Annotated in this window: 92 protein-coding genes; 73 read left to right on the forward strand and 19 right to left on the reverse strand. The window is 68.6% G+C overall.

Translation table 11 applies throughout. The features are described from left to right. The first annotated feature begins 232 nt into the window (after positions 1–232). The 7 genes from dnaX (at position 233) to FEF15_RS10000 (ending at position 6,084) form a co-directional block, all read left to right on the forward strand. Positions 233–2,167 (forward strand): DNA polymerase III subunit gamma/tau, encoded by a 1,935-nt coding sequence (dnaX, locus tag FEF15_RS09970; protein WP_163559019.1) that lies wholly within the window; start codon positions 233–235, stop codon positions 2,165–2,167. Positions 2,168–2,198: 31 nt separating this feature from the next. Further along, positions 2,199–2,525 (forward strand): YbaB/EbfC family nucleoid-associated protein, encoded by a 327-nt coding sequence (locus FEF15_RS09975; RefSeq protein ID WP_163559020.1) that lies wholly within the window; start codon positions 2,199–2,201, stop codon positions 2,523–2,525. A 152-nt stretch (positions 2,526–2,677) separates the two neighbouring features. After that, positions 2,678–3,283: a recombination mediator RecR gene (recR, locus tag FEF15_RS09980; protein WP_163559021.1), complete on the forward strand. Its 606-nt coding sequence runs from the start codon at positions 2,678–2,680 to the stop codon at positions 3,281–3,283. A gap of 33 nt (positions 3,284–3,316) precedes the next feature. Then, positions 3,317–4,447: a ribonuclease D gene (gene rnd / locus FEF15_RS09985; RefSeq protein WP_163559022.1), complete on the forward strand. Its 1,131-nt coding sequence runs from the start codon at positions 3,317–3,319 to the stop codon at positions 4,445–4,447. Continuing rightward, the gene (locus FEF15_RS09990) at positions 4,444–4,740 is read left to right on the forward strand and encodes a YcgL domain-containing protein (RefSeq protein ID WP_163559023.1); all 297 of its coding nucleotides are present in this window, start codon (positions 4,444–4,446) and stop codon (positions 4,738–4,740) included. The genes rnd and FEF15_RS09990 overlap by 4 nt, the downstream gene beginning before the upstream one ends. Before the next feature lie 28 nt (positions 4,741–4,768). After that, positions 4,769–5,218, forward strand: coding sequence for a YcgN family cysteine cluster protein (locus tag FEF15_RS09995; RefSeq protein WP_163559024.1), 450 nt, complete (start codon positions 4,769–4,771; stop codon positions 5,216–5,218). A gap of 155 nt (positions 5,219–5,373) precedes the next feature. Continuing rightward, entirely contained in the window at positions 5,374–6,084 is a 711-nt protein-coding gene (locus FEF15_RS10000) for a hypothetical protein (RefSeq protein ID WP_163559025.1), read from the forward strand. Positions 6,085–6,163: 79 nt separating this feature from the next. On the opposite strand, the gene FEF15_RS10005 is transcribed toward FEF15_RS10000, so the two are convergent. Next, the gene (locus FEF15_RS10005) at positions 6,164–8,245 is read right to left on the reverse strand and encodes a prolyl oligopeptidase family serine peptidase (RefSeq protein ID WP_163559026.1); all 2,082 of its coding nucleotides are present in this window, start codon (positions 8,243–8,245) and stop codon (positions 6,164–6,166) included. A 96-nt stretch (positions 8,246–8,341) separates the two neighbouring features. Between FEF15_RS10005 and FEF15_RS10010 the strand changes: the two genes are divergently transcribed. The 9 genes from FEF15_RS10010 to FEF15_RS10050 all read left to right on the forward strand — a co-directional run bounded on the left by FEF15_RS10010 (position 8,342) and on the right by FEF15_RS10050 (position 21,210). Further along, positions 8,342–8,779, forward strand: coding sequence for a hypothetical protein (locus FEF15_RS10010; protein ID WP_163559027.1), 438 nt, complete (start codon positions 8,342–8,344; stop codon positions 8,777–8,779). A gap of 9 nt (positions 8,780–8,788) precedes the next feature. After that, positions 8,789–10,627 carry a vWA domain-containing protein gene (locus FEF15_RS10015; protein WP_163559028.1) on the forward strand — a complete coding sequence of 613 codons (1,839 nt, stop codon included), beginning with the start codon at positions 8,789–8,791 and terminating at the stop codon, positions 10,625–10,627. Next, positions 10,620–11,420, forward strand: a complete 801-nt coding sequence (locus FEF15_RS10020; RefSeq protein ID WP_163559029.1) for a class II glutamine amidotransferase — start codon at positions 10,620–10,622, stop codon at positions 11,418–11,420. Before FEF15_RS10015 ends, FEF15_RS10020 begins: the two co-directional genes overlap by 8 nt. A 131-nt stretch (positions 11,421–11,551) precedes the next feature. Then, a complete protein-coding gene (locus FEF15_RS10025) occupies positions 11,552–13,228 on the forward strand; it encodes an AMP-binding protein (RefSeq protein ID WP_163559030.1) in 1,677 nt (558 codons plus the stop codon). A gap of 239 nt (positions 13,229–13,467) precedes the next feature. Further along, positions 13,468–17,502, forward strand: a complete 4,035-nt coding sequence (gene hrpA / locus FEF15_RS10030; protein WP_276208206.1) for an ATP-dependent RNA helicase HrpA — start codon at positions 13,468–13,470, stop codon at positions 17,500–17,502. 77 nt (positions 17,503–17,579) lie between these two features. Further along, on the forward strand, positions 17,580–18,701 hold the full coding sequence (locus FEF15_RS10035; RefSeq protein ID WP_163559032.1) for a beta-ketoacyl-ACP synthase III: 1,122 nt from the start codon (positions 17,580–17,582) through the stop codon (positions 18,699–18,701). A gap of 38 nt (positions 18,702–18,739) precedes the next feature. Further along, the gene (locus FEF15_RS10040) at positions 18,740–19,498 is read left to right on the forward strand and encodes a VacJ family lipoprotein (RefSeq protein ID WP_163559033.1); all 759 of its coding nucleotides are present in this window, start codon (positions 18,740–18,742) and stop codon (positions 19,496–19,498) included. Positions 19,499–19,508: 10 nt separating this feature from the next. After that, positions 19,509–20,714 (forward strand): SpoIIE family protein phosphatase, encoded by a 1,206-nt coding sequence (locus FEF15_RS10045; RefSeq protein ID WP_163559034.1) that lies wholly within the window; start codon positions 19,509–19,511, stop codon positions 20,712–20,714. Next, entirely contained in the window at positions 20,701–21,210 is a 510-nt protein-coding gene (locus FEF15_RS10050) for an STAS domain-containing protein (protein ID WP_163559035.1), read from the forward strand. The genes FEF15_RS10045 and FEF15_RS10050 overlap by 14 nt, the downstream gene beginning before the upstream one ends. A 79-nt stretch (positions 21,211–21,289) precedes the next feature. On the opposite strand, the gene tal is transcribed toward FEF15_RS10050, so the two are convergent. Beyond that, positions 21,290–22,228, reverse strand: coding sequence for a transaldolase (gene tal / locus FEF15_RS10055; RefSeq protein WP_163559036.1), 939 nt, complete (start codon positions 22,226–22,228; stop codon positions 21,290–21,292). A 136-nt stretch (positions 22,229–22,364) separates the two neighbouring features. On the opposite strand from tal, the gene FEF15_RS10060 reads away from it, so the two are divergent. The 9 genes from FEF15_RS10060 (at position 22,365) to FEF15_RS10100 (ending at position 32,766) form a co-directional block, all read left to right on the forward strand. Continuing rightward, entirely contained in the window at positions 22,365–23,534 is a 1,170-nt protein-coding gene (locus tag FEF15_RS10060; RefSeq protein ID WP_163559037.1) for a multidrug effflux MFS transporter, read from the forward strand. Positions 23,535–23,631: 97 nt separating this feature from the next. Continuing rightward, on the forward strand, positions 23,632–24,660 hold the full coding sequence (locus FEF15_RS10065) for a substrate-binding domain-containing protein (RefSeq protein ID WP_163559038.1): 1,029 nt from the start codon (positions 23,632–23,634) through the stop codon (positions 24,658–24,660). A 106-nt stretch (positions 24,661–24,766) separates the two neighbouring features. Next, entirely contained in the window at positions 24,767–26,023 is a 1,257-nt protein-coding gene (pstC, locus tag FEF15_RS10070) for a phosphate ABC transporter permease subunit PstC (RefSeq protein ID WP_163559039.1), read from the forward strand. Positions 26,024–26,041: 18 nt separating this feature from the next. Further along, positions 26,042–27,208 carry a phosphate ABC transporter permease PstA gene (pstA, locus tag FEF15_RS10075; RefSeq protein ID WP_163559040.1) on the forward strand — a complete coding sequence of 389 codons (1,167 nt, stop codon included), beginning with the start codon at positions 26,042–26,044 and terminating at the stop codon, positions 27,206–27,208. A 28-nt stretch (positions 27,209–27,236) separates the two neighbouring features. Then, a complete protein-coding gene (gene pstB, locus FEF15_RS10080; RefSeq protein WP_163559041.1) occupies positions 27,237–28,088 on the forward strand; it encodes a phosphate ABC transporter ATP-binding protein PstB in 852 nt (283 codons plus the stop codon). A 159-nt stretch (positions 28,089–28,247) separates the two neighbouring features. Beyond that, positions 28,248–29,927 (forward strand): methyl-accepting chemotaxis protein, encoded by a 1,680-nt coding sequence (locus FEF15_RS10085; RefSeq protein WP_163559042.1) that lies wholly within the window; start codon positions 28,248–28,250, stop codon positions 29,925–29,927. 153 nt (positions 29,928–30,080) lie between these two features. Next, positions 30,081–31,112 (forward strand): ArsJ-associated glyceraldehyde-3-phosphate dehydrogenase, encoded by a 1,032-nt coding sequence (locus FEF15_RS10090; protein ID WP_163559043.1) that lies wholly within the window; start codon positions 30,081–30,083, stop codon positions 31,110–31,112. Next, complete coding sequence (gene arsJ / locus FEF15_RS10095; RefSeq protein WP_163559044.1) at positions 31,105–32,337, forward strand: organoarsenical effux MFS transporter ArsJ; 1,233 nt, start codon at positions 31,105–31,107, stop codon at positions 32,335–32,337. Before FEF15_RS10090 ends, arsJ begins: the two co-directional genes overlap by 8 nt. A 78-nt stretch (positions 32,338–32,415) precedes the next feature. Next, positions 32,416–32,766, forward strand: coding sequence for a metalloregulator ArsR/SmtB family transcription factor (locus tag FEF15_RS10100; RefSeq protein WP_163559045.1), 351 nt, complete (start codon positions 32,416–32,418; stop codon positions 32,764–32,766). Between the two features lie 6 nt (positions 32,767–32,772). Here FEF15_RS10100 and FEF15_RS10105 read toward each other — a convergent pair whose 3' ends face one another. Beyond that, entirely contained in the window at positions 32,773–34,023 is a 1,251-nt protein-coding gene (locus tag FEF15_RS10105) for an MFS transporter (RefSeq protein WP_163559046.1), read from the reverse strand. A gap of 53 nt (positions 34,024–34,076) precedes the next feature. After that, positions 34,077–35,159, reverse strand: a complete 1,083-nt coding sequence (arsB, locus tag FEF15_RS10110; protein ID WP_163559047.1) for an ACR3 family arsenite efflux transporter — start codon at positions 35,157–35,159, stop codon at positions 34,077–34,079. Between the two features lie 348 nt (positions 35,160–35,507). Between arsB and crcB the strand changes: the two genes are divergently transcribed. The 3 genes from crcB (at position 35,508) to fetB (ending at position 37,405) form a co-directional block, all read left to right on the forward strand. Further along, on the forward strand, positions 35,508–35,906 hold the full coding sequence (gene crcB, locus FEF15_RS10115) for a fluoride efflux transporter CrcB (RefSeq protein WP_163559048.1): 399 nt from the start codon (positions 35,508–35,510) through the stop codon (positions 35,904–35,906). 87 nt (positions 35,907–35,993) lie between these two features. Next, positions 35,994–36,614 carry an ATP-binding cassette domain-containing protein gene (locus tag FEF15_RS10120; RefSeq protein ID WP_163559049.1) on the forward strand — a complete coding sequence of 207 codons (621 nt, stop codon included), beginning with the start codon at positions 35,994–35,996 and terminating at the stop codon, positions 36,612–36,614. Then, a complete protein-coding gene (fetB, locus tag FEF15_RS10125; protein ID WP_163559050.1) occupies positions 36,605–37,405 on the forward strand; it encodes an iron export ABC transporter permease subunit FetB in 801 nt (266 codons plus the stop codon). The genes FEF15_RS10120 and fetB overlap by 10 nt, the downstream gene beginning before the upstream one ends. Before the next feature lie 12 nt (positions 37,406–37,417). Here fetB and FEF15_RS10130 read toward each other — a convergent pair whose 3' ends face one another. Both FEF15_RS10130 and FEF15_RS10135 read right to left on the reverse strand, forming a co-directional pair. Continuing rightward, positions 37,418–38,194: an alpha/beta hydrolase gene (locus FEF15_RS10130; protein WP_163559051.1), complete on the reverse strand. Its 777-nt coding sequence runs from the start codon at positions 38,192–38,194 to the stop codon at positions 37,418–37,420. Continuing rightward, positions 38,194–39,381, reverse strand: coding sequence for an acetyl-CoA C-acyltransferase (locus FEF15_RS10135; RefSeq protein ID WP_163559052.1), 1,188 nt, complete (start codon positions 39,379–39,381; stop codon positions 38,194–38,196). The genes FEF15_RS10130 and FEF15_RS10135 overlap by 1 nt, the downstream gene beginning before the upstream one ends. 165 nt (positions 39,382–39,546) lie before the next feature. On the opposite strand from FEF15_RS10135, the gene FEF15_RS10140 reads away from it, so the two are divergent. The 7 genes from FEF15_RS10140 to FEF15_RS10170 all read left to right on the forward strand — a co-directional run bounded on the left by FEF15_RS10140 (position 39,547) and on the right by FEF15_RS10170 (position 46,710). Then, positions 39,547–40,152 (forward strand): TetR/AcrR family transcriptional regulator, encoded by a 606-nt coding sequence (locus tag FEF15_RS10140; RefSeq protein WP_163559053.1) that lies wholly within the window; start codon positions 39,547–39,549, stop codon positions 40,150–40,152. A 168-nt stretch (positions 40,153–40,320) separates the two neighbouring features. Then, a complete protein-coding gene (locus FEF15_RS10145) occupies positions 40,321–42,000 on the forward strand; it encodes an AMP-binding protein (RefSeq protein ID WP_163559054.1) in 1,680 nt (559 codons plus the stop codon). 17 nt (positions 42,001–42,017) lie between these two features. Further along, positions 42,018–42,785, forward strand: coding sequence for an SDR family NAD(P)-dependent oxidoreductase (locus FEF15_RS10150; protein WP_163559055.1), 768 nt, complete (start codon positions 42,018–42,020; stop codon positions 42,783–42,785). A gap of 97 nt (positions 42,786–42,882) precedes the next feature. Beyond that, entirely contained in the window at positions 42,883–43,335 is a 453-nt protein-coding gene (locus FEF15_RS10155) for a MarR family transcriptional regulator (RefSeq protein WP_163559056.1), read from the forward strand. Positions 43,336–43,469: 134 nt separating this feature from the next. Beyond that, the gene (locus FEF15_RS10160; protein WP_163559057.1) at positions 43,470–45,281 is read left to right on the forward strand and encodes an acyl-CoA dehydrogenase C-terminal domain-containing protein; all 1,812 of its coding nucleotides are present in this window, start codon (positions 43,470–43,472) and stop codon (positions 45,279–45,281) included. A 192-nt stretch (positions 45,282–45,473) separates the two neighbouring features. Next, entirely contained in the window at positions 45,474–46,439 is a 966-nt protein-coding gene (locus FEF15_RS10165; protein WP_163559058.1) for a putative zinc-binding metallopeptidase, read from the forward strand. Continuing rightward, a complete protein-coding gene (locus FEF15_RS10170) occupies positions 46,405–46,710 on the forward strand; it encodes a glutathione S-transferase N-terminal domain-containing protein (RefSeq protein WP_346427858.1) in 306 nt (101 codons plus the stop codon). Before FEF15_RS10165 ends, FEF15_RS10170 begins: the two co-directional genes overlap by 35 nt. A 6-nt stretch (positions 46,711–46,716) precedes the next feature. On the opposite strand, the gene FEF15_RS10175 is transcribed toward FEF15_RS10170, so the two are convergent. Together FEF15_RS10175 and FEF15_RS10180 are read right to left on the reverse strand one after the other, a co-directional pair. Further along, on the reverse strand, positions 46,717–47,193 hold the full coding sequence (locus tag FEF15_RS10175) for a nucleoside deaminase (RefSeq protein WP_163559059.1): 477 nt from the start codon (positions 47,191–47,193) through the stop codon (positions 46,717–46,719). Between the two features lie 132 nt (positions 47,194–47,325). Next, entirely contained in the window at positions 47,326–48,333 is a 1,008-nt protein-coding gene (locus FEF15_RS10180) for a serine hydrolase (protein WP_163559060.1), read from the reverse strand. A gap of 87 nt (positions 48,334–48,420) precedes the next feature. Here FEF15_RS10180 and FEF15_RS10185 point away from each other — a divergent pair, with 87 nt between their 5' ends. Continuing rightward, positions 48,421–48,597: a hypothetical protein gene (locus tag FEF15_RS10185; protein ID WP_163559061.1), complete on the forward strand. Its 177-nt coding sequence runs from the start codon at positions 48,421–48,423 to the stop codon at positions 48,595–48,597. Positions 48,598–48,804: 207 nt separating this feature from the next. Here the strand turns inward: FEF15_RS10185 and FEF15_RS10190 are convergent, their stop codons facing one another. The 4 genes from FEF15_RS10190 to FEF15_RS10205 all read right to left on the reverse strand — a co-directional run bounded on the left by FEF15_RS10190 (position 48,805) and on the right by FEF15_RS10205 (position 52,471). Then, positions 48,805–49,356, reverse strand: a complete 552-nt coding sequence (locus FEF15_RS10190) for a thioredoxin family protein (RefSeq protein WP_163559062.1) — start codon at positions 49,354–49,356, stop codon at positions 48,805–48,807. A 71-nt stretch (positions 49,357–49,427) separates the two neighbouring features. Then, a complete protein-coding gene (locus tag FEF15_RS10195) occupies positions 49,428–50,819 on the reverse strand; it encodes a CHAD domain-containing protein (RefSeq protein WP_163559063.1) in 1,392 nt (463 codons plus the stop codon). Between the two features lie 109 nt (positions 50,820–50,928). Then, positions 50,929–52,029 carry an alpha/beta fold hydrolase gene (locus FEF15_RS10200; RefSeq protein WP_240454130.1) on the reverse strand — a complete coding sequence of 367 codons (1,101 nt, stop codon included), beginning with the start codon at positions 52,027–52,029 and terminating at the stop codon, positions 50,929–50,931. Beyond that, on the reverse strand, positions 51,992–52,471 hold the full coding sequence (locus FEF15_RS10205; protein ID WP_163559064.1) for a DciA family protein: 480 nt from the start codon (positions 52,469–52,471) through the stop codon (positions 51,992–51,994). The genes FEF15_RS10200 and FEF15_RS10205 overlap by 38 nt, the downstream gene beginning before the upstream one ends. A gap of 164 nt (positions 52,472–52,635) precedes the next feature. Here FEF15_RS10205 and FEF15_RS10210 point away from each other — a divergent pair, with 164 nt between their 5' ends. The 4 genes from FEF15_RS10210 (at position 52,636) to FEF15_RS10225 (ending at position 58,127) form a co-directional block, all read left to right on the forward strand. Continuing rightward, positions 52,636–52,983, forward strand: a complete 348-nt coding sequence (locus FEF15_RS10210) for a hypothetical protein (RefSeq protein WP_163559065.1) — start codon at positions 52,636–52,638, stop codon at positions 52,981–52,983. Between the two features lie 97 nt (positions 52,984–53,080). Further along, a complete protein-coding gene (gene secA / locus FEF15_RS10215) occupies positions 53,081–55,831 on the forward strand; it encodes a preprotein translocase subunit SecA (RefSeq protein ID WP_163559066.1) in 2,751 nt (916 codons plus the stop codon). Positions 55,832–55,875: 44 nt separating this feature from the next. Further along, the gene (gene argJ / locus FEF15_RS10220; RefSeq protein ID WP_163559067.1) at positions 55,876–57,105 is read left to right on the forward strand and encodes a bifunctional glutamate N-acetyltransferase/amino-acid acetyltransferase ArgJ; all 1,230 of its coding nucleotides are present in this window, start codon (positions 55,876–55,878) and stop codon (positions 57,103–57,105) included. 74 nt (positions 57,106–57,179) lie between these two features. Then, on the forward strand, positions 57,180–58,127 hold the full coding sequence (locus FEF15_RS10225; RefSeq protein WP_163559068.1) for a Nudix family hydrolase: 948 nt from the start codon (positions 57,180–57,182) through the stop codon (positions 58,125–58,127). A 216-nt stretch (positions 58,128–58,343) separates the two neighbouring features. Here FEF15_RS10225 and FEF15_RS10230 read toward each other — a convergent pair whose 3' ends face one another. Next, entirely contained in the window at positions 58,344–59,246 is a 903-nt protein-coding gene (locus FEF15_RS10230) for a carbon-nitrogen hydrolase (protein ID WP_163559069.1), read from the reverse strand. Next, the gene (locus FEF15_RS10235; RefSeq protein WP_163559070.1) at positions 59,243–60,310 is read right to left on the reverse strand and encodes an agmatine deiminase family protein; all 1,068 of its coding nucleotides are present in this window, start codon (positions 60,308–60,310) and stop codon (positions 59,243–59,245) included. The genes FEF15_RS10230 and FEF15_RS10235 overlap by 4 nt, the downstream gene beginning before the upstream one ends. Before the next feature lie 161 nt (positions 60,311–60,471). Here FEF15_RS10235 and FEF15_RS10240 point away from each other — a divergent pair, with 161 nt between their 5' ends. Both FEF15_RS10240 and FEF15_RS10245 read left to right on the forward strand, forming a co-directional pair. Continuing rightward, positions 60,472–61,713 carry a lipoprotein-releasing ABC transporter permease subunit gene (locus tag FEF15_RS10240; RefSeq protein WP_163559071.1) on the forward strand — a complete coding sequence of 414 codons (1,242 nt, stop codon included), beginning with the start codon at positions 60,472–60,474 and terminating at the stop codon, positions 61,711–61,713. A 28-nt stretch (positions 61,714–61,741) separates the two neighbouring features. Continuing rightward, complete coding sequence (locus tag FEF15_RS10245; protein ID WP_163559101.1) at positions 61,742–62,452, forward strand: ATP-binding cassette domain-containing protein; 711 nt, start codon at positions 61,742–61,744, stop codon at positions 62,450–62,452. 6 nt (positions 62,453–62,458) lie between these two features. Here the strand turns inward: FEF15_RS10245 and FEF15_RS10250 are convergent, their stop codons facing one another. Next, the gene (locus tag FEF15_RS10250; protein ID WP_163559072.1) at positions 62,459–62,998 is read right to left on the reverse strand and encodes a DUF2062 domain-containing protein; all 540 of its coding nucleotides are present in this window, start codon (positions 62,996–62,998) and stop codon (positions 62,459–62,461) included. A gap of 113 nt (positions 62,999–63,111) precedes the next feature. Here FEF15_RS10250 and FEF15_RS19400 point away from each other — a divergent pair, with 113 nt between their 5' ends. From FEF15_RS19400 to murB, 10 genes are read left to right on the forward strand one after another with little or no spacing between them, the layout of a single operon-like run. Next, complete coding sequence (locus FEF15_RS19400; protein ID WP_240454131.1) at positions 63,112–63,672, forward strand: ComEC/Rec2 family competence protein; 561 nt, start codon at positions 63,112–63,114, stop codon at positions 63,670–63,672. 24 nt (positions 63,673–63,696) lie between these two features. After that, complete coding sequence (locus tag FEF15_RS10255; protein ID WP_276208207.1) at positions 63,697–65,436, forward strand: DNA internalization-related competence protein ComEC/Rec2; 1,740 nt, start codon at positions 63,697–63,699, stop codon at positions 65,434–65,436. A 41-nt stretch (positions 65,437–65,477) separates the two neighbouring features. Then, the gene (locus FEF15_RS10260) at positions 65,478–66,185 is read left to right on the forward strand and encodes a MotA/TolQ/ExbB proton channel family protein (protein ID WP_240454132.1); all 708 of its coding nucleotides are present in this window, start codon (positions 65,478–65,480) and stop codon (positions 66,183–66,185) included. Next, positions 66,182–66,604: a biopolymer transporter ExbD gene (locus FEF15_RS10265; RefSeq protein ID WP_163559073.1), complete on the forward strand. Its 423-nt coding sequence runs from the start codon at positions 66,182–66,184 to the stop codon at positions 66,602–66,604. Before FEF15_RS10260 ends, FEF15_RS10265 begins: the two co-directional genes overlap by 4 nt. Continuing rightward, positions 66,601–68,361 carry a lipid A export permease/ATP-binding protein MsbA gene (gene msbA, locus FEF15_RS10270; RefSeq protein WP_163559074.1) on the forward strand — a complete coding sequence of 587 codons (1,761 nt, stop codon included), beginning with the start codon at positions 66,601–66,603 and terminating at the stop codon, positions 68,359–68,361. The genes FEF15_RS10265 and msbA overlap by 4 nt, the downstream gene beginning before the upstream one ends. Then, the gene (gene lpxK, locus FEF15_RS10275) at positions 68,358–69,383 is read left to right on the forward strand and encodes a tetraacyldisaccharide 4'-kinase (RefSeq protein ID WP_163559075.1); all 1,026 of its coding nucleotides are present in this window, start codon (positions 68,358–68,360) and stop codon (positions 69,381–69,383) included. Before msbA ends, lpxK begins: the two co-directional genes overlap by 4 nt. 28 nt (positions 69,384–69,411) lie before the next feature. Beyond that, positions 69,412–69,621: a Trm112 family protein gene (locus tag FEF15_RS10280; RefSeq protein WP_163559076.1), complete on the forward strand. Its 210-nt coding sequence runs from the start codon at positions 69,412–69,414 to the stop codon at positions 69,619–69,621. Then, positions 69,621–70,406 carry a 3-deoxy-manno-octulosonate cytidylyltransferase gene (kdsB, locus tag FEF15_RS10285; protein ID WP_163559077.1) on the forward strand — a complete coding sequence of 262 codons (786 nt, stop codon included), beginning with the start codon at positions 69,621–69,623 and terminating at the stop codon, positions 70,404–70,406. Before FEF15_RS10280 ends, kdsB begins: the two co-directional genes overlap by 1 nt. Next, positions 70,406–70,885 carry a low molecular weight protein-tyrosine-phosphatase gene (locus FEF15_RS10290; RefSeq protein WP_163559078.1) on the forward strand — a complete coding sequence of 160 codons (480 nt, stop codon included), beginning with the start codon at positions 70,406–70,408 and terminating at the stop codon, positions 70,883–70,885. Before kdsB ends, FEF15_RS10290 begins: the two co-directional genes overlap by 1 nt. Beyond that, complete coding sequence (murB, locus tag FEF15_RS10295) at positions 70,882–71,892, forward strand: UDP-N-acetylmuramate dehydrogenase (protein WP_163559079.1); 1,011 nt, start codon at positions 70,882–70,884, stop codon at positions 71,890–71,892. Before FEF15_RS10290 ends, murB begins: the two co-directional genes overlap by 4 nt. 87 nt (positions 71,893–71,979) lie before the next feature. Here the strand turns inward: murB and rne are convergent, their stop codons facing one another. Then, positions 71,980–75,144 (reverse strand): ribonuclease E, encoded by a 3,165-nt coding sequence (gene rne / locus FEF15_RS10300; RefSeq protein WP_163559080.1) that lies wholly within the window; start codon positions 75,142–75,144, stop codon positions 71,980–71,982. Between the two features lie 577 nt (positions 75,145–75,721). Between rne and FEF15_RS10305 the strand changes: the two genes are divergently transcribed. The 3 genes from FEF15_RS10305 (at position 75,722) to sppA (ending at position 78,548) form a co-directional block, all read left to right on the forward strand. Further along, positions 75,722–76,669: an RluA family pseudouridine synthase gene (locus tag FEF15_RS10305; protein WP_163559081.1), complete on the forward strand. Its 948-nt coding sequence runs from the start codon at positions 75,722–75,724 to the stop codon at positions 76,667–76,669. A gap of 60 nt (positions 76,670–76,729) precedes the next feature. After that, a complete protein-coding gene (locus tag FEF15_RS10310) occupies positions 76,730–77,380 on the forward strand; it encodes an HAD-IA family hydrolase (RefSeq protein ID WP_163559082.1) in 651 nt (216 codons plus the stop codon). A gap of 73 nt (positions 77,381–77,453) precedes the next feature. Beyond that, a complete protein-coding gene (gene sppA / locus FEF15_RS10315) occupies positions 77,454–78,548 on the forward strand; it encodes a signal peptide peptidase SppA (protein WP_163559083.1) in 1,095 nt (364 codons plus the stop codon). Here sppA and FEF15_RS10320 read toward each other — a convergent pair. Further along, the gene (locus tag FEF15_RS10320) at positions 78,536–79,129 is read right to left on the reverse strand and encodes a nucleoside triphosphate pyrophosphatase (RefSeq protein WP_163559084.1); all 594 of its coding nucleotides are present in this window, start codon (positions 79,127–79,129) and stop codon (positions 78,536–78,538) included. The two genes, sppA and FEF15_RS10320, sit on opposite strands and share 13 nt — an antisense overlap. 135 nt (positions 79,130–79,264) lie before the next feature. On the opposite strand from FEF15_RS10320, the gene FEF15_RS10325 reads away from it, so the two are divergent. From FEF15_RS10325 to FEF15_RS10410, 18 genes are all read left to right on the forward strand, one after another. Further along, on the forward strand, positions 79,265–79,792 hold the full coding sequence (locus FEF15_RS10325) for a YceD family protein (RefSeq protein ID WP_163559085.1): 528 nt from the start codon (positions 79,265–79,267) through the stop codon (positions 79,790–79,792). A 33-nt stretch (positions 79,793–79,825) separates the two neighbouring features. Further along, entirely contained in the window at positions 79,826–79,996 is a 171-nt protein-coding gene (gene rpmF / locus FEF15_RS10330) for a 50S ribosomal protein L32 (RefSeq protein WP_010627954.1), read from the forward strand. Positions 79,997–80,031: 35 nt separating this feature from the next. Then, on the forward strand, positions 80,032–81,078 hold the full coding sequence (plsX, locus tag FEF15_RS10335; RefSeq protein ID WP_163559086.1) for a phosphate acyltransferase PlsX: 1,047 nt from the start codon (positions 80,032–80,034) through the stop codon (positions 81,076–81,078). 1 nt (position 81,079) lies between these two features. Further along, positions 81,080–82,033, forward strand: a complete 954-nt coding sequence (gene fabD, locus FEF15_RS10340; protein WP_163559087.1) for an ACP S-malonyltransferase — start codon at positions 81,080–81,082, stop codon at positions 82,031–82,033. Positions 82,034–82,081: 48 nt separating this feature from the next. Continuing rightward, positions 82,082–82,825, forward strand: coding sequence for a 3-oxoacyl-ACP reductase FabG (gene fabG, locus FEF15_RS10345; protein ID WP_163559088.1), 744 nt, complete (start codon positions 82,082–82,084; stop codon positions 82,823–82,825). A gap of 124 nt (positions 82,826–82,949) precedes the next feature. Continuing rightward, on the forward strand, positions 82,950–83,183 hold the full coding sequence (gene acpP, locus FEF15_RS10350) for an acyl carrier protein (protein ID WP_008956801.1): 234 nt from the start codon (positions 82,950–82,952) through the stop codon (positions 83,181–83,183). 207 nt (positions 83,184–83,390) lie between these two features. Beyond that, positions 83,391–84,626: a beta-ketoacyl-ACP synthase II gene (gene fabF, locus FEF15_RS10355; RefSeq protein WP_163559089.1), complete on the forward strand. Its 1,236-nt coding sequence runs from the start codon at positions 83,391–83,393 to the stop codon at positions 84,624–84,626. A gap of 32 nt (positions 84,627–84,658) precedes the next feature. Beyond that, entirely contained in the window at positions 84,659–85,453 is a 795-nt protein-coding gene (gene pabC / locus FEF15_RS10360; protein ID WP_240454133.1) for an aminodeoxychorismate lyase, read from the forward strand. Between the two features lie 13 nt (positions 85,454–85,466). Further along, on the forward strand, positions 85,467–86,471 hold the full coding sequence (gene mltG, locus FEF15_RS10365) for an endolytic transglycosylase MltG (RefSeq protein WP_163559091.1): 1,005 nt from the start codon (positions 85,467–85,469) through the stop codon (positions 86,469–86,471). 40 nt (positions 86,472–86,511) lie between these two features. Further along, positions 86,512–87,171, forward strand: a complete 660-nt coding sequence (gene tmk, locus FEF15_RS10370; protein ID WP_163559092.1) for a dTMP kinase — start codon at positions 86,512–86,514, stop codon at positions 87,169–87,171. Then, positions 87,156–88,169: a DNA polymerase III subunit delta' gene (locus FEF15_RS10375; RefSeq protein WP_240454134.1), complete on the forward strand. Its 1,014-nt coding sequence runs from the start codon at positions 87,156–87,158 to the stop codon at positions 88,167–88,169. The genes tmk and FEF15_RS10375 overlap by 16 nt, the downstream gene beginning before the upstream one ends. Before the next feature lie 23 nt (positions 88,170–88,192). Then, positions 88,193–88,528 (forward strand): PilZ domain-containing protein, encoded by a 336-nt coding sequence (locus FEF15_RS10380; RefSeq protein WP_163559093.1) that lies wholly within the window; start codon positions 88,193–88,195, stop codon positions 88,526–88,528. Positions 88,529–88,586: 58 nt separating this feature from the next. Further along, on the forward strand, positions 88,587–89,432 hold the full coding sequence (locus FEF15_RS10385; protein WP_163559094.1) for a TatD family hydrolase: 846 nt from the start codon (positions 88,587–88,589) through the stop codon (positions 89,430–89,432). Positions 89,433–89,459: 27 nt separating this feature from the next. Continuing rightward, positions 89,460–90,011 carry a DUF1285 domain-containing protein gene (locus tag FEF15_RS10390; protein ID WP_163559095.1) on the forward strand — a complete coding sequence of 184 codons (552 nt, stop codon included), beginning with the start codon at positions 89,460–89,462 and terminating at the stop codon, positions 90,009–90,011. Further along, the gene (locus FEF15_RS10395) at positions 90,008–92,209 is read left to right on the forward strand and encodes an ATP-dependent helicase (protein ID WP_163559096.1); all 2,202 of its coding nucleotides are present in this window, start codon (positions 90,008–90,010) and stop codon (positions 92,207–92,209) included. The genes FEF15_RS10390 and FEF15_RS10395 overlap by 4 nt, the downstream gene beginning before the upstream one ends. A 34-nt stretch (positions 92,210–92,243) precedes the next feature. Beyond that, entirely contained in the window at positions 92,244–93,065 is an 822-nt protein-coding gene (locus FEF15_RS10400; protein ID WP_163559097.1) for a sulfurtransferase, read from the forward strand. Positions 93,066–93,171: 106 nt separating this feature from the next. Beyond that, the gene (locus FEF15_RS10405; protein ID WP_163559098.1) at positions 93,172–94,149 is read left to right on the forward strand and encodes a Gfo/Idh/MocA family oxidoreductase; all 978 of its coding nucleotides are present in this window, start codon (positions 93,172–93,174) and stop codon (positions 94,147–94,149) included. Between the two features lie 9 nt (positions 94,150–94,158). Continuing rightward, on the forward strand, positions 94,159–95,259 hold the full coding sequence (locus tag FEF15_RS10410) for a DegT/DnrJ/EryC1/StrS family aminotransferase (protein ID WP_163559099.1): 1,101 nt from the start codon (positions 94,159–94,161) through the stop codon (positions 95,257–95,259). 55 nt (positions 95,260–95,314) lie between these two features. Here the strand turns inward: FEF15_RS10410 and FEF15_RS10415 are convergent, their stop codons facing one another. Together FEF15_RS10415 and FEF15_RS19260 are read right to left on the reverse strand one after the other, a co-directional pair. After that, positions 95,315–96,958, reverse strand: coding sequence for an electron transfer flavoprotein-ubiquinone oxidoreductase (locus FEF15_RS10415; protein WP_163559103.1), 1,644 nt, complete (start codon positions 96,956–96,958; stop codon positions 95,315–95,317). Between the two features lie 54 nt (positions 96,959–97,012). Then, on the reverse strand, positions 97,013–97,468 hold a 456-nt coding region (locus FEF15_RS19260; protein ID WP_205598515.1), incomplete at its 5' end, for a hypothetical protein.

The raw sequence follows: 97,468 nt of genomic DNA on the forward strand, positions 1-97,468 counted from the left end.
ACCTGGCATGGCGGCGGTTGTTCGAAACCGCCAACCCATCGGAGGAAGCGTGGCTGCGTGGCTGCGTGTCGCGATAAGCGCAGATCAACAGCAGATGCCAACTTAGCCACAGGGAACCAGGGGGTGTTTCAGCCTCGCTTTCCGCCGTCGCCCCCAGTCGCTAGAATGGCAGGTTATCGTCAGACATCGGGCCTCGTGCCCGTCACCCTACGCTGCAAGGATCCCGCGCCGCATGAGCTATCAGGTTCTGGCCCGCAAGTGGCGACCGCGCACCTTCCATGAGCTGGTCGGTCAGGAACACGTCCAGCGTGCGCTGGTGAACGCCCTGGACCAGGGGCGCCTGCACCATGCCTATCTGTTCACCGGCACCCGTGGCGTGGGCAAGACGACGCTCGCGCGCATTCTTGCCAAGTGCCTGAACTGCACGGCGAAGGGGCGCGGTGACGAGGGCGTGACCTCGACGCCCTGCGGCGAGTGCGCCAGCTGCCGCGCCATCGACGAGGGGCGTTTCGTCGACCTGATCGAGGTCGACGCGGCCTCGCGTACCAAGGTGGAGGACACGCGCGAGCTGCTCGACAACGTGCAGTACGCGCCGACCCAGGGGCGCTACAAGGTGTACCTCATCGACGAGGTGCACATGCTCTCCAGCCACAGCTTTAACGCGCTGCTCAAGACGCTGGAGGAGCCGCCGCCCCACGTGAAGTTCCTGCTCGCCACCACCGACCCGCAGAAGCTGCCGGTCACGGTGCTGTCGCGCTGCCTGCAGTTCACCTTGAAGCACATGCCGCCGGAGCGCATCGTCGGTTACCTGGCCAAGGTGCTCGAGGCGGAAGGGGTCGGCTACGAGGAGGATGCCCTGTGGCTGCTCGGCAAGGCCGCCGAGGGCTCCATGCGCGACGCCATGAGCCTCACCGACCAGGCCATCGCCTTCGGCCAGGGCGAGGTGCGACACGCCGATGTCGCCGCCATGCTCGGCACCCTCGATCATCGCCATGTGCTGGCGCTGATCGAGGCGCTGGCCGAGGTGGACGCGGCCCGGCTGCTCGCCGAGGTGGCCGCCCTGGCCGAGCAGGGACCGGATTTTGCCGCCGTGCTCGACGATGTCACTGGCGTCCTGCACCGCCTGGCCGTGGCGCAGATGGTGCCCGATGCCCTGGACAACGGTCACGGCGACCGCGACACCTTGCTGGCCCTGGCCAGCCGCTTCGCGGCCGAGGACATCCAGCTCTACTACCAGATCGGTATCCAGGGGCGCGGCGACATGGCCCATGCGCCGGACCTGCGCACGGCGCTGGAGATGACCCTGCTGCGCATGCTGGCCTTCCGCCCCCAAGGCGTGCCCAAGCCGCCCCAGACCCCGCTGCCGATGCGCGGTGAAGAGACGAGCGGGGCGGGGCAGGCAACGCCCGCGCCGGGCAGCGACGTCACGCCGCGCGAGGGGCCGACGGCAGCCGAGGCGGCGTCGCCGGTGGCTGCCGCCCCGACGGGCCCCTCCACCAGCGATACCGCGGATGCTGCGCCATCTGACGCGCCCCGGGCACCGGTTTCGCCCGAGGCGGAAGTGCCGCCCTGGGAGCCGCTGCCGGAGGAAGCCGCTGTCGAGTCGATGGCCGCGGCCGAGCCGGCCGACGTCTCACTGCAGGACAGCGTTGCCCCAGAGCCCGCCGTCGAGTCCCCGGCCTCCCTCCCCGCGGAGCCCGCAGTGGCCGCACCCTCGGCGTCGCCGAGCGCTCCCGCGTCCGATGCGTCGACGGCCGGCCCGGGCTTCTCCCACGCCGACTGGCTCGAGCGCTTCGATGCCCTGGGCCTGGGCGGACTCACGCGCAACCTCGCCGCGCATTGCGTGGTCGAAGCCGATGACGGCGAACGGCTCACCCTGCGTCTCGACCCCTCCCAGGCGGCGATGAACGCCGAGGTGCACGTGCGGCGCATCGCGGAGGCCCTCGCCGCCATCGGAATCGCACGGCGTCTGGTCCTGGAGCCGGGGGAGCTGCCGGCCGGCGTCGAGACGCCGCGACAGCGCAGCGACCGCCTCGCGGCGGCCCGCCATGCCGAGGCGGTGGCGGCGCTCAACCGCGACCCCCACGTGCAGCAGCTGCAGCAAACCTTCGGAGCGCGGCTCGTCGAAGCCACGGTCAAACCCGCCGACACTGCCGCCAGTCAGTGACCGCAATGATCCCAACACGAGAGGACTCACCATGATGAAGGGTGGAATGGGCAACCTGATGAAGCAGGCCCAGGAGATGCAGGAAAAGATGCAGCAGGCCCAGGAAGAGGTCGCCAAGGCCGAAGTGACCGGCGAGGCCGGGGCCGGCATGATCAAGGTGACCATGAACGGTCGCCATGACGTCAGCAAGGTCGACATCGACCCCAGCGTCATGGAAGAGGACAAGGAGCTCCTCGAGGATCTGCTGGCGGCTGCCGTCAACGACGCCGTGCGCAAGGTCGAGGCCAATACCAAGGAGAAGATGGAGGAGGCCACGGCGGGGCTTAATCTGCCGCCGGGCTTCAAGATGCCTTTCTGACTCGACTGAAACCGGCTGCGCTCGACCATGCGGCGTTAACAATCCTCTTAGAATGCTCATTTACAACCTGTAAACTCCGCTTCTTCGAGGATTGTTGCCTTGCCTGACCATCGCTCGCTCGAGTTTCAGTACGAGCCAGCCAGAGACTATTTATGAGTTTTTCTCCCCTCGTCGAGAAACTGATGGAGGCGCTGCGGGTGCTGCCGGGCGTTGGGCCCAAGACCGCCCAGCGCATGGCCATGCATCTGATCGAGCGTGACCGCGACGGTGGTCGGCGCCTCGTCGATGTTTTGGGTACGGCGCTGGAGCGGGTGGGCTACTGCGAGCGCTGCCGTACCCTCACCGAAGCGCCGCTGTGCACGCTGTGCGAGAGCACGCGGCGCGACGACAGCGTGCTGTGCGTGGTGGAGTCGCCTGCCGACCAACTGGCCATCGAGGAGGCGGGCGGTTATCGCGGTCGCTATTTCGTGCTGCACGGCCACCTCTCGCCGCTGGACGGCATCGGCCCCGAGGACATCGGCCTCGACCAGCTCGAGACGCGCGTGCGTGACGCCGGCGTGGAGGAGGTGATACTGGCCACCAACCCGACGGTGGAAGGCGAGGCCACGGCCCACTATATCGCTGCCCAGCTAGACCCTCACGGCGTGCGCCTCTCGCGGCTCGCCTATGGCGTGCCCATGGGCGGCGAGCTCGAGTACGTCGACGGCGGTACCCTGAGCCGCGCCTTCAACGGCCGCCTGCCGTTTCGCGGCGACTGATGCCGCTTCCCTCTCATCCTGCCGGATAGAAGCATGACCCTGACTCCCGAGATACGCTGGATCGACACCCCCGAGTCCCTCGACGCCGCTTGCGCCGAGGTGGCCGGGGCCGATGTCATCGCCCTGGACACCGAGTTCTTCCGCGAGAAGACCTTCCACCCGGTGCCGGCGCTGATCCAGTTTACCGCCGGTGGCCCCGCCTACCTGGTGGACCTGCTCGCCCTCGACTGCACGACCGCTTTCCGTCGCCTGCTCGCCGAGGGGCCGCTCAAGCTGCTGCACGCCTCGAGCGAGGACCTCGAGGTCCTGGCGCGCTGGGCCGGGGTGCCGGTGGCGCCGCTGGTGGACACTCAGGTGGCCCAGGGGCTGCTCGGCGAGGACCCCGCCATGGGGTACCAGCGGCTGGTCGAGCACTGGACCGGGGAGACCCTGCCCAAGGACGAGACCCGTTCCGACTGGCTGGCCCGCCCGCTCTCCGACTCGCAGCGCCTGTATGCGGCGCTGGACGTGACCTTCCTGCTGCAGGTGTGGGCGCAACAGCGCGCGGCGCTGGAGCGCCTGGGGCGCCTCGAGTGGCTCTTTGAAGACTGTCGCGAGCTGGTCGCCCAGGCGCTGCGCAGCGACGAGGCCGACGGCCAATGGTATCGTCGCCACCGCCAGCTATGGCGCCTGCCGCCACGCGGCATCGAGGCGTATCGGCTGCTGACCACCTGGCGCGAGGGCGAGGCCCGGCGGCGCAACCTGCCGCGAGGCTGGCTGGTCAACGACCGGGTGCTTTACGGCGTCGCCGAGCGCCTGCCCGAGAACCGCCACCAACTCGCCGAGGTCGACGACATCAAGCCGAGCCTGATCAAGCGCGATGGCGACACCCTGCTGGCCCTGGTCAAGGAGGCTCGCCAACGCGATGCCGAGGCGCTGCCGGTCGCGCTGCCGTCGCCCATGGCGCCGGCCTTCAAGCGGCGCCTCAAGGCCCTCAAGGGGGTGGTGAATGCCGAGGCTGAGGCGCTCGGCCTGGCCCCCGAGGTGCTGCTGCGCCGCCGCGATCTGGAGGCCCTGGTGATGGCCGACCTGGCCGGCGAGGCCTTGCCGCTTCCCACCGGCTGGCGGGGCGAGCGCCTGGCCACCGAGCTGACCCGAGCCCTTGCCGAGGTGACCGACGAATGACCGATGACAAACTGCTGTGCGAGATCTTCAAGAGTCCCCGCCGGGAGGAGATGTACCTCTACGTGGAGAAGCGGCATGGCCTGGTCGATGTGCCGGAGGCCTTGCTGGCGAAGTTCGGCGTACCGGTCTCGGCGATGACGCTGATCCTGACGCCCGAGAAGCGCCTGGCACGTGCCTGTGCCGCCGACATCATGGCGGCGATCCGAGACAAGGGCTACTACTTGCAGATGCCGCCGGCGCGGGAGGCCTACCTGCTGGATCTCTACCGGGCCCCCACCGAGGCGCGCTATTGAGTCGCAGTCGGTGCGGCGAGGAGTGGTCATGAGAGAACGCTTCTGGGAGCGCTTTTCCCTCGACGAACTCACCACCGAGGAGTGGGAAGCGCTGTGCGATGGCTGCGGCCAGTGCTGCCTGCTGAAGTTCCAGGATGACGATACCGGGGAGCTTGCCGTGCTGGGGGTCGCTTGCGAGCTGCTCGATACTCACAGCTGCCGCTGCAGCGACTATGACCACCGTTTCGAGCGCGTGCCGGACTGCACTCGGCTGACGCCCGAGCGCGTCGCCGAGTTTCGCTGGCTTCCCCACTCCTGTGCCTACCGCCGCCTCGCCGAAGGGCGCAAGCTGGCGCGCTGGCACCCGTTGCTCTCCGGCGATCCCGAGCGCGTGCACCGCAAGGGCATCAGTGTGCGCAGCTTCGCCCTTTCTCAGCGCGATGTGCCGGAGGAGGAATACGAAGACCATATCATTGCCATCCTCCCTATTGACGACTGACGTTTTTCATCCTGCGATTCAGCCTCCCTTCCCATGGCCGCCTGCGCCATCCGTTGCAATGCTTGATAGTGAACTGTAACAAAATGTTGATGAGTCGTTGCGACGGTAACGGCTGTCGGGCGTGAAGTGGGCAGAGTGGTCATAGGGGAGACGACATGAAAGGGTTCAAGAAACTGGCGTTGGGGGTGGCCATCGCTGCCATGGCGTCGTCAGCAGCCTGGGGGCAGTCGACCTCACAAGCGTCAGCCTGGAGAACGGATCCGCTTAGTGATGGTGAGCTGGAGCAGATCTACAACGACCTGATGTACGAGGGGGCCGTGCTGAGCAGGGCAGAGATACGGCTGCTGCTCGACTGGCTGGCGACCCGCGACGACCTGGAGCAACTGCTGCTGCTCCAGCCGCCCGGGGCTGGCGGAACCGGGGGGACGGCTGCGGGTACCGGCGGTGGCGGCGAGGGCGGCGGTCTGGTGGCCGTGGCCGATGATGCGCCCGGCGACGGCGGTGACAACGGCGACGGCGGTGATAACGGCGACGGCGGTGACAACGGCGACGGCGGTGATAACGGCGACGGCGGTGATAACGGCGACGGCGGTGATAACGGCGACGGTGGCGATAACGGCGACGGCGGCGATAATGGCAACGGCGGCGATAATGGCAACGGCGGCGGCACTGGCGGCGGTAGCAGTGGCGGCGGCTCTGGCGGCGGTGGCAGTGGTGGCTCCGGCGGCAGCGGTGGTTCCGGTTCCGGCGGTGGCGGTACTGGTGGCTCCGGCGGTAGCGGTGGCTCTGGCGGCGGTGGCAGCGGCAGCTCTGGCGGCGGCGGTGCCGGTGGCGGCACGGGGGGTGGCGCCGGCGGCGGTACCTGAGCTGACCCCGAACCAGTGAGAGCAAGCGCCCCGGCATCGGCCGGGGCGCTTGCGTCGGGGGCTATCCCTCGCGGCGGGACTAGCCTTCGCGTCGCTCCAGTCCCAGCGCCCAGAGGATGAAGGCGTCCTGGCGGGCGTTGTCGTGCCACGCCTTGAAGCGCCCCGAAGCGCCGCCGTGGCCGGCGGCCATGTCGGTCCTGAGCAGTACCGGGCCCCGGGCGGTACCCATCTCGGTGAGGCGCGCGTAAAGCTTGGCGGGTTCCCAGTAGGGCACGCGGGTATCGTGCCAGCTGCCCTGCAGGAAGAGGCTGGGCCAGGGTTGGGCGGTCAGGTTGTCCAGCGGCGAGTAGGCGCGAATGCGCCGGCGGATATCGGGTTCGTTGGGGTTTCCCCACTCCGTGTACTCGGCGGTGGTGAGGGGCAGGTCGGGATTCTCCATGGTGCGCAGCACGTCGACGAAGGGCACGTCGAGCACGGCGGCACAGAAGGCGGTGGGGGCCAGGTTAAGGCTGGCGCCCACCAGCAGGCCGCCGGCGCTGGCGCCGTAGGCGGCGATGCGCTCGCCGTCGCTGATGCCGGTCTCCACCAGGGCATTGCGGGCGGCGAGAAAGTCTTGAAAGCTGTTTTCCTTGTGTTCCAGCTTGCCGGCCAGGTACCAGGGCTCGCCGCGGTCGCCGCCGCCGCGCACGTGAGCCACGGCGAAGGCCGCACCGCGGGCGAGCAGTTCCAGGCGCGCCACCGAGAACCAGGGGTCGAGCACCTCGCCGTAGGCGCCGTAGCCGTAGAGCAGGGTGGGCAGGGGGTGGCCGACGCGGTCGGCGCGCATCACCACCGAGACGGGAATCCGCTCGCCGTCGTGGGCGGTGGCCCAGAGGCGCTCGCAGGCGAGCTGCTCGGGGTGCAGGTCGCCATGCACCGGCTGGCGCTTGAGCAGGCGGCGCTCGCCGCTGTCCAGATCGTGCTCGATCCAACTGGCCGGCATCACGAAGGATTCCTCGCGCAGCCGCAGCCGCCGGCTGTCGAAATGGGGCATGTCGCCCAGTGCCAGACTGCAGGGCGTCTCGGGCAGGGGCAGGCGGGCGTCGCGGGTGATGGCATGCCCGGCGTCGAGTTCCAGCACGCGCAGGTGCACCTGCGCCTCCTGATGGTCCCGCTCCGTGGCCACCAGCCCCCAGGCGAAGGCATCCACCCCCTCCAGTGTCACCTCGTCACGATGGGTGATCAGTCCTTTCCAGCTCGCTGCCGAGGGCGTGGCATCCAGGGCGGCCTCGTCCACCACGTCGAGGCGAAAGTGCACGGCCTGGCGGTTGTGCAGCACATAGAAGTGGCCCGGGCGATGATCCAGGGAATACTCCACGCCACGCTCGCGGGGCCGGAAGCAGCGGGGCGGAGTGACCGGCGCAAGGGCGGGAATCAGGTGGCACTCGCTGGTGTCCTTGGACGCGCTCTCCAGCACCAGCCAGGCCCGGGAGCGGGTCTTGCCCAGGCCCAGCCAGAATTCCGGGTCCTCCTCGCGCAGCACCAGGGTCGGCTCGCCGGCGCGGCCGTCGGCCAGCGGCAGGCGCCATACGCTCGCCGGTCGCTGGGTGGCGTCATAGCGAGTGAAGAGCAGGGTAGTGTTGTCTTCCGCCCAGGTCAGCTCCGGCCCGATGGCGTCGAGCAGGGCCCGGGGCTCGCCGTCGGGCAGGGCCTGGAGGTAGAGCGTGTAGGTCTCGTCGCCGCGAGTGTCCTCCGTCCACGCCAGCCACTGCTCGTTCGGCGACAGCGCCATGTCGCCGATCTCCAGAAAGTCATGGGCCTCGGCGCGGGCCTGCAGGTCGAGGAAGCGCTCGGTGGCCGCCGAGTGCCCATTGGGATGGCGCCACCACACCGGGTAGTCGGCGTCGGCGGCGGTCTCGCTCCAGTAGGTGAAGTGATCCAGCGGGGTGCGCAACCCATGCACGGCCAGCTCACGGCGGGCCAGGTGGCCGTGGTAGAGGCGCTCGACCAGTCCTTCCAGGGGCGCGAACCACTCTGAGGACTCGCAGTTGGCAGCCTCCAGGAAGGCGGCGACCTCGGGATCGTCGCGGTTCTCCAGCCAGTGCCAGGCGGGATCGGCCGGACGACGGAAACGGGTCACGGGGGCGTTGGCATCCGGATGATGCGGCGGCTGTGCTTTCATGGTGGCAGGTGTACCATACTGGGATTGAGTATTAGCGATTTCCATACTGCACGGCGATACCCGGCAGGGCTAGCCGTGATGCGTTGAGAGGTGTCGATGCTGACGTCGGATTCGATGACCCTACTATGGCTGACCTACGTGGGTTTGTCGCTGGTCGTGCTGCTGACCGGCTACCTGGGCCTGGCCTTTCTGCCGCGCCTGCTGCGTTTGCCGATCACCTGGGCGGTGGCCGGGATCCTGTGGATACCCACGCGCTTCCGCCTGCCGCTGATCGAGGAGGGCGAGTTCTATACCGGTCTGGCGCCGGCGGTGGTGGTGGCCAGCGTGGCCTTCCTGGAGCGCAATACCGAGGTGCTGCTCTCCGCCGGGCTGCTGGTGGCTGCCGGTGCCGGTCTGGGGGTGGCGCTGGGCCTGCTGCAGTGGTGGGCCTTCCGCACCCCCGAGGAGCCTGACGGCCCGGAACGTCGTTCGTCTCGGGACGACAAGGGGCCCGCCTCGGCGGCGCGAGGGCGTCGGGAGCCGGTAATCGGCTAGGGAGCCACCATGGGCAGGGCATGGCGAAGCGGTACGCGGTGGCTGACTGGCCTGCTCGGGGCGCTGCTGCTGTGGGGGGCGCTGCCCGCCGTCGCCCAGGAGCCACCGCCGGACGTGCGCGTCATCGTCGATGTTTCCGGCAGCATGCGCGACAACGACCCCGAGCAGCTTGCCGCCGAGGCCTTGGAACTGCTGGTGACCCTGCTGCCCGGCGGCACTCGGTCGGGTGTCTGGACCTTCGGCGAGAGCGTGGCCAATCCGCTGCCGCCGGGCACGGTGGACGCCGACTGGCGGGCTCAGGCCATGGACCTGGCGCCTCGCCTGGAGGGGCGTGACCCCTTCACCGACATCGAGGCGGCGATCCGGGAGGCGGCGGCGAACGAGTCGCCCGGCGAGCGGCACCTGGTGCTGCTCACCGATGGCATGATCGACCTGCCCCCGTGGCGCGGGGCCAAGCCGCAGATCGATACCGCCTCGCGCCGCCAGCTGCTCGAGACCCTGGCGCCACGCCTGGCCGAGTCGGAGGTGGTGGTGCACGCCATTGCCTTCTCCGACGAGGCGGATTTGGCGCTGGTCGAGCGCCTCGCCCAGCAGACCGGTGGCCTCTCGGCGCCGGTGGAGAGCCCCGATGCCCTGCTGGGCGCCTTTCTCCGCATCGTCGATCGTATCTTCCCCAACGACCGCGCGCCCCTGCGGGATGGCGGCTTCGTCATCGAGCCCGGTCTCGAGGGCTTCAACGCCCTGCTGTTCCGCGAGCCCGGCGCACCACCGACGGCACTGGTCGGGCCGGATGGTCGGCGTTACACCGCCGAGTCCCCGCCCGAGGGGGCGCGCTGGCGCCGCGAGCAGCGTTACGACCTGATCCAGGTGCCCGAGCCGATGGCCGGGCAGTGGCGGCTCGAGGGCGAGGTGGGCGAGCAGAGCCGTGTCACCCTGGTATCGCCCCTCACCCTGCAGACGGCACCGTTGCCGGGGACGCTCTACCTCGGTTTCCCGGTACCGGTGGAAGCCTGGCTGTCACGGGATGGCGAGTCGCTGCCGCCGGCAGAGTGGCCGGCGCACTTGCAGGTGAGCGCCGAGCTGCGCGATGACGCGGGGGAGACCCAGGCCGCGACGGCGCTGGCCCCGCGCCAGGACCGGTTCGTCGGTGAGCTGCCCGCGCCGGTGCTGGCCGGCACGGCTCAACTGGCGGTGCGCGCCGAAGGGCAGGGCCTGCGCCGCCAGCGTGTCCAGGCCGTGAACGTCCTGCCGGCGGTGACGGCAGAGCACGATACCCAGGGCAGGCGGGTGCTCCTGCGTGCCGAGCACCCCGCGCTGTATCGCGACAACACCGAGTTGCATGGGCAGCTGCAGGGCCAGCGGCTCGAGGCGGCCGCCCTGGGCGACCAGCGCTGGGCGATCAACCTGCCGGTGCTCGACGAGAACCTCACCCAGCCGCTGATGCTGCGCGGCCGGGTCACCCTGGAGGGACGCACGCGCGAGCTGCGCCTGCCGCGCCTGCTGCTGTTTCCCGAGGGCGCTACCGGGATCGATATCGCCCAGGCGCAGCCCAGTCTCGCCGTGGAGCGCTTCCACGAGGCCCCCGCGCCCTCGCAGTCCACGCCGACGGAGGTCGCCCCCGAGGGGGTGGCGCGCTTCATTGCCCTGCTCGACCGCCTGCCGCGTCTGGCCCGCGGTCAGTGGGAAACCTGGCAGCCGGTGATGGCTCGCTGGTTCGAGGCCCACGGTCGCGACCCGCGGCTGTGGGCGGGCGTGGCGGTACTGGTCTGCGGGCTCATGCTGTTGCTGGTGTGGCGTCGACGCCGTCGGCGTCTGCGCGTTCGCTACCGGGAGGAGCCCCATGTGTGAACTCTTGGGCATGAGTGCCAACGTGCCCACCGACATCTGCTTCAGTTTTACCGGCTTCCTGCACCGTGGCGGCGGCACCGGCCCGCACCGCGACGGCTGGGGGATCGCCTTCTACGAGGCCGGCGGCTATCGCGACTTCCGCGATCCCCACCCCTCGGTGCGTTCGCCCATCGCGCGGCTGATCTGCGACTACCCGATCAAGTCGCATATCGTCATCAGTCATATTCGCCAGGCCAATGTCGGCGAGGTGCGCCTGGCCAACACCCACCCCTTCACCCGCGAGATGTGGGGCCAGACCTGGTGCTACGCTCACAACGGCCAGCTTGCCGGCTGGGAGCCGCTGCCGCTCGGAGCCTATCGGCCGGTGGGCGACACCGACAGCGAACACGCCTTCTGCTGGCTGCTGGGCGAGCTGCGCCGCCACTTCCCGGAGCCGCCCCGCGGACGCGAGCCCTTCTGGGCGCTGCTGCACCGCTGCTGCGAGCGGCTACGTACGCTGGGTGTCTTCAACCTGCTGCTGGCCGATGGCGACTACCTCTACACCTTCTGTTCCACCAAGCTCGCGCACATCACGCGCCGGGCGCCATTCGGCAAGGCGGAGCTCTCGGATGCCGAGCTGACGGTGAACTTCGCCGAGCACACCACCTCGGACGATATCGTCTCGGTGGTGGCCACCGAGCCGTTGACCAGCAACGAGGCCTGGCAGCATATGCAGCCCGGCGAGCTGCTGGTATGGCGCCTGGGCAACATCGTGGCCCGTTATCGCAGTGCTGAAGAAGAAGATGAAACGTAAGTTTCAATCGATCGTTTTACAGCCTGGTGCCAGCTGATATATCGTGTCGCCCAGCACGACGAGAGCGCTACAAGAAGAACAGTCGATCCTCGACGGCCCTGTCGATATCGACGCTGCCGCGGAGACAAGCCATGAGTGAGCACGCCACTGCCCCGATCCTTTCCGGCCCCGAACTCGAAGGCATGGACGAGTACCGATCGGTGATGGAAATCATCCACGCCGCGGTCGGGCGCTACGCCGACAACCCCGCTTTCAGCTGCATGGGTCGCACCCTCAGCTTTGCCGAGCTCGACCGGCTGTCCAGTGACTTCGCGGCCTGGCTTCAGACCGAGACCGACCTCGAGCCGGGTGATCGCATCGCCATCCAGCTGCCCAACGTCCTGCAGTTCCCGGTGGCGGTGTTCGGCGCCATGCGCGCCGGTCTGGTGGTGGTGAATACCAACCCGCTCTACACCGAGCGCGAGATGGCCCACCAGTTCAAGGATGCCGGCGCCAAGGCGATCGTGATCCTGGCCAACATGGCCGACAAGCTCGAGCGCATTCTCGATCGCACCGACATCCGTCACGTGGTGGTCACCGAACTGGGTGACCTGCACGGCTTCCCCAAGCGGCTGTTGATCAACGCCGTGGTCAAGCACGTCAAGAAGATGGTGCCGGCTTACCGGCTGCCCGGCGCGGTGCCGCTGCGCCGCGCGCTGCAGCAGGGCGCGGGCCAGAGTCATCGCGAGGTGGAGCGTGCGCCGGACGATATCGCCGCTCTGCAGTACACCGGCGGCACCACCGGCCTGGCCAAAGGCACCATGCTCACCCACCGCAACCTGGTGGCCAACATGCTGCAGGCGGGGCAGGCCATCGGCCCGGGGCTGAACCATGGCGAGGAGGTGGTGATCGCGCCGCTGCCCGTCTACCACATCTACACCTTCACGGTGAATTGCCTCTTTTTGATGGAGACCGGCAACCATTCGGTGCTCATCACCAATCCCCGCGACCTGCCGGGCTTCGTCAAGGAGCTTCAGAAGGTTCGCTTCACCGCCTTCATTGGCCTCAATACCCTGTTCAATGCGCTGTGCAACCGTGAAGATTTCCGCGCCCTGGACTTCTCCCGCCTGCATCTCACCATCTCGGGCGGCATGGCCTTGACCCGTGCCGTGGCCGAGCGCTGGAAGGAAGTGACCGGCTGCGACATCGCTGAGGGCTACGGTCTCACCGAAACCTCGCCCATCGTCAGCTTCAATCCCACCGATGCCATCCAGCTCGGCACCATCGGCAAGCCGGTGGCGGGCACCCAGGTCAAGGTGGTGGATGCGGACGGCAACGACCTGCCCTTCGGCGAGCCGGGCGAGCTGTGCGTCAAGGGCCCCCAGGTGATGAAGGGATACTGGAACCGCGAGGAGGAGACCGCCCAGGTGCTCAGCGAGGAGGGTTGGTTCCGCACCGGCGACATCGCCGTGCTGCAGGAGGATGGCTACATCCGCATCGTCGATCGCAAGAAGGACATGATTCTCGTCTCGGGCTTCAACGTCTATCCCAACGAGATCGAGGATGTGGTGGCCACGCACCCGGACGTGGTGGAGTCCGCCGCCGTGGGCGTCCCCGACGAGGCGAGCGGCGAGGCCATCAAGCTCTTCGTGGTGGCCAAGGATGACAGCCTCGACGAGAAGACGCTGCGCGAGTGGTGCAAGAAGGAACTCACCGCCTACAAGGTGCCCAAGCGCATCGAGTTTCGCGACGAGCTGCCCAAAACGAACGTGGGTAAGGTGCTGCGCCGCCAACTGCGTGACGAAGAGCAGGGCAAGACCGGCTCCTGAGAGGGCAGCGGGCTGCCCAAAACGCTCATGCATTCAGTAAGGTGCTGCGCCGCCAGCTGCATGACGAAGAGCAGGCGAAGGCCGGGAGCTGAACGCAATGCGACGATAGGCGGGCATTTGCCGCATGATAGGCAAGGCCAATGGCCGAAATTGGCCGCCGGTACGCCGCCGGCGTTACAATGAGCCACCCGTCCCGGGCATATCGGGGCGGGTGGCTCGTTTCAGCGTCAGAGGATGTCGTGACCACCGCAATCCGTCCCCGCTCCGCCACCGCGTCAACGGAATCCCAGGAACTCGAGCGCCTGCGTCAGGCGCTCGATGACGTCATGCTGCGTGACCGCCCCGCCCTGGAGAAGCGCCTGGCGGGCCTTGCCCGCCGCCTCAAGGAAGGCAAGCCGGTGGATCGCGGCCTGGCGCAGGTGGGCGAGGCGCTGGCGCGCTCCCGGGCGCTGGCCGAGCGCCGCGCTTCCCGGCCGGTGACCCTGGCCTACCCGCCCGAGCTGCCGGTGGCCGAGCGCCGCGAGGATATCCTCGCCGCCCTGGCGGACCACCAGGTGGTGGTGGTGGCCGGCGAGACCGGTTCCGGCAAGACCACCCAGTTGCCCAAGCTGTGCCTCGAGCTGGGCCTGGGGCGGCGCGGCCTGATCGGCCATACCCAGCCGCGTCGCCTGGCGGCGCGTTCGGTGGCCACGCGCCTGGCCGAGGAGCTTCAGACCCCGCTCGGCGAGCAGGTGGGCTACCAGGTGCGCTTCACTGACCAGACCGGCGACGACACCCTGGTCAAGCTGATGACCGACGGCATCCTGCTCGCCGAGACGCGTCACGACCCCGACCTCACCCGCTACGAGGCGATCATCATCGACGAGGCCCACGAGCGCAGCCTCAACATCGACTTCCTGCTCGGCTACCTCAAGCGGCTCACGGCGCGCCGTCCCGACCTCAAGGTGATCATCACCTCGGCGACCATCGACGTGGCGCGCTTTGCCGAGCATTTTGCGCTGCCCGGCAAAAGCCAGCAGGGAGAACAGGCCGAGCCAGTGCCGGCGCCGGTGGTGGAGGTGTCCGGGCGCACCTACCCGGTGGAGGTGCGCTACCGGCCCCTGGTTCGCGAGGCCGACGACGAGGCCGACCGCACCCTGCAGGAGGGTATCCTGCATGCGGTGGAGGAGATCGAGCAGATCGAGCGCGACAAGCGCTGGTTCCACGGGCCGCGCGACATCCTGGTATTCCTGCCCGGCGAGCGCGAGATCCGCGAGACCGCCGACACCCTGCGCCGCGCCGACCTCAAGGGCACCGAGATCCTGCCGCTCTATGCGCGGCTCTCCAACGCTGAGCAGAACCGCGTCTTCGCCCCGCACAAGGGGCGGCGCATCGTGCTGGCCACCAACGTCGCCGAGACCTCGCTCACCGTACCGGGCATCCGCTACGTGATCGACCCGGGCCTGGTGCGCATCAGCCGCTACAGCTACCGCGCCAAGATCCAGCGCTTGCCGGTGGAGCCGGTCAGCCAGGCCAGCGCCGACCAGCGCAAGGGGCGCTGCGGGCGCGTCGCCGAGGGGGTGTGCATCCGCCTCTACGATGAGGAGGACTACCTCGCTCGCCCCGAATTCACCGACCCGGAGATTCGCCGCACCAACCTGGCCTCGGTGATCCTCTCCATGCTGTCCCTCAAGCTCGGCGACATCGAGGATTTCCCCTTCGTCGACCCGCCGGACTCGCGCTTCGTCACCGACGGCTTCAAGCTGCTCTTCGAGCTGGGGGCGGTGGACGAGAGCCAGCGGCTCACCCCCCTGGGGCGCAAGCTGGCACGCCTGCCCATTGACCCGCGCCTGGCGCGCATGGTGCTGGCCGGGGCCGACCAGGGCGGCCTGCGCGAGGTGCTGATCGTGGTGGCCGGACTGGCCGTGCAGGATCCCCGCGACCGCCCGGCGGACAAGCGCGAGGCCGCCGACCAGGCCCACCGGCGCTGGCAGGACCCGGAGTCCGACTTCGTGGCGCTGCTCAACCTCTGGCACGGCTTCGAGGCGGCTCGCGAAACGCTCTCCGGCAACCAGCTGAGGCGCTGGTGCAAGGAGCGCTACGTCAACTACCTGCGCATGCGCGAATGGCACGACACCTTCCGCCAGCTGCGTCAGCAGCTGCGTGAGATGGACATCGAGGTGCCGCCGCCAGCCTCCCTGCCCGATGACGAGGAGGCGCGCGTCCAGGCGCGCCGCCAGAACGCCGTGTCGCTGCACCAGGCGCTGCTTCCCGGGCTGCTCTCGCACCTGGGGCTTGCCACCGAGAATCGCGAGTACCTGGGGGCGCGCAATCGCCGGTTCGTCATCCATCCCGGCTCGGGACTGGCCAAGAAGGCACCCAAGTGGCTGATGGCCTTCGAGCTGGTGGAGACCAGCCGGCTCTTTGCGCGCACCGTGGCCAGGATCGACCCGCAGTGGATCGAGCCCGTGGCGGGGCATCTCGTCAAGCGCAGCTACAGCGAGCCGCACTGGGAGATGAAGCGCGCCCAGGTAGTGGCCAAGGAGCAGGTGACGCTGTTCGGCCTGCCCATCGTCAGCGGGCGCCGGGTGCACTACGGGCCCATCGCCCCCCGGGAAGCACGCGAGCTGTTCATCCGCCGTGCCCTGGTGGAGGGGGAGTTCCGCACCAAGGGGGCGTTCTTCACCCATAACCGCGCGTTGATTGCCGAGGTCGAGGAACTCGAGGACCGGGCGCGCAAGCGCGACATCCTGGTCGACGAAGAGACCCTGTTCGCGTTCTATGACGCACGCATCCCCGAAGACGTGTATAACGGCAAGGGGTTCGAGGCGTGGCGCAGGAAGGCCGAGGCCGCCGACCCCGAGATTCTCAAGTTCGACCGGCGCGCCGTGCAGGCCCGCGAGGCCGAGGAGGTCACCGCCGCCGACTATCCCGACGAGCTGGTGTTGAACGGGGTGCGCTACCCGCTCGACTACCGCTTCGAGCCCGGCGCGCTGGACGACGGGGTCACCCTCACCGTGCCCGCCGCCATGCTGCCGCAGCTGCCGGCGGCGCGCCTGGAGTGGCTGGTGCCGGGGCTTCGGCGCGAGAAGTGCATCGCCCTGATGAAGTCGCTGCCCAAGTCAGTGCGCCGCCAGGTGGTGCCCATTCCCGACTGGGTGGACGCCGCCCTCGAGACGCTCACCCCGGATGACGTACCGCTTACCGAGGCGCTGGGCGATTTCCTGCGGCGCAAGACCGGCGTGCGGGTCCACCCCGATGACTGGCGCCTCGACACCCTTGAGCCCCATCTGGTGATGAACCTGCGCGTGGTCGACCATGAGGGCCATACCCTGGGGCAGGGGCGCGACCTGCGCGAGCTGGAGCGCCGCTTCGAGCAGGCGGCAGGGCAGGGGGCTCGGGCGCTGGCCGAGGAAGCGCGCCTCGAAGCCCCGGTGGCAGCGCTGCCGGTCACGCCGCTGCCCGAGTCAAGGGTCACATCCCAGGCGGGCATCCGCGTGGAGGCCTATCCGGCGCTGGTGCCCGAGGGCGAGCGGTTTCGGGTGGAGCTCTTCGATCACCCCGACAAGGCACGGGAGGCCCATTGCCAGGGGATCGTGCGCTTGGCCATGCACCGCCTGCCCGAGGCGGTGCGGGAGATCGAGCGGCTCAAGGGGCTCGAGACCTGCGCGCTACTCTTCGCCAAGGTGGGCAGCAAGCGCCAGCTCGTCGACGATGTGGTGAGTGCGGTGTTCCAGCAGGTGGTGGCGGAGGACCCGCTGCCGCGCTCGAACGCCGAGCTGGAGGCGCGTCTGGCCGAGACCCGCGAGGCATTGGTGCCCCAGGCCGAGGCGCTGGTGGCGACGCTGGAGTCTGCTCTCAAGGGCCATTTGGCGGTCACCAAGGCGTTGAAGGGGCAGCTGAGCCTGGCCCTGGCGCTGGTTTACAGTGACATTCAGGCGCAGATGGGGCGGCTGGTGCACCCCGGTTTCGTCACCGAGGCCGGTGAATGGCTGGCCGAGTACCCGCGCTACATGGAGGCGGCGCTGATTCGCCTCGAGAAGGCACCGCGGGAGCGCATGCGCGACCAGATGCACATGCAGGAGGTGCAGGCGTTCGAGGAGCGCCTTGCCGCACGTCGCGAGAGCCAGCGACGCGGCGGTCATGAGCACCCGGCCCTGGTCGAGTTTCGCTGGTGGATCGAGGAGCTGCGGGTGTCGCTCTTCGCCCAGCAGCTCGGCACTTGCTTTCCCGTCTCGGCCAAGCGCCTCGAGAAGCGCTGGGCCGAGCTGACAGACCACAAGAAGAACCACTGACACGACAGCAACGAGATCAGGGCATCGGCGATGCCGGTGCGCAGGAGTGGCCCGAGGGCCCTGCAAGGGAGAACCGCATGACAGAGGTCGTGATCACCGGCACGGGGTTGTACACACCGGAACACGCCATCGACAACGCCTCACTGGTGAATGCCTTCAATGCCTGGGTGGACGCCGAGAATGCGCGCCAGGCCGAGGCCATCGCGCGTGGGGAGCGAGCGCCCCTCACGCACTCGAGCGTCGATTTCATCGTCAAGGCGTCGGGGATCCACAGCCGTTACGTGCTCGACGCCGAGGGCATCCTCGACCCGGAGCGCATGCGCCCGCGCCTCCCCCAGCGGCGCGACGATGAGCCCTCCATCCAGTGCGAGATGGGCCTGACCGCCGCAGGCGAGGCGTTGGCATCGGCCGGCGTGGCAGCCGGCGACATCGACCTGGTGATCGTCGGTTGCTCCAACCTCGAGCGCCCCTACCCGGCGGTGGCCGTGGAGCTGCAGGCAGCGCTGGGCGCCGGCGGCTATGCCTTCGACATGAACGTGGCATGCAGCTCGGCCACCTTTGCCATCGAGTCCGCCGTCAACGCCATTCGCGCCGGGAATGTCCGCCGCGCCCTGGTGGTGAGTCCCGAAATCTGCTCGGCCCACCTCAACTTCCAGGATCGCGACAGCCACTTCATCTTTGGCGATGCCTGCACCGCTGTGGTCCTCGAGCGCGACGACCTGGCCATGGCCGAGACGCGCTTCACGGTGCTCGGCACTCGGCTCCGGACGCGCTTCTCCAACGCCATCCGTAACAACGCCGGTTTTCTCAACCGGGTCACCGACAGCGATCCGCAGGCCGCCGACAAGCTGTTCGTGCAGGAGGGGCGGCGGGTGTTCAAGGAGGTCTGCCCGCTGGTGGCCGAACTGATCGGAAGCCACCTCGCGAGCTTGGGGATCGAGAGCAGCGAGCTCTCGCGGCTCTGGCTGCACCAGGCCAATCGCCACATGAACGATCTCATCGCCCGCCGCGTACTCGGCCGCGATCCGACGCCCAGCGAGGCGCCGGTAATCCTCGACCGCTACGCCAACACCAGCTCGGCGGGTTCGATCATCGCCTTTCACCTCCACCGGGCCGATCTGGCACCGGGGGCGTTGGGGGTGGTCTGTTCCTTCGGCGCCGGCTACAGTGCCGGCAGTGTCGTGGTACGCCGACAATGAGGCAGGGGCGCAAGCAGGATGTGCAGAGAGGCAGTGCAATGGACAGACAACGCAAGGGACCCCTGAGTCGCGGCCTGGCAGCCCTCGCGCTGGTGGCGCTGCTGGCCGGCTGTGCCAGCACCCCCGCCCCCGAGGAGCGTCACCCGGACGACCCCTGGGAGGGCTTCAACCGTCGCGTGTTCGCCTTCAACGACGCCGTGGACCGTGCCGTGCTCAAGCCGGTGGCGCGCGGCTACCGCACCGTGACCCCGCAGCCGGTGCAGACCGGCGTGGGCAACTTCTTCGCCAACCTCGGTGAGCCGCGCACGCTGCTCAACAGCCTGCTGCAGGGCAAGCCGGGCAACGCCGGCATCGCCGGGGCGCGCTTCGTGATCAACACCACGGTGGGCATCGGCGGCCTGTGGGACTTCGCCACCCACATGGAGATCACCGGTCGCGAGGAGGATTTCGGCCAGACCCTGGGCGTGTGGGGCGTCGGCGAGGGGGCCTACCTGGTGCTGCCCTTCCTGGGGCCGAGCACGGTGCGCGATACCACTGGCCTGCCGGCCGACTCCTACACCTACCCGCTCACCTACCTGGACGACGACGAGGTGCGTTACGCCTTGCTGGCGCTGCGGGTGGTGGATACCCGTGCCGGGCTGCTCGACCAGGAAGAGATGATTCGCGGCGATCGCTACAGTTTCATCCGCGACGCCTATCTGCAGCAGCGTCGCTTCGAAGTCAGCGATGGCGAGTTGGGCGAGGATCCCTTTGCCACCGACGAGTTCGATTTCGACGATGCCGACTTCGCCGACTGAGGCCAGCACCATGGATGCAGCCAAGCCGTTGATTGGTGTGCTCGATGAGCCCGGCGACTATCGTGACGCCCTGGCGGACACCATCGCCCGGGACGGCCTGGCGGTGATGGCCGTCGAGACCCTCGACGACCTGCCGGCGGACACCGCCCTGGTGGTGGTGCATGCCCGTGCGGTACCCAGCCGCGAGTGGGCGACCTTCAGTGAGCGCCTGCCCACCCTGGTGGTCAGCGACTCGCGGCTCGACGCCGACCTGCTCACGGCGGTGGATCTGGGCCTCGTCGACTACGTGGTGGAGCCGCTGCGCCACGGCCAGCTGCTGCGGCGCATGATCCGCAAGGCGATCGAGCTGCACTGCCTGGAAGCGGAGCGCGTCCGGGATCGCGAACGCCTGGCGCAGCTCAACGCCCACCTGGAGGAGCTCAACGAGAGCCTGGAGACTCATCTGGCGATGCTGCGGCTGGACCAGCAGGCCGGGGGGCAGATCCAGCGCAAGCTGCTGCCCCCCCATGATCAGACCCTGGGCGGGGTGACCTGCGACTACTGGATGGCGCCGTCGCTCTATCTCTCGGGCGACTTTCTCGACTTCCAGCGCTTCGACGAGCGTTTCTCGCTGTTCTACTTCGCCGACGTTTCGGGGCACGGTGCCTCCTCGGCGTTCGTTACCGTGCTGCTCAAGTCGCTGTGCAACCGCTGGCTGGCCGAGTGGGACGGACAAGCCCCGCAGGAGCTGCCGCCGCGTTGGCTGGCCGACCTCAACCGCGAGCTGCTCGACACCGGCATCGGCAAGCATGCCACCTTGTTCGTCGGGGTCATTGACCATCGCGACCATACTCTTCACTATTCGCTCGGCGCCCAACTGCCCAAGCCGCTGCTGGTGGTCGATGGCCAGGTCTCCGAGCTCCCCGGGGAGGGCATGCCGGTGGGGCTGTTCCCCAAGGTGAGCTACCCGCGACTATCCTGTGAGTTGCCGGCGAACTTCCAGCTATGGCTGTGTTCGGATGGCGTGCTGGAGTGCTTGCCGGGTGAGACCCTCGACGCGCGGCTCAGAGAACTGGAGCAGCGCATCCTGGCCTGCACCACGCTGGCGCAGCTGCGTGACAGCCTGGCCCTGAATACTTCCCCGGAAAGCGCTGTCGAAGGGGAGTACGAAGGGACAGAGTTGCCGGATGATGTAACGATCATGTTGTTGAGCGGATTTGCCGATGATCACCAATGAGGGCCGCGTCAAAGCGGCGTTCGACTCAGGGGTCTTCGTACTCAAGCTTTGCGGCGACGTACGATTGACCCTGTGTGCCACCTTGGACAGCCAGGCCGAGAAGCTGGCCGAGACGCCGGGGCTCAAGTCGCTGATCATCGATCTGCGCGAGGCCACCAATGTGGACTCCACCGCCCTGGGTTTCCTGGCCAAGGTCGCCATGGCCGTTCAGGACAAGATCGACCACAAGCCCGCCATCGTGGCGGACAACCCCGACGTGCAGCGCATGCTCGAGGTGATGGGGTTCGCCCAGTTCTTCACCATGGTGGAGGCGCCGATCACCGAAGTGTGCGAGCTGTGCGACCTGCCCGAGGTGCCCGCCGACCTCGAGGCAACGCGTCAGCGTATCCTCGAGGCGCATCGCATCCTCATGCACATGAACGAGCACAACCGCGAAGAGTTCCAGCCGCTGGTCGAGATGCTCGAGGCCCAGGCGTCCACCTCACATCACGACTGACTCGGCGGCTCCGAGTCGTGCCATCTACCCATGCCGAGGGCGCCTTGAGGCGCCCTCGGCGATTCGGGATGGCTGCCGGTCAGCTCTGACGCAGTTCGCCGAGCATGGACTCCAGCTTGCGCTGGTCGGCAGTGAACTTGCGAATGCCCTCGGCCAGTTTCTCGGTGGCCATGGCGTCATCGTTGAGATCCCAGCGGAATTCCGCCTCGTCCAGGGGCTCGGGCGGCGAGGTTTCGGCGTCCGTGGGGCTCAGTCGCCGCTCGAGTTCGCCTTGGGTCTCCGCCAACTCGCCGAGCAGTTTCGGGGAGATGGTCAGGCGATCGCAGCCGGCCAAGGCAAGAATCTCGCCGGCGTTGCGGAAGCTCGCGCCCATCACCACGGTGCGGTAGCCATGTCCCTTGAAGTGGTCGTAGATGCGCTTCACCGACTGCACGCCGGGGTCGTTGTCGCCACTCAGGTCGGCGTCCGGGTCCCGGGCCTGGTACCAGTCGAGAATGCGGCCGACGAACGGCGAGACCAGGGTAACGCCGGCATCGGCGCAGGCGCGGGCCTGGGTGAAGCTGAACAGCAGCGTCAGGTTGGTGCGGATGCCTTCGCGCTCCAGCTGCTGGGCGGCGCGGATGCCCTCCCAGGTAGAGGCGATCTTGATCAGGATGCGCTCCGGCTCGACGCCGTGGCGGGCGTAGCGCTCGATCAGCGAGCGGGCGCGGGCCAGGGTCGCGTCGGTGTCGAAGGAGAGGCGGGCGCTGACCTCGGTGGAGACGTAGCCGGGCACCAGCTCGCTAACCTCGCTGCCGATCTCCACGGCCACCGCGTCCAGGGCATCGTCGATATCGGTGCAGCGCTTGGCAATCGCCGCCAGGCGTTCGCGCCACTCCGCCTTCTGGGTCGCCTGCAGGATCAGCGAGGGATTGGTGGTGGCGTCGTGGGGTTGAAAGCGGCGGATGGCCTCCAGGTCGCCGGTGTCGGCGACCACGGTGGTCATTGCCTTGAGCTGTGACAGCAGGTCTTGGGCCATGGAGGACTCCGTGGAAGGGACTATGCTGACACTCTACCAATAAGCGCCCCGGCAGGGCGACAGCCTCTGGCACGACAGGCTGGTCGAAACCGGCTATCATTAGCGGCCTATCGAAATTCGCGAAAAGGGAGGGCCCTTGAGCCTCGATCCGCGACGCGTCGCCCTGCTGGTGGCCGCCAACACCGCGCTCGCCCCGTTCGCCATCGATGCCTACCTGCCGGCCATGCCCGCCCTGGCGGCGTCGGTGGGGGCGAGCATCCACCACACCGAGCTGTCGATCAGTGCCTTCCTCATCGGCTTTGCTCTGGGGCAGCTGCTCTTCGGGCCGCTCTCCGACCGCCTGGGCCGCAAGCCGGTGCTGCTCGCCGGGCTGGTGGCCTTCCTGCTGGCGAGCCTGGCTATCACCACCGTCGACTCGCTGCCCGAACTACTCACCTGGCGCTTTCTGCAGGCACTGGGAGGCGGCGCCTGCGTGGTCAATTCGGCGGCCATCGTGCGCGACTGTTTCAGCGGCCGCGAGGCGGCGCGGGTGATGTCCACCATGGCGATGATCCTGATGCTGGCGCCGCTGGTGGCGCCGGCGGTGGGCAGCGGGTTGCTCTATCTCGCCGACTGGTGGCTGATTTTCGTCTTCCTGGCCGCATACGCCGCCTTCCTGCTGTGGCTGCTGGGCACGCGGCTGCCGGAAACGCGACCCCCCGGCCAGCCGGCGGCCTCCTTTCGCCAGGTATTGGCCAACTACTTAAGCGTGCTCTCCCACCGCGAGGGGATGGGCTACGTCTGTGCCGTGGCGGCCTCCTTTGCCGGGCTGTTCGCCTTCGTCACCGCCTCGCCGTTTCTCTACATCGAGCACTTCGGGCTCTCCCCGGCGATGTACCCGGTGGTGTTCGGCGTCAACGTTTTGGTCATCGCCGGCTCCAACCGGGTCAATATCCACCTGCTGCGCCGGCGTACCCCACAGCAGAATCTGCGCCTGGGGCTCGCCATCCAACTGGTGGCGGCTCTGGGGCTGACTGGGGTGGCGGCCCTGGGGCTGGCGTCGCTGGCCACGGTGGTGCCGCTGGTGATGCTCTTCACCGGCATGATCGGCCTGATCACGCCCAATGCCATCTCGTCGCTGCTCGAGCACTTCAGCCACATCAGCGCCACTGCCACGGCGCTGCTGGGCGGCATCCAGTTCTCCAGCGGTGCGTTCGCCGGCTTCATGGTGGGCGCCTTCGAGATCGAGAGCGTCTGGCCCATGGTGACAACGATGCTGGTCGTCTCGCTGTTGGGCAATCTGGCGCTGCGCCGGCTGACCGCGTAGCGCGGAATTTTTTCTACCCTGTCACGAAGCTGTCATCTGCCTGCGGCAACGTATGCCGTGCGCAGGATGAATTCTCTCATCGACAGGAGTGACTCGCATGAACCGCATCCTCAAGTCTCGTGCCTTCAAGACGACCGTGATCGCCGCTGCGGTCATGGGTGCTGCTACCGTGGCCCATGCCCGCGACCAGATCCGCATCGTCGGCTCCAGCACCGTCTACCCGTTCGCCAGCTACGTGACCGAGGAGTTCGGTGCGGTGACCCAGTACCCCACGCCGGTCATCGAGTCCACCGGTTCCGGTGGCGGCATCCGCCTGTTCTGCAACGGTGTGGGTGAAGGCACGCCGGACATCTCCAACGCTTCACGCCGCATCAAGGTGTCCGAGCTGGAGCGCTGCATCGACAACGGCGTCACTGACGTCACCGAGGTCAAGATCGGTTCCGACGGCATCGTCTTCGCCCAGTCCAGCACCAACGAGGCCATGGAGCTGACCCTCGAGCAGCTGTTCCTGGCCGTCGCCGCCCAGGTGCCGGTGGACGGAGAGCTGGCCGATAACCCCTACAGCAACTGGAGCGACATCGATTCCGCCCTGCCGGATCGCGAGATTTCCATCTACGGGCCGCCCAGCACTTCCGGTACCCGGGATGCCTTCGAGGAGCTGGTCATGGAAGCCGCCTCCGAGGAAATGGAAGCCTACGGTGGTGAGGGCTATACCGAGATCCGCGCCGACGGGGCCTACATCGATGCCGGGGAGAACGACAACCTGATCGTCCAGCGCCTCACCGAGGACACCGACGCCTTCGGCATCTTCGGCTACTCTTTCCTGGTCGAGAACCCCAATGCCCTGATTGCTTCCAGCATCGATGGCGTCGAGCCGGAATCCGAGGCGATCAGCTCCGGCGATTATCCCGTGGCTCGCTCGCTGTTCTTCTACGTCAAGAACCAGCACGCAGAAGAGGTGCCCCCGCTCTATGACTACGTTGACATGTTCGTCTCCGAGACCATGATCGGTGAGGGCGGCTACCTGACCGACCTTGGTCTGATCCCGCTGCCGGAAGCCGAGCGCGAGCAGACCCGTGAGAAGGTCGCCAACCGTGCTCAACTCGAGGTCGAAGACCTCAAGTAACGCGCCATGAGGCATGGATGCCTGATCCGGCCGGCAGCCACGGGCTGCCGGCCGTCGCACGTTCCGGCAGTCACGCCTGCCGTCGACAGATCACCGAGAGAGAGCGATGCAGACCAACCAACTCCTTGCCCTGTTCAGCGGCGTCCTGCTGGTGCTGGGGCTGGTGGCCTTCTTCCTGGGGCGGGCCAAGGCGGCCAAGGTGCGCGCCAGCGGCACGGCCATGTACGCCCAGCCCGATCAATACGCCTGGTTCACGGTGCTGGCCACGGCCGGGCCGGCGCTGCTGGTGGGGGCCGCGGGCGCCTTCTTCATGCTGTTGCTGGGAGCCGAGATTCCCACCCTCTACCTGCTCGCGGCCAGCCTGGTGGTGGCCGCCGCCGGCCTGATGGTGGGCATCCAGCAGGTACGTCCCGACTTCCATGCGCGCAAGGCCATTGAACGGGTGATTCGCGCCATCCTGGTCACGGCGGCGCTGATCTCGATCTTCACCACCTTCGGGATCCTTTTTTCCATCGTTTTCGAGGCGCTGCGCTTCTTCCAGATGCACAGCTTCTGGGACTTCGTGACCGGCACGGTCTGGAACCCGGGCGCCAGCTTCCTGGCCGCGGCGGGGCGCGCCGAGGAGGGCGCCAGCGCCGCCCAGTTCGGCTCGGTACCGCTGTTCGCGGGTACCTTCATGATCACCGCCATTGCCATGCTGGTGGCGATCCCCGTCGGCCTGCTGGCGGCCATCTACATGGCCGAGTTCGCGCCCAAGCGCGTGCGCACCCTGGCCAAGCCGACCCTCGAAGTGCTGGCCGGCATTCCCACCGTGGTCTACGGCTTCTTCGCCGCCATCACCGTGGCACCGATCATCGTCGATGTGGCTGGCTTTTTCGGCCTGGATGCCTCCTTCAACAACGCCGTGGCGCCGGGCGTGGTGATGGGAATCATGATCATCCCCTTCATCTCGTCGCTCTCCGACGATGTGATCAACTCGGTGCCTGACAGCATGCGTCAGGGGTCGCTGGCACTGGGTATGACACACGGCGAGACGATTCGCGACGTGGTCATTCCGGCGGCCTTGCCGGGCATCATCTCCGCCTCGCTGCTGGCGGTTTCCCGCGCCCTGGGCGAGACCATGATCGTGGTCATGGCGGCGGGCATGCGCCCCAACCTCACCGCCAACCCGCTCGAGGACATGACCACGGTGACGGTACGGATCGTGGCGGCGCTGACGGGAGACCTGGAGTTCGAGAGTGCCGAGACGCTCTCCGCCTTTGCTCTGGGCCTGGTGCTCTTCGCGGTGACGCTGAGCCTAAACTTGGTCTCGGTGCTGATGATCCGCCGCTTCCGCGAGAAGTATCGCGTCAACAACCTGTAACGCCGAGGAATCGCCGCAATGAGTCAATCCTTCGACGATATCAGCGCCCAGCTGAGGAAGCGCCACCGCAAGTCGGCGCGTCTCAAGTGGATCTCCATGGGGGCCCTGGGGCTGGCCGGCCTCTTCCTGGTGCTGTTCTTCGCCGACATGCTGGGCAAGGGCCTGCCGGCCTTCCAGCAGGCCCAGATACAGGTCGAGATCGATTACAACGAGGAGGCCCAGCGGATGGGGCGGGCTGCCCTGGATCCCGAGGTGTCGCGGCTGGTGAGCCGCACCTTCGAGCGCTTGATCCCGGGGCAGATTCGCGACAATCCCGAACTGCTGGGCACCACCGAGACCCGCTGGGTGCTGGCGGACAGCCAGGTCGACCAGTACCTCAAGAGGCATCGCCACAAGCTCAACGAAGCCCAGCAGGCCACCGTGGACGAACTGGTGGAAGAGGGCCGGGTGGAGCTGAAGTTCAATACGACCTTCTTCACCACGGGCGATTCCAAGATGCCCGAGGCCTCGGGGATCCTCTCCGCCGCCGTGGGCACCGTGCTGACCATGCTGGTGACCCTGGCCATCGCCTTTCCCATCGGCGTGATGACGGCGGTTTACCTAGAGGAGTTTGCGCCGGACAACCGGTTCACCCAGTTCATCGAGATCAACATCAACAACCTGGCGGCGATCCCTTCGATCCTGTTCGGCCTGCTGGGCCTGGCGATCTTCATCAACTTCTTCGGCGTCCCGCGCTCTTCGCCGTTGGTGGGCGGCATGACACTGGCGCTGATGACCCTGCCGGTGATCATCATTGCCACGCGCACGGCGCTGCGCAGCGTACCGGACTCCATCCGCCACGCCGCCTTCGGGGTGGGCTGCTCGCGCTGGCAGGTGGTGCGCGACCACGTCCTGCCACTGGCCATGCCCGGCATCATGACCGGCTCGATCATCGGCCTGGCCCAGGCCATGGGGGAAACCGCGCCGCTGATCATCGTGGGCATGGTGGCCTTCATTCCCGATGTCTCGGCGTCGTTCACCCAGGCCGCCACGGTGCTGCCGGCGCAGGTCTTCACCTGGGCAGGCGAACCCGAACGGGCCTTCGTCGAGAAGACCGCCGGTGGCATCCTGGTGCTGCTGTCGATCCTGATCTTTTTGAACGCCACCGCCGTCATCCTGCGCAAGAAATTCGAGCGTCGCTGGTAAGCGCCAGCCCGTTACAGAGGACGATTTCATGACTTCCCTGCAAAGCACGACTCCCAAGGTGGCTGTCAATTCGCCCGAGCCCGAGGTCGGTCAACCGGTCACGCGCAATGAACAGGCCTGCCACGACCTGAGTATCCGCGTGCGCGACCTTAGCCTGTGGTACGGCGAGACCCAGGCGCTCAAGAGCCTCAGTATCGACATCTTCCAGAAGAACGTCACCGCCTTGATCGGCCCCTCCGGGTGCGGCAAGTCGACCTTCCTGCGCTGCCTCAATCGCATGAACGACCTGATTCCCGGCGTGACGATCCGCGGCCTCGTCGAGATGGACGGTTTCGACGTCAACGCCGTGAAAATGGACGAGGTCGCCTTGCGCCGCCGCGTGGGGATGGTGTTCCAGAAGCCCAATCCCTTTCCCAAGTCGATCTACGAAAACGTTGCCTATGCCCCGCGCATGCACGACCTGGTGAGCCGCAAGGCCGATCAGGACGAGCTGGTGGAAAAGGCGCTGCGTGATGCCGGCCTGTGGGAGGAGGTGAAGGACAAGCTGCACCAGCCCGGCACCTCGCTCTCCGGCGGCCAGCAGCAGCGCCTGTGCATTGCCCGGGCCATCGCCGTGCAGCCCGATGTCATCCTGATGGACGAGCCCACCTCGGCCCTGGACCCCATCTCCACGGCGACCATCGAGGATCTGATGGACAAGCTCAAGCAGCAGTTCACCATCATCACGGTGACCCACAACATGCAGCAGGCGGCGCGGGTGGCCGACTACACGGCGTTTTTCCACCTCGGCGAGATCATCGAGTACAACGACACCCAGATGATGTTCTCGAGCCCCGCGACCAAGAAGGCAGAGGACTACATCACCGGCCGCTACGGCTGAGCGTCTCACGCCAGCGACTCTTCAGGCACGGCGGCGGGTCTTCCGCCGCCGCGCTTTCTTTTGTTCGGACTGCCAACGCCGCATGTCCACGGTGACACCGTATCGTCATCTTGTCCCGCTAATGTAGCGAAACCTACATAGCGGAACAGAGATCCCCCCATGAAACGGCTCGACAACATGACCGTCAGGACGAGCTGGACCCTCGTACTGGTGGCCTTCAGCACCCTGATTCTGGCCATCGGCGGACTGGGGCTCGCCGCCAATCAGGTGGGGCGCGAGGCCTTTGCCACGCTGAACGAGACCAACGTGCGCCAGGAGCGTGACCTCAATGCGGCCTACAATGCCCTGCTGCGCGCACGCGTCGAAATGGATCGTGCTGCCGAACTGCTGCGTACCCCTTCCTTCGACCGTCCGGGTCCGGTCATCGAATCGGCAGAGGCGCTGCTGGACGATGCCAGCCGGGCGTTCCAGCGCTTTCTCGAGGCGCCTCACGAGCGCGATCAGCAGGCGCTGGTCGAGACGCTGGAAGAGCACTTTCGCTCGCTGCACGACAACAACCTGCGCTTGCAACTGGGGTTGCTGCAGGACGCCGACGTCACCGGCTATCTTTCCGGACAGTCGCGAGTGACGCAGAGCAGCGAGCGCTTCATCGAGACCATCGACGCTTTTTTCGACCGTAACCAGCTGCTGGGCCAGCACCTCGCCGAGCGTTTCGGACGGACCTCGGACTGGTTGAACGGGGGCGTGGTCGGCACTCTGCTGGCGGCGCTGGCGCTGATCGCCGTCGTGGTGTGGGGCGTGCGCGTCAACGTGCTGAAGCCCTTACGGCGCATCGTCGAGCACTTCCAGCGAATCGCCGCCGGCGATCTGGCGACGCCGGTGGAGCGGCGCGGCAACAATGAGATCGGCCAGCTGTTCGCTGAGCTGGCTACCATGCAGCGCTCGCTCACCGACACCGTCGGCCGTGTACTGGCGAGCAGCGAGCGGGTCCATCATGGCAGCCTGGCCCTGGCGGAAGGCAACCAGTCATTGGCGAGCCAGACCCAACAGCAGGCGTCGGCCCTGGAGCAGACGGCATCGAGCCTCGAGGAGCTGACCGCCACCGTGGCGCAAAATGCCGAACACGCCCAGGGCGTCAGTCGCTCGGCGGATGATGCGTCCGCCAAGGCGCGGGAGGGGGATGCGGTGATCCAGCAGTTCCTGACCACCATGGAGGCGATCCATGGCCACTCCGACGAGATTCAGTCCATTATCGGCCTGATCGAGAGCATCGCCTTCCAGACCAATATTCTGGCCCTGAACGCCTCGGTGGAAGCCGCCCGCGCCGGCGACCAGGGCCGTGGTTTCGCCGTGGTGGCCACGGAGGTGCGCGACCTGGCCACGCGCAGTGCCAGTGCGGCCAAGGAGATCCGCAGCCGCATCCAGGCCTCGAGCCAGAGTATCGAACAAGGCAATGCGCTCTCTCGTGAAGCGGCCGAGCACACTCGGGCGATTCTTGTCGCCATAGAACGGGTCAGTGTGCTGATGGGCGAGATATCCCGGGCCTCCAGCGAGCAGCGACACGGCATCGAGCAGGTCAACCAGGCGATGCTACAGATGGAAACCACTACCCAGGACAGCGCACGCCTGGTGGAAGGCGCGGCCGGCAATGCGGCGGCACTCGCCGACGAAGCGCAGCGCATGCATGACTATGCGCGGCGTTTCTCGCTGACGGCCGCTGAGAATGGGGATGAGGTGGCGGCGATGCCGGCCGGCGCCGATATGTCACGCTGGCTGGAGATGGCGCTCCGGGATCCGGAGTCGCGCGCGACGCAAGGCGATACGCTGGCGGCCTGTTGAGGGCGAAGCTACCGTTGCAAGCGGTGTGGCTGGTGCCAGTGTCATGGGACGGTCATGTTAGTGTGCTTGGATAGTTTATATATGGAATTTCATATATTATGACGCCAGCGCAATTACACTTGGCACAGCGCCGCACTTTCCAGGAGATCATTCATGACCTTGCGCATCGGCATCAACGGTTTCGGTCGCATGGGGCGACTGACGTTTCGCAGCTTGTGGCCCCATGTCCAGCGGGGCGACGTCGAGGTGGTGCGCATCAACGACCCGGGCGGCGATGCTGCAACCTTCGTCCACTTGCTGGAGTTCGACTCCGTTCACGGCCAGTGGGCGCCGGGGCAGGGCATTCAGGCCGACGGCGAGGCCCTCGTGGTCGACGGCAAGTCCATCGCCTTCAGCGCCAACCGCGGCTTCGGCGACAGCGACTGGTCGGGCTGCGATGTGGTGATCGAAGCCTCGGGCACGGTCAAGAAGAGCACGCAGCTTGCCCCCTACTTCGACCAGGGCGTGGCCCGCATGGTGGTGACGGCGCCGCTCAAGGACGGCGACGTGCTCAACGTGGTGATGGGCGTCAATGACGACAAGTACGATCCCGAGGTGCACCGCATCGTCACCGCGGCGAGTTGCACTACCAACTGCCTGGCGCCGGCGGTGAAGGTGATTCACGAGACCTTCGGCATTCGCCACGGCTCCATGACCACGGTGCACGACATCACCAATACCCAGACGATCCTCGACGCCCCGCACAAGGATCTCCGCCGGGCCCGGGCCTGCGGCATGAGCCTGATCCCCACCACCACCGGCTCGGCCAAGGCGATCACGGCGATCTTCCCGGAGCTCACCGGCAAGCTCAACGGCCACGCCGTGCGCGTGCCGCTGGCCAACGCTTCGCTCACCGACATGGTCTTCGAACTGGAGCGCGAGGTCACCGTGGAGGAGGTCAATGCGGCGCTCGAGGCCGCCGCCGAGGGCGAACTCGCCGGCATCCTGGGCTATGAGGAGCGCCCGTTGGTCTCCATCGACTACCGCACCGATCCGCGCAGCTCGATCATCGATGCGCTCTCGACCATGGTGGTGAACGGCACCCAGCTCAAGCTCTACGCCTGGTACGACAACGAGTGGGGCTACGCCAACCGTACCGCCGAGCTGGCCCTGAAGGTGGGACGTGGACAGGTGGGCAATGCCTGACGCAAGACTTGCAAGTCGACTGAAGGCGCTGCCTTTCGAGGTTCGCCAGTACCTGCTGATCACCGGCAACTACTGGGCCTTCACCCTCACCGATGGCGCCCTGCGCATGCTGGTGGTGCTTCATTTCCACCAGCTGGGCTACAGCCCATTGGAAGTGGCCATGCTGTTCCTCTTTTACGAGGCCTTCGGGGTGGTCACCAACCTGGTGGGGGGCTGGCTGGGCGCGCGCCTGGGGCTCAATCGCACCATGAACGTGGGCCTCGGCCTGCAGATCGTGGCGCTGGCGATGCTGATGGTGCCCGCGGCGGCGTTGACCGTGCCCTGGGTGATGGCGGCCCAGGCGCTCTCGGGGATCGCCAAGGACCTCAACAAGATGAGCGCCAAGAGCGCGGTCAAGGTGCTGGTGCCCAAGGAGAGCGCCAGTGCGCAGAGCGCGCTCTACCGCTGGGTGGCGATCCTTACCGGCTCGAAGAACGCACTGAAGGGCGCGGGCTTCTTCCTCGGCGGGCTGCTGCTCACGCTGATCGGCTTCCGCGGTGCCGTCATCGCCATGGCGGTGATGCTCGCTGGCGTGCTGGCGCTGTCGCTGGTCCGTCTCAAGGCCGACCTGGGGCGCCAGAAGCACAAGCCCAAGTTCTCCGAGGCGTTCTCCAAGTCGCGGGCGGTCAACGTGCTCTCGGCGGCCAGGCTGTGCCTGTTCGCGGCGCGCGACGTCTGGTTCGTGGTGGCCCTGCCGGTGTTCCTCTACGACCAGCACGGCTGGAGCCACTGGACGGTAGGGGGTCTGCTGGCCATCTGGGTGATCGGCTACGGCGGCGTGCAGACCCAGGCACCGCGCCTGACCGGCCTGATCCACGGCGGCGCGCGCGCCGTCACGGTGTTCTGGGCGCTGGCCCTGGCCGGCCTGCCGGCACTGCTCGCGTTGTTGCCGCTGGAAGCGGTGGGCTGGTTGGTGGCGGGGCTGCTGGCCTTCGGCGTGCTCTTCGCCATCAACTCGAGCTGGCACAGCTATCTGATCGTGCACTTTGCCCGCGCCGACGGTGTCTCCATGGACGTGGGCTTCTACTACATGGCCAACGCCATGGGGCGACTCGCCGGCACGGTGCTCTCGGGTTGGCTCTACCAGTTCTACGGGCTCGCCGCCTGCCTGTGGGTCTCGGCGGCCCTGGTGGCGGCCAGCGCGGCGATGGCCCTGGCCCTGCCCCGGCAGGCAGCCGCCCATTGAGGTGTCCTTGGCCCTGGCTTCGCGCCCGGGGCCGGGTGACGTAGAATCGCCGCTGAACCCTTCCTGGAATGGCCCCTCATGCCGCTGGACTCTATCCGCCTTTTCAAGTGCCTGGCCGATGACACCCGCCTGATGCTGATGCTGCTGATTCTGCGCGAGGGCGAACTCTGCGTGTGCGAGATGACCCACGCCCTCGAGGAGTCGCAACCCAAGGTATCGCGGCACCTGGCGCAGCTGCGCAACTGCGGCCTGCTCAACGACAGCCGCGAGGGGCAGTGGGTCCATTACGCGCTCGCCCCGGCGTTGCCCGAGTGGGTGGGGCCCATTCTCGAATCGGCGGCCAAGGCGGAGGCGTCACGCCTTGCTGCGTTGCAGACTCGGCTGGCGGCCATGGGCAATCGGCCGGAGCGTCGCGCGGCGCTCTGCTGAGCCTCCTTACTCGTCGGGCGTGGGTTTTCCCGGAGCGTCCGATTGGGCGGGGATGGCTGGGCTGGTTCGTGCGGCAGGAATCGTCGAGCCAGCCAGGCCGCGCATCACCCAGAGCCCGAGCACAGGCCCCGGCAGCAGCCACCATACCACCCAGGCGCCCTGCAGCGACCACAGCGCGGTGGTGAGAGAAATGGCCGGAATGGTCAGGGCGAAGCCCACGGCGTTCATTACCGCCAGGGTGGAGCCCACCCGTTCCCGCGGGGCACTGGCGGCTGCCAGCGCCGAGAACTGCGGTGAATCGGCGATGACGGTCAGGCCCCAGAGGATCAGCAGTCCCAGCAGCAGGCCGGGCGGCAGCCAGGGAAGGAGCGGGTAGGCCAAGCAGATCAGCCCCGAGATGGCCAGGGCGCGACGCGCCACCCACAGGCTGCCCAGGCGGCGGCTGAGCTGACCGCCACCCACACAGCCGACCAGCCCCAGGGCGATGACGCCGAACGACAGCCAGGGAATCCACGCCTCCGGGGCGCCGAGCCGCGCCACTTCCCGGGCGACTAGGAAGGGGGTGAGCGTCCAGAAGGCGTAGAGCTCCCAGCAGTGGCCGAAGTAGCCGCCCGCCACGGCGCGAAAGCGCGCCTCGCGCAGGGCCGCCAGGCCGTCGAGCAGCCGCGCCTTGCCGCTCGACGCCGGCAGGTGCGGGCCGTCGCCCAGGGCCAGGATTGCCGCGCCGCCAACCAACGCCAGAGCGGAAGCGCCGAGCAGTGGCCACTCCCACGGCATGCCCAGAGTGGTGCCGCGTAGCAAGTGGGGCAGGGCGGTACCCAGGGTCAGCATGCCGACGAGCCAGGCGAGCGCGGCGCCGGAGTGCCTGGGGGTCCAGCCGATGACGAGCTTCATGCCCAGCGGGTATATGCCGGCGAGACACAACCCGGTCAGAAAACGCAGCGACAGCGCCAGGGGGAACTGTGCGGCCACCAGCACGAACCCGGCATTGGTGAGGGCCCCGGCCAGGCAGGCGATGGCGAAGATGCGGCTGGCGCGGAAGCGGTCGGCCAGGCCGGTGGTGGCGATGGTTAAGGTGCCGAGAATGAAGCCCGCTTGCACACTGAGCGTGAGGCGGCCGAGATCTGCCTCGGAAAAGCCCAGGTCGCGCGACAGCGCCAGACCCACGCCGTTGACGGAGAACCACAGCGAGGTTCCGCAAAGTTGGGCGAGCACGATGACGGCAAGCGGGTGGCGTTGCCAGAGGGTGTTGTTCATCGCGTCATCCTCTCCCCGCGAGCCCGGCGAGGCAAGCGCCACCCTGGCAGGCGTCAGCCGGCCGGGGCGGCTCCAGGAAAGTGCTCCCGGGTGCTGTTGGCGATGCGCACCAGGGCGAGCATCAGCGGTACCTCCACCAGCACGCCCACCACGGTGGCCAGCGCCGCACCGGACTGCAGCCCGAACAGGGCGATGGCGGCGGCCACGGCCAGCTCGAAGAAGTTGCTGGCGCCGATCATGGCGCCGGGGGCAGCGACGTTGTGGGGCACCTTCCACGCCTTGGCCCAGCCGTAGGCGATGAAGAAGATCAAAAAGGTCTGAATGATCAGCGGGATGGCGATCAGCACGATGTGCAGTGGCGCCTCGAGGATCACCTCGCCCTGGAAGGCGAACAGCAGCACCAGCGTCACGATCAACCCAATCGGAGTCACCGGGCCAATACGCTTCATAAAGACGTCGTCGTACCACTCGATGCCGCGGCGGGCGATCAGCGTCCGTCGGGTCAGGTAGCCGGCCGTGAGCGGGATGACGATGTAGAGCACTACCGACAGCGCCACCGTGTCCCAGGGCACCTGGATGTTGGAGACGCCGAGCAGGAAGACCACGATGGGCGCGAAGGCGAACAGCATGATCAGGTCGTTGAGCGAGACCTGCACCAGGGTGTAGGCGGCGTCGCCGCGGGTCAGGGTGCTCCACACGAAGACCATGGCGGTGCAGGGCGCCGCGCCGAGCAGGATGGCGCCGGCGAGATACTGGCTGGCCAGCGGCTCCGGAATGAAGGGCCGGAACACCACCATCAGGAAGAACCAGGCGATGGCGAACATGGTGAAGGGCTTGATCAGCCAGTTCACCGTGGTGGTGATGACCAATCCCTTGGGCTGGCGGCGCACACCGAGCACGGCGGAGAAGTCGATCTGCGCCATCATCGGGAAGATCATCGCCCAGATCAGGATGGCTACCGGGATCGACACCTGAGCGTACTCGAAGCGCGACAGGGTCTCGGGAATCATCGGTGCAAACTGGCCCAGCAGCACCCCGGCGACGATGGCCAGGGCCACCCACAGGGAGAGAAAGCGTTCGAAGAGGCCCATGCCATCGACGGTGCTGGGGGCCTGCGTGTCCTGGTGTGCGGTCATGCACGACTCCTTCATGGGAAAGTCGAATATATATGGAGATACGTATATGATACGGCGAATGGGATGAAGTGACTACTGTTGGCGAGGACTGTTGGCGAGGAAAGGGCGCAGCCGTGGGGCATTCGCTCGGCCGGTGGCGATGGCGGTTTCCCTGCCGCCCGACTTGAAGCGCAAGCGGCCAGGGCGTCAAACTGCGTTGCATCAGGCGATGGCATTCCTCCCGGCCCGACGCCGAACCCTTGCGCTCGTGATCGATACTGCCTGTACAGCGTGCTTGGGGTGCGTGCCGAGGTGCGCGCCTCTCTTTACGTCAAGTTCGTTGCACCACACGACAGAAGGATGATGTCCATGTGGCTATCGATGCTGGCTATCAGTGCGGGTGCCGTGCTCGGTGCGAACCTGCGCTGGGGGCTCGGCGTGTGGCTGAATGCGCTCTTTCCGGCCATTCCACCGGGAACCCTCATCGCCAACCTGCTCGGCGGCTGGGCGATCGGCGTGGCTATCGCCCTGTTCGCCCACCTGCCGCAGATAGCGCCGGAATGGCGCCTGTTCCTGATCACCGGGTTTCTGGGGGCGCTGACGACCTTTTCCGCCTTCTCCGCGGAAATCTTCACCCAGATCCAGGCCGAGAGATGGGGCATGGCACTGCTGGGGGTCGTCGTCCATGTGGGCGGCTCGCTGATGATGACGGGGTTGGGTATCGCGACCTTTGCGGCGATGAGAGCCTTGATAGGAGCGAGCCGATGAGAACGCTGCAGGACAGATGGGCCGCGGCCTGCATGGCACCGTCGTCTCGCGGTCATCGAGAGCCCGCCTTACCGGGAAGACCTCGCCTTGTCACACGCTGATCCCTTGCGCCTCGAGCGCCTGGCCATCGGCGAGTTGGCCGAGGTCGACCTGACCCTCGCACCCGGCGAGATCCTCTGCCTCTCCGGGGCGAGCGGTTCCGGCAAGAGCCGGCTGTTGCGCGCCATCGCCGACCTGGAGCCGCACGACGGCGAGGCGTGGCTGGGCGACCGGGCCCAGTCGGCCATCCCCGGCCATGCCTGGCGCCGGGCGGTGATGCTGGTGCCCGCGGAGAGCCACTGGTGGGCCGAGCGCGTGGGCGAACACTTCCACGACCCCGAGGAGGCGGACTTGCAGGCTCTGGGCTTCGAGCGCGACGTGCTTGACTGGTCGGTCGCGCGGCTCTCCTCCGGCGAGAAGCAGCGCCTGGCGCTGCTGCGGGCCGTCAGCCGTGAACCGGCCGCGCTGCTGCTCGACGAGCCCACCGCCAACCTTGATGACGCCACGGCGCACCAGGTCGAGGCGTGGCTGGTCGCGCGGATCCGCGAGCACGGTCTGCCGGTCGTGTGGGTCGCCCACGACATCGCGCAGATCCGCCGCGTGGCGGATCGCCACTGCCGCATCAAGGGAGGGACGCTGGAAACCGAGAAGGAGGGCGCATGGACGTGATCGCGCTCTCCTGGTGGCAGCTGGCTGCGGCCGCCTTGCTGGTGATCGCCCTGGCTGGCTGCACGGCCTGGGCGCGGCTGGGCATGAGCCAGAACTTGCTGGTCGCCGCGGCGCGCACCGTGATCCAGCTGGCGCTGGTGGGCCTGGTGCTCGAGGCGCTGTTCGCGGCGGCGGAACTCTACTGGGTGGCGCTCATGGCCTTCGCCATGCTGTTGATCGCCGGGCGCGAGGTGATGGCGCGCCAGAAGCGCCGCCTGCTGGGCGGCTGGGCCTTCGGCATCGGCACCCTGTCGATGTTTCTGTCGTCGTTCACCGTGGCGGTGCTCACGCTCACCCTGATCATCGGTCCCGAGCCCTGGTATCGCCCCCAGTACGCCATTCCGCTGCTGGGCATGATGCTCGGCAACACCATGACCGGCGTGGCCCTGGCGCTGGATCGCCTCACCGATACCGCCTGGCGGCAGCGCGGGGTGATCGAGAACCGCCTGATGCTGGGTCAGCGCTGGCAGGAGGCGATCGGCGACATCCGCCGCGAGGCGATGCGTAGCGGTCTGATGCCGGTGATCAACGCCATGGCCGCCGCCGGGGTGGTGAGCCTGCCGGGCATGATGACAGGCCAGATACTCGCCGGCAGCCCGCCGGCCCTGGCGGTCAAGTACCAGATACTCATCATGTTCACCATCACCCTGGGCACCGGCTTCGGCACCCTGGCGGCAGTGGCAGCGGGCAGCCGGCGGCTGTTCGATTCACGTGAGCGGCTGCGACTGGACCGTCTGTCGGCGCCTGGTTAGCGCCTTACCGTTTCACCCCAGGAAGTCGATGATGGCGGCAATCAGCCGCTCTGGGCTTTCGCGGTGCGGCACGTGCCCGCAGTCGGCGAGGATCCTCGCCTCGGCAGATCCCGCCGTCAGCGCGGCGATGCGCTCGGGCTGCGCGGTCGAGCCGTACTCGTCGAGCTCGCCGTGAATCGCCAGGGTCGGGCAGTGTACCTGGACAAGGGCGTCATCCAGGCGCCACTCGCGGAAGGCCTCCGAGTGCCAGTTGTCGACCCAGGAGCGCAGCACCCACTCGGCCTTGTCGCCGTGGTACTTCGCCAGCCGCGACAGGCCTCCGGGCTCGAGGAAGGCCTGCTCCGCCTCGCGGATGCCGGCCAGGGTGCGCGGCTCGGTGAAGGCCTGGGCCGCCACCGTGATCAGCGCCTCGCAAGCCTGCGGGTACCGGCCGGCCGTGACGGCGGCCATGCTGCCGCCCACGCTGTGACCCAGCAGCGCGAAGCGCTCGACGCCCAGTTGCTCGCGCACGGCGGCGAAGCCCGCCTGTGCCTCGTCGGCGATGAAGCTCTCGGGCTGCGGGCCGGGGTAGGGGGCCGACTGGCCGTAGCCGAGGCGGTCGTAGGCGATCACCTCGCGTCCGGTGGCATGCGCCAGGCGCTCGGGGAAGTCTCGCCATAGGGCGATGCAGCCCAGCGAATCGTGCAGCAGCACGATAGGAGCCGAGCCGCCGTCCGCAGCCGCTTCCGGCGACCAGCGGACGGAATGAAGGTGCCCTTCAGGGGTGTCGACCGGGTGGACCGTCGCCATCAGTCGACCAGTTCCACCGCCACCGCGGTGGCCTCGCCGCCGCCGATGCAGAGGCTGGCGATGCCGCGCTTGCCACCCCGGGTGCGCAGGGCGTGGATCAGCGTGGCGATGATCCGCGAGCCGGTGGAGCCGATGGGGTGGCCCTGGGCGCAGGCGCCGCCGAAGACGTTGACCTTGTCGTGGGGCAGGCCCAGGTCGTCCATGGCCATCAGCGTGACCACGGCGAAGGCCTCGTTGATCTCGAACAGGTCGACATCGTCCACGCCCCACTCGAGTTGATTCATCAGCTTGTCGATGGCGCCCACCGGGGCGATGGTGAACTCGCTGGGGTGGCGCGAGTGGGTGCTGTGGCCCAGCATGCGCGCGAGGGGCTTGGCGCCGAGCCGGTCGGCGGCCGCCTGGCTGGCCAGGATCAGTGCCGAGGCGCCATCGGAGATGGAGCTGGCGTTGGCGGCGGTGATGGTGCCGTCCTTGGCGAAGGCCGGACGCAGGGTGCGGATCTTGTCGAGCTTGGCCTGGAAGGGCTGCTCGTCGTGCTCGACGACCGTCTCGCCCTTGCGGTCGGTGACCGTGACCGGCGCCATCTCGGCGGCCAGGTGGCCGGCGTTGGTGGCCTCCATGGCTCGCTCCAGCGAGGCGATGGCGAAGTCGTCGAGGCGCTCGCGCGAGTAGCCGCGCTCGCTGGCTATATCCTGGGCGAACACGCCCATCAGCTTGCCGGTCTCGGCATCCTCCAGGCCGTCGAGGAACATGTGGTCCTTGAGTTCGCCATGGCCGAGGCGGTAGCCGGTCCGTGCCTTGGTCAGCACGTGGGGCGCGTTGGACATGGATTCCATGCCGCCGGCGAGCATCACCTCGCCGCTGCCGGCGCGGATCAGGTCGTGGACCAGCATGGTGGCCTTCATGCCTGAGCCGCACAGCTTGTTGATGGTGGTGGCGCCGATGCCGTCGGGAATGCCGGCCTGGCGCATCGCCTGGCGGGCCGGGCCCTGCTTGACACCGCCGGGTAGCACGCAGCCCATGATGCCCTCGTCGATTGCATCGGGGGCGATACCGGCACGCTCGATGGCGGCACGGATGGCGGCGGCGGCCAGCTGCGGGGCAGTGAGGCTCGACAGGCTGCCCAGCATGCCGCCCATGGGCGTGCGGGCGGCGGAGAGGAAGACGATATCGTTGGCGTGGCTCATGGCGTGTCTCCTGGCTTGTGATTGTTGGCGATGTCTCGGTGGCCGTGCGAGCGGAGAGTGGCACGGCGGCTGCCCGCTGGCGCCGCTGCCGCGGAAGTCGCGTTGACCTCCCGGCGGGGCTGTGCTTTTCTCAAGATCAACCAAGCAAGCGCTAGTGTAAACCCGATGAATGTCGTAAACGAGTCCCCCCGTCGCAAGGAACTGACCCGCCTGGCCGCCCAGCTCTTCGTCCAGGAGGGCTTCGACCGGACCACGGTGCGCATGCTCGCCCACGAGATGGGTATCAAGTCCGGCAGCCTGTTCCATCACTTCCGCGACAAGCAGGAAATCCTCGCGGCGGTGATCGAAGAGGGCACCCAGAACGCACTGCACATCGCCCGCCGGGCCCTCGATAGCTGTGACAGCACGCCCGAGGCACGGTTGCACGCCATGGCGCGTGCCCACCTGGAAACCCTGCTCACCGACCGCAATGCCCACGTCGTGGCTCTCTACGAGTGGCGCCGCCTCGATCCCGAGGCCCGCGACCACCTGATCCACCTGCGCGACGCCTACGAGGCGCTGTGGGAGCAGGTGATCGACGAGGCGCTCGCCGCCGGGCTGATCCACGGCGACCGCTTCCTGGTATCGCGCTTCGTCATGGGCGCGCTCAACTGGACGGTGCGCTGGTACGACCCGGCAGGACCGCGTACGCCCGAGGAACTGGCCGGCGAGCTGATCGGCATGATCACCGCTCCGCGCGCCGTCGCCGCCACGCCCTCGACCATCGTCTAGCCGTCTGTTCCCGCCTCGGGGTTGCCCCGCGGCGGCTTTGCTTCTAGGTTGTACCTAGCGCTTGCTACGTTGACGTTTACGTCAACTGAATCTGCATCCCGTCCTCCGTGACCTTGCGTTCCCATAATCACCGCAGCCAACAATCACAACAGTACAAGAGGGCCCTCCATGAGCCACGCCGCGACCCTTCCCGATTACCAGGAGTATCTCTCGCGCTTCTCCATCGATGACGTCATCGCCCGGCTCGACGACCACGGCGATGGTTGCTTCAACGCCTTCGAGTCCTGCTGCGGCCGCCACCTGCGCGCCGGTCGCGGCGAGGTGGCGGCGCTCATCCACGAAGATAGCGCCGGCAACGTCACCACGCTCAGCTATGCCGAGCTGGATGCCCGCAGTGCCAGGCTGGCCGGCTGGTTCCGCGACCGCGGCCTGGGCGCGGGCGATCGCATCGCCTGCATGCTGCCGCGCTCGCCGGAGCTGCTGGTGGCGGTGCTCGCCACCTGGCGGATCGGCGCCGTCTACCAGCCGCTGTTCACCGCCTTCGGGCCGGACGCCGTCGATTATCGCCTGGGTCGCGCCGACACCAAGCTGGTGATCACCGATCACGCCAACCGCTTCAAGTTCGACGGCCTTACCCAGTGTCCGCCGGTGCTCGCCGTGGGCAGCCCCGCCGCTGAGCACGCCAGCGACCTGGACTGGGCCGATGCCCTGGCCCATGCGCCGATGGAGGAGGTCCCGCCGCGCCTCGCGCCCGAGGCCCCCTTCCTGCAGATGTTCACCTCGGGCACGGTGGGCAAGCCCAAGGGGGTGGCCGTGCCGCTCTCCGGGATGCCGGCCTTCGCGCTCTACATGGAGTTGGCCATCGACCTGCGCGAGACGGACCGCTTCTGGAACATGGCCGACCCGGGCTGGGCCTACGGTCTCTACTACGCCATTGCCGGGCCGCTGCTGCTGGGCGTGACCACCCACTTCTGCGAGGCGGGGTTCAGCGCCGAAGGAGCGCTGGCCTTCATGAAGCGCCACCGCATCACCAACTTCGCCGCCGCGCCCACCGCCTACCGCCTGATGAAGGCCTCGGGGCTCTTCGACGACGCCCACGAGACCCTCGAGCTGCGGGTGGCGAGCTCCGCCGGCGAGCCGCTCAATACCGAGGTGGTGACCTGGGTGGAGCGCTCCCTGGGCTGTCCGGTGATGGACCACTACGGCCAGACCGAGACCGGCATGACTTGCTGCAACCACCATGCCTTGGATCATCCCAAGCACGTCGGCGCCATGGGCGTGCCGATGCCCGGCTACCGCCTGGCGATCCTCGATGCCGAGCACAAGGAGTTGCCCCCGGGCGAGCCCGGCGTGCTGGCGGTGGACATCGCCAACTCCCCGGCGCACTTCTTTGCCGGCTATACCTGGCAAGAGAAGCACCCCTTCGCCGAAGGTTATTACCTGACCGGTGACGTGGTGATCCGCAACGAGGACGGCACCTTCCAGTTCGCCGGCCGCGACGACGACATCATCACCACCGCCGGCTATCGCGTGGGGCCCACCGACGTGGAGAACAGCGTGATGACCCACCCGGCCGTGGCGGAATCCGCCGCCGTGGGCCAACCTGACGAGATCCGTGGCGAGATCATCAAGTCCTACATCGTGCTGCGCGAGGGCTTCGAGGCCAGCGACGCCCTGGCCGACGAAATCCGCCAGCTGGTGCGCGAGCGGCTCTCCACCCACGCCTTCCCGCGGGTGATCGAGTTCGTGGAGACGCTGCCCAAGACCCCGAGCGGCAAGATTCAACGCTTCAAGCTGCGCGCGGACGCTGCTGACAAGGCGCAGGAATTGGCCGAGCCCGCGAAATGAACTGGGAGAGACACTAGATGCAAGTGAAGGACAACACCTTCCTGATCACCGGCGCCGCCTCCGGGCTGGGGGCGGCCACCGCCGAGCGCCTGGTCGCCGCTGGCGGCCGGGTGGTGCTCTGCGACCTGAGCGATGCCGTGGAGTCGCATGCCGAGACCCTCGGGGCAAGCGCCCGCGCGGTGCGCGGCGATGTCACCTCGGGCGACGACATCCAGGCCGCCGTCGAGGCGGCCGTCGAACTCAGCGGCGGCCGCGGCCTGGCCGGGGTGGTGCACTGCGCCGGGGTGGTCAGCGTCGGCAAGCTGGTCGACCGCGAGGGCAATCCCGCGGACCTCGACGCCTACACCCGCACCGTCCAGATTAACCTGGTGGGCACCTTCAACGTGATGCGTCTGGCCGCAGCGGCCATGGCGAAGAACGCGCCCGGAGAGGATGGCGAGCGCGGCGTGATCGTCAACACCGCCTCCATCGCCGCTTTCGACGGGCAGGTGGGACAGTGCGCCTACAGCGCCTCCAAGGCCGGGGTGGTGGGCATGAGCCTGCCGGCGGCCCGGGAGCTCTCGCGCCATGGCATCCGGGTGATGGCCATCGCCCCGGGGGTCTTCGAGACGCCGATGATGAGCGAGATCCCCGACGAGGCGGCCCAGGCCCTGGCCGCTTCGGTCCCCTTTCCCAAGCGACTGGGCAAGCCCGACGAGTTCGCCCGCCTGGCCGAGCAGATCCTCACCAACCCCATGCTCAACGGCGAGACGATTCGCCTGGACGGCGGTATCCGCATGCAGTAGCCGGTCCGGATGGGCATCTGGCTGGCCGACAAGAGGCTGGTGCGCTACTTTATGGCGCGCTAGCCTTTTTTGTTGCCTTGACTGACGGAGACACCCCATGGCCGATCAGGAGGTCTGCAGTGACCTGCAGCTCGATCATCAACTCTGCTTCGCGCTCTATTCCACCTCACTGTTGATGACCAAGTTCTACAAGCCGCTGCTCACGGCGCTGAACCTCACCTACCCGCAGTACCTGGTGATGATGGTGCTGTGGGAGGAGGACGGCCTCAGTGCCGGCGCCGTCAGTCAGAAACTCTACACCGACACCGGCTCGCTCACGCCCGTCTTCAAGCGCCTGGCCCGCGAGGGGCTGCTCGAACGGGTGCGCAGCGAGCGCGACGAACGCGTGGTGGAGCTCCGCCTGACCGAGGCCGGCCGCAGGTTGCGCGAACGGGCCCGCGAGATCCCCGACTGCGTGGTGATGGCCAGCGGCCAGGGTTTCGACGCGCTTGACGACCTCAAGGAGCGGTTGGAGACGTTGCGGGGGCGGCTCAAGGACGCCATGCCCTGAGCGGCTTGCCGGCCTGTCAGCGGGAATTTAAAACGAACGCTTGACTTGGCTGGTATCGATCGCTAGTTTTCAAACATGTGTTTGAAAGCGGCGCTTGCGGTAGCGTGCGTCCGACGTCTTCTGGAGAGAGCGATATGCCCGACTATCAGGCCCCCCTACGCGACCTGCGCTTCGTGATGGACGAGATGCTGGACTATCCGGCCCACTACGAGCGCCTGCCCGGCGGCGAGGAGGCCTCGCCCGATGTCGTCGCGGCGATTCTCGAGGAGGGCGCGCGCTTTGCGCGCGAGGTGCTGCTGCCGCTCAACCAGAGTGGCGACCGGGAGGGTTGCCTGCTGGAGGGCGGGGACGTCAAGACGCCCAAGGGCTTCAAGGAGGCCTACGCCCAGTATGTGGAGGGCGGATGGCCGAGCCTGGCCGCCGATCCCGAACACGGCGGCCAGGGCCTGCCGCACTCGCTTGCCATGGTGCTCAACGAGATGATCTGCGCCACCAACCTGGCGTGGGGCATGTACCCGGGGCTCTCCCACGGCGCCGCCGATGCCCTGCGTCACCACGGTACCGCGGAGCAGCAGACCACCTATCTCACCAAGCTGGTCGAGGGAACCTGGACCGGCACCATGTGCCTCACCGAGCCGCACTGCGGTACCGACCTGGGGCTGATCAAGACCCGCGCCGTGCCCACCGACGATGGTGCCTTTGACATCACCGGCACCAAGATCTTCATCTCCGCCGGCGAGCACGACCTGGCCGAGAACATCGTCCACCTGGTGCTGGCTAAGCTGCCCGACGCCCCGGCGGGCTCCAAGGGCATCTCGCTCTTCGTGGTGCCCAAGTATCTGCCGACTGACGCGGGGGAACCCGGCGAGCGCAACGGCGTGGCGTGCGGCTCGCTCGAGCACAAGATGGGCATCCACGGCAACGCCACCTGCGTGATGAACTTCGACGGGGCCAAGGGCTTCCTGGTGGGCGCCCCCCACAAGGGCCTGGCCTGCATGTTCACCATGATGAACGCCGCCCGAATCGGCGTGGGCATCCAGGGTCTGGGCCTTACCGAGGCGAGCTTCCAGAACGCCCTGGCCTACGCCCGCGACCGTCTGCAGATGCGTGCGCTCGCAGGTCCTAAGGTTCCTGAGAAGCCGGCCGATCCGATCATCGTCCACCCGGACGTGCGGCGCATGCTGCTGACCCAGAAGGCCTTCGCCGAGGGTGGCCGGATGCTGGTGCTCTACACCGCCCAGATGATTGATATCGTCGAGCACGGCATCGACGCCGATGAGCGCGAGCGTGCCGAGACCCTGCTGGGCCTGCTCACCCCCATCGTCAAGGCGTTTCTCACCGAGGTGGGCTTCGAGGCCACCAATGAGGGCGTGCAGGTGTTCGGCGGCCACGGCTTCATCCAGGAGTGGGGCATGGAGCAACTGGTGCGCGACGCCCGCATCACCCGCCTCTACGAGGGCACCACCGGTATCCAGGCCCTCGACCTGCTGGGGCGAAAAGTGCTGATGAGCCAGGGCGAGACGCTCAAGGTCTTCACCAAGGAAATCCACCAGTTCTGCCAGGCAGAGGAGGGCAACGTCGAGCTCGCCGAATTCGTGCGGCCGTTGGCCAAGCTCAACCAGGAGTGGGGCGAACTCACCATGGGCATCGGCATGAAGGCCATGGCCGACCGCGAGGAAGTGGGCGCGGCGAGCGTCGACTACCTGATGTACTCGGGCTACGCGACCCTGGCCTACCTCTTCGCCCGGGCTGCCAGGCAGGCCAAGACGGCATTGGCCGAGAGCACCGAGGACGCCGCCTTCTATCGCGCCAAGCTCAACACCGCGCGCTTCTTCTACCAGCGCCTGCTGCCGCGCACCCGCGCCCACAAGCAGGCCATCGAGGCCGGTGCTGAGACACTGATGGCGCTCTCCGCCGAGGACTTCGGCCTGGGCTTCGAGATTTGATGACGGAACCCAGGGCAAGCGAGCACGCTTCCGATCGGTAGTGCTCGATGGGTGGCGGGGAGGGCCCCGCCGCTTTTTTGCCGTTGTGTTCGGCACACCATTGACGGTTTGATTGACGGACGCAAGAGGCGCAGAGTTGATGGGTAAGGCGGTGGCCCATCTGCCCTGCCGTACTAGCGGAGCTCTAGCCCCATGCACGTCTTTGCCAACCCGGTCGGTGCCGGATCCCTCTGGTTCGACAACCTCGCCACCGCCGACGGAACACCCGTTGCGTATGATCCGCAGGCCAGGGCCTTTCTGCCCATGCCGCCGTTCTGCGTCAACCGGGAGGTGATCGGCTGCAACTGGATCGCGCCTGAGCAGGGGGCGTTCTGTCGCTCCTGCGCCATGACGGCGCTGGCGCCGGATACCTCCATCCCCAATGCCATGCCCAACTGGGCCCAGACCGAGGCCGCCAAGCGCTGGGTGCTCGACAATTTGGGTCGCTGGCACTGGTTCCGGCCCGAGGACCCCGGCACGCGTCCCGTGTTTCACATGCTGGCCGAGGGCCCGACGCCTGTGCCCATGGGCCATGCCGGGGGCGTGGTGACGATCAGCGTAGCCGAGGCAGATCCGGTCCTGAGCACCACCCGTCGAGAAGCCCTGGAAGAGCCCTACCGCACCATGATCGGCCACATGCGCCATGAGATCGCGCATATGCTCTGGTGGCGTCTCAGCCTGCGCGAGGACTTTCTCACCGCCTTCCGGACCATGTTCGGGGATGAGCGGGTGGATTATCCCACCGCGCTCGAGCGCCATTACCATGACGGCCCGCCGCCCGGCTGGCGGGCGAGCTTCCTGACCTCCTATGCCTCGGCGCATCCTCACGAGGACTGGGCCGAGACGGCTGCCCACCTGCTCCACCTTACCGATATCAGCGATAGCTTCGTCGCGGCAGGCCTCTCTTCGCCAGAGCTTCCGAGCTCGGGCTGGGAACCTTACATGGAACCTGACGCCGAGCGCTTGATCCATGTCGCGGCCAGCCTGGTGGCGGGGGTCAACCACGTCAACCGCTCCATGGGGCTGTCCGACCTCTATCCCTTCGTGTTGTCGGAAACCGCGCTCCGCAAGCTTGTCTTCGTGCATGGCTGGCTACGCCGAGGCGCCCAGGGGCTTTGAGCCGGCCGAGATCACCTTCTACACCAACCCGTTCTCGCGGGGCGGCATCGTCCACTGGATGCTCGAGGAGCTCAGCGTGCCCTACCGCACGGTGCTCCTCGAGTACGGCACCACCATGAAATCGCCCGATTACCTAGCCCTCAATCCCATGGGCAAGGTGCCGGCGATCCGCCACGGCAAGGTCGTGGTGACCGAGGCTGCCGCGATCTGCTCCTATCTCGCCGATGCCTTCCCCGAGGCCTACCGGATTCTCGGGCGGTTGGACGGGTAAGCCCCCTCAGAGGCCGTGAAGGCGGCGGTGCAGGCCACGGATGCGTTCGGCGAGCTCCGGCACCGGTCCTTCTACCACGGCTCCCGGTACCACGGTCTGGATCGGCAGCGGTGCCACCGGCGCCGGGCCAACGCCCATCGCCTCGAGCCAGCTCCCCAGCTGCTCCGACGAGCTGGCGTAGACGATGCGCCCCAGCCGCACCCAGCCGTGGGCCGCCGCACACATCGGGCAGTGCTCCCCAGAGGTGTAGACCGTGGCCCGCGCCCGCTCGTCGGGCGTCAGGTGCTGCGCCGCCCAGCGCGCCAGGTAGAACTCCGGATGCTGGGTGCTGTCGCCGCCGGCCACATGGTTGTGGTCCTCCGCCAGCACCTCTCCATCGCCGCTCACCAGCACCGAGCCGAAGGGCTCGTCGCCCGCCCCTAGCGCCTGCTCCGCCAGCGTCACGCAGCGCTCCAGGTGCTTCATGTCATTGGCATCGATCATGGCGGCCTCTCCCGTGGGTGATTGGCTTGACCCACAGCATAGAGTCGAAAGTCGGGCTCTGGCGATGAACCCTTTGCTGGGCTAGGCAAGAGAGCCGATCATGTGTCGACGATTCTGGTGTCAGAGACCAGGTCATGGATTGCTACGGCGTGCGACCGCCAGTTCTGCAATAGGGCCCTTGAGAAGGTTCATCAGATTACCGAAATAGCCATCCGAACGGGCAGGCCGGTTGGGATCGGAGGTGATCGCGACGGCCAGGTCGAGTTCTGGGTGTGCCGCAATGATCTGGCCACCATAGCCTCGCGCCAGCACGAAGCCGCTATCGCTGATGAACCATCCGTACCCGTATCCCATCCCCGAATAGGGCGAGCGCCCCCGGGGCATGACGGAGGCGCGGATCCAGTCGGCGGGAATCACCTGTTCGCCTGCGAAGCGGCCGGTATCCCGCATCAATAGCGCCAGCGAGAGCATGGCGCGGGGCGTTACCGCCATTTCGTTGCCGCCGAGATAGTAGCCCTGCGGGTCGTGTACCCAGGGCGGCACCTCGAACCCCATCGGCTCCCCCAGGCGCTGTCGTGCAAGCCGGAGCAGGCTCTGCCCTGAGGCCTCGGCCATGGCGGCGCCCAGCACATGGGTGGTGCCGGTTGAATAGATCATGCGGCTGCCGGGCTCGGCCACCATGGGCCTGGTCAGGGCATTGGCAACCCAGTTGGGCGATGCTACCCAGGCGCCGTAGCGCTCACCCGAGGTGCTTTCGAGGCCCGCCTGCAGCGTCACCAGGTCTTCCATCGTCATATCGTCCACGCCCTGGGTGGCATTCGGTGGCACGATCGAGGGCGAAACGTCGACCAGCCGGCTCGTGACCGACGGGATCTCGCCTTTCGCAATGCAGGTACCCAGCAGCAAGGCCACGACACTCTTCGAGCAGGACTTGATGTTCGCCAGTCCCTCCAGGCCGGGGCCTTTCGGCGCTTCGGCCACGATCACCTCGTCGCCGAGCTGAACCTGAATCGAGTGCAGCTGGTCGAGTGCAGCCAATGCCCGGTCGAGCGTGGAGGTGTGCTGTCCAAGCGCCGAAGGCACCAAGGGAACGGTAAGCCCTGCCAGGGCGAGTTGCGAGAAGGCGCGGCGGGTAATCATGGGGCGCTGTACCTGTCGGGTTCTGGCGATGGACCCTTCGCTGGACTAGGCTGGGTAACCAATTGTGACTCGTGGCTGGGATCGTGAATGACGATGGATGATCCCGAGTACACGGAAACGTTGGCCAGCATTCGGCACTACAGCAATACACGCTTTGCTTTGCTGACGTTATTCGTCACGGCCACCGCCGGGCTCGTCGTAGCAGTTTTCGGTTCCGCCAGCACTTCCTCGATCCATTCCCGCCAGGTCTCGGTCAGCCGTTGACCGAGCCGTTGCATTCACCGGTCCGGCATGACCGGCGGAGGCTCTCATGGCATTCACTCTGCACCTCTACGCGTCCTCCCTGGCCCTGGGGCTCGGCGGACTGATCCTGTCGATGCGCAAGGGAACGAAACCGCACCGGCTGCTGGGTCGCGCTTCAACTGGGCCTGTGGTGAGCGCGGCCATTCCGCCGGCGGCGTCGGGGCGGGCTCACGCCCGCCACTTGATGTTGCAGCCCATGGAGGGTTTCTGGGTGTCGCTCGGCGCCTTGCCGGCGAGCACCGCATCGACGGCGGCGCGCAGGTCGGCTCCGGTCACCGGCGTTGGCTTACTGGGGCGGCTGTCGTCGAACTGGCCTCGGTAGGCGAGCCGGTGGTCGTGGTCGAAGAGGAAGAAGTCCGGCGTGCAGGCGGCGTCGAAGGCGCGGGCGACGTCCTGGGTCTCGTCCACCAGGTAGGGGAAGGTGTAGCCGCGCCGCTCGATCTCCTCGCGCATCTTCTCGGGGCTGTCGTCCGGGTGGCTGGCGTAGTCGTTGCTGTTGATGCCCACCACGGCGAGCCCCTTGGCTTGGTACTCCCGGGCGAAGTCGGCCAGGGTGTCGGCGATGTGCTTGACGAAGGGGCAGTGGTTGCACATGAACACCACCAGCAGCGGCTGGTCGGCGAAGTCGTCGCTGTTCACTTCCTGGCCCTCGGGGTCTTGCAGGCGAAAGGCGGGCAGGGGGCTGCCGAGGTCGACCATCTGGGACGGTGTCAAGGACATGGGGTACCTCCTCGATTGCGTGGCTCTGCGTTCAGCGTAACAGACGCCACCGGGGCAGGCGGCGGCGCTGCTCAGTCGCTGCCCGTCGGCGCCTCCCCGAGCGGTGGCAGCGCCAGTATTTCGCGCCGCAGCTCGGCCATGCGGCCGGCCAGCGTCCGGTCCCAGTCGGCCAGGGCGTCGCTCGCCTCCGTCGAGAGGGCGGCGGCGGCCGGGGCCGCGCGAAAGTCCGCCAGCAGGCCGCGTTGGCTGGCGAGGTCCTGGAAATCGCCGAGCAGCGTCTGGCGGGCGGGCAGGCGGTCGAGCAGCTCGCGGTGCCGGTCGGGGGCCAGTTCGCCCAGGTAGCGAACGCGCTTGACCGTCTTGCGCAGCGCGTGGATCGCCTCGTCGGGAGCGTCGTCATCCAGCGCTCGCCACTGGGTATCGTGCCGGGCCATGCGCTCGCCGAGCACCTGCTCGATGGCCTCGGGCTCCAGGCTTTTGAGCAGGTTGCGCAGCGGCTTGGCGTCGAGCGCGTCGCGCCAGCGCTGCAGCTCCTTCTGGTAACGGCGGCTGGCCAGGCGCTGGCACAGCGCGCGGTGTTCGGCCTCGGCCTGATCGTGCAGCCAGGCGGCCACGGCCGGCGCGATGGGGCCCCGCTCGCCCTCGGGGCGGGTCGCCAGGCCCATCAGGAAGACATCCAGGTCGCGCAGGCGGCTGGTGGCGCGGGCGCTGCGTGTCACGCCCTTGAGGGCCTTCTTGACCTTGGGCTTGGGCGTGATGGCGAGCAGCGACTCGGCGATGGCCCGGCTGCGCCGCAGGTTGACCCGGTACTGGTGGAGGAACTCGGGGTCCCAGCCCGCCTTCACGCCCGGCTCCAGGTCGCGGACCCGCTGGTAGTGGTGGAGGAGTCGGGTTCGGATGCGCTCGGGCAGGGGAAGCCCGTCCAGGTCCGGCGCCTTGGGAGCGCTGCGCTTGAACAGCGCATGGCTGACCTCCGTCGGTTCGAGGCTGGCCGCGAGGGTGGCGCACCGCTTGTCGAGCTCCGCCCAGCGCGCGACGGGCAGGGCGAGGTGCAGCGCGCCGCCGGTGGACAGCCGCTCGGGCGGCGGGTCGGCGAGCCACTGGGCCAGTGTCAGCAGGGCCGGGTTGTGGCCGATGAGGGCGAGGGTGTCGTCGTCCGGGGCGCTCTCCCGAAGCCAGCGGCGCAACTGGCGGGCGTCGAAGACATAGAGGTCGTCGGCGTGGTGGGCGCGCTTGGTCAGGTCCTGGGCCGGCAGCGCCACGGCCAGGCCGAGCAGGGTCTGGCGGGCGCGGGTGGCGCTGCTCAGGTGAAGCGCCCCGTCGAAGGCGCCGAGCCGCTCGAGCGGGTGCGCCATGGCGGCGAGCTGACGATGGCCCCGCGGACGCAGCGGGCGTTCGTGGTCCGGCTGATCGCCCTCGGCTTGGCGCGCCTTGGCATGGCGAATCAGGTACAGGTGTTTCATGGCGTACCCTCCGAATCCTCTATCCACTCCTCACACTATCGTGGCAACGGCAAGGTGTCGCCATACGGGACGCGGTTGTCATCGAACGGTAACCGGTCTCCGGGAGGGGTCAGTCGCAGAGGGTCCGGGTCGCTTCCTTGCGGCTGAGCTCGTGGCCCGACGGCAGCGTGGCCGCGGTGTCGGTGAGCCAGGCGGCGAGGTCCGCTTCGGTCTGCTCGCGCTTCGTGTAGCGGGTGAGCATGTGGTAGCCCTCGGGGTAGAAGGCGAAGCGAATGGCGTCGTCGTCCGACAGGCGATCGAGCAGGACGCAGATGGCCGCCGGGGGAATGATATCATCCTCCCCGCCGTAGAGGACCAGCGCCGGGCTGGGGAGCGCCTCGGCGGCGGCCAGGGCGGCGTCCATGGCCTGCGTCACGCCGTAGAGGGTGTCGATGCGTGCATGGCGCAGGATCAGCGGGTCTTCGGCCATGCGCGCCTTGATCTCGGGGTCGTCGGTGGCCACGATGCCCAGGCGCTGGGTGGTGCGGGCGGAGAAGGTCATGCTGGGGAAGAGCCGCACGCCGAGCCTCAGGCCCAGCCGCTGGTACCAGGGCATGGTGTCGAAGCCCCACACCGCGGGTGAGATCAGCACGCTGCCGGCCACCGGTGGCGGGGCCTCGCCGGTCAGGCCGAGGATCGCCACGGCGGCGCCCAGGCTCTTGCCGATCAGGTAGAGCGGCGTCTCGGGATAGCGCTCGCGCAGCAGCTCGGCGACCAGGGTCACGTCTTCGGCCAGGCGCGCATGGCCCGGCCAGATGCCGCGCTGGTCGGTGGTGCCGAAACCGCGCTGGTCGTGGGCGTAGAGGGTGATGTCTTCCTGGGTCAGGGCCTCGGCGAGCACGGTGAAGCTGCCGCTGTGGTCGTTGAAGCCGTGGACGCCGAGCACGATCGCCCGGCGTTCGCCCTTGGCAGGCCAGTGGCGCAGCGGGAGCCGGTAGCCGTCGTCGGCGATCACCGTATCGCTGTCCAGCCGCGGTGCCTCGGCGCCGGGGCCCGATTCCTGGAATTGCGGGGTGGCGCAGGCGGTGAGCTGGGTGACAAGCAGGGTGGCGAGGAGAGCGGCGAGCAGCAGTGCCAAGGCGGCGAGCCCGCTCGCGCGTCGGGCGCGAAACCGCGGCCCGCGGCCCGACGCCTCACTGCTGCGGCGGAGCGTCATCGCCTCGGTCAGCATGGGCCGCCAGGCGCTCGAGAGCACGCTTGAGGCGCGGATCGTCGGTACCCTCGGCGCAGGCGGTCAGTTCGTCGCCGGCGGGGCCGGAAAGCTGCCGCGCCTGACGGGGCGGCGCCTTGACGGGGCGCACCGGGCGCACCTTGAGGGTAAAGCCGGTCACCGCGGCGAACCCCGGCAGCTGGTGCAGCAGCTCCAGCAGGCGCGGCTGCTCGTAGCGCAGCCAGGTGAGCCACACGGCACGGTCGGTGATCAGGGTGAGCCGGCCGTCGCGAAAGCCCCCCACGAAGAGGTGCTCGCCCACTTCCTGGGGCAGGTGACTGCGCAGGTGGTGCTGGGCCTGCTCGATCAGGCGTGCCGTGCGCATCAGCGGCGCCAGTTCGCCCTGGCCACCCAGCAGGCGTGACATGGGCTGTGCGCGTGAACGCTTAACCTTTATACTCATGTGCTTGCTTTCTCGGGGCAGACGCTCGATCGCGGGTTGCCGAATCCGCCGGGCGCTGGCCTGCGCCGCTGGCCGAGGCCGGCGGCAACATCTCCCGCGGCAGGGAGCCCGCTCGGCGCCCGGGACCTGCCAGAGCCTAGCACGCTGAGGAGTGCCTCGACATCATGGCCACCGACGCCCTGCCACACGCCAGTTTTGCTGAACGCCCGGCCCGACGTCGGGCGGCGTCGCGTTGGTGGCTGGCTGGGCTGTTGGTGGGTTGCCTGCTGCCGGTGGGGTTGACCAGCGTCGAGGCGCCACGCCTCACCGAGCGCATTGCTCAGATCTGTATCCTGGCGCCGGCCCTGATGCGCGTGCGCTGCCGCCGTGAGGCACGACGTCGCGCCTGGCTGCGCTGGCCCATGGCGCGCCCCGCCGATATCGCCGTGGCGGTACCGCGGATTGTGCCCGCAGTGCGCTGGGCAGCGGCCCTGGACGTGCTCACGCGTCGCGGTCCACCACGGTCTCGCTGACACATCGCTCGCTTCGAGACCCGCCGGCAGGGCGGCTCACGGCCAGTGCCGTGATGTCTGCCGCCGGCCCGTGCCTTTTGCAGACTGTGGACGATTCATGATCAATTCTCTGTTACGCAAGGTCGTCGGTTCCAAGAACGACCGTGAAATCAAGCGCATGCGCAAGCAGGTTGCGCAGATCAACGCCCTGGAGGGCGACTACGAGGCGCTCGACGATGCCGCGCTCAAGGCGCATACCGCCGCGTTCCGCGAGCGCCTGGAGGGCGGCGAGAGCCTCGACGCGCTCCTGCCGGAAGCCTTCGCCTCAGTGCGCGAGGCGAGCAAGCGCGTCATGGGCATGCGTCACTTCGACGTGCAGCTGATCGGCGGCATGACCCTCGACAGCGGGCGCATCGCCGAGATGAAGACCGGCGAGGGCAAGACCCTGGTGGCCACCCTCTCCGTCTACCTCAACGCCCTGCCGGGCAAGGGCGTCCACGTGGTTACGGTCAACGACTACCTGGCGCGGCGCGACGCCGAGTGGATGCGCCCGCTCTACGAGGTCCTGGGCCTCTCCGTGGGGGTCATCTACGCCGGCCAGAGCGCCGAGGAGAAGCGCGCCGCCTACGCCTGCGACATCACTTACGGCACCAACAACGAGTACGGCTTCGACTACCTGCGCGACAACATGGCCTTCTCGCTGGAGGACAAGGTGCAGCGGGACCTGCACTACGCCATCGTCGACGAGGTGGACTCCATCCTCATCGACGAGGCGCGCACGCCGCTGATCATCTCCGGCGCGGTGGACGAGAACACCGAGCTCTACAAGGTGGTGGATCGCCTGGCGGTGCATCTGGTCCCGGGGGAGGTGTCGGAAGATGCGGACGTGCCGGTCAGCGGTGACTTCACGCTCGACGAGAAGCACAAGCAGGTGGAAATCACCGAGGCGGGCCACAACAAGGTCGAGGAGTTGATGCGCGCCGAGGGCCTGCTCGGCGAGCACGACTCTCTCTACGCGGCCCAGAACCTCAACCTGCTGCAGCACATGCACTCGGCACTGCGTGCCCGCCACCTCTACCACCGCGACGTCGACTACATCATCAACGAGGGCCAGGTGGTGATCGTCGACGAGCACACCGGACGCACCATGCCGGGGCGCCGCTGGTCCGAGGGCCTGCACCAGGCGGTGGAAGCGAAGGAGGGCGTCACCGTGCAGCGCGAGAGCCAGACGCTCGCCTCCACCACCTTCCAGAACTACTTCCGCCTCTACGACAAGCTGGCCGGCATGACCGGCACTGCCGATACCGAGGCCTTCGAGTTCCGTCAGATCTACGGCCTCGACGTAGTGGTGATCCCCACCAACAAGCCGCTGATCCGCGAGGACTACAACGATCTGGTCTACCTCACCGCCGAGGAGAAGTTCGAGGCGATCATCGAGGACGTCAAGACGCAGACCGAGGCCGGCCGCCCGGTGCTGGTGGGTACCGCCTCCATCGAGACCTCCGAGTACCTCGCCGGGCTGATGAAGAAGGAAGGGCTCGGCTTCAACGTGCTCAATGCCAAGCAGCACCAGAGCGAGGCGCAGATCATCGCCCAGGCCGGGCGTCCGGGGGCGGTGACCATTGCCACCAACATGGCCGGCCGCGGGACCGACATCGTGCTGGGCGGCAACTGGGAGGCCGAGGCGGCCCAGCTGGACAACCCCACCGAGGAGCAGATCGAGGCGCTCAAGGCCGAATGGCAGCAGCGCCACGAGGCGGTGGTCGCCGCCGGTGGCCTGCACGTGGTCGGCTCGGAGCGCCACGAGTCGCGGCGCATCGACAACCAGCTGCGCGGCCGCGCCGGGCGCCAGGGCGACCCGGGCTCGACGCGCTTCTTCCTGTCGCTGGAAGACAGCCTGATGCGCCTGTTCGGCTCCGACCGCGTGCAGCGCATGATGAAGGCGCTGGGGCTCGAGCACGGCGAGGCCATCGAGCACAAGATGGTCTCCAACGCCGTGGAGCGCGCGCAGAAGAAGGTCGAGAGTCGCAACTTCGACATCCGCAAGCAGCTGCTCGAGTACGACGACGTGGCCAACGACCAGCGTCGCGTGATCTACGAGCAGCGCAACGAGATCCTTGCCGCCGAGGACGTCTCCGAGAACGTGCTGGGCATTCGCGAGGAGGTGCTCGACGCGGCGATCAGCGAGTTCGTGCCGCCCCAGAGCCTGCCCGAGCAGTGGGACCTGGCGGGGCTGCAGGATCACCTGAAGGCCGAGTTCAACCTCGAGGCGCCGGTGGTGGAGTGGTCCGAGCAGGACGAGCGCTTCCACGAGGAGCAGCTGCGCGAGCGGTTGCAGACGATGCACCGCGAGGCCTACGACGAGAAGGTGCAGCAGGCCGGCGAGGCGCTGATGCGCCGCTTCGAGAAGCAGGTGATGCTGCAGGTGCTCGACACCCGCTGGAAGGAGCACCTGCAGGCCATGGATCACCTGCGGCGCGGTATCCACCTGCGCGGCTACGCCCAAAAGAACCCCAAACAGGAGTACAAGCGCGAGGCTTTCGAGCTGTTCCAGACCCTGCTGACCAACATCAAGTCGGACATCACGCGCATTCTCAGCCACGTCCAGGTGCGCCAGCCCGAGGAGGTCGAGGCGCTGGAGAAGAAGCGTCGCGAGGCGCTGGAGCGCGAGAAGGCTGCCGCCGCCAGCCGCCACGAGGCGCCGGCGATGGCCACCGCCGGGGATGGTGACGACGACGAGCCGGCCCCGCTGCCACCCGGCGCCGACGGCCGCCCGGTGCGCCGCGAGGGGCCCAAGGTGGGGCGAAACGACCCCTGCCCGTGCGGCTCGGGGAAGAAGTTCAAGCAGTGCTGCGGCAAGCTGAGCTAATTGCTGCGCCGCCGTGGGTGGCACTTGAGTAAGGAGAGGACACGATGGCAGTGGGGGAATCACGCTTTCCGGCGATGCCGGCAATCGAAGGGCTGCGGCTGGGCACCGCCATGGCGGGCATCAAGAAGCCCGACCGGCGCGACCTGGTGGTGATCGAGGTACCCGAGGGCGCCCGGGTGGCGGGCACCTTCACGCGCAACGCCTTCTGCGCCGCACCGGTGACGGTGGCCCGCGATTACCTGGCGGCGTGCACGGCGCGTGATGCCGCGCCGCGCTTCCTGGTGATCAACACCGGCAACGCTAACGCCGGCACCGGCGAGACGGGGCTGCGCGACGCGCGCGACACCTGCGCGGAGCTGGCCCGGCTGGCCGGGGTCGAGGCAGACACCGTGCTGCCCTTCTCCACCGGGGTGATCGGCGAGCCGCTGCCCATGGAGCGCCTGCTCGGCGGCCTGCCGGCAGCGGTCGAGTCGCTGGACGACGACGCCGATGCGTGGCAGAAGGCGGGAGAGGGTATCCTCACCACCGATACCCGCCCCAAGGGCGCCAGCGTCACCTTGGAGATGGGCGATGCCACCGTGACGATCAACGGCATCGCCAAGGGCTCGGGGATGATCCAGCCCAACATGGCGACCATGCTCGCTTTCGTTGCCACGGATGCCGCCATCGAGCAGCCGCTGCTCGACTCGTTGTTGCGCGAGACCGTCGACCGCTCCTTCAACTGCATCACCGTGGACGGCGACACCTCGACCAACGATGCCTGCATGCTCATCGCCACCGGCCGCGGCGCCCGCGTCGCCGACGAGGAGGCGGTGGCGGTGTTCCGCAACGCTCTGCAGCGCGTGATGACCGAGCTGGCCCAGGCGATCATCCGCGACGGCGAGGGGGCGACCAAGTTCGTCACCCTGCAGGTCAACGAGGCGGCCAGTCGCGAGGAGGCCCTGGCCGTGGCCTTCACCGTGGCGCATTCGCCACTGGTGAAAACCGCACTCTACGCCTCGGATGCCAACTGGGGACGCATCCTCGCCGCCGTGGGGCGGGCGCCGGTGGCGGATTTCGACGTGGAGACGGTGGTCATCGACTTGGGTGACGTGCGGCTGGTGGAGAGTGGCGGGCGCGCGCCCGGCTATACCGAGGCGGCCGGCAGCACGGTGATGGCGCGCGAGGAGATCCCCATTCGCATCGCCCTGGGACGCGGCGCGGAGAGTGCCACCGTGTGGACCTCCGACCTGTCCCACGACTATGTAAGCATCAACGCCGACTACCGTAGCTGACGGCAGTCGCGGCAGACGAACGAGCCCACGCCACCGGCGGCGCGGGACCAGCGGGATAGAGGTAAATGAACGCAATGGTGAAGAGAAGGGTGCACGTGGCAGCGGCGGCCATCATCAGCGAGGACAGTCGCAAGGTGCTGTTGGCGCGACGGCCGTCCAACGTCGACCACGGCGGGATGTGGGAATTTCCCGGCGGCAAGCTGGCACCCTACGAGACGGGGCTCGAGGGCCTCAAGCGCGAGCTGCACGAAGAGCTCGGCGTGGAGATCCTGCGCGCCCAGCCGCTGATCCGCATCCATCACGAATATCCCGACAAGCACATCCTGCTGGACGTGTGGCAGGTGCACGCCTTCGCCGGCGAGCCCTTCGGTCGTGAGGGGCAGGCAGTGCGCTGGGTAGCCATGGAGGAACTGGTGGGCTACCCCTTCCCGGCCGCCAACCTGCCGATCCTGCGCGCGGTGATGCTGCCGACCGAGTACCTGATCACCGGCGAGGAGAGCGACGAGGCGCGCTTCGATGCCAGCCTGACCCGGGCGCTGACCGAGGATGGCGTGCGCCTGGTGCAGCTGCGCGCCAAGACCCTCGACGAAGCCGACTACCTGGCCCGCGCCGAGCGCGCGCTGGCGCTGTGCCATGAGCACGGGGCGCGGCTGCTGCTCAACGGCGAACCCGAGTGGCTGGAGAGCGTCGATGCCGACGGCATCCACCTCACCAGCGAGCGGCTGATGAAGCTGCAGCGTCGCCCCATTGCGGAGGCCAAGTGGCTCTCCGCCTCTACCCACGATCGCCGCCAGCTGGTGCAGGCGGGGCATATCGGCTGCGACTTCGTCACCCTCTCGCCACTGCGCACCACGCCCTCCCACCCCGAGGTGGCGCCCATGGGCTGGCACGACTTCCAGCAGCTCGTGGAGTGCGCCGCCATGCCGGTCTTCGCGCTGGGCGGCATGACCCGCTTCGACGCCAACCACGCCCGCGCCGTGGGCGCCCAGGGCATCGCCTCGATCCGCGATTTCTGGAAGTGACCGGCTTCGCCGGAGCTATAAGTTGGAAGCTTGAAGAGCGCCGCTTCGCGGCTGGAAGACACGGCTGCGCCGCTTGAAGGATAGAGTGAACGGCAGCGTGGGCAGGCTGGAGCGGAGGTCCGATGCCAGGGATGGCATCGGTAGCGTCCAAGGAAGGATTCACAGCGCCTCCGCGAAAGCCTGCCCCCGGTTTTGCCGTGAACGTTCGGCTTGTGTCTAGTCCCGGTAGCGTCGAGTCAGGTCGCCGTAGGCGTCGATGCGGCGATCGCGCAAATAGGGCCAGATGCGCCGGATCTCCTCGCCGCGCTCCATGTCGAGGGTCACCAACAGGCGTTCGGGTTCGTTGCCGGCGTGGGCCAGCAGCTCGCCCTGGGGGCCGCAGATGAAGCTGCCGCCCCAGAAGTTCACGCCCGGGCTCGCCCCGGAGGGATCCGCCTCGTGGCCGACCCGGTTGGCGACCAGCACCGGTACGCCGTTGGCCACGGCATGGCTGCGCTGGATCAGCGTCCAGGCATCCTTCTGGCGGGTCTTCTCCGGCTTGTCGTCCGGCGGGTGCCAGCCGATGGCGGTGGGGTAGAGCAGCAGCTCCGCGCCGGCCAGCGCCATCAGTCGCGCCGCCTCGGGGTACCACTGGTCCCAGCATACCAGCACGCCGAGGCGTCCCACCGAGGTGTCGATGGGCGTGAAGCCGTCGCCACGGCTGTCGTCGACGTCGCCCGGGGTGAAGTAGAACTTTTCAAAGAAGCCCGGATCGTCGGGGATGTGCATCTTGCGGTAGTGGCCGACCCGCCCGCGATCGCGGTCGTAGACCACGGCAGTGTTGTGGTAGAGCCCGGCGGCGCGGCGCTCGAACAGCGACCCCACCAGCACGATGTCGAGCTCCGCGGCCAGCGCGGCCAAGCGACGGCCGGAGGGGCCATCCAGCGGCTCGGCGAGGTCGAAGACCGCCGGATCCTCGGTCTGGCAGAAGTAGTGGGTGGCGTGGAGCTCCTGCAGCATCACCAGCTGGGCGCCGGCCGCGGCCAGCTCGCGCACGCCGGCTTCGCTCTCGGCCAGGCTCTTCTCCTTGTCGGGCCAGGCGGCCTGTTGCACCAGGCCCACCTTGAGGGTGCGGGTCATGGGGTCTCTCCTTCGGCTTGGGGGGCGTCGAGGGCCAGGCTGCCGGCCGGCAGCTGCATGGTCAGGCAGTGCAGGCTGCCGTGCTGGCGCAGCACGCTCGTGCATTCGATGGGCACGATGTCGCGGTCCGGAAAGGCCTCGCCCAAGGCGGCCAGGGCGCGGCTGTCGGCACCGTCGCCGTAGGTGGGGACCAGAACGGCGCCGTTGATGATCAGGAAGTTGGCGTAGGTGGCCGGCAGGCGGTGGCCATCCACCGGGTCGAAGCAGGGGCGCGGCCAGGGCAGGGGGATCAGCCGGTAGGGCGCGCCGTCGTGGCGGCGCAGCGCCTGGAGCTCGCGCTCCATCGCGGTGAATGCCGGATAGTGCGGATCGCTCTCATCGTCGCAGCGCACGTAGGCGATGGTCTGTGGGTCGACGAAGCGCGCCAGGGTGTCGATGTGACCGTCGGTATCGTCGCCCTCGAGGTGGCCGTGAGAGAGCCACAGTACCCGCTCGATGCCGAGCTCTTCTCCCAGCCGTGCCGCCAGGGCGTCGCGGTCGAGGTGCGGGTTGCGGTTGTTGTTGAGCAGGCACGACTCGGTGGTGAGCAGGGTTCCCTCGCCGTCGGTCTCCAGGGCGCCGCCTTCGAGCACCAGGTCCCGCGACGTCACCGGGCAGGCGAAGACCCCGGCATCGGCCAGGTGCCGCGTCAGGCTGTTGTCGCGGCTGGCCGGATACTTGCCGCCCCAGCCGGTGAAGACGTAGTCGAGCAGCACGAGTTCGCCGTCGCGCTCCACGCCCAGCGGGCCGTGGTCGCGGGCCCAGGTGTCGTCGGCCTCGAGCTCTAACAGATGCAGGCGGCCGGCGGCGACGCCCAGGTTGGCGAAGCGGGCGGCCAGGTGGGTCTTCGTGGCCGTGTCGGGCACGCTCACCAGCACGTGCTGGTAGCGCGTGATGGCCACCACCAGAGCCTCCAGCGTCGCCTCGACGCGCTCGAGCAGCGGCGCCCAGTCGCCGTCGGGGCTCGGCCAGGTGAGTTGCACGGCATCCTGGGGGTGCCATTCGGGAAGCAGGCGATTGGCCATGGGGCAGGACCCTTTTGGTCAGCGTCGAGGGTAGGGAAGCGGGCCGGCGAAATGTAGGGCCGCCGCGGCCATCTTGCAAGCATCGCGCAAGGCGTCCGCTCGGCAATGCAGCGCTGGACAAAAAACCGTACCATGAGCTCCCGCCGACAAGGAACGCCACCATGCTAGACCGCTTGCCTTTGCTGATCGGGTTGCGCTACGTGCGCGCCAAGCGCCGCAACCATTTCATCTCCTTTATCTCGCTGACCTCCATGCTGGGGCTGATGCTGGGCGTGGCCGTGCTGATCCTGGTGCTCTCGGTGATGAACGGCTTCGATCATGAGCTGCGCACCCGCATCCTGGGCATGGTGCCCCATGCCAAGATCGAGTCGCGCACCGGGCTGGTCGAGTGGGAAGCGCTCGCCGAACAGGTCATGGCGCGCGAGCGGGTGGTCGGCGCCGCGCCCTACGTCGAGCAGCAGGGCATGTTCGCGGTGGGCGGGCGCAACGAGGGGGCCATGGTCAACGGCATCGTGCCCGCCTGGGAGGCGCGCGTCTCCATCATCGGCGAGCACATGCGCCAGGGCAGCCTCGACGACCTCGAGGCCGGCGAGTGGAACGTGGTGCTGGGCTCGCTGCTCGCCCGCCGCCTGGGCGTCGGGGTCGGCGATCAGGTGACGCTGCTGGTGCCGGAGGCCTCGATCACCCCCGCGGGGGTCTTTCCGCGCCTCAAGCGCTTCACCGTGAGCGGCATCTTCAGCGTCGGCGCCGACCTGGACGGCAACCTCGCCTATGCCCATATCGAGGATATGCAGGCCCTGGCGCGGCTCGGCGACACCGTGGGGGGGCTGCGCCTGGAGCTCGACGACCTCTTCGTCGCGGGCAGCGTGACACGGGCCATCGTCAACGACCTGGGGCCCGACTTCCGCGGCCTCGACTGGACCTACTCCCACGGCAACCTCTTCCAGGCGATCCAGATGGAGAAGCGCATGATCGCGCTGCTGCTCACCGTGATCATCGCCGTGGCGGCCTTCAATATCGTCTCGACGCTGGTGATGGTGGTCACCGACAAGCACGCCGACATCGCCATCCTGCGCACCATCGGTGCCACGCCGCGCTCGATCATGGGCATTTTCATGGTCCAGGGCCTGGCCATCGGCGCCATCGGCATCGCCGTGGGGGTGGGGCTCGGTATCCTCCTGGCGCTGACCGTTGCCGACCTGATCGGCTGGGTGGAGACGGTGCTCGGCATCCAGTTCCTCGATGCCGGTGTGTACTTCATCAGTGACCTGCCGTCGCGCCTGCATTGGAACGACGTGGGTAACATCGTCGCCGCGGCCTTCGGCCTCACCTTCCTGTCGACCCTCTACCCGGCCTGGCGGGCGGCGCGGGTCCAGCCGGCCGAGGTACTTCGCTATGAATGATCCGGCCACCCTGAAGGAGAAGAACGCCATGGCCTCAGCTGCGAGCGGCGATGATCAGGCGACCGTGATGCTCGCCTGCCACGACCTGACGCGCGTCTATCGCGAGGGTCCCCAGGATGTCACCGTGCTCGACGGCCTCTCGCTCGAGGTGCGCGCCGGCGAGCGCGTGGCGGTGGTGGGCAGTTCCGGTTCCGGCAAGACCACCCTGCTCAACCTGCTGGGCGGGCTCGACAGCCCGACACGGGGCGAGGTACGCATTGCCGGCGAGTCGCTGCTGGATCTCGGCAGCGCCGAGCTGGGCCGCTTCCGCAACCGCCATATCGGCTTCGTCTACCAGTTCCACCACCTGCTGGCGGAGTTCACGGCGCTGGAGAATGCCGCGCTGCCGCTGATCGTGCGCGGGATGCGCAAGAAGGCCGCCGAGGCGCGGGCCCGTGAGCTGCTCGACAAGGTGGGTATGGCGCCGCGCGCCGACCACAAGCCCGGCGAGCTCTCCGGCGGCGAGCGTCAGCGGGTGGCCATCGCCCGGGCGCTGGTCACCGACCCGAGCCTGGTGCTGATGGACGAACCCACCGGCAACCTCGATCAGACCACCGCGGCGAGCATCCTGGCGTTGATGGACGAACTGGCGCGTACCACCGCCTGCGCCTTCGTGGTGGTGACCCACGACCCGGCGCTTGCGGCCCATCAGGATCGCGTGCTCAAGCTGGATGGGGGGCGCCTCGAGGAGCAAGCCTGAGGCGGCTCAACCCGCGTCGTCCGCCTCGCGCCGGCGTCGACGCCGATGGCGGCGTTTCCAGCTGCGCGACACCTGCCAGCGCCACGCCAGGCGGATCGCCACGTTGCCGGCCAGGGCGGCGGCACAGGCCATCAGTACCGAGCCCACGGCGAGCGCGGGCAGGATGTCGGCCATGCGCTCGGCGATCCAGCGGGTGGAGACCCGGGCGGGTGCTTCGCTCGCCCGCGTGCCCATCACCCAGGCCCCCACCCGGTAGTTGCCGTAGAAGATCAGCGGCATGGTGAGCGGATTGGTGATCCACACCAGCCCTACCGCCAGGGGTAGATTGCAGCGCGTCAGCCAGGCGCCGCAGGCGGCGAGCGCCATCTGGAAGGGGATTGGCAGCATGGCGCTGAACAGCCCCACCGAGAAGGCGTTGGCCACGCTGCGTCGCGACAGCACCCACAGCCTTGGATCGGCGGTGAGGCCGCCGAGCAAGCGCAGCGAGCGCTGGCGTCTGAGCGTCTCGGGATGGGGCATGTAGCGCTGTAGCAGTCGGCGCGGCATGGCGTCTCGGCTCGCGACTGACGGAATGCGCGTTATTATCCATGGATGACAAGGCCCTCGCCATGCGGTTGGCGGGGTCGCGAGGCTTCATCGCGTGACAGGGAGAGGCCGCGATGCACAAGGACGGAAGCGCCGTCCGGCCGAGGTGGGAGCCGGGCCTGGCAATGCCGGTGGCATTGGCAGCGCTGGCCGGCGTGGGGGCGGGCTGGTGGGCGCCGCCCGCGCTGTTCCCGGGGTGGGCGCTCGCCGCACTGATGCTTGGTGCGGCGGGTCGCTGGCGCGGCCTGGCGCTGGCCCTGGTGATGGCGGTGACGGCTCAGGGGGTGTTCTCGGCGAAGGCGGCCGAGCTGCCCCTCGGCCTGCTGCGCGAAGACCTGGCCGTCGAGGGGCGCCTGGAATCGGTGAGCCGCGAGGGGGAATTGACGCGCCTGACGCTGCGCGTTGAGGGCTGTCGACCCCTGGCCGCAGGGCGCCTGCCCTGCGACGCCCCGGGCCGCGTGCGGCTGAGCTACTACGACGCCCCTCCCATGCGGCCCGGCGAGCGCTGGGCGCTGACCGTTCGCCTGCGCCCGCCCGCTGGTTTCACCAACCCAGGCACCTTCGACTATGGCGCCTGGCTGTGGCGCGAGGGCATTCACGCCACCGGCTACGTGCGCCGCGACCCGCCGCCGTAGCGGCTCGCGGCGGCGGGTGTCTCGCTGCGCGAGCGCGCCCTGGCGCACCTGGAGGCGCAGCCGCTGTCGCCGCTCGCCACGCGCTGGCTGGCCGCGCTGACCCTGGGCGCCGACGAGCGCCTGACGCGTGACGACTGGGACCTCCTCAACGCCAGCGGGACCACCCACCTGATGGTCATCTCCGGCCTGCACGTGGGGCTGGTGGCGACCTTCGTTCTGCTGATGGGTCGCGGCGTGGCGCGTCTTGTAACGCCACGGCGCTGGCGTCTGGTCATCTGGCCCTGGTGGTTGGCCGGAGCGGCGGCGCTCGGTTACGCCAGCCTGGCGGGGCTCGAGCCACCGGCGCTGCGCGCCATGCTGATGACCCTGGTCGGGCTCTGGGTGGCCAGCGGCCGGCATGCCCCGGGACCCTGGCAGGGCTGGTGGCTGGCCCTGGGACTGGTGGTGATTGTCGATCCGCTGGCGGTGTGGCGCCCCGGGCTGTGGCTCTCCTTTCTGGCCGTGGCGCTGCTCATCCTCGTCTGGCAGGGGCGTTCGCGGCCGCGCGGCGTTTCCGGCTGGGTCGCGGCGCTGCTACGCACCCAACTGCTGCTCGCCCCGCTGATGGCCGCGGCGGTGCTGCTCGCCTTCGCCCGGCTGGCGCCGGCCGCGCCGCTGGTCAACCTGCTGGTGGTACCCCTGGTGAGCTCCCTGATGGTGCCCTTGGGGCTGATCGGTTGGCTGCTGCTGCCCATCCCGACGCTGTCGACTCTGGCCTGGCAGGGCTTCGATGGGCTGGCCCGGGGAGTGGCCGTGCTGCTCGACGCCGCCGTCGCCGGGCTGCCGCTGTGGTGGCCGGCCCCTGAGACGGTGCTGACCCTGGCACTGCTGCTGGGCGGCATCGCCGGGCTCTGGGCCTTGCCGGCGCTGGCCATGCGCCTGCGCCTTGCCGGTACGCTGCTGCTTTCGGTGACCCTGCTCGGCCTCGAGGCACCCGAGATTCCGCCGGGCACCCTGCGCGTGCGGGTGCAGGACGTGGGGCAGGGGCAGCTGGTCGAGCTGCGCAGCGCCAGCTACCGGCTGCTCTACGACACCGGTCCGCGCTTTGCGTCGGGCTTTGCGCCCATCGAGGCGCTGTGGCCCGCGGGTCAGCGTTTCGATACCGTGATCGTCAGCCATGCCGACCTCGATCATGCCGGCGGGGTCAGCCGCCTGGTCGAGCGGCATGCGGTCGGCGCCTATCTGGCACCCCTCGCCGAGGCGGTCGGCGTGCCGGTGCGACCCTGCCGGCGCGGCCAGCGCTGGGAGCGCGACGGCGTGCGCTACCGTGTGTTGTGGCCGCCGCCCCGCGCGGCCCACCTCTCCAGCAACGACCGTTCCTGCGTGCTGGAAGTCACCGCCGGCGACGAGCGCTTGCTGATCACCGGCGACGTGGGGCGCGAGATCGAACGTGCCTTTCTCGCCGAGGTGGACGACCCGGTCACACTGCTGGTGGCGGGCCACCACGGCAGCGCCACCAGTTCGGGGCCGCATCTGGTCCAATCCCTGGCCCCGCGCCATGCGCTGTTCAGCGCCGGGCGCCACAACGGCTACGGGCACCCCGCCGACGCGGTGGTCCGCCGCTTCCGGCGGGGAGGCAGCTGCCTGTGGAGCACGGCCCTGGATGGCGCGCTGACCGCCTGGCTGGGGCGGCCGGAGGGCGCCGCTGTGTCGGCCACGCGCTCGGCGGAGTGGCGGCACGGCGGTGTCGAAGGCCCCTGCCATGCGGTAGAATCGCCCCACTGAATGTGCCCGGCCGCCGTCGCGGCCATGAGGAGAGGGATGTCATGGACATGATCGAGGCGCTCCTTGCCGGGGGCTGGCTGATGGTGCCCCTACTGGGCTGTTCGCTGCTGGCCACGGTGATCATCATCGAGCGGCTGTGGACGCTGCGCGCCGCGCGGATCGCGCCCTACGGGCTGGGCCAGGAGGTCTGCTCGCTGGTCGCCCGCGGCCAGGTCAACCTCTACTGGCTCGAGGCCCACTCGCCCCTGGGCGGCGTGCTGGCGGCCGGGCTGCGCAACGCCCGGCTGGGCCACGAGCAGGTGCGGGCGCGGCTGCAGGAGGCCGCCACCGCGGTGATCCACGACATGGAGCGCTTCCTCAGCCCGCTCGGCACCATCGCCGCCATCACCCCGCTGATCGGCCTGCTGGGCACCGTGGTGGGCATGATCGAGGTGTTCGCGGTGATCGTCGCCGGTGACGGGGCGAGCCGCACCGCCGACCTGGCCGGCGGTATCTCGCGGGCCCTGGTGACCACGGCCGCCGGTCTCACCGTGGCCATTCCTGCCCTGATGTTCCATCGCCACTTCCTGCGTCGCGTGGAGGACATCACCGTGCGCATGGAGGAACAGGCCAGCCAGGTGGTGGAGTTCCTGGCCCACTATCCCGGCGAGCTGGCCTTCGCCGAACGCCCGGAGCCGGCGCAGCCGCCGACGCCGAGCGTGACAGCGGCGGCCGCCAGCGAACTCGCGCCGGGAGCCAGACGCCCGTGAAGTTCGTGCGTCGGCGCCGCGATCCGGTGGAGGTCAACCTCACGCCGTTGATCGATGTGGTCTTTTTGCTGCTGATCTTTTTCATGGTATCCACCACCTTCGAGACCCGTCAGGCCCTGGAGCTCACCCTGCCCGAGAGCGAGACCGGGGCGGTGCTGGACCGCGCGCCTCTTACCCTGGTGGTGACCGCCGAGGGCGGCTATCGCCTCGGTGAGCGCTCGCTGGCCGCCGAGGCGCTGGGCACGGCGCTGGCCGAGCGGGCCGAACAGGCCCGCGAACACGGCCTGGTAGTGGAGGCCGATGCGCGGGCCGCCCATGCCGACGTGGTACGCGCCCTCGATCGGGCAGGCGCGCTGGGGATTTCCCGGGTACGCATCGCCACCGCCGCGCTTTCATCCACCCAAGCGGAGTCACCGTGAGCCAAGACGGTCGCCCCCCTCACTCCGGCTGGACGCTCTACAAGCGCCTGCTCGGTTACGTGAAGCCCTACTGGCGGGCCTTCGCGCTGGCCATTGTGGGCTATGCCATCTATGCCGCCTCGAGCACCGCCCTGGCGGAGATGATGAAACGGCTGATCGACGGCATCCAGAACCCGGACGCCTCCTTCCGTCTCTTCCTGCCGCTCTTCGTGGTGGGCATGTTCGCCGCGCGCGGGCTCGGCACCTTCCTCGGTACCTACTTCATGAGCAGCGTGGCGCGCAATCTGGTCCACGTGCTGCGTTGCAATGTCTTCGATCACATGCTGCACTTGCCGGGACGCTTCTTCGACGCCCACTCCAGCGGGCATCTCCTCTCGCGGGTCACCTACCACGTGGAGCAGGTGACCGGGGCCGCCACCAAGGCAGTGACCATCCTGCTGCGCGAGGGGCTCTTCGTGCTCGGGCTGATCAGCTATCTGCTGTGGACCAACTGGTTGCTGACGCTGCTATTCCTGACCGTGACGCCGCTGATCGCCGGCGTGGTCAGCTACGCCAGCAAGCGCTTCCGGCGCCTGTCGCGACGCATCCAGCACTCCATGGGCGACGTCACCCATGTCGCCTCGGAGGCGCTCTCCGGCTACCGGGTGGTGCGCACCCACGGCGCCGAGCCGTTCGAGAAGGCGCGCTTCGCCGCGGCAAGCGACTACAACCGCCAGCAGAGCATGAAGGAGGCCCTGACCAAGGCGGTGAGCACGCCGGTAATCCAGCTGCTGGTGGCCCTGGCACTGGCCGTGCTGGTGTGGTTCGCCATGTCGCCGGCGCTGATGGCCGACATGACCCCCGGCGAGTTCGTGGCCTTCATCACTGCCGCCTCGCTGATGGCCAAGCCGGTTCGCCAGCTCACCGAGATCAACAGCGAGATCCAGAAGGGCATCGCTGCCACCGCCGAGCTGTTCGGGCTGCTCGACGAGCCCAGCGAGCCCGACGAAGGCGAGTACGAACCATCGCGCCTGGCGGGACGGGTACGCTTCGAGGGCGTTCACTTCCGCTACGCCCCCGACCAGCCCGAGGTGCTCTCGGGCATCGAGCTCAGCGTGCGCGCCGGCGAGATGGTGGCCATCGTGGGCCGCTCGGGCAGTGGCAAGTCCACCCTGGTGGGACTGCTGCCGCGCTTCTATCGCCCCACGGCGGGACGGGTGCTCATCGACGATGTGCCCCTGGACGACTACCGACTGGCACCATTGCGGCGCCAGATCGCCCTGGTGTCCCAGCAGGTGACGCTCTTCAATGCCAGCATCGCCGACAACATCGCCTACGGCGTGCCCGATGCCGACCCGGCCGCCATCCGTGCCGCGGCGCGGGCCGCCCATGCCGAGGAGTTCATCGAGCGCCTGCCCCGCGACTACGACACCGTGGTGGGCGACAACGGCGTGATGCTCTCCGGCGGCCAGCGCCAGCGTCTGGCCATTGCCCGGGCGATCTTCAAGGACGCACCCCTGCTGATCCTCGACGAAGCGACCTCGGCACTCGATACCGAGTCGGAGCGCCATATCCAGGCCGCGCTGGAGGAAGTGTGCCGCGGGCGCACCACCTTCGTGATCGCCCATCGCCTCTCCACCATCGAGCGCGCCGACCGTATCCTGGTCATGGAGCAGGGGCGCATCGTCGAGGAGGGCGAGCATGGCGAACTGCTGGCCCGCGACGGTGCCTATGCGGCCCTGCACCGGCTGCAGTTCCAGGAGGCGGCCGCCTCATGAGCGCCTCGCCCGGAGAGCGCTGGCTCGCGGCCGCCTACGCTGGCGCGCCCTGGCTGAACCTGCTGCGCCCGCTGGAAGCGCTCTACCGCTGGGGCGTGTCGCGTCGCGTTGCGGCCTTCCATGCGGGACGGCGCCGAGTATGGCGCCTCGAGGTGCCGGTGATCGTGGTGGGCAATCTGGCGCTCGGCGGCACCGGCAAGTCGCCGCTCACCGCCTGGCTGGCGCGCTACCTGGCCGAGGGCGGCTGGCGGCCAGGCATCGTCGCGCGGGGCTACGGCGGCAAGGCGTCGCGTTATCCGCTGCGGGTGAGTGCCGAGACACCGGTGAACGAGAGCGGTGACGAGCCGCGCATGCTGGCCCGCCAGACCGGCGTGCCGGTGGTGGTCGACCCCGATCGCCCGCGCGGTGCCCGGGCGCTGATCGAGGCCGGCTGCGATATCCTGATCAGTGACGATGGCCTGCAGCACCTCGCCCTGGGGCGCGACCTGGAGCTGGTGGTGGTGGATGGCGCTCGGGGTTTCGGCAACGGCCGTTGCCTGCCCGCCGGGCCGCTGCGCGAGCCTCTGGCGCGCCTGGCCGATGTGGATGCGGTGCTGGTCAACGGCGAGCCGGCATTCACACCGCCCGCCGGGGCTTGGACGTTTCGGTTGCAGCCGGTGCGCTGGCGACGACTGGCCGATGGCGAGGCGCGGGCGCTGGCGCCGCTGCCCTTTGCCGGCCGGGTGCACGCCGTGGCGGGTATCGGCCATCCGCAACGCTTCTTCGCCACTCTGGCGGCGCTGGGTGTCGACGCCGAGCCCCATCCGCTGGGCGATCATCACCGTTTTTCCGCGGCGGACCTGGCCTTCGGCGACGAGCGCCCGGTGGTGATGACGGCCAAGGACGCCGAGAAATGCGCCGGCCTGGTGGCAGCCAACGCCTGGGTGCTGGAGATTGAGGCCGACCCGCCGCCCGGCTTCGCTGCCTGGCTCGATGACCGACTCGCCGTCTGGCACCGCCCCGACGCCGAGGCAAGGCGGTAGACGATTTCCTTTACTGCGGAGGTACGAGATGGACAAGGAACTGCTGGCAATGCTGGTCTGCCCGCTGTGCAAGGGCAAGCTGAAGTACGATCGCGAGGCCGAGGAGCTGCGCTGCCACTTCGACGGCCTGGCCTACCCGGTGCGCGACGGCATTCCGGTGATGCTGCCCGAGGAGGCTCGCCAGATGGACGCCGACGAGAAGCTGCCCGAGTCGCCTGGACGCCTGGGGGAGGGGTGATGGCGGCATCGCAGCGTCCCTTCCTGGTGGTCATCCCCGCCCGCTATGCCTCCTCGCGGCTGCCCGGCAAGCCCCTGGCCGAGATCGCCGGCGAGCCGATGGTCGCCCACGTGTGGCGTCGCGCCGGCGCCAGCGCGGCCTCCCGGGTAGTGGTGGCCACCGACGATGCGCGTATCCGCGAGGCGCTCGCCCCCTACGGCGCCGAGGTGGTGATGACGCGCCCCGATCACGCCTCGGGCACCGACCGCCTCGCCGAGGTGGCCGAACGGTTGGCGCTGCCCGACGAGGCCGTGCTGGTCAATGTCCAGGGTGACGAGCCGCTGATTCCGCCGGCCCTGATCGACCAGGTCGCGGCGCGCCTGCATGATGATCCCGACGCGTCCATTGCCACCCTGGCCGAGCCGATCGTGGACGTCGAGACGCTGCTCAATCCCAACGTGGTCAAGGTGGTGCGCGCCCTCTCGGGGCGGGCGCTCTACTTCTCCCGCGCGCCCATTCCCTGGGATCGCGAGCACTTCGTCGCGCGCCCCGAGCTGCTGGCGACCGATGCCTGGTTGCGCCATATCGGCCTCTATGCCTACCGGGCGAGCTTCCTGGCCGACTACCGCGACTGGGCGCCGGCGCCGCTGGAGCAGCTCGAACAGCTCGAGCAGCTGCGTGCGCTGCACCATGGGCATGCCATCCAGGTGGCGCTCGCCGCCGAGCCCAACCCGGGCGGCGTCGATACCGCCGAGGACCTGGCGCGCGTGCGTACCCGGCTGGCGACACCCGAAGGAGAGCCCTGATGCGCGTGCTGTTCGTCTGTCTCGGTAACATCTGTCGTTCGCCCACCGCCGAGGGGGTATTTCGCCGCCAGCTGGACGAAGCGGGCCTGTCCGGTCGAGTGGAGGTGGACTCCTGCGGCATCGGCCCCTGGCACGTGGGCAAGTCGCCCGACCCGCGTGCCCAGGCGGCGGCCCGCCGGCGCGGCATCGACCTCGCCGGCCTGCGCGCCCGCCAGCTTGCCGACGAGGACTTCTACCGCTTCGACTACCTGCTGGCCATGGATCACGACAACCTCGCCGCCATCGAGGCCCGCCGTCCCGCCGACAGCGCGGCCGAGGCCCGGCTCTTCCTCGCCTATGCCGGCGAGCCGGCGCGCGACGTACCGGATCCCTATTACGGGGGTGACCACGGCTTCGACGAGGTGCTCGACCTGATCGAGGCGGCCTCTCGCGGGCTGGTGGCGACGCTGCGTGAGCGCCTGGAGGCGGAGCGGTCTTGAGCATTGCCGTCCACGCCGAGCACGACCTCGGCGGCGCCAACACCCTGGGCCTGCCCTGCGTCGCCGAGCGTTTTGCCGCGCCGCGCCATGTCGGCGAATTGCGCGAGGCGCTGGCCCTGGCGGGCGATCGCGGCTGGCCGCTGACCCTGCTCGGCGGCGGCAGCAACCTGATCCTGCCGGCCCGGCTACCCGGGCTGGTGGTGCAGCCGGCACTCGAGCGCTGGTGGCTGGAGCCGATGGGAGAGGGGGTGCGCGTCCATGCCGAGGCGGGGGTCGACTGGCACCGCCTGGTGATGGCGCTCGCCGAGCGCGGCCTGTGGGGCACCGAGAACCTGGCGCTGATTCCCGGCCACTGCGGCGCCGCGCCGATCCAGAACATCGGCGCCTACGGCGTGGAACTCGGCGACGTTCTCGAGGCCGTTCACCTGCTGCATCGTGACGACGGCCGCGAGGCGGTGCTTGGCGCCGCGGAGTGCGCCTTCGGCTACCGCGACAGCGTCTTCAAGCGGGCGCTGGCGGACCGGGTGGTCATCACCCGACTGGTGCTGCGCCTGTCGCCGACGCCCCGGCCTCGCCTGGCCTACGGCGACCTGGCAGGCCGGGTGGGCGAGGCGCCCACGCCGCTGGCCGTGGCCGAGGCGGTATGCGCGGTGCGCCGCGAGAAACTGCCCGACCCGGCGGAACTGGGCAATGCCGGCAGCTTTTTCCACAACCCCGTGGTGACGGCCGACACCGCCGCGCGCTTGCTGCACGAGGCGCCGACCATGCCCCACTTCCCCCAGCCCGACGGCCGCGTCAAGCTGGCTGCCGGTTGGCTGATCGACCAGTGCGGCCTCAAGGGCTGGCGCGAGGGGCACTTCGGCGTGCACGACCGCCAGGCGCTGGTGCTGGTGCACTTCGGCGGCGGCAGCGCCGAGGAGCTGCTGGCCTTTGCCGACCGCGTCGCCGAGCAAGTCAGTAGCCGCTTCGGGGTGATGCTCCAGCGCGAGCCGCGTCTCGCCGGCTGACTTTCCCCTGCGGCCTTCGGTGCCGCCCTAAACGCCATCGCCCGCGCAGAGCGCGGGCGATGGCGTAAGCGGCGCAGCGGGTAAGCCTCAGCCCTGGTTACCCTCCCGGCCCTTGGCCTCCTGCTCACGACGGCGGATCTCACGCGGGTCGTTGTGCGCGCGGCGGCGCCGCCGCCGTGCCGTGGCTTCCGCTGCCTTGTCGGCTGCCTCGCCCGGGGCCTTGGGTGCTTCCGCCTTGGTCGTTTCCGGCTTGGCTTCGGCGGGTTTGCTCTCGCCCTTGGGGGGTTCCGGCTTGGCTTCGGCGGGTTTGCACTCGCCCTTGGGGGGTTCCGGCTTGGTCTCGGCGGGCTTGTCCGTCGGTTTGGTGCCGGCTTTCGGGGCTTGAGCCTTGGGGCTCTCCGCCTGGGCTTCGGCAGGTTTCTCAGCCGGCTTCTCGGCCTTGGGCGTTCCCGCCTTGCCTTCGGCGGGCTTGTCGGCCGCCTTGGTTTCCGCTGTCGGTGCTTTGGCCTTGGGCGCTTCCGGCTTGGTTTCGGCAGGTTTCTCGGTCGGCTTGCCTTCGGCCTTCGGCGCTTCCGCCTTGGCTTCGGCGGGTTTGTCAGCCGGCTTGGTTTCCGCTGTCGGTGCTTGGGCCTTGGACGCTTCGGGCTTGGTTTCGGCAGGTTTCTCGGTCGGCTTCTCGGTCTTGGGCACTTCCGCCTTGGCTTCGGCGGGCTTGTCAGCCGGCTTAGTTTCCGCTGTCGGTGCCTGGGCCTTGGGCGCTTCCGGCTTGGCTTCGGCAGGTTTCTCGGTCGGCTGGCCTTCGGCCTTCGCCGCTTCCACCTTGGCTTCGGCGGCTTTCTCGGCGGGCTTGTCCGCCTTGGTTTCCGCTTTCGGTGCTTGGGGCTCGGGCGCTTCCGGCTTGGCCTCCGATGCAGCAGCCTTCACCTCGGCGGGGGTGTCCGCGGCCTTGGCCTCGGCAGCCTCGGCCTGCAGGCGCTCCTGCTCGGCCTCGGCCTGGGGATTGATGGCGTGCTGGCGCGAGCGATTGCGCGGGTTGTTGCGCGTGCGCTTGGGCTTGCCACTGTCGGCCTTGGCGGCCTCAGCGTTCTTGTCCGCCGTCGGCTTCTCCTGAGCCTTGTCGCTGCCCTTGTCGGCGGGCTTGTCGCTGCCCTTGTCGGCGGGCTTGTCGCTGCCCTTGTCAGCGGGCTTGTCGTTGCCCTTGTCGGGGGTCTGGCCCTTGCGTGGCGCATCGCGACCCCGGCCGCCGTCGCGGGCCGCCGGCTTGTCTGTCGGCGTCGTGCGGCCACCACGGCCGCCGCGACCACCACGACGGCCCTCATCGCCCTCGGCGCGAGCCTCGCTACGGCTGGTGTCGGCGGAGCGTCCTCCGCGCTGGCTGCGCGTGTCGTCGCGACCCTCGGTGCGTTCGCCGCGCGGTCGACGGTTCCGGCCCCGCTCGCCGCGGGGCTCACCGCCGCTGCGCTCGGGTGGGGCGGTTTTCTCGCTAGGCTTGGCGGCCGTCTTGTCCTCGGGCTCGCCGTCTTCGCCGGTGCCCAGCCACTTGGCCACGCCCTTCACTAGCCGCCCGAGCACGCCGGCCGGTGCCGGCAGGGTGGCCGGGGGCGTCGGAGTGGCAGGCTCCTGGGCCTGCAGGGAGGCGGGGGCCGGCTCGTTGTGGATTACCGTCTTCACCGCGGCTTCGGCACGGGCGGCGGGCTTGGCCGAGCTGGTGTCGGGCTCCTTGCCCACTTCGCTCTCGGTGGAGAGCTCGAAGCTCGACTTGTCGAGGGTGCCTTCCTCCTCGACGTGGTCGTCACGCAGGCGCTGCACGTCATAGTGCGGCGTGTGCATATCGGGGCTTGGCAGGACAACCACGCGCACATCCTGGCGACGCTCGATGTCGGCAAGCACGGTGCGCTTCTCGTTGAGCAGGTAGGTGGCCACCGGCACCGGCAGGATGGCGCGGATCTGGGCGCTGCGTTCCTTCATGGCCTCTTCCTCGATCAGGCGCATGATGGAGAGCGAGATGGAGCGCACGTCGCGGATGGTGCCCTGGCCGTTGCAGCGCGGGCAGACCACGCCGCTGGTCTCGCCCAGCGAGGGGCGGAGTCGCTGTCGCGACATCTCCATCAGCCCGAAGCGCGAGATGCGGCCGATCTGCACCCGCGCGCGGTCGAGCTTGAGCGCGTCACGCATGCGGTTTTCGACGTCGCGCTGGTTGCGGGCCGGGCTCATGTCGATGAAATCGATCACCACCAGCCCACCGATGTCACGCAGACGCAGCTGGCGGGCGATCTCGTCGGCCGCTTCCAGGTTGGTCTGCAGAGCGGTCTCCTCGATGTCGCTGCCGCGGGTGGCACGCGCCGAGTTGATGTCGATGGAGACCAGCGCTTCGGTGTGATCGATGACGATGGAGCCGCCGGAAGGCAGTTTGACTTCACGCTCGTAGGCGGTCTCGATCTGCGATTCGATCTGGAAGCGCGAGAAGAGCGGTACCTCGTCGGCGTAGAGCTTGATCTTCTGCTGGTAGGAGGGCATCACCTGGCGGATGAAGGCCAGGGCGTCCTGGTGCACCTGCTCGCTGTCGATCAGCACCTCGCCGATGTCCTGGCGGAGGTAGTCGCGCATGGCGCGGATGATGACGTTGGACTCGCGGTAGATCAGGAAGGGCGCCGAGCGCTTGCCGGCCTCCTCGGTGATCGCCTCCCACACCTGGACGAGATAGTCGAGGTCCCACTGCAGCTCCTCGGGGGAGCGGCCGATGCCGGCGGTGCGTACGATCACGCCCATCTTGTCGGGCACGGTGAGCTGGCCCATGGCTTCCTTGAGCTGGCTGCGCTCCTCGCCCTCGATGCGCCGCGAGATGCCGCCGGCGCGCGGGTTGTTGGGCATCAGCACCAGGAAGCGGCCGGCCAGGCTGATGAAGGTGGTCAGCGCTGCGCCCTTGTTGCCGCGCTCCTCCTTGTCCACCTGGACGATGACTTCCTGGCCCTCCTTGAGCACCTCCTTGATGCTGGGGCGTCCGGAGGTCTCCTTGAGGAAGTACTCGCGGGCTACCTCCTTGAGGGGCAGGAAGCCGTGGCGATCGGCGCCGAAGTCGACGAAGGCGGCTTCCAGGGAGGGTTCGACGCGGGTGATGCGTCCGCGATAGATGTTAGCTTTCTTCTGTTCCCGGGCACCGGATTCGATGTCCAGGTCGTAAAGGCGTTGACCATCGACCAGAGCGACCCGCAGCTCTTCCGGCTGGGTCGCATTGATGAGCATCCGTTTCATGTCGTCTCGCAAACTGGACGCGCCGGCGAGCCTCGACGAAGGCGAACCTCTGGTGCTGCGTGCTTGTGCTCAGCGTATGTCGCGGATGCGCAGTGGCGCCCGACCGGTACCGGGCCCGTGCGGGCTCGGCACGACATGATCCTGTTGAGTACGCGGTGGAGGCTGGACATGTCTCGGCGGGTCTCTGTGCCCATCCGGCCCTGCGGTCTCCACCAGACACCTGGCATTCATCGATTCGCCAACGCCGGCCACCAGCACGATGTTGAACGATTCCCGTGGCCACCGCTCGCCCCGAAGGGGGTAGCGAGCCGGGATCCGGGCGTGGCGTTACTGCTTGTCTCTGTCTTCGTCACTCGTCGGCGGCGGGCCCCCCCGATACACGTCAAGTACTGGGGGCGTCGCGGCCTGATTTCGTCGCTCCGGCCTGCGTGTCTGTCGGGCAGGCGCTAGGGGACCGAAGGGATCCATCCGAGCGAGCTCGCAATATAGCAGCAATGGGGGGGTGCAGCAATTGGCGCAGGATGGGGCGCAGTGCGATAGAATGCCGATTCACAACGACTTCTCGAGCGGGAGAGCCATGACCGAGGGACGCGACGTGCAGTGGGTGGAAGTGGGCGAGGGCCAGGCCGGCCAGCGCATCGACAACTTCCTGGTGACGCGTCTGAAAGGGGTGCCGCGCGCGCTCATCTATCGCATCGTGCGCAAGGGCGAGGTGCGGGTGAACAAGAAGCGGGTGAAGGCCGATACACGTCTGGCGCCCGGCGACCTGGTGCGCATTCCGCCCCTGAGGTTGACTCCCCGCGAGGCAGTGCGCGAGGTGAGCGACAACCTGCGCAACCTGCTGGCCGGCAGCGTCCTGGTGGAAGGGCGCGACTGGCTGGTGGTCAACAAGCCGGCGGGGCTTGCCGTGCACGGTGGCAGTGGCGTCAAGATCGGCTTGATCGAGGCGCTGCGGCAGGTGCGCGAGGACCTGGACTTCCTGGAACTCGTCCACCGCCTGGACCGCGAGACCTCGGGCTGTCTGCTGCTCGCCAAGTCACGCCCGGCGCTGCTCGCCCTCAACGAGTCGCTCAAGCAGCGTGGCATGGACAAGCAGTACCTGGCACTGGTCGCGGGACGCTGGCCGGCGCGTCGCGACTTCGTCAGTGCGCGCCTGGATCGTTACACCCTGGCCAACGGCGAACGTCGGGTGCGGGTCGACGCCGAGGGCAAGGTGGCGCGAACGCGTTTTGCGGTACGCGAGACACTCCCCAAGGCAACGCTGGTCGAGGCCGAGCCGGTGACCGGGCGTACCCACCAGATTCGCGTTCACGCCGCCCATGCCGGCTATGCACTGCTCGGCGACGACAAGTACGGCACCCGCGAGGGAGAGGCGCTGGCCCGGCAGCTGGGTCTGTCGCGGCTCTTCCTGCACGCCGCGGCGCTCACCTTCCCGGAGCCGACCAGCGGTCGGCCGGTGCAGATTCGCGCGCCGCTGCCCGATGACCTGGAGGGCGTGCTGGCGCGCGCCCGGGCGCTCGGTTGAGGCCGGGCCCGCGACGACCACAGCCAACACCTGACACCCCATGACGAAAGCGGAGTGGCGATGCGCTACCGACTGGTGATCTTCGACTGGGACGGCACCCTGATGGACTCCGCCGCCCGCATCGTGTCCAGCATGCAGGCGGCCGCCCGCGAGGCGGGCTGGGGGGAGCTCGACGACGCGGCGGTGCGCGACATCATCGGCCTGGGGCTGCCCGAAGCCATCGCGCGGCTTTGTCCGAGCATCGACCCCGAGCGCGCGGAACTGCTGCGCAGCCGCTACGCCTTTCATTTCGTGCAGGGCGACACCACGCCGATGCGTTTCTTCCCCGGCGTGGTCGAGGGCATCGCGCGGCTGCGCACCCCGGCCGAGCGCCGCCTGGCGGTGGCCACCGGCAAGAGTCGCAAAGGGCTCGACCGGGTCTTCCGCGAGAGCGACAGCGGTCACTGGTTCCACGCCAGCCGCACCGCCGACCTGACGCGCTCCAAGCCCCATCCGCAGATGCTCGAGGAACTTCTGGCCGAGCTCGACGTCGCTGCCGAGGAGGCGGTGATGGTCGGCGATACCGAGTACGATCTGGAGATGGCGCGCGCGCTGGGCATGGATCGCGTCGCGGTGACCTGGGGTGTGCACGCCCCGGCCAGGCTGGCGGCCAGCGAGCCCGTGTTCACGGCGCGCACGGTCGAGGCGATGTTCGACTGGCTCGATCGCTGAGCCAGCCGCGCCGCAGCACGAGTCGCCGGGGAACGGCGACAGGCAGGCAACGGCAACAGGAGAGCAGGCGGCAATGAGCGACGACAAGCGAGACGACCCCTGGACCCGCGGTCCCGAACAGCCCCCGCGGCGCTCCGGCGAGGCCGGCGAGACGCCGCCCGGGACCGCGGACTCGGAGAAGGCGGAACCGGAAAGCGAAAGCGCCGATACGCTTCGCGAGCGCCAGCGCCTGGCCGAGATCGAGATGCTCGATCGTTGGATCGGCGGGGTGCTGGTGGAGCAGCGGCGCACGCGACGCTGGAAGCTCTTCTTCCGGTTCTTCTTTGCGGCGCTGATCCTCGCGTCGCTGGCGGCCACGCTCTACGGGCTCTGGGCGGCGCCGATGACCAGCGAGCCCGAACGGCCGCACCTGGGCGTGGTCGAGGTGCGGGGCGCCATCGACGCCGAATCGCCGGCCAGCGCCGAGCGTATCATCACCGGCCTCAACCGGGCCTGGGAGGCGTCCGCCGCCGAGGCGGTAGTGCTACACATCGACAGCCCCGGGGGCAGCCCGGTGCAGTCGCAGCGAATCTACGACGAGATTATGCGGCTGCGGAGCGAGGGCGACAAGCCGATCATCGCGGTGATCGAGGACGTGGGGGCCAGCGGTGCCTACTACATTGCCGCCGCGGCGGACGAGGTGGTGGCGTCGCCCGCCAGCCTGGTGGGCTCCATCGGCGTGATCTTCTCCAGCTTCGGCCTCGAGGAGGCCATTGACCGCCTCGGCGTGGAGCGGCGCGTCTACACCGCCGGCGAGAACAAGGCGTTCCTCGACCCCTTCTCCGAGGTGGAGCCGGAGCAGCGGCGCTTCTGGCAATCCGTGCTAGATACCACCCATCGCCAGTTCATCGAGGCCGTGCGCGAGGGGCGCGGTGATCGCCTGGCCGACGACGAGCGGCTGTTCAGCGGGCTGATCTGGAGCGGCGAGCAGGCGCTCTCGCTGGGCCTGGTGGATACCCTCGACAGCCTTGGCGGGGTGGCGCGAGCGCGTCTCGGCGAGGTGCGTCTGCACGACTACACGCCGCGCCTTGATCCCTTCGAGCGGCTGAGTCGCCGTTTCGGCCGAGTGGCCATGGAGTGGCTCGGCGTGCCCTCGAGCCATTCGCCGGTACGCTATCAGCTGCCCTGAGGGCCCAGTGGATCGAGCCCCGCCTCGCGCAGCAGGGTGCACAGGCGGATCAGTGGCAGGCCAATCAGGGTGTTGGGGTCGTCGCCCTCGAGTTTCTCGAACAGCGCGATGCCCAGGCCCTCCATGCGGAAGCTGCCGGCGCTGTCCAGCGGCTGCTCGCGCTCGACGTAGGCGGCGATCTCCGCTTCGCTCAGGTCGCGAAACACTACCTCGAAGCGCTCGTGGCATACCTGATGGCGACCGCTGGCGGTATCGAGCAGCGCCAGGCCGGTGAGAAACCGCACCCGCTGGCCCGAGAAGCGTGCCAGCTGGCTCCGGGCCGTGGCGGCGTCGCCAGGCTTGCCGAGGATCGCTCCCTCGAACAGGGCCACCTGGTCGGAGCCGATGATCAGGTGGGCGGGGTAGGTGGCCGCCAGCCGGCTCGCCTTGGAGAGCGCCAGGCGATGCACCAGCGCCTCCGGCGACTCTCCCGCGCGGGGCGTCTCGTCGATGTCGGGGCTGACCCAGATGTAGGGGAGTCCCAGGCGGTCGAGCAGCTGGCGGCGAAAGGGCGAGCCGGAGGCGAGGACAAGACGTGACATGCAGGGCTCCTTCGGCGAGGAATGGAGGGTGGGCCGCTGCCCGCGAGAGGCCGATACACGCCCCAGTATGCCACGTCGGGGTGGCGGCGCGACGGCTTTGACAGGGGCGGGGGGAGTGCCTATCATTGCGCGCCTATGTTGACCTCACGACTTCCTGACAGGGTCGAGCCCTACAAGCTCGCCGCCCGCGCCGAGCACCTCGAGGGCCTTGTGGCCCTGGCGGGGTTCGAGCGGCTGGCCGAACAGGTGGGGGCGCAGGCCGGCGAGTGCCGAGTATGGCTCGACTTTGCCATCGACAGCCAGGGGCGTCGCGAGATCCGCGGCCGCCTGGAGGCCGAGCTGCAGCTGCCGTGTCGGCGCTGCCTCGAGCCCCTGGCGCAGCGCGTCGAGAGCGAGTTCCTGCTGGGCATGGTTACCAGCGATGCCCTGGCGGCGGAGTTGCCGACCAGCCACGAGCCGGTGCTGGTGGAAGACGAACAGCTGAACCTGCTGGTGGTGGTGGAGGACGAGCTGATCCTCAGCCTGCCCCAGTCGGTCTACCACGACGAGGCGCAGTGTGGCGTCTCGCGCGACCAGCTGAGCAGCGGCAAGGAGGCCGAGTCCTCGGAGTCACCTGCCGCGAGTCCCTTCGAGGTGCTGCGCCGCCTCAAGGGCAAACCCTGATTTCTTGATCGATTCACTCTGGAGTGTGAACCCATGGCAGTTCAACAGAACCGCAAGACCCGTTCGAAGCGCGGCATGCGTCGCAGCCACGACGCCCTGAGCGCCCCGACCCTGTCTCAGGACAAGGAGACCGGCACCACTCACCTGCGCCATCACGTTTCCCCCGACGGCTTCTATCGCGGCCGCAAGGTCGTCGACGTTTGAGTTGACGTCTCGCCGATAGCGCCTGGCAGACCCGCGTGCGGATCGCCATCGACACGATGGGAGGCGATGCCGGCCCCCGTGCTGCGGTCCAGGGTGCGGCGCTGGCGGCGCTGAGTCACCCAGGGCTGTGTCTCGATCTTTTCGGGCCGCACGCTGTGCTGACGTCCGAGCTTGCCAACCTGCCGCGGCACCTCGCTGCGGCAGGTTCGCACTTGTGCGTCCATCATGCTCCCGCAGCGATCCGACAGGACCAGCGCCCCTCCGATGCCCTGCGTCACGGGGCACAGACCAGCATGGCTCGCATGCTGGCCCACCTGGCCGACGGGGGGGGCGCGGCGGGGGTCAGTGCCGGCAACACCGGTGCCCTGATGGCACTGGCGCGCCGCGAGCTCGGCATGGTGGCGGACATGCCGCGCCCCGCTATCAGCACGGCAATTCCCACGCGTAACGAAGGGCGCTGCTATCTTCTCGACTTGGGGGCCAACGTCGACGCCAGCGCTGCGCGTCTGGTCGACTTCGCCTGCATGGGCGAGGTGATGGCGCGCCACGTGGACGGCCTGGCCGCGCCCCGGGTGGCGCTGCTCAACGTCGGCAGCGAAGGGACCAAGGGCAGTGCCGTGGTTCGCGAGGCCGATGCGCGACTGCGCGAACGTACGGCGCTTAACTACTGCGGTTTCGTCGAGGGCAATGGCATCTTCGCCGGGGCCGCCGACGTGATCGTCTGTGACGGCTTCGTCGGCAATGCCGTGCTCAAGGCCAGCGAAGGCCTGGCGCGCATGCTGATCGAGCGCGTGCAGGCGACCGTCGAGGCGCGCTGGAGCGGACGCCTGGTGGGACTCATGGCGCGGCCGGCATTGCGTCGCCTCAAGGGCGAGCTCGACCCGGTGCGCTACAATGGCGCGAGCCTTCTGGGCCTGGCCGGGATCGTCATCAAGAGCCACGGCAGCGCCGAGGCCACCGGCTTCGCCTACGCGGTGGAGCGCGCCGTGCGTGAGGTGAAGCAGGACCTGCCGTCACACCTTGCCAGGGAACTGGTCGGCGGTCGGTCCGCACAGCACTCAACAAGAGCAAAAGGTGAATGACATGACTCAACCCCTTGCCCTCGTCTTTCCCGGGCAGGGCTCGCAGCAGCTGGGAATGCTGCGTGAGCTGGCCGAGCGCTACAGCGTGGTGCGTACCACCTTCGAGGAGGCCGCCGACGCGCTGGGCTACGACCTGTGGAAAGTGGTCCAGGAGGGACCGGAAGAGGCGCTCAACGCCACGGCCTGCACCCAGCCGGCCCTGCTCACCGCGAGCGTGGCGATCTGGCGCGTGTGGCAGGAGCTGGAGGGGCCGCGCCCCGATGCCATGGCGGGCCACAGCCTTGGCGAATACAGCGCCATGGTATGTGCCGGGGTGCTCGGCTTTGCCGATGGCGTGCGCCTGGTGGAGCTGCGCGGCAAGGCGATGCAGGCCGCGGTGCCCGCGGGTGAGGGGGCCATGGCGGCAATCCTCGGCCTCGACGATGCCCGCGTGGAGCAGGCCTGCGAGGAGGCTGCCCAGGGCGAGGTGGTCGCGGCCGTCAACTACAATGCCCCAGGGCAGGTGGTGATCGCCGGCAGCCAGGCCGCCGTGGATCGGGCCATTGCTCGCTGCCAGGAGGCTGGCGCCAAGCGGGCCATGCCGCTGCCGGTCTCGGTACCGTCGCACTGTGCGCTGATGCGCCCGGCCGCCGAGCGGCTCGAGTCGGCCATGACCGCGCTCGACATGCGACCGCCGCGCTATACCGTCTATCAGAACGTTGACGCCCAGGCGCACGCCGACGTGGAGACGCTTCGCACTCGCCTGGTCGAGCAGCTCTATCAGCCGGTACGCTGGACGGCCTGCATCGAGGCGATGGTGGCCGGCGGTGCCGAGGTGTTCATCGAGTGCGGCCCGGGTAAGGTGCTCACCGGCTTGAACAAGCGTATCGCCCGGGGCAGCCGGGGGCTGGCGGTCAACGACCCCGATAGCCTCGAGGCGGCTCTGGAACTCGCCCGCGAGACCCTGGGCCGCTAGGCCCGGGTCGATCCGCCCAGGAATCAACCCCAACCATCGGGAATAGCTATGACGAGCGAACGCAGAATCGCCCTGGTCACCGGTGCCAGCCGCGGCATCGGGCGCGCCATCGCCCATGAACTGGGCCGCCAGGGGCGGGTGGTGATCGGTACCGCCACCACCGAAAGCGGGGCGGCGAAGATCGACGAGGACCTGCGCGCCCAGGGTATCGAGGGTGCCGGTCGTGCCCTGGACGTTACCGACCAGGCCAGCGTCGATGCCCTGGTCAAGGCGATCACCGACGAGTTCGGCGCCCCCACCATCCTGGTCAACAACGCCGGTATCACCCGCGACAACCTGCTGATGCGCATGAAGGAAGACGAGTGGGATGCGGTGCTCGACACCAATCTCAAGTCGGTCTATCGCGTCTCCAAGGCGTGCCTGCGCGGCATGACCCGGGCGCGCTTCGGCCGCATCGTCAGTATCAGCTCGGTGGTGGCTACCATGGGCAACCTGGGGCAGACCAATTACGCGGCCGCCAAGGCCGGCATGGAGGGCTTTACCCGTGCCCTGGCCCGCGAGGTGGCGAGTCGCGCCATCACGGTCAATGCCGTGGCGCCGGGCTTCATCGCCACCGACATGACCCAGGCGCTCCCCGAGGAACAGCACCAGGCGCTGCTCACCCAGATTCCCCTGTCGCGCCTGGGCGAACCGGAGGAGATCGCCGCGGCGGTCGGCTTTCTCACCGGCGAGAGCGCCGGCTATATCACCGGCGAGACGCTGCAGGTCAACGGCGGCATGAACATGCGTTGAAGCCCCCTCGGGTCGGCGGTTGCGCCGATCGGGGGGCGTCTATAAACTACCCCGCAGCTTTGCGGTTGCGGACCACCCGGCTGGTCATCTGAACGGCTAACTTGAACGACTGGAGTACGTCATAATGAGCACCATCGAAGAGCGCGTGAAGAAGGTTGTGGCCGAGCGCCTGAACGTCAAGGAAGAGGACATCCAGAACAGCTCCTCCTTCACCGAGGACCTCGGTGCCGATTCCCTGGACACCGTCGAACTGGTGATGGCGCTCGAAGAGGAATTCGATACCGAGATTCCCGACGAGGAAGCCGAGAAGATCACCACCGTTCAGGAAGCCATCGATTACGTCAATGCCCACCAGTAAGGGCTTGGTCGTCACCGCTTGCTGAGTTGAATCGAGCGAAGCATATCGCTGGGGCCGCTTGCCAGGCCCACGGAAAGCCGTCCTGGGTTCAGGGCGGCTTTCCGCATTTGTGGCGCTGCTCCCCAAGGGGAGGGCTTGTCCGGTATAATGCGAGCAATGGCGACCCGACCAGGGGCCGTATCAACAAGCTTGTCTGGAGGAGAGCGGATGGCTCGTAGAGTAGTGGTGACCGGGCTGGGACTGGTCACACCGGTGGGCAACACCGTGGAGGAGAGCTGGGAGAGCATCCTGGCCGGCAAGAGCGGCATCGCCCCCATCGAGCATTTCGATGCCAGCGGCTTCAATACGCGCTTCGGCGGTTCAGTGAAGGGCTTCGAGATCAGTCCCTACCTGAATCCCAAGGATGCGCGCAAGATGGACCTGTTCATCCAGTACGGGATCGCCGCCGCCTCCCAGGCCATCAGCGATTCCGGCCTCGCGTGCACCGAGGAGAACGCCGAGCGCATTGGTGTGGCCATCGGCTCCGGCATCGGTGGACTGCCGATGATCGAGCACAACCACAACGCCCTCAACAAGGGCGGGGCACGCCGCATCTCGCCCTTCTTCGTGCCCGGCTCGATCATCAACATGATCTCCGGCAACCTGGCGATCCTGCATGGCTTCCGCGGCCCCAACATTGCCATCACCACGGCCTGCACTACCGGCACCCACAACATCGGCTACAGTGCACGCACCATCGCCTATGGCGATGCCGACGTGATGATCTGCGGCGGTGCCGAGATGGCCACCACGCCGCTGGGCCTCGGTGGCTTCTCCGCGGCGCGGGCGCTCTCCACGCGCAATGACGATCCCGCGGCCGCGAGCCGTCCCTGGGATCGCGACCGCGACGGCTTCGTGCTATCCGATGGTGCCGGCGTGCTGGTGCTCGAGGAGTACGAGCACGCCAAGGTGCGCGGTGCGACCATCTATGCCGAGCTGACCGGTTTCGGCATGAGCGACGATGCCCACCACATGACCTCGCCGCCCGAGGATGGCAGCGGGGCGGCGCTTTCCATGCGCAACGCCATCCGCGATGCGCGCATCGACCCGGCGGCCATCGACTACATCAATGCCCACGGGACCTCCACGCCGGCCGGCGACCTGGCCGAGACGCGTGCCATCAAGCAGGTGATGGGCGAGGCGGCGAACGCCGTGGCGGTGAGTTCCACCAAGTCGATGATCGGCCACCTGCTGGGTGCCGCCGGTGCTGTCGAGGCGGTGTTCTCGGTACTTGCGATCCGCGACAAGGTGCTGCCGCCCACCATCAACCTGGATAACCCCCAGGAAGGCTGTGATCTGGACTACGTGCCGCACACCGCCCGGCAGCACGCGGTGGAGGTGGCGCTGTCCAACTCCTTCGGCTTCGGTGGCACCAACGGCACCCTGGTCTTCGCCAAGGTGTGATGACCACGCCCCGGCACGAGGCAGCGGGCGCCATGCTTCCGCTCGACGACCGCGGCCTGGCCTACGGCGACGGTCTCTTCGAGACCGTCCTGCTGCGTGACGGCCGCCCGCAACTGTGGGATGCACACCTGGCGCGCCTGGCACGCGGCTGCCATGTGCTGGGCATTCCCCTGCCCGCCGAACACGACCTGGCGGCGCCTCTGGCCGAGGCGCCGACGGGCCTCGCCGTGCTCAAGCTGGTGGTGACCCGCGGTAGCGGAGGGCGGGGCTATCGACCGCCGGCGGTGCCCGAGCCGCGCCTGGCCTGGCAGGTCACGGCATTCGCGCCCGACCGTGACGCCTGGCGTGACGGCGTGCGGGTTCGCCACTGCCGCCTCCGGCTGGGTCTCCAGCCTCGGCTGGCCGGCCTCAAGCACTTGGGGCGCCTGGAGAACGTGCTGGCCCGGGCCGAGTGGGACGACCCTGCAATTGCCGAAGGGCTGCTGTGCGACAGCGATGGCGTGCTGGTCGAGGCCACCGCCATGAACCTCTTCTGGCAGCGTGGCGGGCGCCTGGAGACCCCACGCCTCGATCGCTGCGGTGTGGCCGGCACCCTGCGCGACGCTCTGGGCGAGCGCCTCGCGATTGCCGAAGTGGCGGCCGGCCCGGACGTGCTGTGCGAGGCCGAGGCGGCCTGGGTGGGCAATTCCGTGCAGGGGCTGTGGCCGCTTACCCGCCTGGACGACAGCGACGGTCGGACGCTGATGACCTGGCGCCTCGGCGAGGCGCACCGGGCGCTGCAGGGCGAGGCTCAGGCGCTGCTCGGCTACCCCGTGATGGATCAATGAACGAGGAGAACGCATGCTGCGCGTGGTGAAGACACTGGCGGTACTCGCCGTGCTGGCGGGAGTGGCGGCCCTGGCCGGCTATCGCTACTGGGAGAGCCGGATCGAGGCGCCCATCGCCGTGGATGAGACCACGCTCTACGAGGTACCGCGCGGTGCCGGCTACCACCAGGTGGTCCGGGATCTGGCCAGCCGCGGTATCCTGCGCGACGTTTGGGCGTTTCGCCTGCTGATCCGCCTGGAGCCCGATAGCGTGCCCTCGCTGCGCGCCGGAGAGTACGCCCTCGAGCCCGGCATGGATGGGCGCGAGTTGCTGGCGCTGCTGGGCAGCAACCAGGTCGTCACCTATCCGGTGACCATCCCCGAGGGCTGGACCTTCGCCCAGGTGCGCGCCGCGCTGGCGGAGGCGCCCAAGCTGACTCAGCGCACCGCGGAGCTCTCCGACGCGGAGGTCATGGCGCGGCTGGATCGTGAGGGCAAACACCCGGAAGGCTGGTTCTTTCCCGATACCTACCACTACCACAAGGGCATGAGCGATCTGGAGATCCTGCGCCAGGCGCACGAGCGCATGGAGGCCATGCTCGAGAGGGTGTGGGCCGAGCGCCAGGACGACCTGCCCATCGACACGCCCTACGAGGCGCTTATCCTCGCCTCGCTGATCGAGCGCGAAACCGGCGCGCCGGAAGAGCGGCGCGAGATCGCGGGCGTCTTCAAGCGGCGCCTTGAGCGTGGCATGCGCCTGCAGACCGATCCCACGGTGATCTACGGCATGGGCGAGCGCTATGCCGGCAACATCACCCGCGCCGACCTGCGCGAGGCGACGCCCTACAACACCTACGTGATCGACGGCCTGCCGCCCACGCCCATCGCCCTGCCCGGGCGGGCAGCGCTGGAGGCGGCGGTCGACCCCGAGCCCGGCGAGACCCTTTACTTCGTTGCGCGCGGCGACGGCACCCACCATTTCTCGCGCACGCTGCGTGAACACAACAATGCAGTGAACCGCTATATCCGCAACCGCTGATCGGTCGCGGGTACAGAGGCCCGGCCGTCAAGGAGTCACCATGCCCCAGCGAGGACGCTTCATCACCCTGGAAGGCGGCGAAGGGGTCGGCAAGACCACCAACCTGGCCTGGATCGAAGAGTGGCTGACGGCCCGTGGCGTGGAGGTGGTGAGGACCCGCGAGCCGGGGGGTACGCCGCGCGCCGAGGCGATTCGCCAGCTGCTGCTCGACCCGGCCGGCGACGAGCCGTTGAATGACGATGCCGAGCTGCTGCTGGTGTTCGCCGCCCGCGCCCAGCACCTGGCGCGCTGCATTCGCCCGGCCCTGGCGCGGGGCGCTTGGGTGCTGTGCGACCGCTTCACCGATGCCACCTTCGCCTACCAGGGCGGCGGTCGCGGGATCGCCGCGGCGCGCATCGCCACGCTCGAGGCATTCGTCCAGCAGGGGCTCGAGCCCGACCTGACGCTGCTGCTCGACATGCCGGTGGCCGCCGCCCAGCAGCGCCTCCAGGCCCGCCTGAGCGCCGGCGGCACCGGGCGCGATCGCTTCGAGCAGGAGCGCACCGACTTCTTCGAGGCGGTGCGCCGCACCTACCGGGAGCGCGCCGCGGCGGCCCCGGCGCGCTTTGCGGTCATCGATGCCGATGCCCCCCTGGAGGGGGTCCAGGCGCGCCTGGCCGAGACTCTCGAGGCGCGAGTCGCGCCATGGTTGCCGCAATGAGTGCCGAGGCGGCCCGCGTGCCCGCGCCGCTGCCCTGGCAGCGGCCGCTGTGGCAGCGCTACCTGGCGCAGCGCCAAGCCGGACGACTGCCCCATGCGCTGCTGGTTGCCGGCCCCCACGGGGTGGGCAAGCAGCAGTTCACCGAGGCGTTGATTGCCCACCTGCTGTGTGCCGCCCCGGGCGAGTCCGCCTGCGGGACGTGTCACGCCTGCCGGATGTTCGCCGCTGGCTACCACCCGGATCTGCGCCGCGTGGCGCCCGAGGAGGGCAAGCGGCAGATCCGCATCGACCCCATTCGTGACATCAACGCCTTCGTGGCGCAGACGGCGCAGCAGGGCGGGAATCGCGTGGTGAGCCTGGCGCCCGCCGAGGCGATGAACGTCGCCGCCGCCAACGCCCTGCTCAAGAGCCTCGAGGAGCCGGGCAGTCGCACCCAGTTCGTGCTGCTCGCCGAGGTGCCGTCGCGGATGCTGGCCACCATTCGCTCGCGTTGCCAGCACTGGAGCCTGCTCCAGCCCACCGCCGAGGAGAGCCTGCCGTGGCTGGCCGAGCGGCTGGGCAGCGAGAGCGAGGCGCAGTTCTGGTGGCAGGTCTCGGGGGGGCTGCCGCTGCTCGCCGAGGAGCTCGCGGCGCCGCCGGCCCGCGCCCTGCGCCAGCAGCTCCACGAGACCTTCGATGCCCTGGTGCGCGGTGCCGAGCCGGTGGCCGAGGCGGCGCGCCTCGACCGCCAGTCCGTCGAGGCGATCCTGTGGTACGGTATTGCCTGGCTCGAGGATCTGGTTCGCCTGGGACTCTCCGGCGACGGCGCCCGGGTACGCAACCCCGATCTGCTGCCGCTCTATCGCCAGGCGGTGAAGAATGCCCGGGTGCGCGACTGGTTCCGCCTGCTCGACTACGCCCGCGAGCAGCGTCGGCTGCTCGCCGCGGGCGGCAATCCCAATCCCCAGCTGGTCCTCGAGGCCTGGCTGGTTCGCTGGTCGGCCCTGCTGCGTTCGTGACGCCGGGCCCGGGAGGAGACACCATGGCCGCACAGAAAGCCCTGTCGCTGACCATCCAGAACGAGACGACGCTGCTCTCCGCCTACATGCCGCTGCTCGAGCGCGGCGGTATCTTCGTGCCCACCCGCGAACGCTACGACCTGGGCCAGGAGGTCTATCTGCTGTTGACCCTGCCCGGCGACCACGAGCGGATGCCGGTGACCGGGCAGGTGGTATGGGTATCGCCGGACGGCGTGGCCGGGCGCCGCGTGCCGGGTATCGGTATCCACTTCAGCCCCGACGACCAAGCGGTGCGCGACCGCATCGAGACCCTGCTGGCTGGCCATCTCGACAAGGGCGCACCAACCTATACGCTCTGAGTGTGCGAGCCTCAATCCGGTGTCGTATATCCCTTCATTGAATTCGGTAATCTCCCGCATGTTTGTCGACTCCCACTGCCATCTCGACCGCCTCGACCCGGCGACCCACGACGGTGACCTCGCCGCTGCCCTCGAGGCCGCCCGCGCATGCGGCGTGCGCCAGTTCCTGGCCATCGGCGTGACCCTGGACGAGGTGCCGGGGGTAGCAGCTATCGCCCGCGAGCACGACGACGTCGTGATCGCCGCGGGCCTTCACCCGCTCTATCAGGTCGCCGAGGAGCCCAGCATCGCCGCGATCCAGGAGACCGCCGAGCGCTACGGCGCCGTGGCCATCGGCGAGTGCGGGCTCGACTACCACTACCTGACCCAGTCGCCGGACCGGGTGCCGTCCCGCGAGGTGCAGCGCGAGCGCTTCCGCCGCCAGCTGCTCGCCGCCCGCGAGCTCGAGCTGCCGGTGATCGTTCATACCCGCGAGGCGCGCGACGAGACCCTGGCACTGATCCGCGAGCACACCGACCCCGCCGTGGGGGGCGTGCTGCACTGCTTCACCGAGGACCTCGACATGGCCCGCGAGGCGGTGCGCCACGGCTTTCTCATCTCGCTCTCCGGCATCGTCACCTTCCGCAATGCCGAGGCGCTGCGCGAGGTGGCCCGCCAGGTGCCGCTGGACCGCCTGCTGATCGAGACCGACAGCCCCTACCTGGCGCCGGTGCCGCACCGCGGCAAGCCCAACGAGCCGGCCTGGGTGGTGGAGGTGGCTGAGTGCATCGCCGCCGAGCGCGGCATCAGCGTCGAGGAGGTGGCCATGCAGACCACCGCCAACTTCTATCGCCTGTTCCGCGGCGCGGCGCCCGAGGCGCCCGCCGAGGTGCGCCAGGCCCTGGCCAGCGCCGGCCTGGTCTGACCGGCGAACGCCATCACGGAGGGCGCCATGAACCTGGAACCGCTGCTGGCCCGCATCGAGCCCTGGGGCGAGGTCCCGCCCGTGGAGCGCTGGCACCCCGAGGCGGTCGGCGAGATGGATCTGGAGATCGCCGCCGACGGTCGCTGGATTCACGAGGGAGCGGAGATTGCCCGGCCGCGGCTGGTGCGGCTGCTCTCCACCATCCTGCGTCGCGAGTCGGATGGCCACTACTACCTGGTGACCCCGGTGGAGAAGCAGCGCATCCGGGTGGTGGACCGTCCCTTCGTGATCGTCGATGCCGACCCCGATGCCGACGGCTGGTGGTTGGTCACCAATGTCGGCGACCGGCTGCGCCTCGGCGCCGTGCACCGCTTCACCGTCACCGCCACGCCCGACGGGGTCGCGGTGCCCGAGGTGCCGGTGCGTTTCGGCCTCGCGGCACGGCTGGGGCGCAACCTCTACTACCGCCTGGTGGACACTGCCGAGGCGCGCCCCGGTGAAGACGGCAGCGTCGAGCTGGGGCTGGTCAGCGACGGCGTCTGGCAGCCCTTGGGCCGGCTGGCGGCCGAGGACGCATGAGGCTGACCGCCGAGCAGCGCGCGGTGGTCGAGCACGGCGCCGGCCATGCCCGGGTGGCGGCGGTGGCCGGCTCGGGCAAGACCACCACCCTGGTGGCCCGGGTGTGGCACCTGCTGGAGCGCGGCGTGCCGCCCTCGCGGCTGCTGGTGTTGATGTTCAATCGCTCGGCCCGCGAGGATTTCCAGACCCGGCTGGCCGCCCTGGCCCCGTCGGAACAGCGCCTGCCCGATGTGCGCACCTTCCACTCCCTGGGGCATCGCCTCACCGCCAGCCTGACCCGCTGGGGGGCACTGGCGCCGCGCCAGCTGCTCGCCGCCGACTGGCAGGTGGAACGGCTGCTGCGCCAGGCGACCCTTGCCGCCCTGGACGACGATCCCGAGCGTCGTGAGGTGGCGCTGGAGGCGGACACCCTCGACGCGCTGGCGCACTTCTGCGGCCTGGTGAAGGCCGAGATGATCGCACCGGCCGCCCTCTATGAGCGCCTCGACCTGGGTGCGGAGTGCGGTCACTTCGTGGGCGCCTTCGATCATCTCGAGCACCTGCTCGCCGATCATGGCCTGATGACCTATGCGGACCTGCTCTTCCGCCCGCTGCGCGCCCTGGAAGCCGACGCCGCGCTGAGCGCACGGGTGCAGGGCTTTCTCGACCACGTCATCATCGACGAATATCAGGACATCAACCAGGCGCAGCTGCGCCTGCTCGCCACCCTGGCGGGGCGCGACGCGGCGGTTATGGCGGTGGGCGATGCCAACCAGTGCATCTACGAGTGGCGCGGGGCGCACCCCGACACCATGCGCGAGCATTTCGCCACGACCTTCGGTCCCGCCACCGACTACCCCCTCTCCACGACCTTCCGGCATGGCCACGCCCTGGCGCTGGCGGCCAACCACGCCATTGCCGCCAACCGCCGGCGTCCCGACCAGCTGTGCCTCGCCGCGCCCGGCACCCCCGCCACCCGGCTGGTCGTGGCGGCGGGGCGGGCGGCGCTGCTCGACGCCCTGGCCGACTGGCGGCGCGACGGCCGGCGTCTCGACGAGACCTGCCTGCTGGTGCGCAGCTGGGCACTGTCGGTGCCGGCCCAGCTCGCGCTGCTGCAGGCCGGCGTGCCGTTCCGCCTCGCCCGGGAGGATCGCTTCGTCTTCCGCCTGCCGCTGGTCCAGGCGCTGGCCGGCTACCTGCGCCTGTCGCGGGATGCCCGCCTGCTCGCCGACCCCGCCCTGCTCCAGCGCCTGCTCGAACAGCCCACACCCTTCGTGGCCCGCGAGCGGCTGGCGACCCTGGCGCGCCGGCTGGCCACGACGCAGCACTTTCCCGAGCGTCATGACCCGCTGATCGCCGACCTCAAACCGCTGCAGCGCCGCAACCTCAAGCGGCGCTGGGCGCTGCTCTGCGAGCTGCCGCGGCTGTCTAGCTGGCCGCCGGCGCGTCTGCTCGCCCACGTGGTGGAGCGCCTGGAGGCCGACAAGGTCCTCAAGCGGGCGGCGGCGCGCCGCGACAAGGGCGAGGAGGACGTACGCCTGCTCGATGTGCTCATCGAGCAGGCCGGCGAGGTGCGCGACCTCGACGCCTTCATCGAGCTCCTCGAGCGCCCCGTGGAGAACCATGCCGAGGGGATGCTGATCACCACCGTGCACGGTGCCAAGGGCCTGGAATGGCCGCTGGTGGTCCTGGCCGGGGCCAACGAGGAGGACTTTCCGCACTACGGACGCGACAATCCCCTGACGCCCGAGCGCCTGGAGGAGGAGCGGCGGCTCTTCTACGTGGCGATCACCCGGGCCCGCGAACGCCTGCTGGTGCTCCACGATGGCGGCGAGCATCGCCCCAGTCGCTTCATTGCCGAGAGTGCCTGGCAGGAGTGCCAGCGTGTCGGCGAGCGCCTCGACGAGCCCCAGGCGACGGGGCCGCCGCTGGCGGTCTCCGACCCGGCGCTGGTGGGCCGCTACCTGATGGCGCTGGGCCGTTCCCTGCCGCTGGAGCCCGCCCGCCGCCCGGTCGCCGCTTGCACCGAGCCGGCAGGGGGCGAAGCGTTCAGCGTCGGCCAGCGACTGCGCCACGCCGTCTTCGGCGAGGGAGAGATCGCCGTGGTGGAGGGCGACCCGGCCAATCCGGTGATCGAGGTACGCTTTCACCAGGCGGGCCGGCGGCGGCTGATCGCCCGTCGTGCGCCCATCGAACTGCTGAGTGTCGTGCCGGGGTGATGCCCGCCGTATCCACCATGCCAGGAGGTCAACCATGCCCCATCCGCTGATCACCGCCGAGGCGCTGCGCGAAGCGCTCGCCACCGCTACTCCCCCTCGGGTGCTGGACTGCCGTGCCCGGCTCAGCGACGCCACCGCCGGCGAGCGGCTGTGGCGAGAAGGTAACCTGCCCGGCAGCCAGCACCTCGATCTTGACCGTGACCTGGCCGCGCCGGCGGGGGAGGGAGGGCGCCATCCGCTGCCTTCGCCCGCGGCCTTCACTGCCGTGGTCCAGCGCCTGGGGCTGACTCCCGAGCGCCCGGTGGTGGTCTACGACGACATGGGCGGGCAACTCGCCGCGGCCCGCGCCTGGTGGATGCTGGCCATCTGGGCCGGCCATCCGGACGTGCGCATGCTCGACGGCGGCCTGCGAGCCTGGCAGGAAGCGGGCGGCGAACTACCGCTGGGCCGCGAGTCACCCCCCGTGCCGAGCGCCTGGCAGCCGCGCTTCGATGACAGCGCCTGGGTGGATGCCGGTCGCGTCCTGGTGGGCGATGAACTCAAGGTCGATGCGCGCGCCCCCGAGCGTTTCCGCGGCGAGGCCGAGCCCATCGATCCCGTGGCCGGCCATATCCCCGGCGCGGCGTGTCGGCCGAGCAGCGACAACCTGACCCCGGCGGGCTATTTCAAGTCGCCCGAGCAGCTCGCTGCCGAGCTGCCCGAGACGGCGGCGACGATCGCCTACTGCGGCTCCGGCGTCACTGCCTGCCACACCATCCTCGCGTACGCCGTGGCCGGGCGGCCGCTGCCGCGGCTCTATGCCGGCTCGTGGAGCGAGTGGATTCGCGACCCGGCGCGCCCCGTCGCCACGGGCTAGGCCCCCGCACTCGCCGACTGCGTTCCAACAAAGTGCCGTACCGGCCAGTCCCGGCGCAGCTGCTACGCTACGCTGAAACGAGGCGGCGAGCCTGGGAGGGCACGGGATGAACTTCGCGCTCATCGGTGCGGCCGGCTACATCGCGCCGCGCCACATGCAGGCCATCAAGGAGACGGGCCACGAGCTGGTGGCGGCCTACGACATCAACGACTCGGTGGGCATCATCGACTCGATCTCCACGGACTGCGCCTTTTTCACCGAATTCGAGTACTTCCTCGAGCACGCCTGGCGCCTGCGCCGCCAGCAGCGGCGGGCCCTGGACTATCTGGTGGTGTGCTCCCCCAATCACCTGCACGGTGCCCATGTCACGGCCGGGCTCTATCTGGGGTGCGACGTCATCTGCGAGAAGCCGCTGGTCTCCACCCCGGCACAGCTCGACGAGCTGCGTGCCATCGAGGCGGATACCGCGCGGCGCGTCTTCAGCATCATGCAGCTGCGCCACCACCCGGCGATACACGAGCTGCGCGACAAGGTGGCCGCCGAGCACCACGAGGGACGCTACGAGGTGGAGCTGACCTACATCACGGCGCGCGGCCCCTGGTACCTGGCCAGCTGGAAGGGCGATCCGCGCAAGTCGTTCGGCGTGGTGGCGGAGATCGGCGTGCACTTCTTCGACATGCTGCACCTGATCTTCGGCGAACTGGAACGGGCCGTGCTGCACTACCAGGATGATCACAAGGCAGCCGGCTATCTGGAGTACGAGAGGGCGCGGGTGTGCTGGTTTCTCTCCATCGACGCCGAGGACCTGCCCGACGCGGTGCGCGGCCGCCAGGCCACCTACCGGAGCATCCGCTGCGACGGGGAGGAGTTCGAGTTTTCCAGTGGCTTCAATGACCTGCATACGGTGAGCTACCGCGAGATCCTGGCCGGGCGGGGCTTTGGCATCGACTCGGTGCGCCACAGCCTGGAAACGGTCCACCGCATCCGCCGCATGCACCCGCAGCCGCCGCAGGCGGACCAGGCCCACCCGCGCCTGCGCGCGCTGGCACTCGGTCGGGCCCCGGCCGCCCTGGCGGACCGCTGAGCGGGAGCCATGGAATTCATCGACCTGGCCGCCCAGCAGGCGCGCCTCAAGCCGCGGCTCGAGGCGGCGATTCAGGCGGTCCTGGCCCATGGCCGCTACGTGCTGGGCCCGGAGGTCGAGGCACTGGAAAGACGTTTGGCCGAGCGGGTGGGGGTGAACCACTGCATCAGCTGTGGAAACGGCACTGCTGCGTTGCAGATCGGGCTCATGGGGCTGGGCGTCGGCCCCGGTGACGAGGTGATCGTGCCGGGCTTCAGCTTCATCGCCACGGCCGAGAGCGTGGTGCTTGCCGGGGCGCGCCCCGTCTACGTCGATATCGACCCCCGTACCTGCCTGCTGGACCCCGACGGTCTGGAGGCGGCGATCACCCCGCGCACCCGCGCCATCCTGCCGGTGTCGCTGTTTGGCCAGTGTGCCGACATGGAGGCAGTCGAGGCCGTGGCGGTCCGCCACAGCCTCGCAGTGCTCGAGGATGCTGCCCAGAGCTTCGGCGCCACCCGCCACGGTCGCCCCTCGGGCGCGCTGTCGCGCCTCGCCGCCACCAGCTTCTTTCCCAGCAAGCCGCTGGGCGCCTACGGCGACGGCGGGGCGCTGTTCACCGACGACGACGAGCTGGCCGAGGCACTGCGCTGCATTGCCCGCCACGGCGAGGCGGCGCCTTATCACCACGTTCGCTTGGGCATGAACAGTCGTCTCGATACCCTGCAGGCGGCGGTGCTGCTGGTGAAGCTCGAGTGCTTCGACGACGAGCTGGCGCGACGCCGCACCGTGGCCGAGCGCTACGATCGTCTGCTCGCGCCGCTCGACGTTGCCCTGCCGATGCTGGCGCCGGGCAACGCCAGCGTGCATGCCCAGTACAGCCTCCAGCTCGCCGGTCGTGACGCGGCGCGCGCGCGGCTCGCCGCGGCCGGCATTCCCACCGCCGTCCATTACCCCTGTCCACTGTATCGCCAACTGGCGTTGATGGATCCGGATTGTTCACTGCCCGCCTGCGAAGCGGTGTGCCAGCGGATTCTCAGCCTACCGATGCACCCCTACCTGGAGGAGGCGCAGCAGCGGCGAGTGGTCGAGGTGCTGGCCGCCGCCCTGAAGGCCGAAGGGCACGTCTGAACGAGGTGGGGCCTGCGATGGCAGGCCCCGGTCCTGAGTGGGGCCGCTCAGGCACTCACATATTGGGGTAGTTGGGCCCGCCGCCGCCTTCCGGCGCCACCCAGTTGATGTTCTGGGCCGGGTCCTTGATGTCGCAGGTCTTGCAGTGCACGCAGTTCTGGAAATTGATCTGGAACTGCGGCTTGCCGTCATCCCCCTCGACCACCTCGTAGACCGCGGCCGGGCAGTAGCGCTGCGCCGGCTCGGCGTACTCGGGCAGGTTGTCGCGGATCGGGATGTCCGGATCGGTCAGCTTGAGGTGGCAAGGCTGGTCCTCCTCGTGATTGGTGTTCGACAAAAACACCGAGGAGAGCTTGTCGAAGGAGAGCTTGCCGTCGGGCTTCGGGTAGTCGATCTTCTCGCATTCCGCGGCGGGCTTGAGCCGGGCATGATCCGGGGTGGTGTCGTGCTGGGTGGGCAGCTTGCCGCCCAGCAACTGGTCGGCGAAGTTGTAGGCGCCGCCGAGCACGGTGCCGTACTTGTGGATCGCCGGCCCGAAGCTGGCGCTCGCCTTGAGCTCGGCGTAGGCCCAGCTCGCTTCCCACTTGCCGGTGAAGGCGGTCAGCTCCTGGCCGCCCTCGTCGCCGTCGGCAATGGCTTCGAACACCGTCTCCGCGGCCACCATGCCGGACTTCATGGCCGTGTGCAGGCCCTTGATCTTGGCGAAGTTCAGCGTGCCGGCATCGCAGCCGATCAGCAGCCCGCCGGGGAAGGTCATCTTCGGCAGGCAGTTGAAGCCCCCTTTGGTGATGGAGCGCGCGCCGTAGGCCACGCGGGTGCCACCCTCCAGATGCTGCTTGAGCAGCGGGTGGTGTTTCATGCGCTGGAACTCGTCGAACGGCGAGAGCCAGGGGTTCTGGTAGGAGAGGTCCATGATCAGGCCGACCACCGCCTGCTGGTTGTCGCCGTGGTAGAGGAACCAGCCGCCATGGGTGTGCTTGTCCAGCGGCCAGCCGGAGCCGTGCAGCACCAGGCCCGGCTCGTACGTGTCGGCGGGAATGTCCCACAACTCCTTGAGGCCGATGCCGTAGTGCTGTGGGTCGCGCCCCTCGTCCAGGCTGAACCGCTGGATCAGCCGCTTGCCCAGATGGCCGCGGGAGCCCTCGGCGAACAGGGTGTACTTGGCGCGCAGCTCCATGCCCGGCATGTAGCTGTCCTTGGGCTGGCCATCGGCGCCCACGCCCATGTCGCCGATGAGGATACCGCGCACGATCTCATCCTCGTCGACGATCACGTCCTGGGCGGCGAAGCCGGGGAAGATCTCGACCCCCAGGGATTCCGCCTGTTCGGCCAGCCAGCGGCTCAGGTTGCCGGCACTGATCACGTAGCGCGCGTGCTCGCCGCCGAGGTTGTGCATGCTCGGCGGTACCAGGGCGCCCGGCAGTTTCTGGGCTTTCTCGGCATCCCGGAGCAGGTAGACCTCGTCGCGGCTTGCCGGGGTGGTGAGCGGGGCACCACGGTCGGCCCAGTCGGGAAAGAGCTCATCCAGGGCGCGGGGTTCGAAGATCGCCCCCGAGAGAATGTGTGCGCCCACCTCGGAGCCTTTTTCCACCACGCACACCGAGAGTTCCCGCTCGGCATCGTTCGCCTGCTGCATCAGCCGGCAGGCGGCCGCCAGGCCCGAGGGGCCGGCACCCACGATGACCACGTCGAAATCCATGGCATCGCGTTCGACTTGTTCCTGCTGTTCGTTATCCACCTGCACTCTCCTCCCTCACCGGCGACGTGGGGCGTACCACCAACGTCGAAAGGTTTTAAAACGGTCGTTTGCTTCTCGATATTCTCCATGATAGGCATAATAGACGAACCAGGTCACCCCCGACGATGGGTAGTTGCCGCTTGCAGCGGCGCGTGGGGATTGTTGCAGCCACTGCGGCTGTGGCACATTGGGTACGTTTTTGGGTGCGGCGCCTATCAAACGCTTGCATGAAACGTATAAAGGCATGTCGAACGGTTCTATGCCGGGCTTGAGGGTAGACATCGGGCGTCGGGGCGGTGCGACTGGCCCCCTCGATGCCGATACCGGCGTTCCGGTGCCGAGCCGGGCGATCGACGTGCGTCTCACCAGACGGTTCGTAAGAGTGAACCAAGCGAGGACACCATGAAAGTACTCGTCGCGGTCAAACGCGTCATCGACTACAACGTCAAGATCCGGGTCAAGCCGGACAAC

The organism is Halomonas sp. NO4, from assembly GCF_010994375.1.
Lineage (GTDB): Bacteria > Pseudomonadota > Gammaproteobacteria > Pseudomonadales > Halomonadaceae > Halomonas.

Coding starts and splice junctions, on each gene's coding strand:
- FEF15_RS10010 (WP_163559027.1), top strand. CDS start 8,342: ATGCTGACGTCGGATTCGATGACCCTACTATGGCTGACCTACGTGGGT.
- FEF15_RS10050 (WP_163559035.1), top strand. CDS start 20,701: ATGATCACCAATGAGGGCCGCGTCAAAGCGGCGTTCGACTCAGGGGTC.
- FEF15_RS10280 (WP_163559076.1), top strand. CDS start 69,412: ATGGACAAGGAACTGCTGGCAATGCTGGTCTGCCCGCTGTGCAAGGGC.
- FEF15_RS10090 (WP_163559043.1), top strand. CDS start 30,081: ATGACCTTGCGCATCGGCATCAACGGTTTCGGTCGCATGGGGCGACTG.
- fabF (WP_163559089.1), top strand. CDS start 83,391: ATGGCTCGTAGAGTAGTGGTGACCGGGCTGGGACTGGTCACACCGGTG.
- FEF15_RS10380 (WP_163559093.1), top strand. CDS start 88,193: ATGGCCGCACAGAAAGCCCTGTCGCTGACCATCCAGAACGAGACGACG.
- FEF15_RS10175 (WP_163559059.1), bottom strand. CDS start 47,193: ATGATCGATGCCAATGACATGAAGCACCTGGAGCGCTGCGTGACGCTG.
- FEF15_RS10310 (WP_163559082.1), top strand. CDS start 76,730: ATGCGCTACCGACTGGTGATCTTCGACTGGGACGGCACCCTGATGGAC.
- FEF15_RS10375 (WP_240454134.1), top strand. CDS start 87,156: ATGGTTGCCGCAATGAGTGCCGAGGCGGCCCGCGTGCCCGCGCCGCTG.
- FEF15_RS10170 (WP_346427858.1), top strand. CDS start 46,405: ATGGCTGGCTACGCCGAGGCGCCCAGGGGCTTTGAGCCGGCCGAGATC.
- FEF15_RS10035 (WP_163559032.1), top strand. CDS start 17,580: ATGACAGAGGTCGTGATCACCGGCACGGGGTTGTACACACCGGAACAC.
- pstB (WP_163559041.1), top strand. CDS start 27,237: ATGACTTCCCTGCAAAGCACGACTCCCAAGGTGGCTGTCAATTCGCCC.
- rnd (WP_163559022.1), top strand. CDS start 3,317: ATGACCCTGACTCCCGAGATACGCTGGATCGACACCCCCGAGTCCCTC.
- FEF15_RS10015 (WP_163559028.1), top strand. CDS start 8,789: ATGGGCAGGGCATGGCGAAGCGGTACGCGGTGGCTGACTGGCCTGCTC.
- FEF15_RS10160 (WP_163559057.1), top strand. CDS start 43,470: ATGCCCGACTATCAGGCCCCCCTACGCGACCTGCGCTTCGTGATGGAC.
- FEF15_RS10085 (WP_163559042.1), top strand. CDS start 28,248: ATGAAACGGCTCGACAACATGACCGTCAGGACGAGCTGGACCCTCGTA.
- argJ (WP_163559067.1), top strand. CDS start 55,876: ATGGCAGTGGGGGAATCACGCTTTCCGGCGATGCCGGCAATCGAAGGG.
- FEF15_RS10405 (WP_163559098.1), top strand. CDS start 93,172: ATGAACTTCGCGCTCATCGGTGCGGCCGGCTACATCGCGCCGCGCCAC.
- lpxK (WP_163559075.1), top strand. CDS start 68,358: ATGAGCGCCTCGCCCGGAGAGCGCTGGCTCGCGGCCGCCTACGCTGGC.
- FEF15_RS10225 (WP_163559068.1), top strand. CDS start 57,180: ATGGTGAAGAGAAGGGTGCACGTGGCAGCGGCGGCCATCATCAGCGAG.
- FEF15_RS10210 (WP_163559065.1), top strand. CDS start 52,636: ATGGCCACCGACGCCCTGCCACACGCCAGTTTTGCTGAACGCCCGGCC.
- sppA (WP_163559083.1), top strand. CDS start 77,454: ATGAGCGACGACAAGCGAGACGACCCCTGGACCCGCGGTCCCGAACAG.
- rne (WP_163559080.1), bottom strand. CDS start 75,144: ATGAAACGGATGCTCATCAATGCGACCCAGCCGGAAGAGCTGCGGGTC.
- FEF15_RS09995 (WP_163559024.1), top strand. CDS start 4,769: ATGAGAGAACGCTTCTGGGAGCGCTTTTCCCTCGACGAACTCACCACC.
- FEF15_RS10140 (WP_163559053.1), top strand. CDS start 39,547: ATGAATGTCGTAAACGAGTCCCCCCGTCGCAAGGAACTGACCCGCCTG.
- FEF15_RS10305 (WP_163559081.1), top strand. CDS start 75,722: ATGACCGAGGGACGCGACGTGCAGTGGGTGGAAGTGGGCGAGGGCCAG.
- FEF15_RS10045 (WP_163559034.1), top strand. CDS start 19,509: ATGGATGCAGCCAAGCCGTTGATTGGTGTGCTCGATGAGCCCGGCGAC.
- FEF15_RS10005 (WP_163559026.1), bottom strand. CDS start 8,245: ATGAAAGCACAGCCGCCGCATCATCCGGATGCCAACGCCCCCGTGACC.
- FEF15_RS10195 (WP_163559063.1), bottom strand. CDS start 50,819: ATGAAACACCTGTACCTGATTCGCCATGCCAAGGCGCGCCAAGCCGAG.
- FEF15_RS10260 (WP_240454132.1), top strand. CDS start 65,478: ATGGACATGATCGAGGCGCTCCTTGCCGGGGGCTGGCTGATGGTGCCC.
- FEF15_RS10385 (WP_163559094.1), top strand. CDS start 88,587: ATGTTTGTCGACTCCCACTGCCATCTCGACCGCCTCGACCCGGCGACC.
- FEF15_RS10230 (WP_163559069.1), bottom strand. CDS start 59,246: ATGACCCGCACCCTCAAGGTGGGCCTGGTGCAACAGGCCGCCTGGCCC.
- FEF15_RS10165 (WP_163559058.1), top strand. CDS start 45,474: ATGCACGTCTTTGCCAACCCGGTCGGTGCCGGATCCCTCTGGTTCGAC.
- FEF15_RS10200 (WP_240454130.1), bottom strand. CDS start 52,029: ATGCTGACCGAGGCGATGACGCTCCGCCGCAGCAGTGAGGCGTCGGGC.
- FEF15_RS10400 (WP_163559097.1), top strand. CDS start 92,244: ATGCCCCATCCGCTGATCACCGCCGAGGCGCTGCGCGAAGCGCTCGCC.
- FEF15_RS10105 (WP_163559046.1), bottom strand. CDS start 34,023: ATGAACAACACCCTCTGGCAACGCCACCCGCTTGCCGTCATCGTGCTC.
- FEF15_RS10020 (WP_163559029.1), top strand. CDS start 10,620: ATGTGTGAACTCTTGGGCATGAGTGCCAACGTGCCCACCGACATCTGC.
- FEF15_RS10290 (WP_163559078.1), top strand. CDS start 70,406: ATGCGCGTGCTGTTCGTCTGTCTCGGTAACATCTGTCGTTCGCCCACC.
- tal (WP_163559036.1), bottom strand. CDS start 22,228: ATGGCCCAAGACCTGCTGTCACAGCTCAAGGCAATGACCACCGTGGTC.
- FEF15_RS10185 (WP_163559061.1), top strand. CDS start 48,421: ATGACGATGGATGATCCCGAGTACACGGAAACGTTGGCCAGCATTCGG.
- FEF15_RS10415 (WP_163559103.1), bottom strand. CDS start 96,958: ATGGATTTCGACGTGGTCATCGTGGGTGCCGGCCCCTCGGGCCTGGCG.
- dnaX (WP_163559019.1), top strand. CDS start 233: ATGAGCTATCAGGTTCTGGCCCGCAAGTGGCGACCGCGCACCTTCCAT.
- rpmF (WP_010627954.1), top strand. CDS start 79,826: ATGGCAGTTCAACAGAACCGCAAGACCCGTTCGAAGCGCGGCATGCGT.
- FEF15_RS10240 (WP_163559071.1), top strand. CDS start 60,472: ATGCTAGACCGCTTGCCTTTGCTGATCGGGTTGCGCTACGTGCGCGCC.
- FEF15_RS10100 (WP_163559045.1), top strand. CDS start 32,416: ATGCCGCTGGACTCTATCCGCCTTTTCAAGTGCCTGGCCGATGACACC.
- crcB (WP_163559048.1), top strand. CDS start 35,508: ATGTGGCTATCGATGCTGGCTATCAGTGCGGGTGCCGTGCTCGGTGCG.
- kdsB (WP_163559077.1), top strand. CDS start 69,621: ATGGCGGCATCGCAGCGTCCCTTCCTGGTGGTCATCCCCGCCCGCTAT.
- fabD (WP_163559087.1), top strand. CDS start 81,080: ATGACTCAACCCCTTGCCCTCGTCTTTCCCGGGCAGGGCTCGCAGCAG.
- FEF15_RS10130 (WP_163559051.1), bottom strand. CDS start 38,194: ATGGCGACGGTCCACCCGGTCGACACCCCTGAAGGGCACCTTCATTCC.
- fabG (WP_163559088.1), top strand. CDS start 82,082: ATGACGAGCGAACGCAGAATCGCCCTGGTCACCGGTGCCAGCCGCGGC.
- FEF15_RS10065 (WP_163559038.1), top strand. CDS start 23,632: ATGAACCGCATCCTCAAGTCTCGTGCCTTCAAGACGACCGTGATCGCC.
- arsB (WP_163559047.1), bottom strand. CDS start 35,159: ATGACCGCACACCAGGACACGCAGGCCCCCAGCACCGTCGATGGCATG.
- FEF15_RS10135 (WP_163559052.1), bottom strand. CDS start 39,381: ATGAGCCACGCCAACGATATCGTCTTCCTCTCCGCCGCCCGCACGCCC.
- pstA (WP_163559040.1), top strand. CDS start 26,042: ATGAGTCAATCCTTCGACGATATCAGCGCCCAGCTGAGGAAGCGCCAC.
- pabC (WP_240454133.1), top strand. CDS start 84,659: ATGCTTCCGCTCGACGACCGCGGCCTGGCCTACGGCGACGGTCTCTTC.
- FEF15_RS10245 (WP_163559101.1), top strand. CDS start 61,742: ATGGCCTCAGCTGCGAGCGGCGATGATCAGGCGACCGTGATGCTCGCC.
- FEF15_RS10250 (WP_163559072.1), bottom strand. CDS start 62,998: ATGCCGCGCCGACTGCTACAGCGCTACATGCCCCATCCCGAGACGCTC.
- FEF15_RS10190 (WP_163559062.1), bottom strand. CDS start 49,356: ATGTCCTTGACACCGTCCCAGATGGTCGACCTCGGCAGCCCCCTGCCC.
- arsJ (WP_163559044.1), top strand. CDS start 31,105: ATGCCTGACGCAAGACTTGCAAGTCGACTGAAGGCGCTGCCTTTCGAG.
- FEF15_RS10205 (WP_163559064.1), bottom strand. CDS start 52,471: ATGAGTATAAAGGTTAAGCGTTCACGCGCACAGCCCATGTCACGCCTG.
- FEF15_RS10410 (WP_163559099.1), top strand. CDS start 94,159: ATGGAATTCATCGACCTGGCCGCCCAGCAGGCGCGCCTCAAGCCGCGG.
- FEF15_RS10395 (WP_163559096.1), top strand. CDS start 90,008: ATGAGGCTGACCGCCGAGCAGCGCGCGGTGGTCGAGCACGGCGCCGGC.
- FEF15_RS10320 (WP_163559084.1), bottom strand. CDS start 79,129: ATGTCACGTCTTGTCCTCGCCTCCGGCTCGCCCTTTCGCCGCCAGCTG.
- FEF15_RS10325 (WP_163559085.1), top strand. CDS start 79,265: ATGTTGACCTCACGACTTCCTGACAGGGTCGAGCCCTACAAGCTCGCC.
- FEF15_RS10025 (WP_163559030.1), top strand. CDS start 11,552: ATGAGTGAGCACGCCACTGCCCCGATCCTTTCCGGCCCCGAACTCGAA.
- FEF15_RS10390 (WP_163559095.1), top strand. CDS start 89,460: ATGAACCTGGAACCGCTGCTGGCCCGCATCGAGCCCTGGGGCGAGGTC.
- FEF15_RS10145 (WP_163559054.1), top strand. CDS start 40,321: ATGAGCCACGCCGCGACCCTTCCCGATTACCAGGAGTATCTCTCGCGC.
- tmk (WP_163559092.1), top strand. CDS start 86,512: ATGCCCCAGCGAGGACGCTTCATCACCCTGGAAGGCGGCGAAGGGGTC.
- recR (WP_163559021.1), top strand. CDS start 2,678: ATGAGTTTTTCTCCCCTCGTCGAGAAACTGATGGAGGCGCTGCGGGTG.
- FEF15_RS09990 (WP_163559023.1), top strand. CDS start 4,444: ATGACCGATGACAAACTGCTGTGCGAGATCTTCAAGAGTCCCCGCCGG.
- mltG (WP_163559091.1), top strand. CDS start 85,467: ATGCTGCGCGTGGTGAAGACACTGGCGGTACTCGCCGTGCTGGCGGGA.
- acpP (WP_008956801.1), top strand. CDS start 82,950: ATGAGCACCATCGAAGAGCGCGTGAAGAAGGTTGTGGCCGAGCGCCTG.
- FEF15_RS10235 (WP_163559070.1), bottom strand. CDS start 60,310: ATGGCCAATCGCCTGCTTCCCGAATGGCACCCCCAGGATGCCGTGCAA.
- FEF15_RS10040 (WP_163559033.1), top strand. CDS start 18,740: ATGGACAGACAACGCAAGGGACCCCTGAGTCGCGGCCTGGCAGCCCTC.
- FEF15_RS10155 (WP_163559056.1), top strand. CDS start 42,883: ATGGCCGATCAGGAGGTCTGCAGTGACCTGCAGCTCGATCATCAACTC.
- secA (WP_163559066.1), top strand. CDS start 53,081: ATGATCAATTCTCTGTTACGCAAGGTCGTCGGTTCCAAGAACGACCGT.
- fetB (WP_163559050.1), top strand. CDS start 36,605: ATGGACGTGATCGCGCTCTCCTGGTGGCAGCTGGCTGCGGCCGCCTTG.
- pstC (WP_163559039.1), top strand. CDS start 24,767: ATGCAGACCAACCAACTCCTTGCCCTGTTCAGCGGCGTCCTGCTGGTG.
- FEF15_RS10180 (WP_163559060.1), bottom strand. CDS start 48,333: ATGATTACCCGCCGCGCCTTCTCGCAACTCGCCCTGGCAGGGCTTACC.
- FEF15_RS09975 (WP_163559020.1), top strand. CDS start 2,199: ATGATGAAGGGTGGAATGGGCAACCTGATGAAGCAGGCCCAGGAGATG.
- FEF15_RS19400 (WP_240454131.1), top strand. CDS start 63,112: ATGCACAAGGACGGAAGCGCCGTCCGGCCGAGGTGGGAGCCGGGCCTG.
- FEF15_RS10000 (WP_163559025.1), top strand. CDS start 5,374: ATGAAAGGGTTCAAGAAACTGGCGTTGGGGGTGGCCATCGCTGCCATG.
- FEF15_RS10150 (WP_163559055.1), top strand. CDS start 42,018: ATGCAAGTGAAGGACAACACCTTCCTGATCACCGGCGCCGCCTCCGGG.